This window comes from uncultured Varibaculum sp. (genome assembly GCF_902489465.1).
Taxonomy (GTDB): domain Bacteria; phylum Actinomycetota; class Actinomycetes; order Actinomycetales; family Actinomycetaceae; genus Varibaculum.
On sequence record NZ_CABTZZ010000003.1, the window covers coordinates 1 to 85,091 of the forward strand.

The following is an 85,091-nucleotide window of genomic DNA, read 5'->3' on the forward strand; positions in this document are numbered from 1 at the left end:
AAAAAACGGACAAATGTCCTGAAACACCCCAAACCCAAAACGGACAAATGACCCGAAACACCCACCCCAAAAACCCAAAAAATCCCGCGACATATGCGGACATATGTCGCGGGACATCACAAGGTGAAAATGGGAATGGTTAGAACCTGCAAAGAGCCACCGGCTGCTTCCAGACGAGCTTCCAAACCACTCAAACCAGTTCCGTAACTAACCGGGGAAGAAACTGTTCCGGGATTAGAAATCTCGAGACAATACTTTTGCCCATCTTGACCTAGATTTACCTGCATTTCGGTTGCGGTCGTATGAATAAGGACGTTCGTAATAGCTTCTCGCAAAACCCGTAAAAACAAATGAGCTTTATGCTCGTCAGTTGGGAGCTGCCCCTCAATCTGTAAATCTAGTTTTACGGCACTGGCCAAGGTTTGCAAGGAATTTAACCAAACTGAAGCCGGTATCTGCTGGCGATTGTGAGTCAAATCGGTAGGTAAATTTGCAAGCAGTCGTTGCAGCTGGGAGAGACGTTCACCGTCTGCAACCCCATCTTCTAAGAAACGATGAACGAAGGAGATACGTTGAGAAAGCACATCGTGAATTGAACAGCGAGTCTGTAAAACCAGATTACTGGTAAGCGCCTCCTCTAGACGAACAGTTTCCTTAGCAAGACGTTTTTGACGAGCCTGCAAATCATTAATTTCATCGGAAAGCTCCTGACTTAGAGTCATATAGTTCGTAACATCTAAAGCTATAAGTTGAGTAAAATACCGATGCTTATCACTGATTTGTGTGCGTCTAAGTATCCATGTTTTCCCTTGGGAATCATCTATGCGGAAACTGGTGTTCTCAGAAACTTCAGCTTCCGATTTAGCCGGCGTGGAATAGCTATCTCCAATAACTATTTTGTCAGTTGCCAGTTGGCGCAGCTGTTTCCCTAAAGTTTCATACCGGGTTAGGGGGCTAAGATTTAAGCTGCTTAACAGTCTTTCCATCCGCAAATTGACCAGTTTGTTATGTCCACGCGAATCAGAAAACAACACTCCATGTTCCAACCGGTCAAGAGCTTCTTTAACACTGAACGGGCTTAAATCGTGCATCAGTAGCTGCCACTCCCGCCACACTTGGACGCACAGCCACGAGGTCGAAAAAGCTCCTGCCGTTAAAACTACCCAGACCCCTCCCAGATTTATTACTGGAGGTAATAGGAAAAGTAAAGCTATCATCAAAGGAAGTAGGGCATAGCGGTAAGTTCGTCTTAATCCTATAGCTCCTAAACCCAGGCATACCAGCACAAACCAGCCAAAATGATGGTCGTTAAGAATAAAAATCCCCGCCTGAGAATGGATAATGGTAATAGCAAAAGCCCAGGTGTAAAACGACAAAAGAACAGTGACGCTAACTAAAAATCCGGTGGCTATCGCGCGGCGGTGGATAAACCATTGACTCATAGTTAATAGACAAGCAGCCAGAGAGCCAATAATCATCAGCGCTGTTCCGGTGGCTAACTGCCCTAAAGAAAGACTAAATAGTAGAGTGCTCACTGACGGTGTCCTCCGCTTGCGTCTTCTCCTGCGTCCTGAGATAGGGAATTAACAGGATTAAAGCTGCTTTGTGGGGCGCTATCTAGCGAGGGTAGCGGGTTTGAGTCAGCTTCAGCTCCGTCAGTTTCCCCGGAGGAATCGGTAGCTAGAAAACTCATCTGCAGATTAACTTGACCGTCCTCAATAATAAGTTTTGACTTCGCCCCTGACCAGGAAAGTAAAGGTTGTAGAACTTGCAGTTGGGCTGTAGGAATATCAAAGATACAGTTCATATGAGCCTGATAGCCCTGGTTGCTGACTGCAAGATTAATGAATATCGCAACTTCTGAAAGGCTCAACAGGCAGTCTAATATCCGGTGTAACCCTTCTAAACAGTGCAGTGCCACTTCGGAGCGGATAGTTCCAGTGGTCGGTCCGCTTAATCCCGCGAGAGTATTCGCATATGAAAAATCGGTGCACGACTGGCTCAACAAAGTGGTTAAAACATTAACCGCTAATTCTTCGCTTTGAAATTGGGACAGGGTGAGCATTCCCGCTCGTTTAGCGTAACCGAGATCTAGTTTAATGCTCCGCAAAAGCTGTGCTAGCTCCCCCTTATCTAAATGGCAGCTTAAGTGAGCGGTATTCTTTTGAACTCTGTCCAAAGCGCTATCCATCAGTAAGTCTAGTCGGTCATATAGCTGCGGGGCGTAAGAGGATTCCTCCATCTGTAAAAGCGCCTCGTATTCGCTGGATAGCAGTTTTGTTTGGTGAGCTTCCTGTTCGCGAATGGCAGCGAGCATTTTCTCTAACTCGTTTACCGCGGTGACATCGGTTTCCCAAATCACGTGCCCTGAATTGATAGGACGAGTTTGACAGTAGAGAGTGCGGGGAAAAGTGCCGGAAGTGTCGGTTAATAGTAAAGGTTTATTGATAGTTTTCAAACGGTTTTTAATCGAAGAATTAAGAGACAGTGGGATAGCGGTAGAAAAACGCGGATTCCAATCATGATCAACTATTTCAATGGGAAGTTTAGCTTTATTAAAGAAGCGAGTGTAGCCCCGATTTTGGGGAATCACCCCAATAAAAAACAGTATTTCCCAGGCTAATAGGAAATAGATGCAATAAATCTGTACCGTTTCGCTAGCTCTAACCAGCGGGATACGAATGGTGTAGGCAATAGAGTAAAGCAAAATGAAAGAAAAAAGTGCCCCCAAAGCTAATAGAGGGCGTATCCGATTGCCCTTAAAACTCCATATGGTTACGTAGACGATGATCGCAAAGACCAGTAATACTGCCAGGTAGTAGAGGTAATATACCGGTCCATATTGGTAATCAACCCCGGATTCTCCTTTTCCGAAGCGTAGTAGAAGATGGTGGAAATCGTTAGTGAAAACCAACAGCATCAAACCGGTTCCCATAGCTATCACCAAGGTGCGCAAGCTGCGGTAGGCGGGAGGGAGAGACCTAGTAGAATGAGAAATCACGAAAAATAGAATCATCATAGTCCCATAGATGGGAACATAATAGTAATACCAGGCGTAACGTTCATAGACTCCCGGTAAGGAATGTTTTATTATGCGCGCTAAAATCCAAAAGCTAAGCAAGGCAGCCTGAATCAGTACTGCCCAGCGTACATAGGGAGACACGGTTGTCCAAAAGCGCCATCCCGCCCAAAAACTCAGCAAACACAATAGGCAAATAAATGCTCCCACCTCGTAGGATTCGTTAGTGTTTTTCCATTCCCAAGAGCCCTGATAACTGTCGTTTGAAAGACTTTGATTCCAGGTGAAGCGTTCAAACTCGGCTAGGTTACTAACTGGCCTGGCGTTAATCTGCTGTAAAAAAGATGGAGACAGCGAAGGGTAATTAACATAACTGAATAACTCGGCAGGCGGAGGTGCTAACTGCTGGTTTTGGTTACGGTCAAAAGAATGGCGTTGCCACACCCCCTCCTGAAAAGTTACGGTGGGAAAACTGCCATAGTAAAGCCCCGATGAATCAGAAGCTGCCTGAATGCTGCGAGCATCCGTGGTTAAGCAAAAATATCCGTTATCTAGCGCCTTTCTAAGCTCTGGCAGCGACGATCCGGTAAGAAGTCGTCCTTGTTGGCGAATTTCCTGCAAGAGCTGCTTGGCTTGGGGAGCAGAAAAAGTTTGGGAACCGGGAATCTGGGGATTAAAAGTAAGGGCTAGGGCGCTCATAATGTCTAGCCGTCCCACTGATTGATCCAAATAGATTTTATCCGGATTACGGGTAAGGTCATGCAGATTTTGTATGGCACTAACTTTTGCAGTTTTAGCTGTTAAAACTATCGAGTAAGGGTAGAGGGGAATAAATGAGGCATCCGGTTCTGATTTTTTCGCAGCATTAGCCATCGTCTCATTGGTAATCACATAGTTAGCTCCGCTTCGTATCTGTTTCAATAGTGACCATTCACTATGAGCTTCGACGCGCAAGCCTTGACTGACAAAATAATCATTGAGGCGGGAATCAAAATCATTGGGTACGGCGATAACGTTATTTGCGTGAACAGAGGTGCCGAAAGGAATCAAGAACAGCGCTAAAGCGGCTAAGGTCAAAACCAGTGAGAAAAGCAGATGGGCTAGCCAGTCTTGTTTCCAGGTTTTACCAACAGATTCTACCGCCGGAGAACTGGGGAATCTGTTGGGAGCGGAATTAGAAACGGGGGGAGTCATGGGAAAAGATTTACTGATTGCAATAGGGGTTAGACCGATTTTGTTGGAAAGTCACATAACCGTTGGAAACTGCCCACAAAGCCAGTCGGGCTACCGAAGTATAACCGCTTTTCGTTAATAGCTGGGAAATATATGACTTTATGGTATTTTCACTTAAAAACATTTTCTTAGCGATTTCTTTACGGGGATACCCGGCGCAAACCAAACGTAATACCTGCATTTCGCGTTCATTAAACTGGTTAGCCCCAAAACCAGGTCGAGCTAAAGAATCCGGGAAATGGCTCTCACCTTCAACGGTTGCCCGTAAAAGAGAGAGTAAATCCGAGGTCGAGATATTTTTATAGGTAAAAGCATCAACTTTGGCTGCCTTAGCTTCTTGGAGGAAAGAAGCGTCAGGCATGGCCGTAAACACCACCACTTTTAGGCTAGGGTGTTCTGCTTTTAGCTTTGCGGATTCTTTCAAACCGGAAGAGTTCTCGGTAACCACATCCATTAAAACCAAATCCGCAGGATGTAGCCGTAAAGAGTGGTGAATATCGGCGGCATCAGTGAGTTTATCCACCACCATAAAATCTGCTTCGGAATCAATGGCTGATGCCAAAGAATCTAGCAAAATAGTTTGATCCTCAACAATAGTTATCCGCTTCAACGGTATTTCCTCCAAATCCCCTCATCATTGGAGAGAGTTACTGTTCCTATTTACGCAAAGTTTACCAAAACAAGCCCTCCGGTTTTCATAGGACAGGAATTTTTAACGGTACGAGCAGCCCAAGTTAGATAAGAGCAAAATGCCTAGCAGTACCTCCTCTAAATAAAACTGTCTGCGCCCTTCGAGGAAATGAAATAGCGCAGCCAGCCTTTAGAACTTTCCTCCTCCGGAACTATAAGAAGTGCCCCCCGAACTATAAGAACCGCTAGAAGAAGAACTGTCGTCACTCTTCGGAATTGCTACCTGGGTGGTATAAGACCTGACGAATACTTCATTACTCCCGGTGATTTGATTAGAGCCAGGGACAATATAGTTGGCAGCCCCAGCCTGAAGCTGGGCGCTATGGTGTTTACGTTTAATAGACCCCATAATCGACAATCCGCTAATGACACCAATCCCGGCCGCACCCCCAGCTCCTGTCAAAGTAGATTTTAAAGTCATCCGGTGGGGAAGCGGATGGTTCTTACTGTAAGGAGTGCCAGCTTTCCACTGCTGTAAATAATCGCTGATTTCACGCAGATATACCTGAAAACCCTCATCCCAATCGTCGTCGCCAAGAGGCTTTTTAACATGATTGTAGAGTTTATCTATCCCGTAGGGGGTAAATGCTTCCTCGCCCTTACCATGCCCCAAAAACCATAAATCCCGGGTAGTTGGGTTAATTATCATAATTACCCCATCTGCGGTTTTCTGGTTTAACCCAAGCTGATTGGCGGCGTAATAGTTGGCTCCCCACTGTTCGGGAGATGAGTGCTGGAAACTGTTTACTGTCACCGCATAGGGAGCAATACCGTATTTAGTGGCGAGGGCGCGAAGCTGCTTTTCCCATTTAGGATAGTTATCTTGGCTAAAAATTTTAGCGTGATCACGAATGAAGGGGGCGGCGGAATCAACATCTTTTTGACCGCCCACATAGGGAACCTCTTGTCCGGAGGGGAACTCGGTGATGTCAGTGAAACCCTCGGCGCTAGCCGGGACACTTGAATGCCACGTAGAGTGAGCTGCTAGCTTACTGTGGGCTCCAGTAGCTTCACTGGCTAAAGCGGGTGCGCTCACGCTGAGGGTGATGGGAAAAGCTAATAAAGATGCCGCCAATAGAGTGTAAAAAACTTTTTTTATATTTATCATCATTCGCCCCCTAATTGAGTAACCAAGGTGCTAGGAAAGGAATAAAAACCGCACCCAATGCCACGGTTAGAGCAGTTGCAATTCCTAATAGACCGCCCCAGTATTTTGCTTTAGAAACCGGGAAAGTACCCACGAATTTGCCGGTTTGTCCATTCATGGCGTAGTTGTAGTTCTGACCGGCAAAACTGACATTTAGCAGCCACAATGGTAAAAATACATATTCGAGTTCTCCGAAGCTGGGTTCGATATTTGAGCTGGTCATCTGGATACTGTCATAACCGCTAACCGAGTTCCGAAGAACATCTTCGGCAGATTTTCGCATCCGTTCCAATGCTCTCGGATTAGCTGTCTCTGCCTCAACGTCATATTTATTGGTCACAAATCCTGTCAAATAGGCGGGGGAAAATGCTACCGAGGTCGAGTAATCAAAAGGCTCTATAGCTTCTGTAAGTTCCGCTGTCACCTTACTGGTTCCGGAAACCGGGACATCCAGGTAGGCGACATTGGCATTGCGAGAAACGCTATAAACATCATGCTCGGTATAGGTGTAGTCCGAATCTGACCAGCTGCTGGTGCGTTCGCATTCAAAAGTTGCCGCTCCCGCAACGCTCGCATCATAGAGCCAATAGGGGACATAAACCCCCTGAATGTCATTAACGCTAACCTGCTTAAATGCGTTAGGAATCAGCTTTAAGCCGGCAGCTTGCTGCTTAAAAGCTGCCAAAGCCTGCTCCTTGGTCATTCCAAAAGGAATCATCCTATCGGGAACTCGAGTGCGGGTAAGCTGCCCGGTAGCCACGAAGTTATTGTTACACCAGGGACATTTGGTGCTGACCATATCGGCTGGTCCAATGATTTCACCCCCACAGGAACCGCACTCGAACTGCGCCATTTTTTCCCCGGTAGCTTCATCAAGATAGGTCGGGTCAGGTTCAACCCATCCTGGTGTCTCAGGCGGAGCAGAGGAAGTGGTTTGCGGGCTGGAGGTGTCGATATTTTCTGCGCCCGCGCCCGCAGCATTAAGTTCGGTTTCGCTTTGATTATTAGTTTTTTGGGCTTGACGCGCACTTTCAAGCTCCTGATTAGCGGCGTTGATGCCGTTAAACTGGTTTACTTCCTGAACCGAAAAGGTGGCGCCGCAAAAGTTGCACTTCATTCTGCCACTGGGCACATCAAAATTGATGGGAGCCCCACAAGCCGGACACTTTAATTGCACATCACTCACGATTAGTTCCCTTCCTTAATTACGGTTCACCAGTGTCGGGTTCTTAGCGGCGAGCCTCGCGCGCGTGATTTGAGGCTGCTAAGAACCCCGGTTGGGCTGGTTTACGCGACTGGAGTTCCGCATTCGGGACAGAATTTTGGTTTGGGATCAGGTAAGGGTTTTCCGCAGTTGGAGCAAAAGCCTCCCGGGGTGGGGGTAGCCGGCCGTGGCTGGCCGCAATTTCCACAAAACTTGCCGGTGTTCTGGACGCCGCATTGGCATCTCCAAGCGTCAGCAGTCGAACCAGCGTTTCCGGACATTCCTGCCTGTTGTTTTGCCTTTTCTTGAGCGGTCATTTGGGCTTGGTTAGAAGCTGAGGCAGATTGCATGAAGCCTCCGGCTGCGTTCATTCCCATACCCACGCCCATCATGGCGACTCCGGCTCCCACCGGGTTGGATCCGGCGTTTTGAATGCCGGTACCGACAGCTCCTTGTACGAAACCTTCACGGATAGAGGGATCTTGTAGCATGGCGCCCTGGTTGCGCATATCGATCATCTTGCGCGACTGCTCATCGTAGGAGATAGAGGCGATACCTACGGCTTGCACCTCAATCCCGCGCTGCTCTGACCATTCTTCATCCAGAGCATCTCGCATATAGCGAGACAATTCGCTCATATGAGACTGGACTTGGGAGATCCGAATGCCGTCCAGACTCATCTTGTTTAATGCCACCGAGAAGGCTTCTAGGAATTCGGATTGGTACTGTTCTTTGATGTCATCGATATGTACTCGCTCCGCATCCCGGGGGATAGCTTCCATGTAGAACTTTATGGGGTCAACTATTCGCAGCGAGTAAGTCCCGTGCGACCTCAAGAAAAGTTCCGCATTATAGAAATTATCGAAATATTGAATGGCGTTGGGGGTGCCAAACTTTATCCCTTTGATTTCCTGCAGGTTTACAAAGAAAGCTTTTTGTTGCCCCGAGGGCGCTCCGCCAAATTTAAAACGTTCCCAAGTATCTTTAAGGGCGCCTTTAAAATTCCCGTTAAATAACGAGGGAGCAGTGGTAGAGCTAAAAGTATAGGCACCGGGTTCGGTAGAAAAGTCCACGATTTTGCCGGAGTCAGTAATCAGCATGGCCTGCTTGTCGTAGACCAAGATTTTGGAACCGTCGGAGATAATAGCGCCGGTGCCGGTATTTCTACCTCGGATTTGTTGGCCGCGTACAAATACTATGCCTTCGCCCATGTCTTGAGCGCTAATCGCATCTAACCACTGATCTTGGAGGGCGCCACCGATCGCGCCGCTAACTGCCTGAATCAAACCCATTTCAATCTTCTTTTCTCTAGTAGTACCTTATTGTTGGCTGTTCCCGCTGCTGGCAATGTTGCCTAACAGCGGGACTGCTTACCTATAGGTGCACCATGCTGTTTTGGATTGCTGTTCCAATTCCGGTGGCGATTGACGGTAGGAAAATCACCACCAGGAAAACAATTAGTGGCAGGGTCTTGGGACGGGACTTAATCAGGGCGATTAATCCCAGGATAAATGCCACCAAGTTCAAGATTGAAGCCAATCCCAAGAAAATAAGTCGCTTGGTGTCGGCAGCTTGAGCTGCGGCGACATCAAGGTTACTGAGGGCAGTGGCCCCTGCTTTCCCAGCCAGGAAAAATCCCAGGATGATCAGCAAGGAGGCCACAATGGTCAGGCATAAAGCCGCAATTGCCATATTCTTCTTTACGATCGGTACATCCGGACTTGCTAGATTTGGGTTTGGAACCGGGGGTTGGCCAGTCATGATAGCTCCTTACGATCGGGGTGAAACTTATTGTGGGTGAGGTTTTCTTCTTTAAAACCTGCATTTTCAAAGTAACAAGCAGGATTTTGCTAATAAATACCCAAAAGGGTGAAAACTCCGAGAAAACTGCATTAACTTTCCTAGAGTTTTCATCCTCGGTATTTTCTTTCGGGTCTGAACGCAAAGCTGCCACAGGAGAGGGGAGCGCGCTCTCCCGCTGAAGTAAGCACTCAAGTTGATGTTTTGGAAATAGTAAATATATAAGCTGGGAATATGAAGTTCGGTATGCGGAAACCTAGCCCTAAGCGTTCCTACAAGGCGGCGACCTCGGGCAGAGCTAAAAGAGCCGCTAAGCGTGCAGTTAATCCCCTATATGGCAAGAAGGGGATGGGGTTTTTGAAAGATCCGTCGCGCGCGGTCAAAAACGCTATCTATAGGCGCACCACCTTCGGTTGGCGCGACCTCCTTAAGTAGCTGGCAGCCTGCTGCTCAAAGCATCGGGCGTTAATGCTCATAAGCTGTCTAAAATCGGGCGATGATTTTGATGGTGCCGCCGCATGAAAAGTTTCTTTTAAATTGTACTGACGGTTACTAATGATCTACGCGCGAAAATCTTTAGAGGCGGGAAGGGGCTAGCTTTATCTATAAACCAGTTAGATCCTAATGCTTCCCATCTGTATTAATATCTAGATCATTCTCGAGAGCAAACTGGTAGATATCTCTTGTTAGTGCTTGTGAATGCCAGCGGGCAAACCTTCCAGAGGAGCTTTGGCGCATGGCTTGCAACGCAAAAGTTCTAGCACCTTGTAATATTTTCGGATATTTTTGGCAGATTCTTTTCAAGTCACCGCTGTTAAACACTACTTGGTCGGCGGACGTTGAGTCGTAGTTTATTCGGTCAACAAAGAACCCTCGGGTATTACGCTTCCAAGGTGTCAATAGGGAGAGCAGCCTGCTATGCGAAAACGTTCCGGCAGGAGTATTGAGACAGGAAAGTCCTGAGGCCTCCCTTCTCGGGAAGAAGAGAAGTTCCAGAGTCCCGGTAATTAGTGTTGCCCAACGACCTCCTGCAGTACTCGGATAATCTGAAATCGTCCAATATCGTCCTTCAAGCTTGATAGCTTCAGGAACCAGATTTGTTAAAGCAAAAACCAAATCGGCGAGAATGAGATCTCGGTATTCATCAGGAACCTGTTTTAGAAACTTCGAAGGCTCATTTCCCAAAGAAGGTAATTTTTCTTTGGCGCAGCACAAATTGTATGGCCCATCTCCAAGTACCCAAGAATGTTGTTCCTCCACCGGTATCGCTTTATCCAGTTTTGAGGGTTGATTGTGACCTAAGTTCAGAGCACGATTTCGCAAAGGCTTGCCAGATTCCCGAAATCTGCGAATTTCGTTATTTTCTATCTTCGTCAAATTTAAGTTTTCGGGTACGGGCATAAACCATAACTTCTCTATGTCATCCCAAGCTTCATGATGATTGGTATGACCATGCCGGTGCTGAGCAAAACGCGTTACTACATTCTGTGCTTGACCGACATAAAACTCACCATTGAAAAACTGGAGCACATAGATACCTCGGCGTTGATTTGGAATCAACGCGGAAATTGACTCCAATTGGGAGACATTAAAACGCAGAAACTTGAGGTTTGCTTGACCGGGATTTGTGCTATTAGAAGAGATCATCGTGTGGTCCGGTTCGGGTTAGTGTCAGCAGCATCTCGCCAAGTGCCTTAGCGACAACTTTTGGATCAGGAGTTGGGGCCATGATTTACCGCGATTGCCTGGGAACGTGCGTGATCTGCCGCGTACCCTTGAGAAGAGCTCGGCATAATCTCAACCGGGTTGCGAAGCAGCTCGCTTAGCTCAATTTCTAAAGCTGCCAAGTTGAAATAGCTTGCACCCGGAAGGAACTCCACCAACAGGTCGTAATCCGAATCTGTGGTTGCTTCGCCCCTGGCAACCGAACCAAAAACCCAGTATCTTCCAGTGCCTTTATGACACTTGATAGCATCACGTACTTCATCATCTGCAGCACGAAGCCGTTCCAGCGACGGAGCAGTCGCTGCAACCGGATTGGTCGTGATTGTCATATTGCTATCTTACTTCGCGACTCAAAGATAAAATAGCCTTCTTCGCTCGAATCAGAAATATGAAAGCAAGCTTTCATATTCACGATTCTCACTCAGAGCGGGTGACGAGAATCGAACTCGCCTCTACAGCTTGGGAAGCTGTCGTTCTACCGATGAACTACACCCGCGTTGGCATCTAGCCGCCTTTAGAGTATAACCAGTAGCGGCGCTCCGCTCAAAACGAGCGGTTAAAGTAAGAATAAAAAGACCGGGAACACTGAGCTAAGTGGCTAAGCTCGACTCGACGAGAGGGAGGGGTAAATGACTTTCGTAGTAGCGCTAGCGGCCATCTGCGATAGCAAACTACTATGCGCGCAGCGCTCCTACCCGGAAAAACTACGGGGCAAATGGGAGCTACCGGGCGGAAAAGTGCTCGCGGGCGAGGAACCAGCAGCGGCCTTGATGCGGGAAATAAGAGAAGAGCTCGATTGGGAGATTCCGCCTTCGCAGCTGGGCGAAATCTTGCCCGGCCCGCTCCCGGCCGGAAACTGGCCGCTACTAAAAGGCGCCCAAATGCGAGTAATGGTTTACCGTCCCCGTGAGCTACCGATACTGCAACCAGGGGATTCGCATCTCAGCCTGCAGTGGAGCCCGGCAGAAAAAGTAACGCAGCTAGACTGGTTAGCACCCGACTTACCCATCGCGGAAGCTATAAGTCGTGTCCTGAAAAAACCAGCCCAGCTGCGTCCTCAAAATAGATAACAAGAAAGCGGAGCCCAGACTCCAGCTAACCTAGCGTTAGCTATCTTTTAGTCCCATGGCCTCAAACAACAGATAGATCGGGTGGACAGCGGGCTTACCGCCGCCCTTCTCTAACTGCCAGCGGCAAGTCTCGGTGTCCGAAACTACCAGGTCAGAGTTAGTGCTCTTAATCTTGTCGAAAGCGGTCTTGCCTACTGCCTGTGCCACGTCATACTTTTCGCGTTTCAAACCGTAGGTACCGGCAATCCCGCAGCAGGTGGCGCCTGATTCGTGGACGGTTAGCCCCGGAATCTTATCCAGCAGCTGCTTACCCGGGGTACCAATCCCCGTGGATTTGAGCTGACAAGGCGCGTGATAGGTAACCGTGAGATCCATCGGCTCCAGATTATCCAGGTCAAGTTCGCCCCGATCATAAAGATCCAGCAGGAACTCGGACATATCCCAGATGCGCCGCGATACCTGCGTGAGCTCCTCGTCTTGGATACCCAGAATCTCGCGCGCCTCATGCTTGACCATGCCCACGCACGAACCAGATGATCCCACGATAGTAAGGTCATCCCCGGGGACATTCAAATCATGTGCCAGTTTGCGAATCAGTTTCTTTGACCCGTCATAGAGGCCATTAGACTGTTGCGCCAACCCACAGCAACCGTGAGGAGGAACTAGCACCTCGTATCCCAAGTGCTCGAGAATCTGTACCGAGCGAATCGAGGTCGTAGTTTCAAAGAATTCGCCCGCGCAACCGTGGAAGAATACGATCTTGCCCTTGGTGGGGGCCGGAGCAGTGCGGGTATGCTTCTTGAACCATTTTTCAAAACTGAACCCGTCAGCCACCGGCATTGGCGCTTCATGGTGAATCCCGAAAGTTTTCTCTACAATCTGACGAATCGGTTTTTGCCGGAGCGCCCAGTTCGCCAGCGGAGCCACCGGGGTCATCGCCTTTCCCATAAACATGGTGTTGGAGATGAGCACGTCGCGCAGCGGACGTCCATTTTGCTGCTTCATCGCGGCGCGCGCCACGTTATTTAGCTCAGCCACTTTCACGCCCTGCGGACATACTAAAGTGCAAGTCCCGCAGCTGGAGCAGTAATCAATAGTGTGGTCAACTGACATTCCCTTGCGGAAGCGTTCGGCCTGCGGCCCCACATATTTCGGACCCGGGAAAAGGGGAGTGACCGCTGCTACCGGACATTGAGTTTCACAAATCGTGCATTTGACGCAAGCATCCAAGCTGGCGCGCATCAACGGATTAAACTCGGGTTTATTACGTAAATCCTTAGTCATTGGTATCCCCCAAAATCGTTTCACAAGCCCGCAAAGCGGAAGCTAGAGCAATGCCGTCACCGGACTTTTCCCGCCACCGGGTGGCTCCTGCTAGCAACCCTCCAGCGGCGTAAAGGTTCTGATATAGCGGATTCCCGGAAGCATCCAGTACCCGCATCTGGGAATCAACTTGTACCCCCACTTCGAATAGGGGCTGGTCTGGTCCCCAATAGTTTTCGTGAACCAGCGGTCCGCTCGGGATTGCGAGCGGTAAATTAAAGGCTCGCTCGGTTACGTTCCAGTAAGAATCCACATGCAACGTACCGGATTCAAAGCCGCCACCAGCGTAGATGAAGTGCTTAGCTTTAAGGGTGGTTTCCGAGCCAGCGGAATCAAAAGTCACGGATTCAACCCGGCCATCACTAACGTTTAGCCCCGTCACTTCACTGCCGATAATGTAGCGTACCCCCAGGTCTCGTACCATTTGAGTGAGAGTCTCATTGATGCGCATCCCTGGAATCGAGGGCGGAAGAATCGGGATCTCGAACACTTCATGTCCCAGGCGGCGAGAGATATCCTTCCAGGCGCTGTGATCCTTCAATCCCAACACCGCGGGGAAACCAACTACCTCCCCATCTTTCAAATAGCGTTTAACATCGTCACACAATTTGGCGCGGAAATCTTCGGTGTCGAGGGCGCGGGCGAAGTTCAACCCCGAAGTGTCGGCCTCATCCGGGCGTACCGGGATATCTATCCAGATATGGCGAGCCGAAACCTTACCTCCGCCGGGAATCTCTTCCTTCTCTAAATTCTCGGCTACCATTTGGGGATAAAAGTCCTTGAGACGACGTAGTCCTACGATTACGTACTTCTTTCCGTCCTCGGGAGCGCCCGCCAGCATTGACGGCTGGGGTAGGCAGGTGGGGCGCCAAGCCCCCAGACAGGTAGGCAAAAATACGTTCTTATCAGGGCTTCCTGCCAGCAAATCTGCCCCCAGCTGCTCTTTCAGCCAGTTAGCAGAGTCCGCCACTACCTGAGAGCCCAGTTTTCCGTAAGGATGGGACTCAGGTAACTTTTCGATCGCCTCGAGAGGATTATCTACCCGCTCCGGGCTGTATCCATACAGGTCAATAGTGCCTTGACCGAGCTGGATGCCCCCGATCCCCTTGGTTATTAAATCAACTTCCCGTCCGGCCTTAAGTAGTCGAACTGCAGCGCTAAGGCCGGAAAGGCCAGCCCCGATTACTACTACGTCTCTCACGCTAGTGCCTCCTTTACGGCTTCACGTTCCTGTTTATCGCGTTCTTGCTCGACCGGGTTGAGAGCAACCTCGCTCAGTTGTCCTTTGCCAGGTGCATGCTCCAGGTCGAAAATACCCTGCATAATCCAGTTATCGAGGGCGGTTTCGCGGGCAGATTCTCCGAAAAGAATCGGTTTAATGCCGATCCAACGATTCTTCATAAATAGGGAAATCATGTTGGTAGCCCGCTCAACTGAGGCGACTCCCTGGTCATTAACGATACCGGCGCAACGCATGGAGCAGAATCCGCCTTGACACGGCCCCATCCCAATGCGGAGCTGACGGCGCAGATCATCGAGAGAAGCATTCGGGAATTCTTGAATGGTTTCTTCCACCATTCGCCGCGAAACCAGTTCGCATTCGCAAATAATCTGGTCTTTATTCCACTCTTTTTCCCGTGCCTGTAGGCGATCGGTGAGTCGATGTTGCCGGGAGTTCTCTTGCCCGGGAACCGCTTCCTGGGCGGTGCGACAAGGACGCTCATCCTTCATAATGTCGCACATAATGTTTACAGCACGTTCGGCCATCAAGCGGCAGGTAGTAAGTTTGCCACCCGCCACGGTAAGCATGCCCTTGACCCCGTCGCGTTCCTCGTGATCCATAACTGACATCCCACGGGACATATGGCGCGAATCGGTAGCTGCCACCCGGTTGTCTTTAACCAGCGGGCGAGCCCCAACCCATACGTGCAGAGGACGAGAATGACGGAACCCTGGCAGGAGAGCATCCCCTGCGTCTAACATTTGCTGTACTTCTTTGTCTTTTATCTGTAGGAAGTCAGCGCTAGGCGCCACCTGGTCAGTGGTGCCGATAATCGCCACCTGATGGGCAGGAACAATCAAGTCTCCATCTGAGGGATAGATACAACGATTAATTACATGCTGGCAGATGCGGTGATTCATAGCGATCATAATCCCGGCACCCGGAACCACGTTCACATCATGGCAACCGGCCATAGCCGCGATTTCACCAGCCCAGGGGCCGCCACAATTTATGATGAACTTACAGTCAATACGGACTTCTTCCCCGCCGTTCTTGTGATCCTCGCAGGTTACAGCGCTGACTGCTCCATTGGTGACTTCAATACCGGTAACCCAGTGGTAGGGGAGGATTTCGGCTCCGTACTCTTTAGCAGAGTGGGCAAATCCCCAAACCATTTTCCAGCCATCAATAGTGGCGTCTTGTACCGCGAAAGCTCGCTTCAGCTTGGGATCGAGACGAGGCTCGCGTTTTAACGCTTCGGCCGCCGAGATTTCGTAGGCCGGAACTTTGGTTTTATTAGCGCACTCCAGGAAAATATCCGCGTGCTCTTCGCTATCTTTCGAGGTAGTAACGAACAGTCCGCCGGTATCTTCAATGGCATGGGGAACGATTTTACGTAAGATTTCGTTCTCCTGCGCACATTCAGTTGCGGATTCGGGATCTGATTTTACGTAGCGGCCTCCCGAATGCAGTAATCCGTGGAACCTTGCAGTGGTGCCCTGGGCTAAATCCACCCTGTCTACCAGTGCGGCTTTGAAACCGCGCATTGCAACGTCGCGTACTACGGCACTGCCGGTGGCTCCGCCACCAATCACCACCACATCGACTTGTAGTTTTCTCACCCTTTGCCTCCAGAATCGAACGCAGCCTCGCTGCCGCGCGTCCAGTCATTGCCGCAGAATCTGCTCCTGTGGCTTGTTTTTAGATTATCGCTCACGCTCAATTCTCGTGTGGATAGTGGGGAGTTTGCACATATTCGCGCTCGGTTTTTTTATAAATACACGTCCTCTCATAAGCTATAAGGTTTTTAGCTGCAATTAGTCTCCCCGGCACGCTTGCACAGATTTGCAACGATAGCCGGCAGCGGAGAATCCCCCGTGCTGCACAATGATGGAAGTTTGGTTACTGGATCCGTGCCTAGCGACGCATGTCGGCTGCGCTAGACTGGGGGCATGCTTTTATCTGACCGTGACATTGCCAAACTGTGTGCCAGCGAGGAAATTGAGATTGATCCTTACGACCCACAGATGATTCAGCCGGCCTCTATTGATGTGCGCCTGGATCGTTACTTCCGACTCTTTGATAACCATAAATACTCGGTGATCGATCCGGCTTTACCGCAAGATGACTTAACTCACCTGGTAGATGTGGGTCAGAGCGCGCCTTTCGTATTGCATCCCGGAGAGTTCGTGTTGGGATCGACCCTGGAGCGGGTGCGACTAGCAGAGAATCTGGCGGCTCGTTTGGAAGGTAAATCTTCTCTAGGTCGCCTGGGATTGCTTACTCACTCCACTGCCGGTTTTATTGACCCCGGTTTTAACGGTCACGTCACCTTGGAGCTATCTAATACTGCCACTATGCCGATCCTGCTCTACCCAGGCATGAAAATTGGGCAGCTCTGTTTCTTCCAATTGTCGTCCTCAGCCGAAAAACCCTACGGTTCTAAGGAGAGAGGATCCCGCTACCAGGGTCAACGCGGCCCCACCGCTTCTCGGTCCTACTTGGGCTTTAACCGTAGCGACGTGCCGGAAATGAAAGAAATACAGTGAGCGAGAGCCCGCTTACTGATACCTCGACCTTCGCGCGAATAGAAACCGGAAAAATTCGCGCAGTCAGGATAACCGCGGAAGGATTAGAACCACAAAAACAAGCGGCCGCTATTAACCCGGGAGCATCCTATATGCGCTCTCAGGGACTGCTGCCAGCTAGCGAGTTTACCCAAGCCGGTTGCCCACAGCTGGTAGTTTTCCCTGCAGAAGTTACCCCGAACGAAGTAGAAGCACTAGCCGTTTCCCTTTGGGAGGACGCGACTTGGCTCGCTCCCGGCAGGTTACGTCTAAGCGGGCAGGCAGAACTTGCCGGTCCCTTTCAAGTCGACCAGTCAGTCCGCGAAAACCTAAAGCTCCCTGCATATAGTGAGGTTGCCTTTCGTCTGGATTGTCCGCGGATGCGTTCTGGACAGTTAGCGGAAGAATTGCGCGGAAGTGACCTGCTTAGTGACGCTTTTGCGGCCAGTGAGCCCATCGGGGTGGAATTTGAAGTACTTAGCGGCTTGTTGGCTATCTGCCGGCGCCTCGGAGGGAGCCTGCGGGTAGGGGCGGCTAGTAGCGCCAAAGATGCTCCGGCTCAGATCCTTTCTCCCGACCCAGACTCGGCGGTTAATTTAGCGGTGTACTCGCCCTATTGGATAGAAAAAACCAGTATTCAAGAACTTCTAAAGCCAGTATTGGGAGAGTTAAGTCTAGACCCGGGAACCCCCGAACGCCCTAGTCGCTCTCAGCGGCGCCTGGAGCGAGAAGCCGAGTCTTTAGTTAGCGCCCAACTGGGCAAAGACAAACTGGATTGGATAGCGGCAGAAGCGGACGCCTTTGATAAAGAGATGGGCAGTCAACTAACCGATAGTAATGCTTACGCCCTTCACGGCTCGCTAGGGATGGGGGCAGATTTTTTCCTCGGAGCGGAAGCAAGTTTGCAGGTGCCGTCGGTGTTACGGTTTCATCCCCATTCAGGAAAACCGTTTGCTATCTACCAGCTGCAATGGTTAGAGCAGCCCCAAGGGAATCGGCGTCTTAACCGGGTAGAAAGGGTGGCGCGGATGAAAGTGACTCATGCCTTTGAGGACGCTGCCCGCCTATTAGCGGAAGTCGCGGAGGGAACCGTAGTAGACGAAGACTCGTTCTTAGTTATCTGGAGCTAGTATCTTTTCGCCGCTAGCTACTTTCAAGGACTTCAAGCCAACAGCTACAATCACTCAACTTGAGGAAACAGCTACCTATTTTTGCTAGCTAGTTTTTTCTAGCGGTGACTAGAATTTAAGAGTAAACGCGGGGTGTAAGGAGAAAAATGAATCGTACAAGCCAGGACGCTAGCTCCGAACGATCCTTAGAGGTCTTGCAAGTCTTATCTGGACTGCTGATGGTGCTGTTTGTAGCAGTAATGTCGGTGACCATCATCGGGACTGCGCTACCAACTATGATGTCGTCACTGCATGGCACCGAATCCCAATACACCTGGATCGTCACCGCCATGATGCTGGCCTCTACGGTAGCCACCCCGGTGTCCGGCAAGCTTGCCGATATGTTTGACTCGAAGAAACTCTTGATAGGGGCAATCGGGCTGTTTACTTTAGGATCTCTGCTTTCGGGGGCGGTTACCGAGGCTTGGCAACTGATCTTCACCCGCATTGTGCAGGGGATAGGCATGGGCGCGATCATGTCACTCACCCAAGTAGTTATGGCTCTGATTATTCCCCCGCGCGAACGAGGACGCTATAACGGTTACATTGGGGCAGTCATGGCCATCTCCAATATCTCTGGTCCCTTGGTCGGAGGGTTTATTGTGGCCACGCCCTGGTTAGGGTGGCGCTGGTGTTTGTGGGTTTCGGTTCCATTTTCCCTGGCCGCGATGGCGGTGCTTTGGCGTTTCTTGAAAGTTCCGGCTGCGCAAATCTCGAAACCACGTATCGATTTTGTGGGAACCGCTCTGGTAACTGCGGCGGTATCAGCATCTTTGATTTGGCTATCCCTAGCGGGCAAAACCTTCGCTTTTGCCTCCTGGCAAACGGCGGTGATGCTGGTTTTAGCGGCACTTTTCCTGGTGGCTTTCGTGCTCTGGGAGCTGCACTTCCCAGAACCGGTGATACCGATGTGGATGTTTACCAAGCGCACCACCCTGCTGGCAATTTTAGGTTCAATATCGGTAGGAACTGCGCTTAATGCCCCGCCGCTGTTCTTCACCCAGTTCTTCCAAATCGCTAAAGGTATGAATCCGGCACTCGCGGGGATGGCACTGCTTCCGGGTATGGTCGGTACCTTTATCGCCTCCACTTTAATCGGGTTATTGGTTTCGCGAATAGGGCGCTGGAAACGCTTCGTAGTCGGTGGTTTCGTAGTGATGTGTGTAGGGATTTTCTTTATCACTCTGATTGATAAAAATAGTCCCTACTGGTTCTGCGCCCTGGGAATGTTCCTATTGGGAGCCGGGCAAGGTGCCAGTATGCAAAACCTGGTGTTAGCGGTACAAAACGGAGTGAAACTGCGCGATATGGGCGCTGCCACCTCGACAGTTACTTTTTGCCGTTCGATGGGCGGTACGATCGGGATTCAAATCTGCGGTTTCGTGTTTACCTGGGAGATTGCTCGTCAAGTTAGTGCCGGGATGGCAAAGCTAGGGAAGAAAAGTGCCGCTATGGCGGATCTATCTACCCTGGAACTGGATAAACTGACCGCTGACCAACAACAGGTTGTCCGAGATGCCTATGCGGGCGCCCTCGGAGATATTTTTGTGCCGCTGCTGGTACTTTCCCTGATCGGCTTGGTTTGCGTCTGCCTGATGAAAGGCAGCGAGCTTATTTCGGAATATGCCGAGCATGAAGCCCAAAAGCATCAGGCAACGGAACGGGAACGCGAATTGGTGCGCCGCGCCCTCGAAAAGGATCAAGTTAGCCAGGAGCTCGCACAGCTTAAGCAGCAAAAGGATTCAGCTAAGAGCGAGGATGATTCCCCTGCTAAGCGTGAAGACCAGGATCATCCCGGAAAGAGTAACTAGGATTTGGGAACAGACTATGCCCACCTAGGGTAGGTTAGTAGTAACTATCAAAGCGGAAAGGCAAACCATGGATATTGGCTGGAAAGTAGCAAGCGCCGCGAGCTTGGCGGGTGCAGGTTTGATCGCGAACTTGGCGGTTAACACCGGTTGGAAACTAGTTACCGGGCACAAACCTCCGCAAGACGGGGAGGAAGCGGCCCAGTCTTCGCTACTAGAGGTAGTGCTTTTTGCCGCTATTTCAGGAGTGGCTGTCACTTTGATTCAGCGGGCTGCCATGCGCCGCACCAACAGCTGGTACGGGGGACGTCACAAGGATGTCCTCGATCTAGGTAACTAGTTTTCCTAGGACACGTTTTCCCGGTTCAGGACTTTGGTACAGCGGCCACAGATTCACCGATGATGGGCTCTAGGAGACCATTAGCGACCTGAAGCCACCTGGCCGGTACACAGGGCAGATGTTTTAGGATCGGCGATCGCGCTGGTGACGGTGATTGCGCTCGTAGCTTGGGGATCCTCTAGACACTTCTTAAGATAGTCTGACGCGGGTTTTCCTCGATCGATTTGCCCCGTATCGATTATCCGGATAACTTTTTCTGCCCCTTTTAGCTGACAGGATACCCGATTGAATTGCACCTGGTAGGAACTGCCAGAGCCCTTGGTATCGCTTACTCGGATGCAAGAATCAATCGGGACAGAAAATCCGGGTTCCGCAGCGGTCATGGGGTTGGCGGCACCGCGACCTACGGTTTGATTTTCCCCTACCTGTCGCCCCCAAGTTTGGAATCCCGCCGGAGACAGGGTCTGTAATTTCTTGTCTTCTTTTATGGATTCTAAAAAGCTGTTGTCTACAGCGCTAACGCTCCATAGCTCAATGCCATCAGCAGTGGATACTGCTTTAAGCAGTCCCTCCTCAGTGGTATAAAGCAAAACGTCCTGGTGTAGACGCATTTGTTTCACTTTCTCACTAAAGGACCAGATCTCTTTTCCGCTCTTTCGCGAATAGCAGCCGAGCTGGTTATCGCTGGAGACATACAGAGAATTGGTCGTCGGGAGCACCTGGGTTCCCGCTCCCAGTTTCATTTCGGTTTCGTCGAATAGGGCGCGAAGGGAACGTAACTTTTCCCAATCCATGCGGAAGAGCTTTCCTCCCTTTTGCACCAGGTCTAATAGCTGCCCGGAGGTGTCGGTGGGAACTGTAGTTCCCTGCGGGAGGGTAGTGACACGGGTGCGCTGCGGCTGAATAAATAGGGAGCGGGTGCACCCGTCTGCGGGGCTGAGCGCCCAAGCAGTATCGTCAGCGTTGCGGATCAATCTTCCGGGACTGGCAGCCTGAATCTGGTTAGTTTCGGGATCCACCAAATAGTTGATTCCTTTATGCCCGATAACCCACAGGGTATCGGAGAAAGTTTCAAAAGTTTCTGGTGCTTGCTCTGTAGGTTTACCGTCAAGGTTGCAGTTACCGGGATCTGGCTGTAGCTGCGGGTCGGAAGCTTTTTGGGAAACTAGTCCTTCCGCTAGCTGTTCGCCTTGATCCGATAGTCGGAGGAGGGAAAGATCTTCCCCAACGAGGACGATCTGGGATCCCTGGGTAGCGATATTGGCATAGGAATCGGTAGATTCCCATATCCAACGGGCAGTCCCCATCTTCAAATCCACTAGTGCTATCCCCGAACCATTACCCGAATGATAAAGACAGGGCAGGTGTCGATGGTCTCCATTGGCGCCCCCGAGTGTTTGCTGAGCGCAGGCAGCTATGGGGGCTCCTAAGTTTACCGACCAAGAGGAGGTTCCATCGGTTGATAGTTGCAGGATGACGCCACTACCATCACCAGTGACGCCGGCTCCAATGCGGTAATCTCCATAGGTTACTGGGCGAATGGAAGATTGTTGTCCCCATAGAGGAAGAAAGGACTCAATCCCGTAGTCTTGTGCCCGGAAATCCTCTTGCAGTACCGGTTGAACCTTAAAATAACCAGTTGATTGTGCTTGCCTGGAGGTGTAACGCCACCATAAGAAGGTTCCGCCACCGATTATCGCCAATAACGCGAGAGTGAGAATTACTATGACCAGCCGGAAAATCCGGCGTTTCATGCGCCTGGAGCCAGCCACTGCATCCTTCCTTCCGCTAACTTCAAATCAACTTAGTTAAGTCTAACCCGCACTGGTTATTTCTCGGTCATGGCGTGGCGGATATGCCAGTTAGTGAACAAGCTGGAGGGGGATAACCCAAATAATCAGGGCATTATCTAGGAAGGAAGGCGGGCTGAAATCAGAATTGTTTCTGATAGCTGGCCGCAGACAGGCTGCCGTGGCCGTCAAATAGGTTCGCAAGTTCCCTATTTATGGTTAGAATAAAGTTATAAGTTTGGGTCTAAAAGAATAGGCAAAGCTGAGGCAAAACATGCATGTAGATCCCGGTGGGCAGGCAGATCAGCGCGTGGCGGTAATTATTCCCGCAAAAGATGAGGCCGAGCGTATTGGGATGACTGTTAGAGCAGTAAAAGCGCTACCATTTGTCGACCTGGACTTAATCGTAGTGGTAGATGATGGTTCTTCAGATGATACTCGCGAAGTGGCCAGACAAGCCGGGGCGGTAACCGTCCGTCACACCGTTAATCGCGGTAAAGCTTCTTCCATGGAAACTGGCGCCAAAGTAGTAGCAATGCGGGCTATCAAGGGGGAAAAACCGCCACTGCTATTATTCTTAGACGCTGACCTAGCTGATAGTGCGGCTGAAGCGGCTCCATTAATCGAGCCAGTTATTACCGGAGAGGCCGACTGCAGTATTGCGGTTTTACCCAAGCCGACTGGGGCAGGCGGACATGGATTTGTACTGGGATTATCAAGATGGGCGATTAGACGTACTACCGGCTGGAATCCGCAAGCTCCCCTGTCGGGGCAACGCTGTCTAACCACGGCAGCTTTCCAAGCAGCTCTTCCCTTGGCAGCTGGCTGGGGAGTCGAAACGGATATGACGATTAGCCTGCTTAGTGCGGGTTTCTCGGTTAAAGAGGTGCCGGTAAACTTTACACACCGGGTTAGCCGGCGGGATTTTAAATCCCAGATGCATCGCCTGCATCAGTTTATTGACGTGGCGAAAGCCCTAGGTCGGCTGCGTGCCCGCCGGGTGCATGTCAAACCCCATAAGTTCTTAGATGCGGCGTTGAAACAAAAACCGGGCGAAGTTTATCGAGCTAAGCCCCGCGAAGTTGCTGGTAAAGACGCAAAGAGCGCCGAACAGTAAGCCAGAGCGGTAAGTAACAGTCCCGTGGCGGGCAGCTGAGTACCGGAATCATTGAGTAAATAGGCGAATAACTGGTTGATCCCGATAGCTAACAGAGTGATCCTAAGGGTACTTTCTTTCTTTGCCAGCGGGGTTTCTCCCAGTTGCGGACGCACGCGGGCAAATATCCAGGTGATAGAGGTTGCCAATTCTCGCAGATAGGTGCGGCCGCGCTGCCAGTATTTCTTGGAGTATTCCTCTTGTCTACGCGGGGGAGTAAGGGGAGCTAAAGCAAGATTGTCGGGCAGGAAAAGATTCGTCGGCATTGGAGTTAGGGACAGCGCGGGAAATACTAGGAGTACGAAAACTAGTAGGCAACACAGTAGTGACCAAACATAGGTTATTGATCCCCAGCTAGCCAGGTTAGCAAGGATTTTCCGGGTAATAATCACCTGAAGGTCACCGTTAATAACAGACTGTACAAAGTTTCCGAGATGCGTTCTTTGAGAAGCAGGACGCATCCAGTCGGCAAATGCCAGTCCTACGGAAGCTCCTGCCGCCACCATGAGCACCACGAGTATCCGTTTTATTCCTATCCGTTTTCCGTTAAGTAAGAGCACCAGTACTAAGAAGCCGGGTAAGAAGGATATCGGTCCCCCAAAATCGGCTCCATAACGCGGGAGACCATCTATCACCATAAAAGCTATCGCTAAGAGGTCGATCAACAAGTTAGCTAACCAGACTTGGCGCCGAGAATTCTTTTTGCGTTCGAAAGCTGCAGGTCGTCCTAGGGAGGTAACACATCCGCATAGCAGCAGGGTCCAGATGGCACACACTGAGTAATAGACATTTCCAAACCCAAAGAAGCGGGCTCCTAGTAGGGAAAATGATCCGAAGGGGGAGTCCATGGAAATGTGAGAACCGGTGGCGACATCTAAACAAATGAAAAAGGTACTGAAAGCGGCAACTAGCAACGCCGGTCCAATGGGGCGATCACGCCAGGGACCAGTGCAGGCAACCAGAGCTAGTGAGGAGGCAATTAAGACGCTGGTAGTAATGAAAAAACTGGTGGGTGCTTCGGCTTCCCACCATGGTAACATCGCGGCTCCCAGGCAAGCAGCGGGTAAGGAAGCCAGCGCTAGACAAAGGAACTGTCCGAGCATGCCCAGTTGAATCTGCAAATGAGGACGTCGCGGATTCGGTTTTATGGCTAGTAAAGAAACTAGGCACAACGCTAGTACTAATAAAGACCCAGCTGCGAAGCCTACAAATTTGTTTGGCGGGAGTCCCAAGCGTGCATAGCTAGCATCGGCGCGTTGAGAGGTACTCACGAGACGCTCGAGGCGATCAGCACTATCAGTGGAGGCATTGCTGCTAATCATTAGGGAAGAACCCGAGGTACTCAACTTGTCGTTGCGGGCGCCCAACCAGTCCAAAACCGTGGCCGGTAAATCCGCGGTTTGGGCAATCCCCACCTGGTGGGTAGAGGGCGAATACGCGATCCCCTCCGAGATCCCCTTCCCATAGACCAGGGCGGCTTGTAACCGTTGCTGGGCGGAATCGGGGTTAGTCGATACCACCAGGGCACGGGTATTCTCTGGCAGCGCCGCTAAGGTGTTCTTCAGGGCGGTAATCTGTTTTTCCTGTTGGGCTAGGGTGATGCGATCCGGTAACTTTTCCCGCAGATCAGGATAGGTAGCTATAGTAGGAAACAACCGATGATTTTGTTTTCGGGTCTGGGTTAGGTAGTCCGGATCTAGTCCCGGGTCTTGACTAAGCACAGTGGAAAGATCTACCAAGTGCAAGGCGTCAGGAGAAAAGGTGCTGTCAGAATCCCCGAATAGGCCCGGGGAGGCTGGGGGAGTAGGATTTACCTGCGGGTTCATTTCTGAGCGGCGCAGATTATTTCTATCTTGCATCTGGTTACGGCCATTTTTTGCGTCAGTAACTAGCGTTCCCGCTTGCAAAGAGTTTCCCGAGAGGGAACCGCCATTTTGTAATAGCCAAATCGGATCCCAAATATCTGATTTTTCCAGTTGGGATTTCCCGGAGGCAGGATCCAGGAAATAGAAAATATCTTGCTGCTGTGCCCCCACCTCGCTGGTCTGTCGGTCCGGATTGAGGTTTTGGGATCCCGCTTGCGCATCAATCAAGGTCAGAGCATGAGAGGAAACCATACTCCGTACTGCCTGAGCGTATCCGGCGGCCAGGGGATCAATATCGCTTACTTCTCCGCGGATAATTCCTTCCTCATCTGCTAGAGCCAAAGCGGCACTATTTCCGATAGCTCCCGCAGAAATTTGGGCGTCTTGCAGCTGCTCAACAAAAATCCCAGGCTTGGCTGCAAGGGAGCTGGCGATAGCCGAGCGCTGATAGTAATCCCACATTTGTACCCGTTTCCCGTCACTTAAAGGCTCCGGCTGTAGGCAAAGGTTACGTCCCGCCAGCGAGTATCGCGACAGGGGTCGGCCAGCAGAAAATGTTAACCAGGCATCCTGGGGACAAGCCATAGCCTTAAAAGGGTAGGGAGCTAAGGTAAACAGCGCCCCGTTTCTAACTGCCGGGGAACTGCCTGCCAGTTCTGGCGGCGCTGCCATTAGGTCTTCCCAAGGAAGCCCTGAAGTGAAAACCACCGCCACTTTGGTATCCGTGGATTGGGGTAAGGAGTCAATCTTGGTGGCCGGGGCATCGGGGCTAACTCCAAAAGTCCCGATTATTCCGGCTCCCCCTAGGGATAGTGCCCCCATCACTGCAACTATCGAAACTGTTCGGAAATACGAACTGGAACCCGAAGCGCAGGGCGAATCCACAACCGGATGGGAGTAAGTCAAAAATGCCACAGTTAAAGGAGCGAGGAAAAGCAGGGCACAGATCAGAGCCGACGCTCCTGCCCACAGCCACAAGCCAATAAATAAGGCTACCGCCGTTACCGCACTAATCGCTCGGCATTTAATACGGTTTCGGCGCCAAAAAGTATCTAGAGGCGGTAAGGACGCTAGCAGGCAAACCGCGGCTAGTAGCAAGCAGCTAAGCATCAAGGCGGCGGCTTCAGCAGATAGTCGCCAAAAGAAGGGGCCATCTAAAACGCTATAGCCCAAAGGGGTTCCCACTTGGGTATATTCAGATTGTTTGCGCGTGCAGAGCAAAATCCCCAAGGTGAGGGCACTTGCAGCTATCCCTGCCCTGCGCGCCAGTGGGGCAGGAGAAAAAGCGAAAGATTGTCGCAGGGCTGAAACGAACAGCGCTAACAGGGCAGTAAAAAGTAAAGCAACAAGAGCTATCGCGCCACTAGTCCAGCCGGGAGATACTGCCCAGTCAGCACCTAATAGGTAGTAGAGACCAAAAGAAGCCGGAGAAAGGAAAGCAGTAAAAACTGCAGCGACGCTTAGGGGAATTCGGATGCGACGGAGCTTAAGTTTTCCGCGCTTCCGGTTCCACAGGTATCCCCCTAAGACTAAAAAGAAACCGCAGGCGATAGCCAGATAAAGCCAGATTTTAGTGTTGGTACTGGCGGCAGAAAGCTGAACCTGGTTTTGTAAATAATCTAAACGCTGTTGCAGGTTTTTTTCTGTCGAACTGCTGGCAGCATTTTCTAAGTTTATTAACGGTTGTAACTGCCCTGGAATACTGTCAGCAGTTAGCGGCGATCCTTGGTTTCCAGCAGGCACCGGTAGGGAGAAATGAGAAAGAATCTGAGCGTTAATATCTGCTAAAGTGCTTAGACCGGCAGCGTTGGTGCTAGCGGAGGTTGCTAGGCCGGTACCGCTAGCTGGGGAATAGTTCAGCAAATAGGGCGCAGTGTTTTTTACATCGGCCACTAGGGACAGGGAAATCATCCCCGACTTGGGGCTTAACCCGGCCAGCGCTCCCTCCAGCATTTGTAGTTGCCGCTCGGATGGGGAAAGGGAGCTCAGATCTACTACGGTGAGCCCGCCCTCGGCCAAACTGGCTTTCACTTTAGCCGTCAGTTCCGGGACGGATTCTGGTAGCGTGGCATAGTTTTTCACGGAGCCGTTACCGTGAGCCAGCAATAAGCCCGCCTGGGAGCCGATTGCACGCATTTTAATTCCGAAGGCTTCTAAAACGCCCGCTAATTGTCCCGGGCGTGCCTGCTGAGTTTCTTGCCAGTAGTTTTCGCCAATTCCTGCTATTTTCCCGGCCGCTACCGCGGCTCTAGGGCAGGGGTGCGCCAGGTGGGCAGGATAGCCATTTTGTATGGTTAACACAGATTCGCTAAGGCATCCTGAGGTATTAACAGTGCCGACTGCCCCCGCCGAGGCGTATTTTGCGAGCTGCGGGTATTGCTTCAAATTGGGGGAGATTTGTTGCCAAGACAGATCCCGAGTTAGCACTAACAGTAGGGGATCTCTTACCCGCGGTTTGGAATAGGTATCTAGGTTAGGGTAGTAGATCTTTTGCGCTGGAGTAAGCCCCTTAGGGGCAGGTTCTGGTTCCCAAGTGGTCGCCGCCGCTGGCCTAACCGGTAAGACTAGTAATACCAACAAAAAACTAAACAGGAGGGCGCTGCCTAAACGGGAAAGGTGCCTTACTGTTTTTGCCACAGCCATATTCTACGGTCTCAATAAGGGTAAAGGGCATTTTTCCTAGTATCGTGAAAATAGTTGATAAAGGAAGCGGAGATGAATACTGCAGTTACTAACTATGCGTTCTTAGGGCCGGTAGGTACTTTTTGTCACCAGGCATTGCTGCAAGTGGCAACGGCTGATGCCCAGCTGATTCCCTGTGCCGGGGAACGCCTCGCTATGGATATGGTGCGGGAAGGGAAAGCCGAGCGGGCAGTGGTGCCTATCGAAAACTCTATTGAAGGAGGCGTGAGCGCCACTTTGGATTCCCTGGGATGGGACAAACGCCTGCAAATCGTGGCGGAAATGATTGTCCCGGTAGGGTTCACCTTAGCGGTGCGGGAAGGGACGCAGCTTTCCGAGATTACCCGCATCGGTACCCATTCTCACGCCTGGGCTCAGTGCCGCAACTGGGTAGCAGACCATCTGCCGGGGGCGGTTCATGTAGCCACCACATCCACGGCGGAATCAGCGCGGATGCTTTCCGAGGGAGATGCGGGTTTCCAAGCGGTGCTAGCCTCGGGGGCAGCAGTAACGACCTATGGGCTTACGCCTCTTTACGAGGACGTGGCCGATAATCCCGGGGCAGTTACCCGTTTCGTGGAAGTGGCAAATCCCGGTCACGTACCTCAGCCCTGTGGAGCTGATAAAACCACTATTCAAGTACGGTTACCTAATGATTACCGTTCAGGGGCGCTGCTGGAAATGCTGCAACAGTTTTCGGCACGGGGAATCAACTTGAGTCGTATCGAGTCGCGTCCTCTAGCTGGGCATCCGGGGCGCTATGTGTTCAGTATTGATCTGGATGGACACGTTAGAGAAGAGCGAGTGCAATCTGCACTGCGTGGGCTGTACCGGATCAGTGAAGACTTACGGTTCTTAGGTTCCTATGCGCGTGCTGACCAGGTGCGAAATGATCATGCTCCCCGCACGGGAGACCGTGATTTTCAGCGTGCTCGGGGCTGGGTGGAGTCGATTTTACAAAAGTAGGTCACGAGTTCGCGATTATGAGCTATGCAGATCTCTAGGAGTTTCCTAGGGGATGCGTACCACTACTGCTCCGCGATCTAAAGACGCAGAAATCTCCCGGTAGCTACCCACCGTATCGCCATCGACTTGAATCATCCGCGGCTCCCCGTGCACCTTGGCACTGGCGGTCCGGGTACGGATCACATCGGTTTTTGAAACCAAGCCTGCGGTTAGTCTTTTCAACCCCAAAGTGTCACGAAATACCCTAGTGGTGACTTCTAGTAAACCGATTAGGCCTCCCCGCACGCTCAGCATTAGTACCTCAAGCCAACCATCATGAGGATTAGCTTCTGGGAGTAAAGGAATCCCGCCAACCAGTTCCCCACAAGAGGCAAAGAGCAGGGTATTTACTTTACGAGTACGGGTATGGGATTGGTCTCCAAAGGAAATATCCATAGTGATAGGAGGATTGTTAGAGGCTGCGATACCCGACACTACATAGGCTCCCCATCCGATTGAGGCTTTTAATTTAGTCGATACCTTGTCCATAACTTCCGCGTCATATCCGATACCCGCCATCACCAGGAAAGGAAAATCTTCTCCAGTTTCAGTTTTTAGATGCCCTAAATCGACTTCGGTATTTTTACCTGTAAAAGCAATTTCGCAGGCTCGTCGCAAAGAATCAACCGGGATATTAAGGTTTCTGGCCAAAAGATTTCCGGTTCCTAGTGGCAAAATCCCCAGCGGAATCCGGCTCTCGGCCAGGGTTGCTGCAATAATCCGTAATGTGCCATCTCCACCAGCTGAAATAACCAGTCCTACCTGTTGCTCAATTGCTTGTTTTGCCTGATTTTTTCCTAAGGATTCCTCGTCCGTTTCGAGAAAAATAGGTTCGTCATACCCGGTGGCTTGGGCGCGTTGGGTTACAGTGCGCTGGAAATCATCCAGGTTAGAAATCTTTGTAGGGTTATAAATAATCGCTACCCGTTTGGAAGAGTCATTAGCGCAGGTAGTGGTAGGCGCAGAAAATCCTCGTTTAATCGCAAGTTTCATTGCCCGGGTGGCAATCCGGCGGGCACTAATCGCCGCGGACAAGGCAATAATCCCTACAGCCAGCGCCGCGATTACCAAAATCCAGAGCACAGTGGTCATAGCTGCTAGTTTAGAACATTTGCAGTCATCTTAGAGTAACGGGGAAGCTCAGTAAGGATTGGCGGGGCTCAACTGACCAATACTGCCAGGAATTCCGCTACCACTTACTCGTTAGAAAAAACAAGATGAGAAGCGATGCCCGGTGAGGATATGATAAACCCATGATTGATATTCGTCAGTTGCGTGAGGATCCGCAGCCAGCAAAAGATTCCCTAATCGCCCGCGGGGATGATCCCGCGCGGATCGATGAAGTACTGGCCGCAGATGGGCTCCGACTCAAAAAACAGCAAGAATTCGAAGCGATGCGCGCGGAGCAAAAAGCGCTGTCGAAGAGCATTGGGCGAGCTGAACCCAGCGAGCGGCCGCAAGTACTTGCCAAGGCGAAAGAGCTGGCAGCAAAAGTTAAAGAAGCCGAGGCCGAGGCGGGAGCAGCTTCCGCTAAAGCACAGGATCTCCTGGCGGCACTGCCCAATATCATCATTCCCGGGATTCCCTCCGGTGGCGAGGATGACTATGTAGTTCTCGCTCACCGCGGGCAGCCGATTCGAGACTTCGCAGCGGAGGGAATCAAAGTCCGCGACCACCTGGAAATCGGAGAGATGCTGCAGGCAATCGACGTTAAGCGAGGCGCTAAAGTATCTGGCTCCCGTTTCTACTATCTACGAGGCATCGGGGCACGCCTGGAACTGGCGCTGCTTACCTGCGCCTGGGATTTGGCAGAGCAGCATGGATTTATTCCCATGACTACTCCCACCATGGTCACCCCCGATACGATGCGGGGAACCGGTTTCTTAACCGAGCATTCCGAAGAAATCTACTACCTACCCGCCGATGACCTCTACCTGGTAGGTACCTCCGAGGTTGCCCTCGGTGGTTACCATGGCGGGGAAATCCTGGAACTAGGGGAAGCGCCTCTACGTTATTCCGGCTGGTCAGCCTGCTACCGGCGGGAGGCCGGGTCGCATGGAAAAGATGTGCGCGGAATTATTCGGGTACACCAGTTCAACAAGGTAGAAATGTTCTCTTATTGCCGTCCAGAAGTATCTGAAGCGGAACACCAGCGCCTATTGGCATTGGAAGAGGAAATGTTGCAAAAAGTTGAACTGCCATATCGGGTAATCGATACCGCAGCTGGGGACTTGGGAACTTCAGCAGCCCGCAAGTTCGACTGCGAAGCCTGGCTGCCCAGCCAAGAACGCTACTTAGAGCTAACCTCTACCTCCAACTGCACCACCTATCAGGCCCGTCGCCTGGGGATTCGCTACCGGGACGAGAACGGAAAAACTCAGCCGGTCGCTACTTTGAACGGTACTTTAGCCTGTACTCGTTGGCTGGTAGCTATCCTGGAGAATCATCAGCAAGCCGATGGGTCAGTGTATGTACCGCAGGCGCTGCGTCCCTACCTGGGTGGGAAAGAAATCCTGGAGCCAGTTCCGAACGCCTAAATCTGAGTGCAAAGCGTGAAAGGATTAACCCAGGGCGCCCTCGCGCATCCCGAGATAATTATTTAAAGGACGGAGAGATTCGATGGCTGATTACCTGGAGTATCCTCAGGGAGATTATGTGCCTCAAGTAGTTGAGCGTGCCCTCGAGAGCTGCAGAAGCTATGGGGAAGATATTGCTACTGCCGCGGTAGTTCCAGAAAATGATTGTGCCCGCGTACAATTTATCGCTCTCCAGGATGGCCGCATCTGTGGGATCCCCGTTGCTCGCGAAGTACTAACGCAAGTACTGGGAGACTATGACTTGCATTTGCGGATTGCGGATGGCACCACGGTAACTGCGGGAACTCCAATTTTGGAACTGAGTGGTAATACTCGCGGCCTTTTGGAAGCCAGAGATCTTTGCCTCTGGTTCTTATCGCATCTGTCGGGGATCGCAACTAGGACCGCGCAGTGGGCGCAGGCACTTTCGCAGACGAAACTGGTAGTCAGGGATACTCTCTCGGTTACTCCCGGCTTAGGCGAACTCGAAAAATATGCGGTTAGAGTCGGGGAGGGGATGACTTCGCGCCTGGGGGTTGGTTCTTTCCCGCGGGTGACGGTGGAACATCTGAAATTGGGAACCGGCCTGGGAGACGTTATCAACCACGTGCGTACGGCGGCCAAGGGTAAACCGATCGAGGTAGAAATAGATCGCCTGCAAGACTTAGATCCTTTGTTAAAAATGCGGGTTGACCTGGTAGCTTTGCAGGGATTCACCCCTGAACAGGCAGCCATGGCAGCTGATCACCGCCAGACAATTAATCCCGGAACCCTGCTGGAAGTCAGGGGGGATCTAGACCTGGAAGACGCCGGTGCATATGGCGATTCTGGAGTGGATTATGTGGCGGTGCCCGCTCTAACTGACACGGTTACCCCCGTGCGTCACCAGATGAGTTTTGTCTAGTCTTTTTACCTGTCCCCAAAGAACACATCAACAAAGGAGCTGAACAATGTTTTGGTTCGACTCAATCGAACATAATCGTTGGCTGTCTGCATGTTTGCAGGATTTGCTGGATTACGGGCGTAAATCAGAGGTCAAAACGGGGTTTGCCTGTCTAGATCGAAACGGCGAAGTCGATCTAGAACAGCCGATTCAGTTGTATCTAACCTCTCGCATGGTGCACGTGTTTTCTCTTGGGGTGCTGCTGGGGGTGCCCGGATGTCGCCGCTTGGTGGAGCACGGGATTCGTTGCCTCAACCAGTATTTCCGTGACCCCGATAACGGCGGATGGTTCGATGCCATTGAACACGAACTTGACCAGAACGGAAAGGCTATCCCTTATAAAGGACGTGAGGACAAACGTTCCTACTCCCACGCATTTTTACTGTTGGGGGCGGCCTCAGCAACTGCAGCTGATCGCATCGGTGCCCATGAATTGATGCAAGAAGCTATTCGGGATAACGATCTGCACTGGTGGGATCAGGAAGCGGGGATGGTGTGTGAAAGCTTCAATCGTGACTATTCTGTTTGCGAAGATTACCGGGGTCTGAACTCTAATATGCATATGGTAGAGGCCTATATGCTGGTAGCCCAGGTTACTAATGACAGTAAATGGACGGAGCGGGCGATGCGGATTCTGGAGCGCGTTGCTCGGGTATCACGTGAATATGATTGGCGAATCCCGGAGCATTATGACAGTGACTGGCAGCCGCTACTGGGATATAACCGGGATAATCCGCAGGAAACCCACCGTGCTTACGGCTCTGATGTGGGGCACTCCTTCATGTTCTCGCGTCTAATGTTAGAGGCACGAGCCATGTTGAAAAATACCAAGAAAGAAGTACCTGAATGGCTCAGTGAAGCCGCAACCGAAATGTTTGAGCGGGCGCGCGAAGATGCCTGGAGGCGGGATGGGGCTCCCGGGTTTGCCTTCACCGTGGATTGGGAAGGCAAACCAATAATCCGTGATCGCCAAGCCTGGGTGCAATTTGAGGCAATCGGTGCGGCAGTCACGCTATTGCGGGCAGCCCAACAAGAAGGTGCCTCAGCAGAAGTTGTAGACCATTATGAGCATTGCTATCGCGCCTGGCTTGATTTTGCCTATGAGCATTTTCTGGTGCGGGGCGGAAGAATTGTACATCGGCTTTCCTCGGAAAATCAGCCTCTGGATTTAGAGAATCAAAAACTGCGGGACAGTGTTTACCATGCCGTGCAAGCGGTGCTGTTGCCACGTCTGCCTTTGTCTCCTGCATTCGCAATAGCTCTGGCGCAGGGGTTGCTGGATAAACCGCTGCCTGAGGAGCCTGACCGCAAGAAAAGATTTGGCGGATTTTAGCTCTGGCGGTTAGCAACTGTAACATGGGGCTTGTCCGTACGCTTTAGCGTAGGTCAGGAGAGTTGTCCGAGTGGCCGAAGGAGACGGTCTTGAAAACCGTTATACCCGCAAGGGTATCAAGGGTTCGAATCCCTTACTCTCCGCCAAATGTCGTTTACCTGCGGTTTTAATAACAAATATTCCCAGTATTCTTACGCTGGGGGTGGAGAAGCAGATGCAGTTAAAAGTTCACCATCAAGACCTGCAGGTCTTGCACGAAAATACTCTCCCGGCGCGGGCCTACTATATACCGCTCTCGCCGCTACGAGCTGCCAAAGAAGAAAACCGGGGACGTAACTTCAACTTAGAGCGCGAAGCCTCTGATCGTTTCCAGCTCTTGAATGGTGACTGGGACTTTGGGTATTACCCAAATCTAGAGGAGGTGCCCGCCGACTTTTTTGCCCCCGAGGCTGCGGCACTACCGGATAGGATACCCGTGCCTGGCTCCTGGCAGCATCATGGATATGACCAGCATCAATACACCAACATTAACTACCCCTTCCCCTTCGATCCGCCGCATGTTCCCCAAAGCAATCCCGCCGGAGCCTATCGCTACACCTTTAACTATGAACAAGACCCGGAAGCTCCGGGTGCCACCTTGGTTTTTGAAGGAGTAGATTCCTGCTTCTACCTGTGGATGAACGGTAAATATGTCGGTTATTCCCAGGTGACGCACGCTCAATCCGCTTTTGATATCACTGAATATCTAATAGAGGGGGAAAACACCCTGGCGGTACTGGTTTTCAAATGGTGTGATGGCTCCTACCTGGAAGACCAAGACAAGTTTCGCACTTCCGGAATTATTCGTGACACTTACCTGTTGAAACGGCCGCTCTCGCATCTAAATGACTATTTTGTTACTACCGATTTGCAGGATAATCAGGTAGAAGTAGCCCTGCGTGCCAACTTTAGTGGCGAGGCGCTGGACATTACCGCCACCCTAAGCGGTACTGAGGGCGAGGTAGGCAGCTGCGTCCTCGAGCCCTTCGCGGATCCGCAGGGTATCTATACCCACTGCGCTAGGTTCACTGTCGAGAATCCCCGGCTGTGGCATCCGGGCGACCCCTATTTATATGACCTGGTAATGGCCAGCGAGGCCGAAGTGATTACCGAAAAAGTGGGGGTACGGGAAGTTACGATCGAGGACGCGGTGCTAAAATTCAACGGCAGCCCCATAAAAATAAAAGGGGTAAATCGTCACGATAGCGACCCCGATTCCGGGCCGGTAGTGTCTATCGAGCATATTAAGCGGGATTTGCAGCTGTTGCGGCACCACAATATCAACGCAGTCCGCACTGCCCACTATCCCAACTGTCCCCAGTTTTATCACCTGTGTGACCAGGCGGGATTTTATGTGATGAGCGAGGCCGATAACGAAAGCCACGGCACCCGCAACCGCCTGCTAAAGGACGAATCCGAAGAGAATATTTTGGAGCATTGGAACCATCCGATTGCCAATAATCCCGAGTGGATAGCGGCCACGATGGATCGGATGCAGCTGTGCGTCCACTCGGAAAAGAATCGTCCCAGTGTATTATCCTGGTCAGCAGGTAACGAATGTGCTTATGGCTGTACCTTCGAAAAATGCTTGGCTTGGGTAAAACAATTCGATCCCAGCCGGGTAACTCAATACGAAAGCGCGTTCTATCGGTCTACTGATCGCAAATATGACTACCAAAATATCGACCTGTATTCACGGATGTACCCGCCGCTATCTGACATTGAGGATTATCTGGAAAAACTGGGAGACAAACCCTTCCTCCTAGTTGAATACTGCCACGCTATGGGCAACGGCCCGGGCGACCTAGAAGAGTTCTGGGACAAAGTACGTTCCGACGCTCGCATGTGTGGCGGTTTCATCTGGGAGTGGTGTGACCATGCCGTAAGGGATAGTGAAGGGCATCTGCTTTACGGTGGCGATAGCGGCGAAGATCCCCACGATGGGAACTTCTGTGTAGACGGGTTGGTATCCCCAGAGCGGGTGCCTCATATCGGTCTGTTAGAAGCCAAGAATGTCTATCGCCCTTTGCGTTGTCAATATGATCAAGAAGGCGGAAAACTGCTGGTTACTAATACCGCCGACCATCTAAACGCCGCCGGTTTTACCTCCTTACGCTGGGTAAAAGTGGTAGACGGGCAGGAAGAAAGCGGCACTTTGGAAGTGCCCAATTTGCCCGCTCATGAAACGGTTGAGATTCCCTTGCGGTTAGAAGTACCCGCACAAGGTCGCTGCTACCTGCGGGTAGAAACCTATTTAACCCAGCCCTTAGCCTTCCTAGAAGCCGGGCATTTTCTGGGGTTCGACGAGTTCGCCCTCAAGAACCCGAGCCCGCACACTCCCCGTGCCCTGGAGCTATTAAAAGCGGATGCCGAGGGAGACGGGACAGCTAAGATAACGGAAGATCCCCTAGAAATATGCGTTGCTAGGGGGGATTATAAATACCGCTTCTCGCGTCATACCGGCATGCTGACTGGGATTGAGCTAGGCGGAAAAGAACTATTAAAGCAGCCGGCTGAATTAAATATTTGGCGGGCTCCCACCGATAACGATATGTATATTCGTCCCCTCTGGGAGCGGGTGCGCTATGACCGCGCCTACCCGCACGCGTATGAGATTCACGCCGATAATGAAGCCCGGGGCGCGGTGATCGGCGCCAAAGTGGCACTAGTGGCAAAAACCTTGCAGCCGCTGCTGAAGGCTCATATTGAGTGGATTATCAGGCTAGACGGAGTTTTGCAGGTAAACGCGAAGGTACGCCGGGATACCCAATTCCCCGAGTTGCCTCGTTTAGGGTTGCGTTTCTTCCTGGGCAAGTCTCTGAAACAGGCCACTTGGGCAGGGCTGGGTCCGCACGAAAACTATGTCGACAAGCGTCGTTCTAGTTGGCATGGACGCTTCGAATCACCAGTTTCCGATTTGTTCCAAAATTATTTACGTCCGCAAGAAAACGGATCTCGCTCAGATTGCGACTATCTGTGCCTTGCCGGAAAAGACCTGAAGATCGAGGTTGCCAGCGAGGAAGTATTTTCCTTTAACGCCAGTTATTACAGTCAAGAGGAGCTTACAGCTAAGCCTCATGACTATCAGTTAACGGAAGCTGATAGCACCATCTTGTGTCTGGACCACCTGATGGCGGGGATCGGTTCGCAAAGCTGCGGACCGAAACTACTGGAAAAATATCGGGTTGATTTCGAGACCAGCACGTTCTCTTTCACTATCCGTCTTTCCAACTAAGTAAAAGGACAAGAAAGACCTAGCGGAAAAGAAATATCCAAAACGTTATAAGACTGTCGCCCTAATCGACTCTGCCGGCTGCTGCGGAGGGCAAGGCGCTAAGGAAGCGGGGTTGGTTAAAACCAGCCTCGGCGAAAGCGTCTAGTACGGCACTGGCAGTTGCCGCAAGCTGGTCGCTGCGAACCAGGGCGATAGCGCACCCTCCGAAGCCTCCTCCCGTCATCCTGGCTCCATAGGCGCCGGCCTTCCGGGCTGCTGCCACCGCAACATCTAGTTCTTTGCAGGTAACTTCGTAGTCGCGTCGTAAGGATTCGTGGGAGGCGTCTAGCAACTTGCGCCATTGATCTAGATCCGCGCCCGCCTCTAAAAGTTCACACAACCGTTGGCAGCGAGCAATCTCGGTAAGCACATGGCGTACTCGCGAAACCTGCTCCGCGTCCTTCAATTTATCCAGCTGCGATTGCACCCAAGAGGGAGGATAGTCTGCAGCTTCTAAGTCGGTCAGGTTATCGGAGGGTGCAATACTCTTCGGTACCAGCTCACCAAGTTCTTTCACCCCCAAAACCCGGGCAGCCTCCTCACAGGCAGCTCGGCGTGCCCCGTACTGTCCATCAGCAAGATCATGGGAAGTGCAAGTATCAATCACCAGTAAGGACAGTCCCAAAGCTGGCAAATCAAAAGGATGGGAACGAGCTTGCCAAGTGGCACAATCCAGCTCTAGCACGCAGTCTTTTTCGCACAGCATCGAGGCCGATTGATCCAGACCTCCGGTAGGAGCCCCAACATAGCGGTTCTCAGCTACCTTTCCCGCCTCTACCAGCAGTTTTCTTCCCTCAAAGCTTCCTGCCAGCCCCAGCGAAGCCAGGTCATCAATACCCACCGCGATCGCACATTCTAAAGCCGCGGAAGAAGACAGGCCGGCGCTTAAGGGAACACTGGAAGCTATCGCTACTTCTAACCCCGGTACTTTCTGCGCTAGTTCTCGCGCTTTTTCTGGGTGACCGTTATCTTCAAGTACCCGTTTCAACCCCAAGATCACGCCCCCGACAAAAGCACCGGAGCCGCTAGCGGGATAGTTTTTTGCTAACTCTAAAAGGCTGTGAACGCTTAGCTGCGGGAAGTCTTCCGAAATAATTTTGAGCTGATCGTCCTCACGTACCCGCAGGGCCACATAGATAGCGTGGGGGAGGGCGAGGGGCAGTGCCTTCCCGCCATTGTAGTCGGTGTGTTCCCCGATTATATTGACCCGTCCAGGAGCCCGCCAGACCCCCATCGGTTTCGTTGCAAAGGTTTCCTCGAAAAGCTCTCGAGCTCTGCGCGCGCCCTCTTGCGGATCATACGCGGGGATAAATTCCGGTTTCATGGTTGCGTTAGAACCTTTCTATTTGGCCTGGCGTCAACCAGTCTACCTTGCAGATAACCCCCGCAGGGAGGGTTTCTAAAATAGCAGCCGAGACAGACGCTGGCGCGCCAATTTCACTGCCTCGGGGTTGCGAGACAGGCGGAATAGTTCCAGAAGCCGTTCTCGGTACTCGTCGCGCTCCTCGTCAGCAGACTTTGCAATCAGGGACAGCAATAGATCGAAAGCTTGCGGTTCATTACCGGCTTGGAAAAAACGATCCGCCAAAACTAGAGGATCGGAGTCGTCTTGGCCTTCTTCAGTCTGCAAACGCTGCGCAATAGATACTTTGTCCACCAGTGCCTGATAGCGGGAGGAGTCTTCGGGGCGGTTCCGCAGTAGCTTTTGCGCCTGCTTCATAGCCTCTGCATATTCGCCTGCTTCGACCAACGCTTCCACCGCTTTTTCTTCTTCACTTCGCGGATCTTCCTGGCCCGAGTCAGCTTCTCCTGCCATGACGCCGGTCAGTCCTGCCTGCCCAGCAATCTGTAAGACTTGATCGATCAGCGGTTTAATCTGGGCCTTGGGCTGCGCCCCTTGGAAAAGAGGGGCAGGTCTACCCCCGATCAGCGCCACCACCATTGGGATGGATTGCGCCTGGAATGCCTGCGCTAACTGCGGAGAATCATCCACATTGATTTTCACCAATTGGAATCGTCCCTGATATTCGCGCGCCAGTTCCTCTAGAATCGGGCCGAGCTGTTTGCAAGGTCCGCACCAGGGAGCCCACAAATCGATGATTACCGGCACTTTAAGTGAGGTTTCAGCGACTTCCTCAAAAGTGTCATCGCCAGCGTCGCGAATAAAAGGACCTGCAATCACGGCACCGCCATTTTGTTTTAGCCTGCCCCCACCATTAGCTGGAGCTTTGCTTGCGGTAGGATTATCCGTCAATCCTGGTTGAGAATCCGTTGCAGTCTTAGCAGCAAATTGGGATAAATCTACTGCTCCATGTGTTTGTGCCAATCGAAACCATCCTTACTTAGCGGCCGCCGTTAACACTTCCGAAGCCGCGATTACCCGCACCTTGCCATCTTTGGTGCCCTTGGGTGGTATCTGCAGTAACACGCAGATAACTCGGCTCCAGGAAGCTTGTTTGGTGACCTTGCCGTTGTCCAGCAGATTAACCACATCACCGCTGAGGGTGATCGGTTTATCTTTAGCTACGTCCGTCAGCTTAACTTCTTGGGTGTAGGTGGTCGCCACCAGTGCCCCATTTTTCGCGGGCAGATTAATCGCCAGGGTGTTATTTTTAAAATCAGTAGGAGTTACGGTGGATGCTACTTTACCGGCGTTGCCTACTCCCTCGGTCAATGCCTTCAATTCTGCGCGTTTGCCTTCCATGAGGGGATCCACAAACACTTTGTCGGCATTTTTTGCTTTGGCGTCGAAGACAGACTGCGCCCAAGTGTTGACCGCTACTTCCGGGGAGAACATCAGGTTTGCATCGCTAGCAAGATCTAAAGGCTGTGATCCCCGTGCTACCACGTCAGTTTCTGGCAAGGAGGCCTTTGGCAGTAGCTGCATCCACTGCCAAAGTTGATAGGGGCTGGTTGCCTGGTTTTGACGGATTATTTCCACATATTTTGCACCATTGCTATCTGCCCCCGTCACGTTAAGCAAAGCGCGTGGCCATTTGTTTCCAGAGGTTACGGTAGTGATTTCCGAGGACGCAGGCAGCGCAGTTGGAACCGCTTGGTTGTTCTTTTGATGCATCTGGTATTGCGCGGTGCGCATGGCCAGTGCGGGACCGGCCACTCTGGGTTTTAGTGCTCCGGCATCAAATTTGGCGTCTCCGGCTGCTAAAGCGGAGTTAACTGCTTTAAGGATGGGGTCTACCTGTTCGACTCGCAAAGCTGGATAAGTCTCGGTGGGAGCAGAACTTGGTACCTCTTTCCGCTCAGCGGCACTAGTGCATCCTGCCAGGCTGGTTATTGCCAGGCAGCTAGCTGCGGTAACGGACAATAGTACTCGCATTTTTCTCATCGGTTGCTACCTCCTTGGCTCTGGTCAAAGGTAGATTCACCTTCGAAATCTGCCATATCAGGTCCATCTCCTAATCCGTCCAGGTCGAAGTCATCGTCCTCGAACCATTCTTCGGCGCGCTCAGGAGCTACCTCCGCTTGCGCGGCGGGAGGTTGATAAGAGTCCGCCGGGTTGTAGGAGGCTTCTGGTTGGTATGACTGTGCCGGCTGCGGTGAGACGGCAGGGTTATAGGAGGCCTGTGGCTGATAGGAAGCCTGTGGCTGGTAGGAGTCCGCTGGTTGTAAAGAGGCCCCTGGGCTGTAGGAGTCCGCTGGCTGGTAGGAGTGTGCCGGTTGTAGTGAGGCAGCTGGGTTGTAAGAGGCTTCTGGTTGGTATGACTGTGCCGGCTGCGGTGAGACGGCAGGGTTATAGGAGGCCTGTGGCTGGTAGGAGTCCTCTGGCCGGTAAGAATCCTCCGGTTGTAAAGAGGCCCCTGGGCTGTAGGAGTGTGCCGGTTGTAGTGAGGCCGCCGGGCTGTAAGAGGCCTGTGGCTGGTAAGAATCCTCCGGTTGTGAAGAAGTAGCCGGGTTAAATGAAGCCTCCCCGGCGACCTCAGGGAGCGGAGAATACGCCGCCGGCTGCAGACTTTGCGTAGGTAACGACAGCTCTGCCGCTGGCATCGTGGGAGCTGAAACTTCCTCAGTAGCTGGAACTTCTGGGGTCACCGAATCTGCAGCTTCGGGATTGATCGCTTGTCCGTCAGCATCAGTGCGGATTACCGGCACCAAACCGGTGGGGAACTTGACCCCTTCCACTTCGATGGTGGCCTCCCCGCGTTCGCGGGCTTTGCGTAATTCCGAACGCGAGGGCGGTTTAGTAACCGCATTGAGTGCAGGTATCTGCACGGTTTGCTCTCCTTGCGCCGCGGCTTCCTGGGCGCGCTGCTCACGGCGCTTACGTATTTCTGCCTCTTCTTTAGCTGCTGCTATGGCCAGCCGATTGATTACCACAGCAACCACTGCGCCGATTAACATCAATAGCAGCCCCGCGATCAGCAGTGGCCAGAACCAAGGGGTAGAAACTGGCTGTGTCCACTGCAAAGTCAGCTGGACGTTTCCTTCCTCTGACCAAGCAATCAGAGACCATGCGCCCTCGGAACGATCCCAAGTTTCGCTGATCTGGCCGGTATCTACCTCTTTATATTCGACCCACATATCCTTTCCGGCAGCTTCTCCGGGTTGGCGCGGATCTGCTTTCCCCTGATGTGGTTGGGTCAGTAGGGTGGTGTCATCTTTTTGTCCGGTAACTTCCACGTAATTTTGGTCAGCTGCCCAAGCAGTCACATCGGCAGACCGGCCGATCGCTAAGGCTACTTTTCCTTGCCCGGCGACGGTAATTTTGGTAGGGGAGTCATAAAGTTCAAACATTCCCGGTCGGGTAATCGCTAAAGCTTGCTTTTGACTACTAGTAGGTAAAGATGCTGAGACCTGCGGATTTGGTTTCCAGATGGTCGCGTTACCTACACCTGCTAAGGCCACCAGAGCTCCCGCTATTACTAAAAGTAGTGGAAGCCAATACCTACGTAAGAAAATGTTCACCAGTTTCCCCTCAAGTCGTTGCCGGACAACTATAACTACACTTTACTTGCTTTGCTGCGGTGACGTTTATACCCGGTTAGGGTGTGACTAGGGTCAATTTTACCGTAACGTTTGGTTTCAGGCTGAAATAAGTGAAAGACTAGGCAATGATACGGGGTTTCGCACTCCTCAAGTAATGGAATAAAATGTTCCGAGTAATGCCTAATCTCAGCGGCTCATCTTCAGGGAGGACCAGGTGGAAGAACAAACTGATTTCCCGATCGTAATGCGCGGTTATGATCGTGTTCAGGTCGATTTGCAGATTCAAACTTTGAATAACCAGATTACCGAGTTGCAGCAGAAGCTGGACACGGTTGACCAGCGCAATGTGGATTTAGGGGAACAACTAGCTGAAGCACAAAAGCAGCTGCGTTCTTCTGATCGTAGTTCTTACACGGGGATCGGCGCCCGGATAGAACAGCTGCTACGCAGCGCGGAAGAACAATCAACCGCGGTCATCAATAAGGCCAATGCGGAGGCCGAGCAGCTGATGGAAAAGACCCGCAAGAACGCTCAGGATATGTCCGAGCGGGCAGAGGCGGAAGCTGCTTCCCTGATTTCAGAGGCACGGCGCGAGGCTGAAGAACGTACCACCACCGCGGCCACCGAATCCGAGACAGTGCTGACTAACGCCCAGCATCGGGCGGACGAACTGGTTGCCGCGGCAGAGCGGGAAGCCTCCTCTTTGCGGGCAGAGACCAACACTCAGGTCTCTGACCTGAAAGCAACCGTTGACCGGGAAACCGAATTGCAGCGGGCTCAGGCCGAAAAAGACTATGTAGAAATGCGGGTTAAAGCTGAGCAAGAAGCTTCCCAACTCCGCAATGATGCGACTGCAGAGGCACAGGCACTGCGCGAGTCCTCTCTGACCGAGGCTACCAAGACTCGGGAAGAAGCTAAAGAACAGGCAGAAAAGGCTTTGGCAGATGCCCGCAGTCAGTCCGAAAGCATTTTGAAGGAAGCGCGGGAAAGCGCGGATAGCATCCGTTCGGAGATCCAACAGATGCGCCAAGAGGCCGAAACGGAGATCGCGGCCGCTCGTGCCGCCGCTCGGGAGGCTGATGCTCAAGCTCATGAGCAGTCTCGTTCCGAAACCTCCGCGATGGTGGCCGCCGCTAAAGCACAAGTTGCTGACGCCGAGAAACACTTGGGTGAAACTTTGCAGCGGGCAGAACGCTTGCTGACCGATACTGATGCGGTCGTACGTCGCCGCCAGGAAGATGCACGTCGCGCGGCAGAAGCCACCATTGCAGCTGCCGAGGGCGAAGCCGAGCAGGTGCGTGAAGCTGCTCGTATCGAAGCTCAGGCAGAGCGGGCCGCTGCGCAACGCACCGTGGAGCGCCTGGAGCGTCAACGCGAATCCATCGCCGCCTACCTCGAAGAAATGCGGGGCTTGCTGGGCTCTGAGACCGCTACTGGTCTCGAGGGGCTAACCCCCATGCAGCAGTTGCCGGCAGTGCTAACACAGGAAACTGAGGAAGCCGAGGGCGAACAGCCGGCTCCGGTAGAACCGCCGGTATCGCCAGCAACTCCTGATGAAGAATCGGCAGCTACCGATCTGTTTACCAGCGATGAACAGTAAACGGAATAAGCTCATTTAACTAACTTTGGGCGCGTCTTTGGTATACCAAAGACGCGCCCAAAGTTTTTGACGGCTGCTCTCAGACAATTGTCTGCCCACTCTGGCGGCAGAAAGTATTCTGGGGCGCCGCAGCTGTCTAAGCGGGTTGTCTACGTTAGTTCTTAAAGGAATGCACGGGGGCGGGGATGCGTCCGCCGCGAGTAGCAAACTTTTCCGAAGAAAACGGAGATACTTCCATAATTGGCGCCCAGCCTAGCAGGCCTCCAAAATTCGCTTGGTCCCCAACCCCTTTACCCGGTACTGGAATCACTCGCACTGCAGTGGTTTTCCCGTTGGCGACCCCGATCGCGGCCTCATCGGCAATCAATCCGGTAATAGTGGCCGCAGGAGTATCGCCGGGAATCGCGATCATATCCAGACCCACTGAACAGATAGCGGTCATAGCTTCTAGCTTCGCCAGGCTCAAGGAGCCGCGCTGGACTGCCTGAATCATATTCGCGTCCTCGGAAACTGGGATGAACGAGCCGGAAAGTCCCCCGACCAGAGAGCAAGCCATCAGACCGCCCTTTTTAACCGCATCGTTGAGCAGCGCCAAAGCCGCGGTAGTGCCCGGGGCACCCACAGTTTCTACCCCCAGCTCTTCTAAAATCGCGGCCACCGAATCTCCTACTGCCGGGGTGGGAGCCAGGGATAAATCTACAATCCCAAAATTTACCCCTAGGCGTTTAGCCACGGTTTGCCCCACCAGCTGTCCCATGCGGGTGATTTTGAAAGCTGATTTCTTAATGGCTTCTGCGCATTCTTCAAAAGGCCGCCCCTGTACTCCCGCGAGCGCCCTCTCTATTACTCCCGGGCCCGAAATCCCTACCGATACCACCGCATCGGGTTGGCTCACGCCATGGAAAGCACCCGCCATAAAGGGGTTATCTTCTACCGCGTTGGCAAACACCACCAGTTTTGCGGCTCCGATTCCGTCTTTATCGGCAGTTTTATGGGCGGCAGCGAGTATCTGCTGACCCATTTTTGCGGTCGCACTCATATTGATGCCGCTGCGAGTAGAACCGATATTTACCGAGGAACATACGATGTCGGTAGTGGCTAACGCCTCGGGAATGGAATCGATTAACGCTAAATCACTGCGGGTTGCTCCAGCTTGCACCAACGCGGAGTAGCCACCTACGAAATCTACTCCTACAGCTTTACCGGCGCGATCAAGCACCTGGGCAAAGGGCAGGGGATCATCGGTACGGCATGCCGCTGCTATCAGGGAAATTGGGGTTACCGAAAGCCGCTTATTGATAATCGGCACCCCGAACTCGCCCGCGACCTCCTCGGCAGTCGAAACCAGGTGGGAGGCAGAGCTTAAAATCCGCTCTTCTATGCGCGCGCAGGCTCGCTCGATATCGGCGTCGGCACAATCCAGCAGGGACAGCCCCAAAGTGACGGTGCGTACGTCCAGGTTGTCCTCGGCAATCATCTGTATGGTTTCCAGGATTTCCCCGGTGGTATCCACGCCCATGATTCTCCTCTATGATTATGGTGATTTGCGCAGCTAGGTGGTAAGCAGCTTAGAGTTTATGCATGGCGTTGAAGAGGTCTTCCGCCTGAACTTTAATAACCAGCCCTTCGGCTTCCTCTACTGGTGCCATAGCTGCCTGCACCTGCGCTAACCCGATCTGCTCTTCATCGAATTCCAGTTGCATAATCATGGTGAAATATTCATCCATCAGCGTCTGGGACACATTGGTGATATTCACCTGATTTTGGGCGAGCGTTTGGGACACCGCCGCGATAATCCCGGTGTGGTCGATACCGGTAACCGTCATAATTGCTTTCACGTGCTTCAGCTTACGTTCTTCTACGGCTTTTTTGCGATTCCTCGTCCCAGTTTCTTCATTTCTGAACTCTTTGGTAATAATGGCGGAGTGACTTCTAGTTTGATTATTTCGACCCTCGTGCAAGCGCTAGTGCTATTTGTAGCCACCAATATTGACCACTTGGCGTTACTAACTTTGTGGTTTGTTCACGGACAGAATCGGCCGGGAACTACGGCGCGCATCTGCGCCGGTCAATATGTAGGTTTCGGGGTAATCCTGGCAGTCACCATAGTCTTAAGCGCAATTTCTGGTTTGGTAATCCCGCAGGAGTACCTGCGGTTTCTGGGGCTGATACCCCTGGCACTGGGAGTTAAAGCGGCAATCAGCGAAATCCGGGAGCGGGTTGGGTCTAGGGACTTCGAGGACGAGGACGAGGCACAACTAAAGGGAAAAAAGGTCAGCGTAGGCGCAGTTGCTCTGGTGACTATGGCTAATGGGGGCGATGAAGTAGCCGCCTATCTACCAGTTTTTGCCCTTTCCACCTGGTGGCAAATCGCCCTGTTTAGCGCAGTGTTCTTAGTGCTTGCCGGCGTGCTGCTTGCTCTTGCCCGTTTCATCACTGGACGTATGGGGCTTGCTGAGCTCTTGGAACGTTTTGAAGCGATTATTTTCCCCAGCGTACTTATCCTGCTAGGAGTGCTGATCCTCGCCGATTTACTCTAGGTTGGTTGACTAGCTGTGGGAGATAGCAAACACGAGCCGCAGTCAGGAAAGATATGCTTGCTAACAGCGTGGGAGTAGATTTTTCCTCCCGCCCAAGAATTTGGAAAACATAGCGACGTTTTCCAAATTCTTATGCCCACCGCGCCTGCTCGGATAAAATCTACTCCCGCGCTGCCATAACGCCGATTTACTCTAGACACGGCGCTGCAGGCGAGTAAGTATCGCCGCGCCGATCCATAAGGCCAGTGCATAACCTACTTGCACCCCGATGTTCTCCCAGAACTGGGAGGCGGCAGCGCCGCTAAAGCTGGTCATTTCCGCTAACGCATTGTTGTTGTCGATGTAGTAAAAGGTGGGTAGCGCCCTCCCGATGGCGACTACCGCATCGGGCATTAGATCCCGGGGAATAAACGCCCCACATAGGAAAGCACTGGCCAGCGCCACCACATTCACAATGGCGCTGAGGGCTTCCTTGTTATTGGTAATTTTTGCCATTAAGAAGCCTAAGGCTAGTACCGGCAGCCCAAAAGCCACAATGTTAAGCGCATAGAGTCCCTGTCGTCCGGTATCGGCGATGCCGGGCAACAGCAGTCGCACTAAGAGCACATTGAGTGCCACGAGGAACGCTACGATTAGGGCGCAGCCGGCTATTAGGCTTAGGTCAATCCGGAAGGGATGTGCGGGGGAAACCAGGGTACGTTTACGTACGTTTATTACCGAAAAGGCCGCTAGCACCATGGTGATTACATAAGTGGCGCCGGCCATGAGGGTGTAGCTGCCAAAGTTGTACAGGGCGGTCACATTGTGTAGTGTTTTTTGATCTAAATGGGAAGTGAGACTGACTTTACTATCCAGTTTCAGGCTAGAGTTTACCGCTTTGACCAGCTCGTCCTCATCCGTTAAATATTGCCCATATCCGGTAGCCAGCCGCAGGAAACGACTTACTAATACGTCGGCCGAGGCGCTCTCGGAGCTGGCGCGAGATTTTACGTCTACCACCGGTTTTTCACCTTTCAGGATGGTGGTGGTGAAGTCGTGGGGCAGGTAAACGACGTAGGACAAAGTTTGGTAATAGAGGGCGTCGTCGATTTCGCGTTCGCTAGTGCCGGTGTCTGCTTTCTTGGTTTGTCCGGCCAAGTAGGAGTTAAAAGACCGGGTGAGGGCAGTATCGTTGCCGCGGTTGATAACTAAAACTGTAGGTTTGGAAGCGGTGAAATCACCGGAGGAGCCAGGGCTGGTGTGGAAAGCAGTCAGTCCCATAACCACCATGATGGTGGTAAAGAGAATAACGAAAGCAATATTGCGCAGCAGTACCTGCAGGAAACCTTTAAAGACTGTCATAGCGTTGCTTCCTTAGGACGAACAGGGAGGCACCCAGGAGCACTGCCGAAATAATCAGCAGCAAGGTGACGTCTTGCCAAAAACCATCGAACCCGGGGTGATAGTAGAGGTTATAGAAACCGTCCGTGATTAGGGCAGTGGGATTTAGTTTATTTACCAGGGGCGCTTTTTGGTCTACTACGTAGCGCATGGTTCCGCCCATCATGCCGGCCAGTACTGCCCCCAACATGGTGACTGAAATCAAGACTCCAATTTTCATGTTTTCCCCGCCGGGCACGAGTGCGGAAATCGCTACCCCGAAGGACAATCCGACCAGGGCTCCAAGGGAAGTTAGCAGGAAGGTTAATGCCCAATTGGGGCCAAAATCGATATTGAACAGGACGTGGCACACTGCCACCAGTAAAATCAGGCCCACCAATTGCAGTAGGTAACTGGAAATAATCCCGGAAATAATCAGTTTGGCTTTGCTGGTCGGTGCCACCGCTACTCGTCTGCCGATTACCCCCAGGGGTGGCTGGGCATTATTCATCACTGTCATGGAGAACATCCCCCCATACAGGGCAGCCATAGCTAGCAGCGAGAAGAACTCTGCCATCAGCAAGTCCATAGATTTGGGGCTGCGGTCACGCAAAGTAAAGTCGCTTTTAGCGAGTCGGTCTTGGACCGAGGCCGCTACCTGGGAAGGATCAAAGGCAGGAGGCTGGCCGGGCGGAATGTTTTGAAAGTCAGGCGGAGAGTGAGCGCGAACGTTTGCCGCTATCTCTCGCTGCGTCAGTTGGCTGATCATATCGGTGCGTTGGGTGATTTCGTCAAGAATTGTTTTTAAGATGGTTTGTTCCATCCCGTTGGAAGCCAGAGTCAAATGAGCTTTGGCATCCCTGCTGATAGCTGCCTGCGAGGTTCCGGTAATCTCGACTATTCCGGAAACTTCCTCGTCCTCTAAAAGCCTTTTTCCTTCCTCTAAGGTCGTGACCATTCGCAGTTTCAACAGGGGTTGGTTTTCCGAGCTGACGGGGGAGGAGTCCTTCTTGCTTAAATCATCGAAAGCGATTTTGAAGGTGCTGTCTTGGTAGACCTGGGAGTTTACTACCGCTACCGGGACGGTATCGAAGGCTTCTTTATTGACAATGTCGCCGAGTGCCCCTTTGAACAGCAAGCCCAGCAGGATGGGAAAGGCGAGCGTCCAAAAAACCAAGGTGCGGTTGGAAAGCAGTAGCTTTAGGTTGTATCCGATTAGGTGCCCCATAGCTAGTCTCGCAATTCCTTGCCGGTTAGCTGCAAGAAAACGTCATTTAGGGTGGGACGCTCCGAGTAAATCGACTCATAAGCTATGCCGGCCTGGCTCAACTGGGCGATGAGAGTGGAAACGTGGTTTTGTCCGTGCCGGTAAACTAGCTGGAATGTGCGATTTCTGGTGGTAACTGACTCAATTTGGGGATCGGATTCCAGCTTTTCTTTAAGTTCTGGAGGCAGCTCCACCCCCTGCAAAGTAACTTTTTCTTCGATATCAGATAGCTGTTTCAGCTCATTAATGGTGCCTTGCGCGATGATTTCACCCTTGTCAAGAATGATGATTCGGTCGCAAATCTGCTCTACTTCTTCCATATAGTGAGTGGTGTAAACCACCGTGGCTCCGCGGTCACGCAAAGTGACGATACCGTCCAGGATATTGTTGCGGCTTTGGGGATCGACTGCCACGGTCGGCTCATCCAGGAAAATCAGCTCCGGTTGATGGGCGATACCGCACACTAGGTTTAAGCGGCGCAACAGGCCTCCGGAGAGCTGCTTAGGGCGAAACTTTAAATAGTCTTGCAGTCCCGCCAACTGAACCGCCTCTGCAATCATCGCGGAGCGTTTACGCTTGTCCGCCAGGTACAGTCCACAAAAATATTCCAGGTTTTGCGCCACGGTTAGCTCATTGAATACGGCTATGTCCTGGAATACCACCCCTAGACGCCGTTTAATGTCGAAGGCATCGGGGCGCATTTCTTGTCCGAAGATTTTCACGCTCCCGCTGGTGAAACGTAGCAGGGAGAGGATGCAGTTGATAGCAGTGGATTTTCCGGATCCGTTAGGCCCTAGCAGCCCCAAGATTTCGCCCTGACGAACTTGAAAAGTCAACTTATTGAGGGCGCGTAACTGCTGGTAATCTTTGGTTAGACCCTCTACTTCAATAATGTTGGTCACGACGGTTCTCGCGTTCTAGGGGTAGTTATTTTTAAGGCAATTCTAGTTTAGCGAAGCTAATCAGCGGTACCCCCCAACCGTGGCGACGTTAATCGAGAATTAACCGAGAGTTATTGCAGATTTTAAACGCCGCCACGGCTGAGGGTAGGAAGTTATTTTCGTTCAAAAATTTTCGAGTCGGTTAAACTGGCTGAGAAAACTCCTAGGAAAGCAGGTGCGGTTATGGGCAAGAAGCATGTGAAAACTAACGCCCTGCGCATCCTCGAAAATGCGGGAATCGCTGCGCAAATGACGCAGGTTTCTTCCAAAGGGGAGTTTTTAGATGCTCTTACGATTGCGCAGGAGCTAGGGGTAGATGCGAATTTAGTTTTTAAAACTCTAGTTCTAGAGGGCGGACCTGGGGAGCATTTTGTGGCGGTAGTGCCCGCTACTCACGAGTTAGATTTGAAAGCTGCCGCCAAGTGTTTTGGGGTAAAACACCTGGCAATGTTGCCTTTGAAAAAGCTAACTCCGCTCACCGGTTATTTAAAAGGAGCGTGTTCGCCCTTGGGAATGAAGAAAGATTTCCCCACGGTGATCGACCAATCCGCTTTTGAGCAAGAAAAAATTTACGTATCTGCGGGTAAACGCGGTTACCAGATTCTAGTTGCGGCCACAGATCTGCAAAGGGTGATACCGGCGAAGCAGGGAGATATTTCTCGACCTTAAAAAGCTAGCCCCCACTAAAGTGAGAGTACTGTCAAACGGTTTTTGTCTTCTAAAAAAACCGAGTAAAGTTTCGGGTATACGAAACTTACATAAGGGGCACCCGAAACCCGGCTAAAGGAAAGTGGGGGGCTGCTTAGATGAGGCAGTTTTTGCGAGTTAGAAAGGTGAATCTGCGCAGATGGAAAAGGAAATCGTCCCAGATTCTCAACCTGCTCCCGATGGGAAGGTGGCTGCCAAGAAAGGTTTGCTCCCGCTCCTGGGGCCGGCGTTCGTAGCGGCAGTTGCCTACGTTGATCCCGGGAATGTCGCCGCCAATATCACTGCTGGTGCCCGCTATGGCTATCTGCTGGTGTGGGTATTAGTGCTGGCCAATTTGATGGCAGTGATCATTCAATATCAAAGCGCCAAACTAGGGTTAGTGACTGGGAAATCTTTACCGGAGATCTTGGGGGATCGGCTGCCCAAAGGCAAACGCATCACATTTTGGATTCAAGCTGAGATTATCGCGGCCGCTACCGACCTGGCGGAGATCGTGGGGGGCGCGATTGCGTTGCAGCTACTGTTTGGGCTGCCACTGTTGGCAGGGGGCTTTATCGTAGGCTGTGTATCGTTAGCACTGCTAGTTTTCCAGAATGAACGCCGACAAAAACAGTTCGAAACTATAGTGATCGGACTGCTAGTGATCATCACCGTAGGCTTCTTGTCGGGGCTGGTGATTAGCCCGCCTGATCCCGCGGGAATGCTGGGGGGATTGCTACCCCGTTTTGCCGGTACCGACACCGTGCTGATCGCTGCCTCCATGCTGGGAGCAACCGTGATGCCTCACGCTATCTACCTGCATTCTTCGCTGGTGAACCACCGTTTCCCGGAGCGAGGTTCTCGCGATATTCCGCACCTGTTACGCGCCTCCAAACATGATGTGGTCTATGCGCTATTTGTCGCGGGAGCCGTCAATATTGCACTTTTATTGCTGGCCGCGTCGGCGCTAGCGGGAAAGAGTGGCACCGACACTATCGAGGGCGCACATGGCGCTATCGAAAATGCCTTGGGCAGTGGAATCGGCGTAATTTTTGCGATTGGCCTGCTAGCTTCCGGATTAGCCTCTACTTCGGTTGGAGCCTATGCGGGTTCGGAAATCATGGGCGGGCTGCTGCATGTGCGGGTACCGCTTTTCCTGCGCCGGCTAATCACCCTGATTCCCGCGCTGCTGATTCTGTGGCTCTACCCCAACCCCACCTGGGCTTTAGTTGTTTCCCAGGTAGCGTTATCTTTCGGTATTCCCCTAGCGGTAGTACCGCTCGCAGCCTATACCCGCAAGAAAGAACTAATGGGCAGCTACACCGATAACCGGGCAATGCGTTGGACAATGTGCGCCATTGCGGGCTTGATAATCGCCTTGAACCTGCTGCTAGTGGTGCTTACTTTCATGGGAGTTGACGTATAAACCGCTGTCCGCAAAGAGCTAGGTTGTCCCTGGAAAGTAGCCTGCGTCCTCGTAAATGGTTTTGGAATCCGGGAGATTAGATCCAAAAGCATTAAGGGTGCGTCCTCGAGAACTAAGCATTCTTGAGGACGCACCCTATTAAGCCATTAAACTGGCTGAGCTATTGATCTAGTCTTCTTTAGGACGCAACCAGAGGCAACCCAAGGGAGGTACCCTGAGCTCTACCGAGTAGGGGCGGCCATTCCACTCCATATCTTCGGCAGTTACCTGACCTAAGTTAGTAACCCCCGAGCCGCCATACTTGGCGTCATCGGTGTTAATAATTTCTTCCCACTCCCCACCGTCGGGTAGTCCTACCCGGTAGCCTTCGTGGGGATTACCCGCAAAGTTACAGATACACACCATCTTGTGTTCGTGTCCCCGATCATCACGGGACTTGCGCACATAAGAGATCACGTTATGATCCGAATCATTGGATTCAATCCATTCAAACCCGGTGTGTTCGTCATCCCACAATGCCGGTTCGCTAGTGTAGATCTGGTTCAAGTCCCGCACTAGTGCCCGTACTCCCTGGTTGCGCTCGTCATCTAGCAGGAACCAATCCAGGGAGCGGTTGGCATCCCACTCGGCGCCCTGGGCGAACTCGCCTCCCATGAACAACAATTGCTTACCCGGGTGTGACCATTGATAGGCGTAGAGGGAACGCACTCCCGCTAATTGGCGCCAGTAGTCACCTGGCTGCTTAGCGAGTATAGAGCCCTTGCCGTAGACAACTTCATCGTGGGAGAGCGGCAAAATATAGTGCTCCGAGAACGCATACACCAGGGAGAACGTAAGTTCGCCGTGGTGCCAAGATCGGTTGACTGGGTCTTCACGCAGGTAACGCAAGGTATCGTTCATCCAACCCATATTCCACTTCAAACCAAAGCCCAAGCCGCCGGCATCGGTAGGAGCAGTTACCCCTGGCCAGGCCGTAGACTCTTCTGCAATCATGCAGATGCCCGGATACAGGCGGTAGCAGGTGGCGTTGGCTTCCTGTAGGAAAGAAATCGCTTCCAGGTTTTCCCGTCCGCCATATTGGTTGGGATGCCACTGGCCTTCCTCGCGGGAATAATCCAGGTAAAGCATGGAAGCGACCGCATCGACCCGCAAACCATCAATATGGAACTCATCCAACCAGTACAGGGCGTTGGCCACCAGGAAGTTTCGTACCTCGTTGCGACCAAAGTTGAAAATCAAGGTTCCCCAATCGGGCTGTTCGCCGCGGGTAGGATCCGGATGCTCATAGAGTTTGGTGCCATCAAAGTCGGCGAGCGCAAACTGGTCTTTGGGGAAATGGCCGGGAACCCAGTCCAGGATGACCCCGATTCCCGCCTGGTGCAGTTTATCTACCAGGTAGCGGAAATCGTCGGGAGTGCCATAGCGGGAAGAGGGCGCGTAATATCCGCTCTGTTGGTAACCCCAGGAACCATAGAAGGGATGCTCGGAAACTGGCATCATCTCTACGTGGGTAAAGCCCATATCTTTAACATAGGTAACCAGATCGTCAGCCAAATCCCGATAGTGGGTGTCATAAGACCAGGACCCGATATGCATCTCATAGACCGACATAGGGGAGGTATGGGGATCGGTTTTTGCCCGCTTGTCCATCCACTCTTGGTCTTCCCACTGGTGGTGTTTATCGGTTACTACCGAGGCCGTCAAGGGAGGAATCTCGCAGGCGCGAGCCATCGGGTCGGCTTTTTGTTGCCAGGTGCCGTCTGGTCTTAAAATTTCGAACTTGTAGCGAGCCCCAATTTCGACGTCCGGGATAAACAATTCCCAGATCCCCGAGGAACCGAGGGAACGCATCGAGGAGGTCTCCCCATCCCAATAGTTAAAGTCGCCCACTACCCGCACTGCTTGGGCGTTCGGCGCCCACACCGCAAAGGAGGCTCCTTTAGTTTGCCCCATTTCCGTGTCGTAGGTGCGCAGGTGAGCTCCCAACACTTCCCAAAGTCGCTCGTGACGCCCCTCAGCAATCAGATAAAGGTCAAATTCGCCAACGGTGGGCAGGTAACGGTAACCGTCATCTAGCTCTGTGGTTTCTTCCCCATAGGTGGTGCGCACCCGGTAATCGGGGATTTCGGTGCCCTCAAGTACTGCCACCCAAATGCCATCTTGCTCATGGGTTGCCGGGAAAGTGCCTTTGGGGGTGATAATCTCTACGGCATCTGCCAGGTGGGCAACGGTGCGGATAGTTACGGAATCGTCCCCCACGTGGGTGCCTAGCACTGAATGCGGGTCAAAATATCGTCCGTGGGCGACATTAGCTAGGACGTCTGGATCTACAGCTACAGGTTTTGCGTTCATGCCTCTAGCGTGTCACGAATCGCCCAATAATTCTTTGGAATAACCCCCCGATTTCCAAATTTTTTCCACCCCGAGTTCCAACAGCGTGCATTGCTTAATATCATCTGGTTCTATTATTCGGGGCTGGCTCGGTAAAAGCACTCCGGGGGCCCGGTGAGCCTCGCAGGGGCTCGGCTCAAGCCCCGTTCGTATCTTTTACCGGCCGCGCCCCTAGTCGCACCGGGTTGCCCTCTCAGCGCGGGGACTGTCCGCGTACAGAGGCGGATTTTACCGCCCGCCCCGAAATCCGGAAAACGCTCTGGCATTTTCACGGATTTAACGCCTTAAGAATTACAGAACTCTAGACTTCTCACCTGGTACCCGACTATAAAGGCATCTTGGTGGCTAGGAGTGTCTACCCTACGGCATAAATCCGCCCCTGCACGCTCATTGCGTACCTTACGGGAATCTGGCAAAACTGTACCCCTTGCGTGGGGGCGAAGTTTTATCCGAGCAGGCTAGGAGAGTACCTGGCGGTTCTTGTTCCCACTGAGATGTTCACGCAAGTGATACCAGCCTGCCCGCACACCGGACTAGCCTAGGCAGGAGGAAAAACTTCTCCCCCGCGCTAAACCCGGAGTGCTTTTACCGAGCCAGCCCCGGGATAGGGAAAACACATGAATCTATACCTCGCGCGTGACGTACGGACTTTTCGTAAACCCGGTGGGCTTTAGGCGGTGGGGTTACCAATCTAGGCTGAAGTATTGCACCTCTTGGAACTCCCTAATCCCTTCGCGGGCGCCCTCGCGACCAATCCCGGATTGTTTTACTCCACCAAAGGGTGCAGCGGGATCGGATACCAGGCCGCGGTTCACCCCCACCATGCCGACCTCGATCTTTTCTGCTAGATGCAGCGCCCAGTTTAGGTCGCCGTAAACGTAGGAGGCCAGCCCCATTTCGGTGCCATTTACCATATTGAGCAGTTCGTCCTCGTCAGCATATTCCTTAATGGGGGCAAGCGGGCCGAAGATTTCGTTTTGTAGGAGGGGAGAGTCGGCGCGGGGCACCTCGATAACTGTGGGTGCCACGAAGTATCCAGCTAGATCGCTGGGTAGGGGTGCTTGAGCAAGGACTTTTGCTCCTTGGTCTAGGGCTGATTCGAGCAACTGATTCATTGCCTGCATAGCTTTTTCGTTAACTACCGGGCCGATTTCGGTTTCTGGATCTAGTCCCGCGCCCACTTTCAAAGCTGTTACTCGTTGGCAAAGTGCTTGCGTAAATTCTTCTTTAATGTCTTTGTGCAGGTAGATGCGGTTAGCGGCGGTGCAGGCTTGACCGCCGTTGCGGAACTTGGCAACCATTAGCCCCTCGACAGCGGCATCCACATCGGCGGTTGCTCCCACTACGAAGGCGGCATTTCCTCCAAGTTCCATAGCGGTGTTCACTACCCGGGGAGCGGCGAGCCCCAGCAGGGTGCGTCCCACCGGGGTGGAGCCGGTGAAGGACACTAGGCGTACGCGGGGATCGGCTAGCCAGGTATTGGAAATTTCGGCAGAGTGGCGTGAAGGTACCAGGTTTACTACCCCGTCTGGTACGCCTGCCTCTTTTAGGATGCGCATAATGGCGAGGGCGGTTAAGGGGGTTTCGGAGGCTGGTTTTAGCACTACGGCGTTGCCGGCGGCGAGGGCGGGCGCGATTTTCCGGGTTGCCATGGCGGCAGGGAAATTCCAGGGAGTAATCAGCGCACATACCCCGACCGGGCGGGCGGTGACCAGGGTACGCGAGCCGCCTGCCGGCGGAATCGCATAATCGCCGTCAGAGCGGACTGCCTCTTCGGAGAACCAACGGAAGAATTCGGCGGCGTAGGAGGCTTCGCCCAGAGAATCGGGATAGGCTTTACCGTTTTCCCAGCTCATTAGGCTAGCGAGTTCCTTAGCGGAAGCCGTCATCAATTCCCAGGCGCGGCGCAGGATTTCGCCACGTTCGCGGGGAGAGCGGTCAGCCCACCCGGGTTGAGCGCTGACTGCCGCCTCGAGAGCAGCGCTGGCATCGGCGGTGGTGCCCGAGCTTACTTCGGTAATCGCGCGAGTGGTGGCGGGGTCTATTACCGGGAATGTTTCCCCGCTAGATGCTGGTCTGGGAGAGTTGTTAATCCAAACGGCTTTTGTCGGTTCCAGTTCTGCAACATACTGCGTTAGTTCTGCGCTATCCATAACCTCTTAATCTCTTTTCGTTTTAAATACCGCTTTTTCTGCGTCTTTGGTTCAGTTTATAGCGTTACCATCAGGGGTGGTAGAAAAGTATCTCCCCCGAGCGGCTGGTCCGCTCGGGGGAGATATGGTTTCACCTCAACGGGCAGATTCTCTGCCTAGGCGTCGATCACGGGTAAAGACCGCGCCGTTTGTGAGCCTGCAAGACGCGTTCCACCGCCAATACGGTAGCTGCCACCCGCAAGGTCACGCCCTTTTCTTCGGCGTAAGCCTCTACATCTTTCCAGGCGGCGGTAATCCGCTGTTCCTCTTCTTTTTGTACTCGCTCTAGTGGCCAGAAGAAGTTGTCGCGTCCTTGTACCCATTCGTAGTAGGACACGATCACGCCACCGGAGTTTGCCAGAATGTCGGGAACCACCATTACTCCCTTTTCATTCAAAATCTTGTCGGCGGCAGAATCGGTGGGGCCGTTGGCGCCTTCGACAATAATCTTGGCTTTCACATCGGGAGCATTTTCCTTGGTGAGCACGCCTTCAATGGCGGCTGGTACCACTACGTCTACGTCCAGAAGTAGCAGCTGAGAGGCGTCCATGGGTTCGGCACCGGGGAAGCCTACGACTTTGCCTTTTTCGTCAACGTATTCGCCGAGAGCTTTGGTGTCGATACCATCGGCGTTGTAGATGGCGCCAAAAATATCGGAGATGGCGACTACTTTGCCGCCGCGACGCTGCGCGATTTCGGCAGCTCCGCGCCCTACTTTACCGAAGCCTTGGATGGCCAGGGAGGCGTCCTCGAATTTAATGCCTTGTTTCTTCAGGGCGGCTTCTACCATGATTACTACGCCCAGGGAGGTTGCTTCTGCGCGTCCGAGTGATCCGCCGAGAGAAACGGGTTTACCAGTACAAATGCCGGGGACGGTATAGCCTTGGAACTGGGAATAGGTGTCCATAATCCAGGCCATGGTCTGTTCGTTAGTTCCCACGTCGGGGGCGGGAACGTCTTTTTCCGGGCCGATGATCGGCAGAATCTCGGAAATGTAGCGGCGAGTTACCCGCTCTAGTTCGGCTTGGGAATACTTGCTGGGGTCAATAGTTACCCCGCCTTTTGCTCCGCCATAGGGCAGATTCACTAGGGCGCATTTCCAGGTCATCCACATAGATAGGGCGCGAACTTCGTCAATATCGACGTTTTCGTTGTAACGGATGCCGCCTTTGGCCGGCCCGCGCGTCAAGTTGTGTTGTACCCGGTAGCCGTGCAGCACTTCATGGGTGCCGTCGTCGCGACGAATCGGAATAGAAACGCTCATTTCGCGGCGTGGCGAAGCGAGCATCTCGTAGTCGCCCTCGGAAAATCCCAGAATTTTCTGGGCTTCCCGTAGCTGATTCTTCGCGTCCTCATAGGGATTCGGTTTGTAATCCTCGGACATATATTTTGATCTCCTTTAAGGTTATCGATTGGGGTCTGACCTTAGCTTTTCCTGACTGGCAGGAATCATTTACGACGATCGTCGTCATTACTAAGGCGGTCAGCGCCCCATCTACCTCCGTTTTGAGCGGTGGTAACTGCAGTCTATCTAGGACGTAAGTCAGGGGTAAATATGCAATATGCATAAAATCTGGAAGTAGAATGTGCATAATGTATATATGATTACTGTGCAGGCGCTCCTGGGGCGACCGCATTTACATATTCAATCCCTTTGGTGTCCTAATCCTTTGGCCAAACTACGTTGGGTGGCGACCTCGGAACAAATAAATCCCGCTATTTCCTTAGAGGGAAACGAGCTGCTGCTAACCACTTCCGCGGGGAATCCGGAGGCGGAAGCTGGTTGGCTCGAATATGCCCAGCGCCTGGTGGCGGGGGGAATCACTACCCTGGGATTCGGTTTGGGGCTTAGTCACGATACCGTTCCTCCGCACTTGGTGCAGGCAGCCCGGAAAACTGGTCTTAACTTAATTGAGGTAGCCGCCGATCAATCTTTTGTGGCGCTTTCCCAAGAAGTAGCGCGGATGATCGAGGTCGAAGCCACCTCCGGGAAATATAAACTGGCGGCTTTGCAACAGCGCCTGATCCAAGCATCTGCACAGCCGCGCAGTGTAGACCTGATTACGGGGGAGTTGGCGCGAGGGATCGGCGCACAGGTAATCATCAGAGATAAGGCGGGCAGGATGATAGCTCAAGCATCCGCGCCTACGTTGAGTGCCGATTTAGGGAATTTTGCAGAACAATCTTGGGAGGGTTTTTCCGCAAATACCTCCCAGCTTTCCTTTGAAAGCGAGGAAGGATACTGTCTTTTCGCTGCTATTAACGCCCTAGGACAGGAAACCGCTTGGCTGCAGGTGTGTTGGAGCGTATTTCCTCAGCCGTGGCAGCAGCAGGCGCTTTCGCAGGCGGGGCTGTTAATCGCCTCGGCGCTAGCTAATTCCCGCTTTGTGTCCTCCTATCATGGGCGCTTACTGCAGCGCGCTTTTACCCTGTTGCTTTCTGGGGAGCTGGGGGCGGCGCAGATTCTAACCGAGATGGCGTTTCCGGACGCGTGGGCGCTTAGTGGGCGCTATGTTCCGTTGGTAGTGGCAGGGGAGGAGGGCGACCTGCGGGCTTTGGCTGCCAGAGTGGAGCGGGCAGTAACTAAAACTATGCCACCGCCGCTGTGGCGTTTTCACGCCGATAATTTAGAAATGGCGATTCCGGTAGCGGCGTTGCCGCTGACTTTGTCCAACTTTTCGCAAAAACAGTTTTCGGCTTTGCGAGCGGGAGTAGGGCAGGATTACCCGATCTCGCGGTTTAGTGCAGGGCTATCCGGGGCGCGGCAAGCGCTGCGGCACACCGGAAATACCCAGCCGGTAGCCCGGTGGGAGGAGATTTCTCGTTCTGGACTATTGCAGGTAATGGGTAGGGAAACGGTAGCGGCGTTCTCTCAGCAATTCCTGCGACCTCTACGGGGAGAAGCGGAACTACTGGCGCTGCTGGAACAGTATGTAGCCACTAAGGGTAATCGGCAACAGATGGCCAATACCCTGGGACTGCACCGTAACACCGTGGCGAAGCGGCTAGAAAAACTGCAAAGCAAACTGGGCGTTAACCTGGCAGAAGCCGGCGCTCAAGCCTCTGCCTGGGTAGCGCTACAAGGACGCAATTCCTAGCGGGCTTGGCGCAGCTGGCGAGCTGCGAGCAGTCCGGCACCGGCTAGTGCCAGGATCGCGGAGATCAAAGCCAGAGTGGCTCCGTTCGCACCGGTAATGCGCAGTGACGAGGGCGCCGGCCCCGCGCTAGCCTTAGAGCCGTTTGATCCACCGGTCATATAAGCACCGGCAGGCGCTTCGGTAGCTCCGCCGCTTTGGCCAGCTGACGGCGATGTGGTGCTTGCGCCATCCTTGTCACCCGGTTGGGGTTCAGAGGTGGGGTCAGTACTGGGCGCAGTCGGCTGGGAAGTAGGCTCGTCGCTAGGCTCCGTAGTCGGATCATCAGTCGGGTCGGTAGTCGGTTTATCTTCCGGTTCCGCCAGGTTAACGAACGGTTTCGCCGCGTTTTGTGACCATTTGCCATCCGTTCCCTTACTAAAGGAACGCGTTTGTGGTTCTGCCAGTTGCAGCCCCTTGGCAGTAGTTAGCTGCTTTAGTTGGTACTGCAAGCTTACGTCGTCAACCTTTACTTTATAGGCACCGGTCGCAGCATCTTGGTCAGTGCGTACCGCGAAGGTGGTGGTGCCACTGACAATATCCGTGACTTCAAAGGCAGCCGCGGTATTGGGCTTACCATCTTTGCCCAGGGGAGTGACCTGGAAAGAGGTTCCGGCTACTGCCTTACCCTGGGAATCAACTACCTTCCAGGTAAGTAACCCGCTGACCGGTTTCGGGCCAGGGGTGGGATCGGTAGCCTGCTTGCTATTGCTAATCACCAGCGTTCCCTCACTGAGGTCAACCCCGGTGTCATCTACTGAAACCTGGGCTTTTCCATTCTCAAAACTGATGGTGTAAGTCTTGGTGTCTTTGTCGTAGCCTTCCGGTGCTGCGGTCTGCTGCAACTTATAGGTCTTAGCCTGATTCAAAGTGGCCTGGAACGAGGCATCCGCCTTATTCTCCGTGACCGGAACGGTTTCGTTGCCATCTTTCAGGGAGAAACTGCCGCCGGCTAGGGGATTAGAATCCTTATCTACCAGTTTCCAAGTAAACTGCGCGGTCTTAATCACCGGGGTGTTTTCAAACTTGAGGCCGCCCAGATCAACGATTTGGCTGTAGCGTCCATCAGTTTGCAGCTTGAAGGTGACCTTTTGAGCGCCGGTCTTGGGAACGAAATCAGCGCCAGCGGTTAGCTGTTCCACCTGGTACTTAAGAGAACCATCTGGAACCTCTACCCGGTATTGTCCCAGATTCGGATTCAGATCCCGATCCCCGGCGATAGCGGTGGCATCAGACACGGTGAAAGACTTCGCGGTATCCAAAGTTTGGCCATCAGGTTTAAAGGCAGTCACCTTAAAAGAAGTTCCTGGCACATACTGCGAAGCATCCGCGGAAGAAACCACTTCCCAACGAATCTCTGCCCTGGTAGGCAGCTTAACGTTCTTAATAACCAGACCGGCATCTGCCAACGGCTTACCATTTATCTGCGGCTGGTAGGTGTCACCCTTGGCAACGAAAGTTAGCTGATAGCTGGTCTTATCAACCTCATATCCGTTGGGAGCGGCGCTTTGCGTCAAAGTATAGGTCTTGGTGGGATCCAGATTCGAAGCGCTATACACCCCGGGATCCGCCGCGTCCTGGGAGATAACCGTCAACGGGGCAGCCCCACCGCTAAGGGTAAAGGTAGCTCCATTAAGGTTCTTACCGGCAGTGTCCGTCAGTTTCCAAGAGAATGAGGTAGTGGCCGGAGGCTTCGGTAGTGCCAGGTTGGTGAAGGTAACTTCGCTGGTTTCTTTACCGGCAACCATCGCAGCCCAAATCCCATTGGCGTTATCTTTCTCTACGAAACTTATTTCATAGGAGGTAACGTCACCCAGCTTGTAGCCTTCAGGGGCGGCAGTCTGGGTGAGGGTGCAGGATTCCTTAGTGGGATCTAAAGAAACGCTATAGGTACCTGCGGCGCTGCCTGCAGCAGGAAGTGCTACGTCCTCAGAGCCGCAAACCAGTTTGAAGCTGCCGCCGGGTAACAGGTTATTGTCGGTATCTCGCAGCTGCCAGGTGAAAGACACTGGTTGGGGAGGCAGCGGACTCTTGGCGTTAGTAATCACAAACGCTTCCCCGCTTACTGCCTTACCGTCAACTTTTGCCTGGTATCCTTGGGAGGTCTTGTCAAAAGTAACGGTATGACTGGTTTGCTGCGGCAAGTCGTAGCCTTTAGGAGCAGCGGTTTGGGTGAGCACATAGCTCTTTGCCGGATCCAAGTCACTGACGGTGAAAGTACCAGAAGCAGAATCCGGGACGGTAACTGCCGCGCCGTCTTTTTCGGTCAAAGTAAACTGTCCGCCACTTAATGGCTGGCCTTGTGCATCTTGCAGTTGCCAGGTGAATGCAGTTTTTTCCGGCTTCGGATCCGGGGGAGTAACTGTGTCCTCACACTTAGTTACCGCTTTCACCACGGTATCGGCGCTCAGCTTGGTCTGCGTTAACTGATCCTCCGTTATCGGGGCATCATTGAGTTCCCAATGATCCACCGCGCAGATCTTACCCGAAACCGACGGCAAGGTTACCGCCGGTAGCGCTCCGATTACCGTATTCGGGGGCAGGAAACGCGCAGTGGTATAAGCCTGGGGGAGGGAACCGCCCTCGCCAGCTACCTGGTACTTCAACGAGTAACCCTGCGCCCACAGCAACCCGTCCTGGGTGTAAATCTGCCCGTTAACTGGGAAGATAAAGGCATCCGCCGCGTTCTTATCGCCGTGATAGGCGAACAGGCTGGGGGTCACTCGCGATTGCAGGTAATAGTTACCGGTCTTGGGAACCGACAGTGCCAAGTTGTTGTAAAGAGTGCTGGTCAGGGCAGAAGAAAGTACAGTTTCGCCCTCGGTAGTGACCAGAGAGAAAGGCACTGACTGTTTATTCTGGGTGAGTTTAGCTACTGCAGTACTCAGACCCAAAGTTTGCGGATTGCCAGCTCCGTCCGCTTTGCCATCAGCAAAACGCAAGTTTAGTACCTGCCCCTTGCCGGAACTGGTGTCTAGTGGCATATTTTCCCTGTCGGCAAGCGAGTAGGTACGCTGCGCGCTGCCATCAGTGCGGGGAGCACCCTCAGGTGAGGTGACCTGGAGTTTAGCGCCGGCGTCCAAGTTTGCGGTTACCGAGCTGCCTCCACCGGAACTTTGGAAACCTAGACCCACCCCAGAGCTGGCCTGTCCACCAATCAAATCCAGATTAGGGCTGCCAGAAAGAGTGATTCTAGCGGGAACTTTAGTCTGATACCCGGAGCCAATTGCTGCTCCGAATCCGTAACCTAATTTTTGAGTTTGCTGCGATACTGGCTGCACGGCGGCTTGCACTGTGGGAGAGCCAGAAATAGTGACGTGGAAAGGATCGGATACGTAGGTATCTATAAACCCGGCACTACCGATTACTGCCCCATCACGGCGTCCAAAGACTTTCGCAGTCACATTTGCCTGGTCAGTGAGGCTTACCCGCCCGGAACGGTTAGCGGCAGAGCCAATAGCTCCATTAACCGCGGTGTACTTTTCGGCTGAATCCCTGGCGGTCTCGGCATTGACTCGTGCATTTCCCGAAATAACCACCTGGTTTTGCTCGGCCGCGCGAATCGTATCTTCGTTCAAACGGGAGTTTCCCGCAAAGATTTGCTCGGGTGGGAGACCACCAGCCCCAATAGCGGGGGATTCCCGAACTACCCCCAGGGCATCAACCTGGGCACTATCAGAAATGGTGACCTTAGAGGCTCCAGAGGCATAACCCCCACCAATGGCGGCGCCGCGACCATTAGAATAGGCGGTTACCTGGGCATTACCAGAGATACGTACGTCTAGGTTGGCGCTGTCAGGGCCAGACCCGATAGCGGCGATATCCCCGGCCTGATCGAGGTGGGAGTCCGCGGTACCCACTGTGACTTTGCCGCCACTAATAGCTACTTCACAGCCGGGAGCCTTTGGCCAGCCGAGATTAGCGAAGTTTTCGTTCCAGTTGCCCACCCCACGGCAACCAATATTCATCGCACTATTGCCAGTGTCGCTACTAGCCGGGCTGACCTGGACGAGACCGCCGGTAATATTTACCCGTGGGTACGGCTGGGTGAAAGCATTCTTTATGTGTCCCTCAGAGTCCTGCATTGGGGTAGTGAAACTGCCTGCCCCCAGGGCGGTGTGATTCCCGGTAGCGTTAATCTGTCCGCCGCTAACGTTGATAGTGACCGCCGCGTTTTTCTGTGCCCAATCGGATTGAGCACCTGCCGGCAGTTTAACCGCGCCGCGACCAGTACCGATGAAAGCACCACCGTAAGCACCGGTGCCTACTTTTGCCAGGTTGACAGTCCCGCCTTTGACATTGATAGTGCCTCCAGCGCTCCAGGGAGTTTGATCGTAGTTGTTGAGCCAGCTGGGATTAGTATTCGGGTTCACTTCGTAATAAGCGCCACCGGAACCAATCAGGGCAGCACTTTCGGAAGATCCCTTGAGGTTTACGGTACCGCCAGCAATGTTAATGGTGCCAAAAGTTGAAAAGTGTTGGGTGCCAATCAGGGCAGCTTGAGACCGGGGAGAGTCGGGATTGTTCAGGTTCAAGACCCCAGATCCTGCCTGGCCGACATTCAGGGTAGTACCTGTCTTTACCTGCACCAAGGGGAGCGGAACCGGGTATTCCTTGGTGGCATTTTCCGAGGAGGCGCCCTGGCGGGTGAAAGTGTTTGTCCCGTTAAAAGCCAGACGGTTATTGGCATTGTTGTCCCCAGCGGTAACCATCGCCAAGTCTGGGTGGGAGGAGTTATCGATGTTGAGGTTGTTTACCGTCAGAGTATGACCTGCGTTGACCAGGAAAGACAGCCCCTTAAAAGTCTTACTAGTCGCGCCGGTCACGGTCACGTTGCCACCAACAGTGATGGTGCGCTTTGCGGCGTCGGTAGGCAAAGCGGAATCGCTGAGGTCGATGTCCTCGTTGATAACGGTACCCAACTGATTCCAGGACTTGATGACCTTGCCGTTGGCGGCGTTAGCGACACCTACCGTTAACGCCGGGCCGATCAGGGCAATCATATATCCGATTAGGGAGAGGGTGAGGACTAGCGCCGTAGGGCGTTTAGCTAAGGGATTGCGCATCAGGACTCCTGCTGATTTCCTCAAAGTTACAAAGATTACAATTCTGTAACAAGTCTACCAGAATTTGAGGTTGATCCGCTAGTGTGTTCACCCTTAAAAACTTATTGTTTATGCTGGTTAAACCGATTGTGGTAAAAGTAGCATTAATGCTTCTAAGGGGATGGTTACCCAGTCGGGACGCTGCTCGGCTTCGTAGCGCACTTCATAGAGAGCTTTTTCCACTTCAAAGGCTCTCAAAACAACCAGAGCGGGGCCGGGAAGCTGCTCTTCTCCAAAGTATCCGGCCAGGAACGCCAGGCGGGCACGGTTAAGCCATTCTCCATCCGCACCGCCCTCTACGCGGGCGTAGTCAAATGAGCGCAGCATCCCGGCGATATCGCGCTCTACCTGGTCAGGAGCGGTACGTTCTTCTAAGGGGCGTAAAGGTTCACCCTCGAAATCGATAGCATACCAACTCTTCGAGCTATACAGGCACTGTCCTAGGTGATAGTCTCCGTGCACTCGTTGCGTAGGCGGTAATCCCCCCAGGCCAGTAAGTGCCTGGGCGAGGCGAGCGACTTCCTCCCCGATTTGAGGATGGTCTCGCAGTTGCGGATAAGCGGTCTCGGCCTGCTGATACTGGTTGCGCAAACGGGTAGCGAGCATAGTTCCCGAGGCCGGATCCTCGCCCTGTCCAAAAGCCTCCAAAAGGTGGCGGTGCATATCGGCGGTAAACGCTCCTAGCTGGCGAGCAAGCTCCGTGGGGTCTTCGCCGCTAGCGGCGAGCGAACAAATCAGCTTGAAACCATCTTGCGCTTGATCTAGGCGGATAGCCGCACAAGCGGTAGTGACCTCTTGTGGCTGACCGTCTTGATCCCAAAGACTAAGCTGTGAGTACCCGCGGGGCTGCGGCACCCCTTGCCAACCGGTACGCGCCAGCTCCAAGGGTACGGTCACTTCCGGGTTCGAACCGGTTACTAGCACCCGGAAGAACTTAATAATCGTCGGATATTTTCCGCCCAACAGCACCGAAGTATTGGATTGTTCCCCGGATAAAACTTTGCTTTCCAAACTGGCAGCCAAAAGGTTTGAAAGTAAATCGTCAGCTTCTGGTAATAGGGGCAAAGTGCCAGCTTGGTGGGTAGAGCGGATCCAATGCTGGACGTAGGCCGGGCAGTAGGGGCCGTCGACTAGGTATCCAGGGTGTTCCTGCGGACAGGAAGTGTGTCCAGCTATCCCTGCTCCGTTCCAATCTGCCACTAAGGCCAAGGGCAGGTGATACCAGATGCCGTGCGCTTCCAAAATCAAGAGTCGGAAATTCGGATCCTCGAGTTCGCGGTAATCCAAAACCCGCACCTGGGAGCGCTCCAGATGAGAGGGAAACCAGCGCCGCTGGATCAGATAGTCCCAGATAGTGTCGATAATAGCGTCTCTGCCAGGCCATTTAAGCTGGCTATTAGGGGACTCAGCGGTCATCTTGGTTCTCCTTTAACACCGAGAAATCTAGCGCCGGGTAAGGATAGGCGGTAGTTTCGGCGTCCGTGTCGGGTTGTGGGGCAGCTGCCGGGGTGGCGCTATGGGCGATCACCGGAACAGAGGTAGTAGTGGTTGGGGGCTCATTTTCTTCATCTTGCAGGTCTTGTGCCTGGTCAGGAGCAAAAAGCTCTAGCCAATAAAAACCGTGGCGGTTCAGAGTTACGGTGACGGTTTCATCCGCGCCTACTGCCGGGAACCAGCCGCCATCGAAAGCTTCCCGCAGACACCAAGTGGCCATCCCGGGCAAGGTTAGCCGCGCTGCTACCGCGCCCTCGCCCAGATTGTAGATGCAAAGCACTGTGGAGTTTTGGTCACGGCGAGTAAAGGCCAATACCGAGTCTTGATCTGAGCTTACCTGTGACAATGATCCTTGCCCGAAGCAGGTCAGGCGGCGGCGCAGATGAATGGCGTCGCGCAACCAGTGCAGCAAAGACGTGGGACGTCCCAGAGATTCTTGCACATTGATGGTGCGGTTATCCCAACCGGGAGAGTCAATCAAAGGAACCAGGAAAGACTCCGGGTCGGCGGTAGAAAAACCGGCGGTCGCGGAAGTGTCCCATTGCATCGGGGTACGCACCCCGAAACGGTCAGGGAGCCAAATATTGTCGCCCATGCCGATTTCGTCCCCGTAGTAGAGGAAGGGCGAACCTGGCATAGAAAGCAAGAGGGCGTGGGCGAGTTCTATTTTGCGGCGAGAACCCCCTAAAAGTGGCGCGAGGCGGCGGCGAATCCCCACATTTGCCCGCATCCGCGACTCGGGTGCATACCAGGAATACATGTTTTCTCGTTCCTGGTCAGTCACCATTTCCAGGGTGAGCTCATCGTGGTTACGCAAGAAAGTTCCCCATTGCGCACCCGCAGGCAGCTCCGGTAGCTCCGCCAAGATTTGCCGCAGCCCCTTGGAAGAGCCAGTACGTAGCGCCGCAAACAGCCGAGGCATCAGGGGGAAGTGGAAACAAATATGGCATTCGGGTTCGGTTTCGGTGCCGAAATAGTCAATCACATCTAGAGGAGGCTGATTGGCTTCGGCTACCATCAAAGTTCCCGGGAACTCGGCGTCCACCATTTTGCGCAGTTCACTCACAAACCAGTGAGTTTTCGGGAGGTTTTCGCAGTTGGTGCCGTTTTCTTCAAATAGGTAGGGGATCGCGTCCAGACGGAAACCATCCACCCCGGTGCGGCACCAGTAACGCACCACGTTCATTACTGCCGCTTGCACCGCCGGATTTTCAAAGTTCAAATCCGGTTGGTGCGAAAAGAAACGGTGCCAATAGTACTGTCCGCGTACCTCGTCATAGGTCCAGTTTGAGGTTTCGGTGTCGATAAAAATAATCCGGGCATCCTGGTATTCTTGGTCGCTATCGCGCCAAACGTAAAAATCCCCGTATTCGCCCTCCGGATCTTTGCGGGAAGCCTCGAACCAAGGATGCTGGTCAGAGGTGTGGTTGACTACGATATCGACCAAGATACGGATACCGCGTTCGTGAGCCGCCTCCACTAAGGCGGTGAAGTCCTCCATGGAACCGAAAGCCGGGTTCACATCGGTGTAAGCGCTAATATCGTAGCCTCCATCGCGCATCGGCGAAGGATAAAAGGGAGGTAGCCACAAGCAATCCACTCCCAGCCAGGCCAAGTAATCCAGACGGGAAATCAGCCCCTGGAAATCTCCAACGCCGTCCCCATTAGAATCCGAAAAAGCCTGGATCAACACCTCGTAGAAAACGGCGCTGCGATACCAGTTCGGGGTTTCCGCAGGGGAGGGAACCGCCTGGCAATCCCGGCGCGGAAGTAATAGTTTGCCCAGGTTGTCGTATTCCTCAGATATGGCTTCGCTCAACGAATACTCCTCTTAAATGCTTTAGTCTAGGAAGCTTCGATAGACATAATATGAGCAGGTCGATCAGAGGGGTTGAGTTCGAAATAGTTAGCTGCCCCCCAATCGTAGACTGTCCCATCTAGCTCGTCGCGTACTTTAAAGCAGGACGAGGACGAGCCACTGATCTTTAGCGCCGACAGATCCAAGTGAATGGCGCCAATCGCGGTATCGTGCGGATCCAGGTTTACTACCACGATCACGGTGTCAGCCACCCCGGTCGGAGATTCCCAAGCATCCAGGTGCCGGGAGAAACAGACTACTGACGGATGGGTAGTTTCATGAATCTTCAAATTCCGCAGGCGCTGCAAAGCCGGGTGACGGCGGCGAATCCCATTCAAAGTAGTGAGCAAACCCATCATTTCTTGCGCGGTTTCTCCGGAGTAATCACGTGGCTTGTACTCGTATTTTTCGTTATCGATTTGCTCCTCAAAGCCGGGACGCTGCACATTTTCAATCAGTTCATATCCGCTATAAATACCCCAGTTAGGGGAACCAGTAGCAGCTAAAACTGCCCGCATTTTGAAGGCCTGAATCCCGCCATCCACCATGACCTGGGTCAAAATATCGTGGGTAGTTGGCCAGAAAGAAGGCCGCATATAGGGGCTGGATTCCCAAGCCACCTCGTCGAAGTATTCTTCAATCTCTTTACGGGTGTTCCGCCAAGTGAAATAGGTGTAGGACTGATGGAAACCTACCTGCGCCAAAGTGCGCATCATCGCGGGGCGGGTAAACGCTTCCGCCAGGAACAACACTTCGGGATGCTTGTTGCGGAACTCCGCTAAAATCTCTTGCCAGAACTGTACCGGCTTGGTGTGGGGATTATCCACCCGGAAAATCGTTACTCCATGATCAATCCACTTTTGAATCACGTCCCGCACCGCGTTATACAAACCGCGATAGTCCTGATCAAAAACCAGGGGATAAATATCTTGATATTTCTTGGGAGGATTCTCTGCGTAGGCAATCGTTCCATCCGGGCGGTGCTTAAACCACTGTGGATGATCCTTCACCCAGGGATGATCCGGGGAGCATTGCAGCGCCAAATCCAGCGCTACCTCTAGACCTAGACCTTTCGCTTTCTTAACGAAGTAATCAAAATCGTCAAAATCGCCCAGATCAGGGTGAATAGCGTCATGGCCGCCCTCGGGGCTACCAATGCCGTAAGGTGAGCCGGGATCTTCCGGGGTAGCCTCCAAAGAATTATTACGTCCCTTACGGAAAGTAGTTCCGATGGGGTGAACCGGAGTTAAATAGGCGACGTCAAACCCCATAGCGGCAATGCGCGGCAAATCAGCGGCGGCAGTGCGCAAGGTTCCCGTATGCCAATGCCCTTCCTGATCTTTATAGGCACCGATAGAACGGGGGAAGATTTCGTACCAGGAACCGTAAAGGGCGCGTTCGCGGTCAACCCGCAAAGGATAGGTGCGGGAAGACTCGAGCAGATCCCGGAGGGGATGAGCCCGGAAGATTCCTCGAATCGAAGAATGAAGCCCCACCGACAGACGCTCTTGCACCGGACGCGACTGATCCCGCATAGCTTTGGCGGCATCCAAGAGGCGAGCGGCGCTCTTGGGATCCGGTGCTTGCTGGGCAGGATTATTTACCGCTTCCCCGTTAGCGGCACGTTCAAAAAGCCTGGCGCCTAGCTCAAACTCCATCTCTACATCTTGATCTGCCTGCACCTTAATGGAGGCTTCCTTTGCCCAGGTCTGATAGGGGTCACAGAAAGTGTCGACCCTAAAACTCCAGTCCCCAACGCCGGTGGGCTTAATCCAGGCTTCCAGGCGATCTAAACCGGGCGCGACATCGTACATCCGCGTCCGCATCGTTTCTTTACCCTGCGGATCGACCAATACCACTTCCGCCCCTAAAGCATCGTGGCCTTCCCTAAACACCGTGGCGCGCACGGGGAAAGATTCATTCTCGACTGCTTTGGCTGGCCACAGGCCGTCCTCGAAAACCGGTTCTACTTCGGTGACCGGGATCCGCGCCAGCCGAGCCTCGGGAGAAATAAGGTTCAAAGGTTTAAGGGTAGCCGCTTTGGGGGTGGCTGCTTTCGCGCGGCTGGCGCGCCGGCGAGGAACGCTGGTAGCAGTTTTAGTTTTACTGGCGGAGGCCGTCTTGGCTTTCGCGGTAGCGCCTGCCGGGGGAGTAGTGGTGGCGGCTTTGGCGTGCACCGCGGTTTTACGGGAACTGGTGGCGCTCACCTTAGAAGATTTAGCCCTCTGACCAGCTGAACTAGTAGTTGAGCGAGTTTTGCGGGAACGAGGCGTATCGCCGGCCATAGTGTCTCCTTATTAGACGGACTGCTTCCCCTCCAGCCTAACAAGCGGCAGTGCACCTCGCGTCCTTTCCGCTGTCAGCAAGCAAGAAAAGTGAGCGTAAAGTGCAGATACTTTGGACAAAAAACAGTTTTAACCATCGGTAGCAGAAGCCGGACCATCTAAGGAAATCTTAGGGCCGAGATAGGTGGGTTTTTGCTCGGTAAGCACCCAAGCAACATCCTTGGTGCGCGCCAAATACTCGCGGAGGTTACGTTCTACTTGCCCCCGATACGCATTACCGGCTGCACCTACTCCCCAAACCTCGATACCGCGACTTTGACAATCGTAGAGGGCGCGGGGCAGGTGATAGGGCTGAGTCACTACGATCGCGCGTTGTACCGAAAAAATTGCTTCCGCGCGATAAGCGGATTCATAGGTAGAAAAACCGGCATGATCAGCATAAATCACCTGGGGGCTAATCCCATGCTTAATTAACCACTGCCGCATCGCCTTGATCTCGTCATAGTGAACCTGACCATGGTCACCGCTAATCAAGATCTTTTTCGCCGCTCCTGCTTGATACAAATTCAAAGCGGTTTGCAGGCGGTGGGTAAGCATCGGCGAGGGCGAGCCATTAGGCTTTACCCCCGCTCCCAAAACCAAAATCACCTGGGCGTTTTTAGCCTTGGCCTCAGTTAAAGAAACCATCTGGTCTTTCGTTTGCTGCCAAACATAAATGTTGGTTCCAGCCACGATAATAGCGGCCAACACCACCAGAGTAATCACTAGTCGGATCAGTCCCCGTAAAGCACGCATGAGGTTAGTAAACCATGTTCATTGCCTGGCGAACCTCCGCCAAGGTCTGGTTAGCGACCTCATTGGCGCGTTGATTTCCGCGCTCTAGTACCTGCCACAAATAGCCAGGGTCAGCCAAGAGTTCCGCGCGCCGCGCCCTAATCGGGGACAGGGCGCTATCTAAAGCCTCCGTGAGTACCTGCTTCAGCTTGCCCGCACCCTGATCTCCGATTTCCTCGGCCAAAGCGCACGGATCCTGCCCGCTAGCTAGGCCGGCCAGGCGTAACAGGTTCGAAACCTCGGGGCGATTCTCGGGATCATAAGTAATCTGGCGCTCGGCATCAGTCTTGGCGCGTTTAATCAGCTTCGCGGTCTCATCACTGGTCATCCCCAGTTCGACCGTATTCCCCCGCGACTTCGACATTTTTTCGCCATCCAACCCCAAAATCAGGGCACCATCACCAGAAAGCAAGCCCTCCGGACGGGGAAATACCCGGTGGTCTAAATCTGATTTGCGCCGGAAGACCCGCTCGAAACGATCCGAAATTACCCGCGCCTGCTCCAAGTGAGGAAGCTGATCTTTACCTACCGGCACCAGGTTCGCTTTACAGAACAAAATATCGGCCGCCTGATGTACCGGGTAAGTCAGCAACAATCCCGACATAGGCCGCTCCGACGCCTCCAACTCTGCCTTCACCGTGGGGTTGCGGTGCAACTCCGCCTCCGTAACTAGCGACAGGAACGGTAACATTAACTGGTTCGCTGCCGGCACCGCTGAGTGCGTGAAAATCGTGGTCTTTTCCGGATCCAGGCCGCAAGCAAGATAGTCTGCCAGCATATTGAGGACACGCTCGCGAATCGGGCCAGTACCCTCCCGATCTGTAATCACCTGATAGTCCGCGATCAGAATCCAGGTTTCTACCCCGCGCTGCTGGATCGTGACCCGGTTCTTAATTGTCCCGAAATAATGCCCCAAATGCAGGGCGCCCGTGGGGCGATCCCCAGTGAGTACCCGGAACTTGGAAGGATCCTTGTCGATCGCCGCCTCAATCTCTTGAGATTTCAGCTCCGCGCGCTTCAAAGAAGCCGCATCAGTGGAATTTTCTAGTTTCTCGCCGCTTTCGCTCATGATTCCCAGTCTACGGTGCCAAGGATATTCCCGGAAAACCGGATGCAATCCTGCAGCTTTTCTTGTCAGTTGTGCGTGGAGGCGAGATTTTTCCTCCTGCCCAAGAATTCGGGAAACGTGGCCACGTTTTCCGAATTCTTATGCCCACCGCGCCTGCTCGGATAAAATCTCGCCCCCGGGTTCACTCGGAATAACTTTTACCCCACGCTTTCCCAATACATTGAAGCTGCTAGGTCTGGTTGCACTCGGGTTTTCGGGAATGAAGTTAAATAACAGAGTGTGTCGGCTGTTAGTTGCGAGTGCAGTTGATTTTCTGTTGCCTTGAAATTTGGCGGTAGTTCCGCGCCTGTAGGTTGTATTTATTGCTCTAAGTTGTCATCGATCAAGGTACTACCCGAATCAATATTTGACATTTGAGTTATATGAAGGGGATCTTTTTCGTTTTCTGGTGGTCTATTAACGCATTCTCTTACCCCATCGACATGCTCCGAAAGGCTGTCTGTAACATGTGCCCACATTGGATCAAGTAAGAAATCAATTCCGCCGCGTCGCGCATACTTAGCTGCGGGTACAAAGTCTGAATCCCCCGAAATCATGATTATTTGGTTGACTATTCCAGCCTGAGCGAGAGAAGCAATGTCCAGACCCATGCGCATATCAACGCCTTTTTGGGTAATGTCAAACCCAAAATCTTGTTCGGTTAAATCATCGACCGTCTTTCGTCCTGCGCATAAATCCTTCAGTGGCGCAGGCTTTAAAAAATACCCGCGTTGGGTTTCGAGTTCCTCACCTCTACGGAACGCGACTTTGCGTTTGCGTATTAGTGCGGTGAAAAAATCATTTGCCCATCTATACTGGTCGCTTTTTCGTAGATTAACTTGTTTTTTCAACAGAGGATGGTAAAGCACCTTATCGGAGGGCGGGCAATCGTAGTAAAACACTCTGTACAAATTGCTACGCGATTCACGAATATGGCGGCGACAATATGCCATCAATTCATCTGCTCGATCCTGCGGTTCTTTATCTCCGAAAAGAAAATGAGCCCGTCGTCTGTAGAATCCGCCATCTACCATGATGGCGGTGATTAATGGGCGGCGTACAATTTGTAAATCTTCTGGTCTTTTGCCGTTGGCAGTGCTGTGTTTCGTCAATGTTTGCGCGAATCCTTGGGGTGAACGAAGCTCCTGTCATCGGCACTCTCCTGATAAGTGGAGGGTCAACGGCAGGAGCCCTTTCCCTTCATGATACCCCTATTTTCGTTATGATGCAGTTGCTCTGGACAGGTTTGCCGTGCGCGAATTGTTGGGGGCGAAAGTTAGGAGTTGGTCGCGGTAATACTCGTACTGTTTACGTCGAGCCGCAATTTCTGCCGGTAAACCAGAAGAAAGATCATTTACCAGAGCATCAAACTTATCCAGAATGGCAACAATGCGTTCCTGCTCCTCCAAAGATGGAACGGGGATTTTATATTGTTTAATAATTGTCGCATTGATGTTTGATTGTGAACCCCGTCCCAAGGATTTTAACTGCTCGTAATTGTTTGCAACTATGTGAAATACATATCGATAGTTAGCGACAGTTGAATTAATTTCTAAATTGCAACAAGCCTGATTTGTAGTCAAAGCTATTTTAGCTATTGCTGTTTTTGCAGCCGTAGCACCATACATAGCTATTACTATGGAATTTTCTTTTACCCAGTTAGCTGCAGAATTCTGTAATCCGAGTTCAGTAATTGTCGCAGACGTTTCAAATATTTCGTTAAAGTTAATGTCCTGTGTACGCAGCCAAGGAATGCTTCCACCGAAATAACCAGGAACATTACGTTTTGGAGTACCTCCAGAAGAAACCTTTGTGCAAACATCGGTCAGCGGCAGGAGTTTTACGTTGTCTTCTCCTAAACGATTGGTGAGATTCTCCAAGGTTAAAAGCGAGTCGCGGTAGTACTCGTACTGTTGGCGACGAGCTTCTAGCTCCGTAAAAGAATCTAAAATCCGTACGATCTCATTTTGCACTTCCAGTGGCGGCACTGGAATCTTTAACTTGGCGATATCTTTCGGATAGACATGGGGGACTCCGCTTCCCTTCTTCAGGGAATGTAAGAATTCCTGTTTATTCTTCAACCAGTGGTAAAGAAAACGTGTATCTAGTTGAGGATCAGTGGTGATACTAAAAGCATCTGAAACAAAAATTGGCGAGTCCCAATACTGAACAAAGCCGGCGTAAGCGCCCGAACCGGCAACCGTTAGCAGCTCGCCAGTTCGGTTTGATTCGTTGTGCCAATAGGCGGGGCCTCTGCCACCTGCTATCACCGGGATATCTCCAGGAATAGCAGTTTTCTTAGATATGTACTTTCCCCGCTCTAGTGTCGCAACATCGGATATTAGCTTCTCATCCACGCCGTTGGGGCAGAGGTGGGAGATTAGGTCTTCTACTCGGCTCATGCGGTTACCTCTTTGTTTAGGGTGCTGCTGGCGCTTTTGGGGATTGGTGTTTGCGCTGTTGCAGCTTGCAAGGTGAACCTCCCGATAATCGCGACCTCGTCCTATATCGTACAAAGTTACTAAGCATCTAGCGGTAAATTTGCCGCCGCTGATCTACTTCACTGACAGATATTTGCAGGTTCGCGCGGGGGAGAGATTTTATCCGAGTGGGTGCGGTGGGCATAAGAATTTGGAAAACGTCGCTACGTTTTCCAAATTCTTGGGCGGGAGGAAAAATCTCGCCCTCGTGCGCATAGTAAAATCCCCACGATGTCCATATATCGTTAAGGATTTTTTCTACCAGGAGCGGGAATGATTAATCCCCGCTGGAGTCGGCTAGGAAAAGCTTGATTGACAGTGGCTCCAGGAAAATATCGTCGCCGGCGAGGTTGAATGGGGGAGCTTCCGCTTCTGGTTCGGAAACCGCAGAATCCCAAATTTCTTGATAGGCGGTTCCTCGTCCCGGAGCTAAGCGCACATGCTTAGGATCTAGCGTCCCATTGAAAACCGCCAACAAATCCTGATCCCCGTAGGGGCGTCCCGAACGGAGCATCTGGAAAACTCGGCTGGCCGGATCATGCCAGGCGCGATCACCCATCAGCAGTCCCACCTGGTTATACCAGGAAAGATCAGGGATGCTATCTCCCGGATGTCGCTGTCCGCTCAAGTAGTTTGCGGGCCGGAAAACTGGGTGTTCACGCCGCAAAGTAATCAGCTTTCGTACTGCCACATAAAAGTCTTTTTGCCAATCCACCAGTTCCCAGTTCAGCCAGGTAGTTTCATTGTCTTGGCAATAGGCGTTATTGTTGCCGCCTTGCGTGCGGGCAAACTCGTCACCAGCCAGAATCATCGGGGTACCCGCAGAAATAAATATGGTGGTAAACAGGTTAAGCGCAGAGCGCACCCGGGCATTTAGCAGTTCCGCCAGTGGAGAGTCGCCATCTAAAGCCAGTTCCTTTTCAATACCGAGCTGGAATGCGCGCCCTTCACTACCGTGATTCCAAGACAGGTTGTTGGGGGATCCGTCCCGGTTATTCTCCAGGTTCTCTTCGTTATGTTTATGGTCGAAGCTAACCAAATCCCCCAAGGTGAAGCCGTCGTGAGCGGTTACGAAGTTAATCGAACAGCGGGGAGGGCGCACGGCCGGGACATCCCCAACCCCATACATGTCTTGGGAACCAGAAAGCCGGGAAGCTAGTTCAAAGGGGGGAGCACCGCGAGATTCTCCCCGCGACTGGGCGCGCCCATCGGCAATCCAAAAACCGCGGACAGTATCGCGAAAACGATCATTCCAAGTAGAGAACGGTAACGGAAAATCGCTGGTACGCCAACCGTCAGGTCCCACGTCCCAAGGCTCTGCGATCATTTTCTTGTTCCGTAAAACCGGATCATCTAGGCAGGCCTGGAAGAAAGGATGGAAACGAGTGAAATGTTCCTCGCCCCGCCCGCAGGTAACACCCAGGTCAAAACGGAAGCCGTCGACTCCCACATCGCCTGCCCAATACCGCAAAGAATCCATGATCATTTGGATCACTCGCGGATGCGCAGTATTCAAAGTGTTACCGCAGCCAGCATAATCGATATTGCCACCTTGGGAATCCAGGCGATAATACATAGCGTTATCGAGGGCGCGCCAAGAAAGTGCCTGACCGTCGCCTCCGCCCTCGCAAGTATGGTTATAAACCACGTCGAGCAGCAGTTCGATTCCATTTTGGTGCAGGATCGAAACCATACCTCGGAACTCATCCAATACTGCCATTGGCCCGAGCATACGGGCATTCTTAGTGGCATAGGAAGGCTCAGGTGCGAAATAGGACAGGGTAGAGTACCCCCAATAGTTACTTAAACCTCGCTCGTTTAGGAACGCTTCCGATAGTTTCGCGTGCACCGGCAATAGTTCGACTGCAGTGATCCCTAAATCTTTTAAGTAGGCGATAGTGGCCGGGTGTGCCAGTCCCGCATAGGTTCCTCGTAGCTCTTCGGGTACTCCGGGCAGTTGCTTGGTTAGCCCTTTCACATGTGCCTCATAAATAACGGTATTTTCCCAAGGGGTGGCCGGACCGGGCGTTACGTCAAACTCTTTACCGGTGACCACTCCGCGCACGGTATAGGGAGCCGAGTTGGTGGGGTCTAGCTCGAAAGGATGTAGCGGATAGAGCTGATCATCGGTTTTATGGGCGTAGGTTTGACTGCAAAGCTGTACGTTTCCACTGATAGCGCGAGCATAGGGGTCGAGGGCGAGTTTATAGGGATTAAAAACGTGTCCGCGTTCCGGATTCCAAGCCCCCCAGGTGCGAAGACCATAGTAGGTGCCGGCCAATACCCCGGAAACATGGCCATGCCAGATACCATCCACCGGGCCTAAGAGACGATAACGAGTTTCGGGAGCGGTTGGTTCCGCGGAAGTAAAAAAACAGATTTCCACTGCCGAGGCATTCGGGGCTACCACCGCGATATCCACCCCGTTGCCTTCTAGGTGTACCCCCAGGCGGGTCGGATCAGCGGCACCGTCATGCACATAGGGGCTGGACGGCCTAAAAAAGTCGTCTATTACTGGTCTTGACACGTAGCCAATCCTATCGGCTGGGGTTCGATAGAGCTATTCCGCTAGTTAAATAAGTTTTCGTCAAACAGGTAGTTTTTCTACTTGCATGATGGTATCGAGCCTTTACAGTATGCAATGAATAGGGTAATAGAAAATAGTATCCCTACTACCGGCCAACAAGTATGCCAATTTTTAGCGGTGGCGAATAGTTGCGCGGTAATACCGGCAGGAAAGAGGTGCTGGGTCACCACGATAGTGATGAAAACTAATGTTGGTATAACTATGGATGCTGCTCTACCGGCTAAAAGTAGGGCGAGCATGGACAGGGAACCCAAAATGATAGGGGTGCCGAGAAAACCGATTATGCCGGGAAGCTGATAGCCCAGTTCGCTCCATTTGATGCGTAAATACCAGGTGATAGGGGGTAGGCAAGGGCTAATAATCACTAAAGCGGTGAAAGTGCTGTGGATCGCCCGACGGGTTGGGGGAGCTTTAAGCTCAGCTTTATTGAAATGCGGCTTGGTAATTGTAGGGAGAAAACTGGCAGCAATGAGTGCGCATATCTCTGCGATACCTACTGCGCGGGCAGGAAACCCGGCTTTCACGCTAACCCCGATGTAGGTCATGGGGAAAGATAGGGAAAGTATGGATAACGTAATCAGGAACAACGCGCCCACGTAGGCGTTGCGGGCGTGTAGGAATCCATTAACGGTGTTCATAGCGTTTTGTTTTTCAGGGAGCAGGAGGTGATGAGCTGATTTTGGGTGTGCAGGAAGGAGTTAAGTTCCCTCTCGCTCATGTGCGCAAATGTGGAGTTTACCTCCGGAGAAATATGTTCGGCTAGATTGGGGTATTGGGCGCGCTGAAGCAGCTCATGGGCGATTGCAGAATTGAGGTCGTGGCTTTCGATAGTTTTTGTCTTGTCGATGCAGCGGTCGGTGGTAGCCGCGCTCACCACTTGCCAAGCAATGCTTTCTTCCAGGCTATTAGCAACGTTTTCGCTATCATATGGACCGGAATCAATAATGATGAAAGCCTCGCTGTTTCTCGGTAAATCCTGTTCAACAGCGGCATCGTCGCTAATGGTGGTTAGTAGAGAACTGATTCCCACCTTTTGCAGCCGGGTGATACTTTTTTGTATCGCAGTGCGTGCTGGCAGGTTTTGTTCATGTAGACAGACCTGGAGCTCTTGAATCTTAAAGCAACTGGTTTTCACCGGTCGGTGAACGGTTAGTAATTCTGGTCGCCATATAAATGCGCATCCGATCAGCGCAAGGGCGCATACTACGGGAACTATTTGGGGGAGTACAAGACTTCTCTGGCGTGCAGATGAACCTGGGTTTTTGCCTGCAAGCGGGAAACTTAATACGCTGTAGCCTGCTAAAAGCAGCGTGCAGGCAAATATCAGCGAGAACACTGCTACTGCCGGATTGGTTTCAAAACGAGCCGAGCCTGCTACCTGGTGAACCGGAAATAGCAGAGCCAAAGGACGCAGTGCTGGTTCTGAAATTATTGCCATTAGAGCGAAAGTAGCGACCGATATCAGGGGTGCTATATAGATTCTTTTTATTGCCAGTCCGGTGAAAAAACCGATAGCGACTAGGGTTATAACCCCAGAAAAAGTGACCAGTAAGCTCGCCCACGATAGACTTCCACCGCTCCCGTAACGGCTAGTGAAGTAAAGCAGTGGGGTGCAGCCAAGAAGATGCCCGGTAAAAGCAAATGCAACGATGATTCCCAGTTGTCGCATGGCGGTTTTAGATCGCATTTTACCGGTGCTATTGACCTGAAAAATTCCTTGTCTAGGCCAGATCATGATGGCTATGGCGCTGCTTGCACCTGCTAGTAGAGAACCAGGAATCCACAAAGCATCGTGAAGAAAACGGTTAGTTTTTGACCAGAGGAAATAATCTGCCTGGAGGGCAGAGATGGAGGCGATGAAAGCTCCCGTCGCCATCATCACGAATACTAAAACTAGAATAGTTTTTGGGATTGGCCACCAAGTTAGATTCTGTTTTAGCTTCATACGACTGACGCTTTCAAAGAATCATTAACTGCCTGGTCATAGGCGCGCTCGATTGCGGTACTGGTGACGCTGTTTTCGCCGGTAAATCGGTGGACGAAATCGCTAACTGAACCAGCGAAAAATGAAGTCCCTCCGCTGAGCAGGACAATTCTTTGGGCAATTTGGGTAACGTCCTCAATTAGGTGGGTACTTAAAAGTATGCAACGGTTTTTTGATAGTTCAGAGATTGTTTGCCGCAAATGATAGCGGTGCGAAGGATCTAAACCTACTGTTGGTTCATCAAGGAGTAGTAGTCGAGGATTGTCGATTATTCCTACCGCTAGGGCTACTCGTTGCCGTTCTCCGCCGCTGAGAGTTCGCACCCGACGTTTCAGTAGTTTTTCTAAAGATAGGGCATCAATAACTTGCTTAACGCTTTGTTCTTGGGAGTCGCCATTTTTCCCGCACAGCCACGCGGCATAGTTTAATACTTGAATTACCTTAGCTCCCGCGGGCATTTCAGAAGATTGCGGGACGTAGCCGATTTTATATTGTTCAGGTATCTGGATATTTCCAGAAGTTGGGTGCAGCGCGCCAGTAATACATTTAAAAAGAGTTGGTTTTCCAGCACCGTTCGGTCCTAAAAGTACCGTCACGCCCTCTTCAACCTCGAAGGTGACATTAGAAAAAACGGGGTGCTTGCGGTAGGCGAAAGAAAGATTATCAATAACCAAAAAAGCAACCTTTCATTGGAGAACCGGGTGCTAACCGCAGGTAGCAATCTAGGTGGATTACCAAAGGCATCACTTGAACAGATGTAATAAGTATATAGGTGACGACAGTAACATTTGACGAAAAACTTCCTCTGTGAGCAAAGAGGACGTGCTGGCTACTTTTTCACTGGGAAAGCTTGTGGCAAGGTAGAAGTATGAGGATTGTCGTAACTGTAAAACATGTACCCAACCCGCAATCTGAGCGGCGAATCGAAAACGGTCACGTGGTGCGCGGAGAAGAAGATACTCTGAACGACCTGGACGAAAACGCCATTGAGGCGGCGCTCAGCGCGAAAGTGGCAGTACCGGAAGCCGAGATTATTGCCCTTACTATGGGGCCGGAAGGGGCAAAGAAAGCCCTGCTGCGCGCCCTCCAAATGGGGGTAGACCGGGCATATCACCTGTGCGACCCGGCCTTGGCGGGCTCGGATGTAACGGTGACTGCCCGGGTGCTAGCGCGGGCAATCCAAAAAATCGGGGACGTGGATTTAGTGGTTTGCGGAAGTTCTTCCCTCGATGGGATGACTTCCATGCTGCCTGGAGCTTTGGCAACCACCCTGGGGTTGCCGGTAATAACCGATGCTTCCGAAGTTAGTTTCAGCGCCGAGGCCGTGGAAGCCACCAGTTATCAGGTAAGTACGGCTTTGACTTTACGGGCAGAATATCCCCTGGTGCTTTCGGTAAATGATGAAGCCAACCGGCCACACTATCCCGGATTTAAAGAAATGTTGGCGGCGAAGAAGAAACCGGTAGAGCAATGGGACTTGGCGCAGCTAGAGCTTAGCCCTAAAGAAGTAGGGGCAGCTGATTCGGGCACAGAAGTCTTGGATGCCCAGCTTTATAGCCAAGAAAAGAACCAGGGAACGATTGTTACCGACTCGGCAAACGCTGGCGAAGCACTAGCCGAATACCTGGTCGAATGCGGTTTTGCGCAGAAGAAGTAGGAGGAAATCGTGAGCGAAAAAATAGCAAAAGACGTCCTGGTTTTTGCCCACCCGGATGCGGCTCGGCCACAACATTTATCGGTAGCGGCCGCGCGCCTGATTACCCTGGCGCGCGAAATCACCAGTGGCAAGGTAGTGGCGCTCGCGCCCTCCTCTATTTCTCCTCACCATTTTTCCCAGGTCGGGGTGGCGGCAGTGCGCTATTTTGATCCGGAAGAAACCGGAACCTGGCAAGTGGGGGCAATCCTGGCTGACCTGGTGGTTTCGGCGGTTGGTACCGGAGATTTTGGGGCGGTGCTGCTGCCTTCCACCTCCTGGGGGCGTGACGGAGCTGCCCAGAGTGCGATCCTTTTAGATTCGGGGGCCAGCACCGATGTGACCAGCCTAAAAGTGGCTGGCGGGAAATTGATTGCCGGTAAATCGGTACTCGATGGCACCTGGGAAACCAGCTACTATATGCGTCGCGGGATTCCAGTAGTGGCTATGCGGACTACTGCACTTTCTGCGGTACCGGTAGCCGAAGCCGGCGAAGTAGAGACCGAGAATCTGCCGGTTCAGCTACGCGACTCCACTAAACGGATCCAAGTAGTCTCTAGGGAAGATACCGGATCTTCACACGCGGGACTAACCGAAGCGCCAGTAGTAGTATGTGCTGGTCGTGGCGTTAACGGCGATTTTGGTCCGGCCGAACAGCTAGCCGAGATGCTGGGAGGCTCTGTCGGTGCTACCCGCGTGGCTTGCGAGCAAGGCTGGATTGACCGTGCCGCTCAAATAGGACAATCCGGGATTAGCGTTGCCCCCAACCTCTATATCGGGATGGGAATTTCCGGGGATCACCACCACGTGTGCGGGATTCGCGGGGCCAAGAAAATCGTAGCCATCTGTGATGATCCGGAGGCGCGGATCTTTGAAATGGCAGACTTTGGGGTAGTTGGAGACCTATTCACCGTAGTCCCGGATGCCCTCTCTAGAATCAAGCCGCTGGACGCATAGTGCAGCTAACCTACCTCGATAACGCGGCCTCCGAGCCGCTACGCCCGCAAGCGTTAGCGGCTATGAATGAGGCTGCTGCTAGCCTTGCCGGAATCGGGGCTAACCCGTCTTCTGCGCATGCGGCGGGACGTAAAGCGGCCGCGCTGCTAGAAACTGCGCGCTCCCAGATAGCGAGGGCGCTAGGCGCCGAACCGGCAGAGGTTATTTTCACCGGGGGCGGCACAGATTCTTGCGCCCTAGCCTTACGCGGCCTGGCTAGGGCAGCGCGCCGCCAAGATCCCCGCCGCAACCAAATAGTGATTAGCCAGGTAGAGCATGATGCCGTTGGGAGTAATGCCCGCGACTTGGCAGCAGATGGATTCGAGCTGAAAGTGCTTCCAGTTACTTCCCAAGGGGTAGTTGATTTAGAGGACGTGCGCAGCCTTAATCCTGCCACCGTGGCAGTACTGTCGGTGATGAGCGTGTGTAACGAGAATGGCGTTATTCAGCCTCTTCGCGACATCTGTCAGATTGTGCGGGAAAAAGAACGTAAATACGTACCGGAAAATGATGCTGTTCTTCCTGAAATATCTCTACCTGGTAATACTTCCAGGAAAAGTGCAGATAAAAGCCGGATTGCTATCCACACTGACGCGATAGCCGCCGCCGGGCGCCAAGAAATAAACTTCGCCAAATCGCCCGTAGATGTCCTTTCTCTCGCCTGTCACAAAGTGGGCGGTCCGGCGTCCTTGGGAATTCTGCTAGCTCGCCGGGAAGTAAACATTGCTAGTGACCGGCTGGGAGGCGGTCAAGAGCGGGCGCTTAGAGCTGGTACTCAAGATGTGATCGCTGCGGTAGGGGCAGCGGCAGCTTTTACGGCAGCCCAGCAGGAAATGGCAGAAACTACCCGCCGTCACCAGCAGTTACGAGAAAAACTATTACAAGGAGCGCTAGCAATACCGGGAGTAAAACTAGCTAGCAAAGCCCCGGCAGTACCCGGCATTGTCCAGTTTGTGCTGCAAGGTGCAGAAGCCGAAGGGCTGCTATTTGCCCTGGATCAGGCGGGAATCTGTGCTTCTGCCGGGTCAGCTTGCCACACCGGGGTAGCCCGCCCCTCCCCGGTACTATTAGCGCAAGGCTACAGCGAACAGGACGCCCTCGGATCTTTACGGATATCTTTTGGCTGGTCCACCCGGAAAGATGACGTAGACCGGTTTTTACAGGCACTACCGCAAGCCCTAAGTGCCTCCCGGAAACTAGCAGAGCGGGAGAGGAAATAAATGAAAGTATTAGCAGCGCTCTCTGGTGGAGTAGATTCCGCGGTCGCCGCCGCCCTCGCAGTCGAGGCCGGACACGACGTTACCGCCGTACATATGGCGCTAAGCGCTAACCAGACCCAAAACCGTTGCGGCTCGCGCGGATGCTGCACGGTAGAAGACGCCTCCGATGCCCGCCTGGCTGCCTCCATGCTGGGGATACCGTTTTACGTGTGGGATATGGCGGAAACCTTCGAACAAACCGTAGTAGAAGATTTCCTCAATGAATACCGCCGGGGACGCACCCCCAACCCCTGTGTGCGCTGCAACGAGTTCGTAAAATTTAGGGAACTTGCTACCCGCGCCGATGCCCTGGGATTCGATGCGGTGTGTACCGGACATTACGCGCGTGTGATCACTGGGCCAGCTGGAGTAGAACTACACCGCGCCAAATGCATCGAAAAAGACCAATCCTACGTATTAGCGGTAATGGGGCGGGAAGCTCTCGAGAAAGTGATATTCCCGCTAGGGGAGTATGAATCGAAAAGCCAGGTGCGTGCAGAAGCCGAGCAGCGCGGCCTGCCCATGTCTGCCAAACCAGATTCCTACGATATTTGTTTTATCGCGGATGGGGACACTCGCGGATTTTTGCGTTCCAACCTGGGCAGTAAAGCCGGAAAAATCGTGGACACAGAAGGTAAGGAAGTGGGAACCCACTCCGGCGCCTATCAATACACTATCGGGCAACGCAAAGGGCTAAACCTGGGTCGGCCGGCTGCCGATGGTCGCCCTCGCTACGTACTAGGTACCGATATGAAAACCAATACGGTAGTAGTCGGCGCCAACGAGCTACTCAGCGTAGATGCCATCACCGCCACCGGCGCGGTGTTACTGACTGAGCCAGATGATCCGGCACTATCCGGGCAGGCAGAAGTAACTTTGCAGTATCGCGCCCACGGGAGCGAAGTACCAGCGAAAGTGTACCTAGAGGCAGACGGCACCTTGCGCGCTCAGCTGCTCACCCCCACCCGCGCGGTCGCCTCCGGACAATCCCTGGTGGTCTATGTCGGAGATCGCGCAATCTGTGAGGCAACTATCGAAGAGGCGTTTCGGCAGGAAAAGGGGCAGTAGCCAATTCTGGGACTGGAAAGGGCAGTGCTCCTTAGGTTAATATATTCAAGCCAGCGCGAGTGGCGGAATTGGTAGACGCGCTAGATTTAGGTTCTAGTGTCTTACGACGTGCGGGTTCAAGTCCCGCCTCGCGTACCAGCTATAGCGGCTCTGACCAGCTTAAATAAAATGGTAGAGTTTAAAACAATACTGCGTTTCGGCGCTAGTATCTCTACGTTTAACTATTTAAGAGGGAGTGTCCATGTCAGAGTTAACCGCAGGTCAAAAGGCTCCAGATTTCACCTTGCCTACTGATCAAGGAACAGAAGTGAGTTTGCAAGGACTCTTGGAAGAATCCGAAAAAGGGGCAGTTATTTATTTCTATCCCAAGGCTTCCACCCCGGGATGTACCACTGAGGCCTGCGATTTCCGCGACTCTTTGAACTCACTAAAGTCAGCCGGATATGCGGTGGTAGGGATCAGCCCCGATAAAATGCCAGCCCTAGAAAAGTTCCGGGACAAGCAAGAACTGAACTTTCCCTTAGCCTCCGATCCAGAACGCGAAGTAATGAGCGCCTGGGGTGCCTACGGGGAAAAGAACTCCTACGGGCGCCTGGTAAAAGGGGTAATCCGCACCACCGTCGTAGTAGGCAAAGACGGAAAAGTGGTGTTAGCGAAATATCGGGTACGTGCCAAAGGCCATGTGGCTCGCTTGCGTAAAGAACTGGGAATCGATTAGCTCTCGGTAGAAGGCGAGGGGGAACTTTAGGGTTAATACCTGATTGAGGCCTACGCCCAGCCTTTCGCCCGGTATGTGCAGTGTGAGCAGGCGATCTCCAAGTTCGGTTTGCTCGGCAAGCACCCGACCACGGGGGCTGCTATCGCTTCCCCGTAGATCGG

Annotated in this window: 61 protein-coding genes, 3 tRNA genes and 1 pseudogene; 25 read left to right on the forward strand and 40 right to left on the reverse strand. The window is 52.7% G+C overall.

Going from position 1 to position 85,091, the window contains the following annotated elements; translation table 11 throughout:
- Positions 1-116: 116 nt before the first annotated feature.
- The 7 genes from RDM26_RS00875 to RDM26_RS00905 all read right to left on the reverse strand — a co-directional run bounded on the left by RDM26_RS00875 (position 117) and on the right by RDM26_RS00905 (position 9,054).
- A complete protein-coding gene (locus RDM26_RS00875; protein ID WP_307737187.1) occupies positions 117-1,535 on the reverse strand; it encodes an ATP-binding protein in 1,419 nt (472 codons plus the stop codon).
- Positions 1,532-4,213: a hypothetical protein gene (locus RDM26_RS00880; RefSeq protein ID WP_307737188.1), complete on the reverse strand. Its 2,682-nt coding sequence runs from the start codon at positions 4,211-4,213 to the stop codon at positions 1,532-1,534. Before RDM26_RS00880 ends, RDM26_RS00875 begins: the two co-directional genes overlap by 4 nt.
- A 10-nt stretch (positions 4,214-4,223) precedes the next feature.
- Positions 4,224-4,862 (reverse strand): response regulator, encoded by a 639-nt coding sequence (locus RDM26_RS00885; protein WP_307737189.1) that lies wholly within the window; start codon positions 4,860-4,862, stop codon positions 4,224-4,226.
- Positions 4,863-5,072: 210 nt separating this feature from the next.
- On the reverse strand, positions 5,073-6,053 hold the full coding sequence (locus RDM26_RS00890) for a TPM domain-containing protein (RefSeq protein ID WP_307737190.1): 981 nt from the start codon (positions 6,051-6,053) through the stop codon (positions 5,073-5,075).
- Between the two features lie 7 nt (positions 6,054-6,060).
- Entirely contained in the window at positions 6,061-7,275 is a 1,215-nt protein-coding gene (locus RDM26_RS00895; protein ID WP_307737191.1) for an ATP-binding protein, read from the reverse strand.
- 101 nt (positions 7,276-7,376) lie between these two features.
- On the reverse strand, positions 7,377-8,585 hold the full coding sequence (locus RDM26_RS00900; protein ID WP_307737192.1) for an SPFH domain-containing protein: 1,209 nt from the start codon (positions 8,583-8,585) through the stop codon (positions 7,377-7,379).
- A gap of 82 nt (positions 8,586-8,667) precedes the next feature.
- The gene (locus RDM26_RS00905) at positions 8,668-9,054 is read right to left on the reverse strand and encodes a hypothetical protein (RefSeq protein ID WP_307737193.1); all 387 of its coding nucleotides are present in this window, start codon (positions 9,052-9,054) and stop codon (positions 8,668-8,670) included.
- Between the two features lie 285 nt (positions 9,055-9,339).
- Here RDM26_RS00905 and RDM26_RS00910 point away from each other — a divergent pair, with 285 nt between their 5' ends.
- Complete coding sequence (locus tag RDM26_RS00910; protein WP_374041805.1) at positions 9,340-9,528, forward strand: hypothetical protein; 189 nt, start codon at positions 9,340-9,342, stop codon at positions 9,526-9,528.
- A gap of 186 nt (positions 9,529-9,714) precedes the next feature.
- On the opposite strand, the gene RDM26_RS00915 is transcribed toward RDM26_RS00910, so the two are convergent.
- From RDM26_RS00915 to RDM26_RS00925, 3 genes are all read right to left on the reverse strand, one after another.
- Complete coding sequence (locus RDM26_RS00915) at positions 9,715-10,740, reverse strand: GIY-YIG nuclease family protein (protein ID WP_307737195.1); 1,026 nt, start codon at positions 10,738-10,740, stop codon at positions 9,715-9,717.
- 65 nt (positions 10,741-10,805) lie between these two features.
- Entirely contained in the window at positions 10,806-11,147 is a 342-nt protein-coding gene (locus RDM26_RS00920; protein WP_307737196.1) for a nucleotidyltransferase domain-containing protein, read from the reverse strand.
- A 96-nt stretch (positions 11,148-11,243) separates the two neighbouring features.
- A tRNA-Gly gene (locus tag RDM26_RS00925) sits at positions 11,244-11,314 on the reverse strand.
- Between the two features lie 133 nt (positions 11,315-11,447).
- On the opposite strand from RDM26_RS00925, the gene RDM26_RS00930 reads away from it, so the two are divergent.
- Positions 11,448-11,888, forward strand: coding sequence for an NUDIX domain-containing protein (locus RDM26_RS00930; RefSeq protein WP_307737197.1), 441 nt, complete (start codon positions 11,448-11,450; stop codon positions 11,886-11,888).
- 36 nt (positions 11,889-11,924) lie between these two features.
- Here RDM26_RS00930 and RDM26_RS00935 read toward each other — a convergent pair whose 3' ends face one another.
- The 3 genes from RDM26_RS00935 to glpA are packed head-to-tail and all read right to left on the reverse strand — an operon-like array spanning position 11,925 to position 16,055.
- Positions 11,925-13,172 (reverse strand): anaerobic glycerol-3-phosphate dehydrogenase subunit C, encoded by a 1,248-nt coding sequence (locus RDM26_RS00935; RefSeq protein ID WP_307737198.1) that lies wholly within the window; start codon positions 13,170-13,172, stop codon positions 11,925-11,927.
- Positions 13,165-14,412, reverse strand: coding sequence for a glycerol-3-phosphate dehydrogenase subunit GlpB (glpB, locus tag RDM26_RS00940; RefSeq protein WP_307737199.1), 1,248 nt, complete (start codon positions 14,410-14,412; stop codon positions 13,165-13,167). The genes RDM26_RS00935 and glpB overlap by 8 nt, the downstream gene beginning before the upstream one ends.
- Positions 14,409-16,055, reverse strand: coding sequence for an anaerobic glycerol-3-phosphate dehydrogenase subunit GlpA (glpA, locus tag RDM26_RS00945; RefSeq protein ID WP_307737200.1), 1,647 nt, complete (start codon positions 16,053-16,055; stop codon positions 14,409-14,411). Before glpA ends, glpB begins: the two co-directional genes overlap by 4 nt.
- Before the next feature lie 330 nt (positions 16,056-16,385).
- Here glpA and dcd point away from each other — a divergent pair, with 330 nt between their 5' ends.
- The 4 genes from dcd to RDM26_RS00965 all read left to right on the forward strand — a co-directional run bounded on the left by dcd (position 16,386) and on the right by RDM26_RS00965 (position 20,317).
- Positions 16,386-16,982 carry a dCTP deaminase gene (gene dcd, locus RDM26_RS00950; RefSeq protein WP_307737201.1) on the forward strand — a complete coding sequence of 199 codons (597 nt, stop codon included), beginning with the start codon at positions 16,386-16,388 and terminating at the stop codon, positions 16,980-16,982.
- Positions 16,979-18,130 carry a hypothetical protein gene (locus tag RDM26_RS00955; protein ID WP_307737202.1) on the forward strand — a complete coding sequence of 384 codons (1,152 nt, stop codon included), beginning with the start codon at positions 16,979-16,981 and terminating at the stop codon, positions 18,128-18,130. Before dcd ends, RDM26_RS00955 begins: the two co-directional genes overlap by 4 nt.
- Positions 18,131-18,276: 146 nt before the next feature.
- Complete coding sequence (locus RDM26_RS00960) at positions 18,277-19,980, forward strand: MFS transporter (RefSeq protein WP_307737203.1); 1,704 nt, start codon at positions 18,277-18,279, stop codon at positions 19,978-19,980.
- Between the two features lie 67 nt (positions 19,981-20,047).
- On the forward strand, positions 20,048-20,317 hold the full coding sequence (locus RDM26_RS00965) for a DUF4235 domain-containing protein (RefSeq protein ID WP_307737204.1): 270 nt from the start codon (positions 20,048-20,050) through the stop codon (positions 20,315-20,317).
- An 80-nt stretch (positions 20,318-20,397) separates the two neighbouring features.
- Here RDM26_RS00965 and RDM26_RS00970 read toward each other — a convergent pair whose 3' ends face one another.
- Complete coding sequence (locus tag RDM26_RS00970; RefSeq protein ID WP_307737205.1) at positions 20,398-22,089, reverse strand: PQQ-binding-like beta-propeller repeat protein; 1,692 nt, start codon at positions 22,087-22,089, stop codon at positions 20,398-20,400.
- A gap of 292 nt (positions 22,090-22,381) precedes the next feature.
- On the opposite strand from RDM26_RS00970, the gene RDM26_RS00975 reads away from it, so the two are divergent.
- Positions 22,382-23,224, forward strand: coding sequence for a glycosyltransferase (locus RDM26_RS00975; RefSeq protein ID WP_307737206.1), 843 nt, complete (start codon positions 22,382-22,384; stop codon positions 23,222-23,224).
- Here RDM26_RS00975 and RDM26_RS00980 read toward each other — a convergent pair.
- Positions 23,167-27,765 carry a hypothetical protein gene (locus RDM26_RS00980; RefSeq protein ID WP_307737207.1) on the reverse strand — a complete coding sequence of 1,533 codons (4,599 nt, stop codon included), beginning with the start codon at positions 27,763-27,765 and terminating at the stop codon, positions 23,167-23,169. The genes RDM26_RS00975 and RDM26_RS00980 overlap by 58 nt on opposite strands.
- Positions 27,766-27,843: 78 nt before the next feature.
- Here RDM26_RS00980 and pheA point away from each other — a divergent pair, with 78 nt between their 5' ends.
- Positions 27,844-28,776 (forward strand): prephenate dehydratase, encoded by a 933-nt coding sequence (gene pheA, locus RDM26_RS00985; RefSeq protein WP_307737208.1) that lies wholly within the window; start codon positions 27,844-27,846, stop codon positions 28,774-28,776.
- A gap of 45 nt (positions 28,777-28,821) precedes the next feature.
- Here pheA and RDM26_RS00990 read toward each other — a convergent pair whose 3' ends face one another.
- Positions 28,822-29,907 (reverse strand): diacylglycerol kinase family protein, encoded by a 1,086-nt coding sequence (locus tag RDM26_RS00990; RefSeq protein WP_307737209.1) that lies wholly within the window; start codon positions 29,905-29,907, stop codon positions 28,822-28,824.
- A 161-nt stretch (positions 29,908-30,068) separates the two neighbouring features.
- On the opposite strand from RDM26_RS00990, the gene serS reads away from it, so the two are divergent.
- The 5 genes from serS (at position 30,069) to RDM26_RS01015 (ending at position 36,941) form a co-directional block, all read left to right on the forward strand.
- Positions 30,069-31,352 carry a serine--tRNA ligase gene (gene serS, locus RDM26_RS00995; protein ID WP_307737210.1) on the forward strand — a complete coding sequence of 428 codons (1,284 nt, stop codon included), beginning with the start codon at positions 30,069-30,071 and terminating at the stop codon, positions 31,350-31,352.
- Positions 31,353-31,434: 82 nt separating this feature from the next.
- Positions 31,435-32,295, forward strand: a complete 861-nt coding sequence (locus RDM26_RS01000) for a hypothetical protein (RefSeq protein WP_307737211.1) — start codon at positions 31,435-31,437, stop codon at positions 32,293-32,295.
- Positions 32,296-32,341: 46 nt separating this feature from the next.
- Entirely contained in the window at positions 32,342-33,667 is a 1,326-nt protein-coding gene (locus RDM26_RS01005) for an AGE family epimerase/isomerase (RefSeq protein WP_307737212.1), read from the forward strand.
- A 56-nt stretch (positions 33,668-33,723) separates the two neighbouring features.
- Positions 33,724-33,813 (forward strand) — tRNA-Ser (locus RDM26_RS01010).
- A 68-nt stretch (positions 33,814-33,881) separates the two neighbouring features.
- On the forward strand, positions 33,882-36,941 hold the full coding sequence (locus RDM26_RS01015; protein WP_307737213.1) for a glycoside hydrolase family 2 TIM barrel-domain containing protein: 3,060 nt from the start codon (positions 33,882-33,884) through the stop codon (positions 36,939-36,941).
- Positions 36,942-37,002: 61 nt separating this feature from the next.
- Here RDM26_RS01015 and galK read toward each other — a convergent pair whose 3' ends face one another.
- From galK to RDM26_RS01035, 4 genes are all read right to left on the reverse strand, one after another.
- Entirely contained in the window at positions 37,003-38,304 is a 1,302-nt protein-coding gene (galK, locus tag RDM26_RS01020) for a galactokinase (RefSeq protein ID WP_307737214.1), read from the reverse strand.
- 75 nt (positions 38,305-38,379) lie between these two features.
- The gene (locus RDM26_RS01025; protein ID WP_307737215.1) at positions 38,380-39,306 is read right to left on the reverse strand and encodes a tetratricopeptide repeat protein; all 927 of its coding nucleotides are present in this window, start codon (positions 39,304-39,306) and stop codon (positions 38,380-38,382) included.
- Positions 39,307-39,318: 12 nt separating this feature from the next.
- Positions 39,319-40,326, reverse strand: a complete 1,008-nt coding sequence (locus RDM26_RS01030; RefSeq protein ID WP_307737216.1) for a hypothetical protein — start codon at positions 40,324-40,326, stop codon at positions 39,319-39,321.
- On the reverse strand, positions 40,323-41,903 hold the full coding sequence (locus tag RDM26_RS01035; RefSeq protein ID WP_307737217.1) for a hypothetical protein: 1,581 nt from the start codon (positions 41,901-41,903) through the stop codon (positions 40,323-40,325). The genes RDM26_RS01030 and RDM26_RS01035 overlap by 4 nt, the downstream gene beginning before the upstream one ends.
- Before the next feature lie 265 nt (positions 41,904-42,168).
- On the opposite strand from RDM26_RS01035, the gene RDM26_RS01040 reads away from it, so the two are divergent.
- Positions 42,169-43,524, forward strand: a complete 1,356-nt coding sequence (locus tag RDM26_RS01040; protein ID WP_307737244.1) for a cellulose-binding protein — start codon at positions 42,169-42,171, stop codon at positions 43,522-43,524.
- Positions 43,525-43,678: 154 nt separating this feature from the next.
- On the opposite strand, the gene RDM26_RS01045 is transcribed toward RDM26_RS01040, so the two are convergent.
- Positions 43,679-45,043, reverse strand: coding sequence for a DUF711 family protein (locus RDM26_RS01045; RefSeq protein WP_307737218.1), 1,365 nt, complete (start codon positions 45,041-45,043; stop codon positions 43,679-43,681).
- Positions 45,044-45,092: 49 nt separating this feature from the next.
- On the reverse strand, positions 45,093-45,362 hold the full coding sequence (locus RDM26_RS01050) for an ACT domain-containing protein (protein ID WP_307737219.1): 270 nt from the start codon (positions 45,360-45,362) through the stop codon (positions 45,093-45,095).
- 87 nt (positions 45,363-45,449) lie between these two features.
- Between RDM26_RS01050 and RDM26_RS01055 the strand changes: the two genes are divergently transcribed.
- Entirely contained in the window at positions 45,450-46,064 is a 615-nt protein-coding gene (locus tag RDM26_RS01055; protein ID WP_307737220.1) for a cadmium resistance transporter, read from the forward strand.
- Positions 46,065-46,256: 192 nt separating this feature from the next.
- On the opposite strand, the gene RDM26_RS01060 is transcribed toward RDM26_RS01055, so the two are convergent.
- The 3 genes from RDM26_RS01060 to RDM26_RS01070 are packed head-to-tail and all read right to left on the reverse strand — an operon-like array spanning position 46,257 to position 49,592.
- The gene (locus tag RDM26_RS01060; RefSeq protein WP_307737221.1) at positions 46,257-47,405 is read right to left on the reverse strand and encodes an ABC transporter permease; all 1,149 of its coding nucleotides are present in this window, start codon (positions 47,403-47,405) and stop codon (positions 46,257-46,259) included.
- Complete coding sequence (locus tag RDM26_RS01065) at positions 47,392-48,651, reverse strand: ABC transporter permease (protein WP_307737222.1); 1,260 nt, start codon at positions 48,649-48,651, stop codon at positions 47,392-47,394. The genes RDM26_RS01060 and RDM26_RS01065 overlap by 14 nt, the downstream gene beginning before the upstream one ends.
- Positions 48,652-48,653: 2 nt before the next feature.
- Entirely contained in the window at positions 48,654-49,592 is a 939-nt protein-coding gene (locus RDM26_RS01070) for an ATP-binding cassette domain-containing protein (RefSeq protein WP_307737223.1), read from the reverse strand.
- A 222-nt stretch (positions 49,593-49,814) separates the two neighbouring features.
- Here RDM26_RS01070 and ybaK point away from each other — a divergent pair, with 222 nt between their 5' ends.
- Both ybaK and RDM26_RS01080 read left to right on the forward strand, forming a co-directional pair.
- Positions 49,815-50,300, forward strand: a complete 486-nt coding sequence (gene ybaK / locus RDM26_RS01075) for a Cys-tRNA(Pro) deacylase (protein WP_307737224.1) — start codon at positions 49,815-49,817, stop codon at positions 50,298-50,300.
- A 178-nt stretch (positions 50,301-50,478) separates the two neighbouring features.
- Positions 50,479-51,744: an Nramp family divalent metal transporter gene (locus RDM26_RS01080; RefSeq protein WP_307737225.1), complete on the forward strand. Its 1,266-nt coding sequence runs from the start codon at positions 50,479-50,481 to the stop codon at positions 51,742-51,744.
- A gap of 168 nt (positions 51,745-51,912) precedes the next feature.
- On the opposite strand, the gene glgB is transcribed toward RDM26_RS01080, so the two are convergent.
- From glgB to RDM26_RS01095, 3 genes are all read right to left on the reverse strand, one after another.
- Positions 51,913-54,096 carry a 1,4-alpha-glucan branching protein GlgB gene (gene glgB / locus RDM26_RS01085; protein WP_278608327.1) on the reverse strand — a complete coding sequence of 728 codons (2,184 nt, stop codon included), beginning with the start codon at positions 54,094-54,096 and terminating at the stop codon, positions 51,913-51,915.
- Between the two features lie 722 nt (positions 54,097-54,818).
- The gene (locus tag RDM26_RS01090) at positions 54,819-56,288 is read right to left on the reverse strand and encodes an aldehyde dehydrogenase family protein (protein WP_307737226.1); all 1,470 of its coding nucleotides are present in this window, start codon (positions 56,286-56,288) and stop codon (positions 54,819-54,821) included.
- Positions 56,289-56,454: 166 nt separating this feature from the next.
- Positions 56,455-57,711, reverse strand: coding sequence for a Glu/Leu/Phe/Val dehydrogenase (locus tag RDM26_RS01095; protein WP_278608329.1), 1,257 nt, complete (start codon positions 57,709-57,711; stop codon positions 56,455-56,457).
- A gap of 202 nt (positions 57,712-57,913) precedes the next feature.
- Between RDM26_RS01095 and RDM26_RS01100 the strand changes: the two genes are divergently transcribed.
- The gene (locus tag RDM26_RS01100) at positions 57,914-59,425 is read left to right on the forward strand and encodes a PucR family transcriptional regulator ligand-binding domain-containing protein (protein ID WP_307737227.1); all 1,512 of its coding nucleotides are present in this window, start codon (positions 57,914-57,916) and stop codon (positions 59,423-59,425) included.
- Here RDM26_RS01100 and RDM26_RS01105 read toward each other — a convergent pair.
- The 12 genes from RDM26_RS01105 to RDM26_RS01160 form a co-directional block, all read right to left on the reverse strand.
- On the reverse strand, positions 59,422-64,527 hold the full coding sequence (locus RDM26_RS01105; RefSeq protein WP_307737228.1) for a SpaA isopeptide-forming pilin-related protein: 5,106 nt from the start codon (positions 64,525-64,527) through the stop codon (positions 59,422-59,424). The genes RDM26_RS01100 and RDM26_RS01105 overlap by 4 nt on opposite strands.
- Before the next feature lie 117 nt (positions 64,528-64,644).
- Positions 64,645-65,982 carry a phosphotransferase gene (locus RDM26_RS01110; protein ID WP_307737229.1) on the reverse strand — a complete coding sequence of 446 codons (1,338 nt, stop codon included), beginning with the start codon at positions 65,980-65,982 and terminating at the stop codon, positions 64,645-64,647.
- Positions 65,972-67,879, reverse strand: coding sequence for a maltose alpha-D-glucosyltransferase (treS, locus tag RDM26_RS01115; protein WP_307737230.1), 1,908 nt, complete (start codon positions 67,877-67,879; stop codon positions 65,972-65,974). The genes RDM26_RS01110 and treS overlap by 11 nt, the downstream gene beginning before the upstream one ends.
- Before the next feature lie 26 nt (positions 67,880-67,905).
- Positions 67,906-70,203, reverse strand: coding sequence for a maltotransferase domain-containing protein (locus RDM26_RS01120; protein ID WP_307737231.1), 2,298 nt, complete (start codon positions 70,201-70,203; stop codon positions 67,906-67,908).
- A gap of 129 nt (positions 70,204-70,332) precedes the next feature.
- On the reverse strand, positions 70,333-70,998 hold the full coding sequence (locus RDM26_RS01125) for an ElyC/SanA/YdcF family protein (protein ID WP_307737232.1): 666 nt from the start codon (positions 70,996-70,998) through the stop codon (positions 70,333-70,335).
- Between the two features lie 4 nt (positions 70,999-71,002).
- Entirely contained in the window at positions 71,003-72,106 is a 1,104-nt protein-coding gene (gene trpS / locus RDM26_RS01130; RefSeq protein ID WP_307737233.1) for a tryptophan--tRNA ligase, read from the reverse strand.
- A 359-nt stretch (positions 72,107-72,465) separates the two neighbouring features.
- On the reverse strand, positions 72,466-73,257 hold the full coding sequence (locus RDM26_RS01135; RefSeq protein ID WP_307737234.1) for an NYN domain-containing protein: 792 nt from the start codon (positions 73,255-73,257) through the stop codon (positions 72,466-72,468).
- 108 nt (positions 73,258-73,365) lie between these two features.
- Positions 73,366-74,547, reverse strand: a complete 1,182-nt coding sequence (locus tag RDM26_RS01140; RefSeq protein WP_307737235.1) for a restriction endonuclease subunit S — start codon at positions 74,545-74,547, stop codon at positions 73,366-73,368.
- 355 nt (positions 74,548-74,902) lie between these two features.
- Entirely contained in the window at positions 74,903-77,152 is a 2,250-nt protein-coding gene (glgX, locus tag RDM26_RS01145) for a glycogen debranching protein GlgX (RefSeq protein WP_307737236.1), read from the reverse strand.
- A gap of 77 nt (positions 77,153-77,229) precedes the next feature.
- Positions 77,230-77,850: a hypothetical protein gene (locus RDM26_RS01150; RefSeq protein ID WP_307737237.1), complete on the reverse strand. Its 621-nt coding sequence runs from the start codon at positions 77,848-77,850 to the stop codon at positions 77,230-77,232.
- Entirely contained in the window at positions 77,847-79,157 is a 1,311-nt protein-coding gene (locus tag RDM26_RS01155) for a hypothetical protein (protein ID WP_307737238.1), read from the reverse strand. Before RDM26_RS01155 ends, RDM26_RS01150 begins: the two co-directional genes overlap by 4 nt.
- Positions 79,154-79,870: an ATP-binding cassette domain-containing protein gene (locus RDM26_RS01160; RefSeq protein WP_307737239.1), complete on the reverse strand. Its 717-nt coding sequence runs from the start codon at positions 79,868-79,870 to the stop codon at positions 79,154-79,156. The genes RDM26_RS01155 and RDM26_RS01160 overlap by 4 nt, the downstream gene beginning before the upstream one ends.
- A 194-nt stretch (positions 79,871-80,064) precedes the next feature.
- Here RDM26_RS01160 and RDM26_RS01165 point away from each other — a divergent pair, with 194 nt between their 5' ends.
- From RDM26_RS01165 to RDM26_RS01195, 7 genes and pseudogenes are all read left to right on the forward strand, one after another.
- The gene (locus RDM26_RS01165) at positions 80,065-80,853 is read left to right on the forward strand and encodes an electron transfer flavoprotein subunit beta/FixA family protein (RefSeq protein WP_307737240.1); all 789 of its coding nucleotides are present in this window, start codon (positions 80,065-80,067) and stop codon (positions 80,851-80,853) included.
- 9 nt (positions 80,854-80,862) lie between these two features.
- Positions 80,863-81,846, forward strand: a complete 984-nt coding sequence (locus RDM26_RS01170; RefSeq protein WP_307737241.1) for an FAD-binding protein — start codon at positions 80,863-80,865, stop codon at positions 81,844-81,846.
- Positions 81,846-83,105: an aminotransferase class V-fold PLP-dependent enzyme gene (locus RDM26_RS01175; RefSeq protein WP_307737242.1), complete on the forward strand. Its 1,260-nt coding sequence runs from the start codon at positions 81,846-81,848 to the stop codon at positions 83,103-83,105. The genes RDM26_RS01170 and RDM26_RS01175 overlap by 1 nt, the downstream gene beginning before the upstream one ends.
- Positions 83,106-84,212 carry a tRNA 2-thiouridine(34) synthase MnmA gene (gene mnmA, locus RDM26_RS01180; protein ID WP_307737243.1) on the forward strand — a complete coding sequence of 369 codons (1,107 nt, stop codon included), beginning with the start codon at positions 83,106-83,108 and terminating at the stop codon, positions 84,210-84,212.
- A 53-nt stretch (positions 84,213-84,265) separates the two neighbouring features.
- A tRNA-Leu gene (locus RDM26_RS01185) sits at positions 84,266-84,350 on the forward strand.
- 103 nt (positions 84,351-84,453) lie between these two features.
- A complete protein-coding gene (locus RDM26_RS01190) occupies positions 84,454-84,930 on the forward strand; it encodes a peroxiredoxin (protein WP_022864920.1) in 477 nt (158 codons plus the stop codon).
- Between the two features lie 39 nt (positions 84,931-84,969).
- Positions 84,970-85,083 (forward strand): annotated as a pseudogene (locus RDM26_RS01195) (terminase); the annotation flags it as partial.
- Positions 85,084-85,091 lie beyond the last annotated feature (8 nt).

What these genes read in the sequence shown, in the direction of transcription:
- RDM26_RS00880 (WP_307737188.1), bottom strand. Translation starts at nt 4,213, where the DNA reads ATGACTCCCCCCGTTTCTAATTCCGCTCCCAACAGATTCCCCAGTTCT.
- RDM26_RS00890 (WP_307737190.1), bottom strand. Translation starts at nt 6,053, where the DNA reads ATGATGATAAATATAAAAAAAGTTTTTTACACTCTATTGGCGGCATCT.
- RDM26_RS00900 (WP_307737192.1), bottom strand. Translation starts at nt 8,585, where the DNA reads ATGGGTTTGATTCAGGCAGTTAGCGGCGCGATCGGTGGCGCCCTCCAA.
- RDM26_RS00905 (WP_307737193.1), bottom strand. Translation starts at nt 9,054, where the DNA reads ATGACTGGCCAACCCCCGGTTCCAAACCCAAATCTAGCAAGTCCGGAT.
- RDM26_RS00910 (WP_374041805.1), top strand. Translation starts at nt 9,340, where the DNA reads ATGCGGAAACCTAGCCCTAAGCGTTCCTACAAGGCGGCGACCTCGGGC.
- RDM26_RS00915 (WP_307737195.1), bottom strand. Translation starts at nt 10,740, where the DNA reads ATGATCTCTTCTAATAGCACAAATCCCGGTCAAGCAAACCTCAAGTTT.
- RDM26_RS00920 (WP_307737196.1), bottom strand. Translation starts at nt 11,147, where the DNA reads ATGACAATCACGACCAATCCGGTTGCAGCGACTGCTCCGTCGCTGGAA.
- RDM26_RS00930 (WP_307737197.1), top strand. Translation starts at nt 11,448, where the DNA reads ATGACTTTCGTAGTAGCGCTAGCGGCCATCTGCGATAGCAAACTACTA.
- RDM26_RS00935 (WP_307737198.1), bottom strand. Translation starts at nt 13,172, where the DNA reads ATGACTAAGGATTTACGTAATAAACCCGAGTTTAATCCGTTGATGCGC.
- dcd (WP_307737201.1), top strand. Translation starts at nt 16,386, where the DNA reads ATGCTTTTATCTGACCGTGACATTGCCAAACTGTGTGCCAGCGAGGAA.
- RDM26_RS00960 (WP_307737203.1), top strand. Translation starts at nt 18,277, where the DNA reads ATGAATCGTACAAGCCAGGACGCTAGCTCCGAACGATCCTTAGAGGTC.
- RDM26_RS00965 (WP_307737204.1), top strand. Translation starts at nt 20,048, where the DNA reads ATGGATATTGGCTGGAAAGTAGCAAGCGCCGCGAGCTTGGCGGGTGCA.
- RDM26_RS00975 (WP_307737206.1), top strand. Translation starts at nt 22,382, where the DNA reads ATGCATGTAGATCCCGGTGGGCAGGCAGATCAGCGCGTGGCGGTAATT.
- pheA (WP_307737208.1), top strand. Translation starts at nt 27,844, where the DNA reads ATGAATACTGCAGTTACTAACTATGCGTTCTTAGGGCCGGTAGGTACT.
- RDM26_RS00990 (WP_307737209.1), bottom strand. Translation starts at nt 29,907, where the DNA reads ATGACCACTGTGCTCTGGATTTTGGTAATCGCGGCGCTGGCTGTAGGG.
- serS (WP_307737210.1), top strand. Translation starts at nt 30,069, where the DNA reads ATGATTGATATTCGTCAGTTGCGTGAGGATCCGCAGCCAGCAAAAGAT.
- RDM26_RS01000 (WP_307737211.1), top strand. Translation starts at nt 31,435, where the DNA reads ATGGCTGATTACCTGGAGTATCCTCAGGGAGATTATGTGCCTCAAGTA.
- RDM26_RS01005 (WP_307737212.1), top strand. Translation starts at nt 32,342, where the DNA reads ATGTTTTGGTTCGACTCAATCGAACATAATCGTTGGCTGTCTGCATGT.
- RDM26_RS01015 (WP_307737213.1), top strand. Translation starts at nt 33,882, where the DNA reads ATGCAGTTAAAAGTTCACCATCAAGACCTGCAGGTCTTGCACGAAAAT.
- galK (WP_307737214.1), bottom strand. Translation starts at nt 38,304, where the DNA reads ATGAAACCGGAATTTATCCCCGCGTATGATCCGCAAGAGGGCGCGCGC.
- RDM26_RS01030 (WP_307737216.1), bottom strand. Translation starts at nt 40,326, where the DNA reads ATGAGAAAAATGCGAGTACTATTGTCCGTTACCGCAGCTAGCTGCCTG.
- RDM26_RS01040 (WP_307737244.1), top strand. Translation starts at nt 42,169, where the DNA reads ATGCGCGGTTATGATCGTGTTCAGGTCGATTTGCAGATTCAAACTTTG.
- RDM26_RS01045 (WP_307737218.1), bottom strand. Translation starts at nt 45,043, where the DNA reads ATGGGCGTGGATACCACCGGGGAAATCCTGGAAACCATACAGATGATT.
- RDM26_RS01060 (WP_307737221.1), bottom strand. Translation starts at nt 47,405, where the DNA reads ATGACAGTCTTTAAAGGTTTCCTGCAGGTACTGCTGCGCAATATTGCT.
- RDM26_RS01065 (WP_307737222.1), bottom strand. Translation starts at nt 48,651, where the DNA reads ATGGGGCACCTAATCGGATACAACCTAAAGCTACTGCTTTCCAACCGC.
- ybaK (WP_307737224.1), top strand. Translation starts at nt 49,815, where the DNA reads ATGGGCAAGAAGCATGTGAAAACTAACGCCCTGCGCATCCTCGAAAAT.
- RDM26_RS01080 (WP_307737225.1), top strand. Translation starts at nt 50,479, where the DNA reads ATGGAAAAGGAAATCGTCCCAGATTCTCAACCTGCTCCCGATGGGAAG.
- glgB (WP_278608327.1), bottom strand. Translation starts at nt 54,096, where the DNA reads ATGAACGCAAAACCTGTAGCTGTAGATCCAGACGTCCTAGCTAATGTC.
- RDM26_RS01090 (WP_307737226.1), bottom strand. Translation starts at nt 56,288, where the DNA reads ATGGATAGCGCAGAACTAACGCAGTATGTTGCAGAACTGGAACCGACA.
- RDM26_RS01095 (WP_278608329.1), bottom strand. Translation starts at nt 57,711, where the DNA reads ATGTCCGAGGATTACAAACCGAATCCCTATGAGGACGCGAAGAATCAG.
- RDM26_RS01105 (WP_307737228.1), bottom strand. Translation starts at nt 64,527, where the DNA reads ATGCGCAATCCCTTAGCTAAACGCCCTACGGCGCTAGTCCTCACCCTC.
- RDM26_RS01110 (WP_307737229.1), bottom strand. Translation starts at nt 65,982, where the DNA reads ATGACCGCTGAGTCCCCTAATAGCCAGCTTAAATGGCCTGGCAGAGAC.
- RDM26_RS01120 (WP_307737231.1), bottom strand. Translation starts at nt 70,203, where the DNA reads ATGGCCGGCGATACGCCTCGTTCCCGCAAAACTCGCTCAACTACTAGT.
- RDM26_RS01125 (WP_307737232.1), bottom strand. Translation starts at nt 70,998, where the DNA reads ATGCGTGCTTTACGGGGACTGATCCGACTAGTGATTACTCTGGTGGTG.
- trpS (WP_307737233.1), bottom strand. Translation starts at nt 72,106, where the DNA reads ATGAGCGAAAGCGGCGAGAAACTAGAAAATTCCACTGATGCGGCTTCT.
- RDM26_RS01140 (WP_307737235.1), bottom strand. Translation starts at nt 74,547, where the DNA reads ATGAGCCGAGTAGAAGACCTAATCTCCCACCTCTGCCCCAACGGCGTG.
- RDM26_RS01150 (WP_307737237.1), bottom strand. Translation starts at nt 77,850, where the DNA reads ATGAACACCGTTAATGGATTCCTACACGCCCGCAACGCCTACGTGGGC.
- RDM26_RS01155 (WP_307737238.1), bottom strand. Translation starts at nt 79,157, where the DNA reads ATGAAGCTAAAACAGAATCTAACTTGGTGGCCAATCCCAAAAACTATT.
- RDM26_RS01165 (WP_307737240.1), top strand. Translation starts at nt 80,065, where the DNA reads ATGAGGATTGTCGTAACTGTAAAACATGTACCCAACCCGCAATCTGAG.
- mnmA (WP_307737243.1), top strand. Translation starts at nt 83,106, where the DNA reads ATGAAAGTATTAGCAGCGCTCTCTGGTGGAGTAGATTCCGCGGTCGCC.
- RDM26_RS01190 (WP_022864920.1), top strand. Translation starts at nt 84,454, where the DNA reads ATGTCAGAGTTAACCGCAGGTCAAAAGGCTCCAGATTTCACCTTGCCT.